Origin of the sequence: Pseudoalteromonas sp. T1lg122 (assembly GCF_002964825.1) — a bacterium.
Classification (GTDB): domain Bacteria; phylum Pseudomonadota; class Gammaproteobacteria; order Enterobacterales; family Alteromonadaceae; genus Pseudoalteromonas; species Pseudoalteromonas gelatinilytica.
In genome coordinates this window covers 216,321-331,663 of record NZ_PQCG01000034.1, presented here as the reverse complement: position 1 = coordinate 331,663, position 115,343 = coordinate 216,321, and the positions used below count along the sequence as shown (strand labels likewise).

The 115,343-nt window shown below is 42.0% G+C and carries 101 protein-coding genes, 6 tRNA genes and 4 pseudogenes (2 of these 111 cut by a window edge); 79 read left to right on the top strand and 32 right to left on the bottom strand.

Annotated features, from left to right (window positions below; all coding sequences use genetic code 11):
• A protein-coding gene (locus tag C2M33_RS19655; protein ID WP_063706703.1) for a DUF4234 domain-containing protein crosses the window boundary here: on the bottom strand, positions 1-145 show its start. It extends 332 nt beyond the left edge of the window; the window shows 145 of its 477 coding nt (coding positions 1-145); its start codon is at positions 143-145; its stop codon lies beyond the left edge, outside the window.
• Positions 146-366: 221 nt separating this feature from the next.
• Between C2M33_RS19655 and C2M33_RS21165 the strand changes: the two genes are divergently transcribed.
• Positions 367-561 carry a hypothetical protein gene (locus C2M33_RS21165; RefSeq protein ID WP_138624605.1) on the top strand — a complete coding sequence of 65 codons (195 nt, stop codon included), beginning with the start codon at positions 367-369 and terminating at the stop codon, positions 559-561.
• On the opposite strand, the gene C2M33_RS19650 is transcribed toward C2M33_RS21165, so the two are convergent.
• Complete coding sequence (locus tag C2M33_RS19650; protein WP_420820060.1) at positions 558-2,672, bottom strand: sensor domain-containing protein; 2,115 nt, start codon at positions 2,670-2,672, stop codon at positions 558-560. The genes C2M33_RS21165 and C2M33_RS19650 overlap by 4 nt on opposite strands.
• Before the next feature lie 176 nt (positions 2,673-2,848).
• Positions 2,849-5,568: pseudogene (locus C2M33_RS19645) on the bottom strand (insulinase family protein).
• Between the two features lie 195 nt (positions 5,569-5,763).
• On the opposite strand from C2M33_RS19645, the gene sixA reads away from it, so the two are divergent.
• The 4 genes from sixA to C2M33_RS19625 are packed head-to-tail and all read left to right on the top strand — an operon-like array spanning position 5,764 to position 7,832.
• Entirely contained in the window at positions 5,764-6,240 is a 477-nt protein-coding gene (gene sixA / locus C2M33_RS19640) for a phosphohistidine phosphatase SixA (RefSeq protein WP_063706710.1), read from the top strand.
• A 50-nt stretch (positions 6,241-6,290) separates the two neighbouring features.
• Positions 6,291-6,641, top strand: coding sequence for a RidA family protein (locus tag C2M33_RS19635; protein WP_054562122.1), 351 nt, complete (start codon positions 6,291-6,293; stop codon positions 6,639-6,641).
• Positions 6,625-7,101 (top strand): ASCH domain-containing protein, encoded by a 477-nt coding sequence (locus C2M33_RS19630; RefSeq protein WP_063706712.1) that lies wholly within the window; start codon positions 6,625-6,627, stop codon positions 7,099-7,101. The genes C2M33_RS19635 and C2M33_RS19630 overlap by 17 nt, the downstream gene beginning before the upstream one ends.
• On the top strand, positions 7,098-7,832 hold the full coding sequence (locus tag C2M33_RS19625; protein WP_063706714.1) for an SDR family oxidoreductase: 735 nt from the start codon (positions 7,098-7,100) through the stop codon (positions 7,830-7,832). The genes C2M33_RS19630 and C2M33_RS19625 overlap by 4 nt, the downstream gene beginning before the upstream one ends.
• Before the next feature lie 2 nt (positions 7,833-7,834).
• On the opposite strand, the gene C2M33_RS19620 is transcribed toward C2M33_RS19625, so the two are convergent.
• Together C2M33_RS19620 and smrB are read right to left on the bottom strand one after the other, a co-directional pair.
• A complete protein-coding gene (locus C2M33_RS19620) occupies positions 7,835-8,755 on the bottom strand; it encodes an AEC family transporter (RefSeq protein ID WP_063706716.1) in 921 nt (306 codons plus the stop codon).
• A gap of 24 nt (positions 8,756-8,779) precedes the next feature.
• Complete coding sequence (gene smrB / locus C2M33_RS19615; protein WP_054553197.1) at positions 8,780-9,337, bottom strand: endonuclease SmrB; 558 nt, start codon at positions 9,335-9,337, stop codon at positions 8,780-8,782.
• 101 nt (positions 9,338-9,438) lie between these two features.
• On the opposite strand from smrB, the gene prmB reads away from it, so the two are divergent.
• Entirely contained in the window at positions 9,439-10,374 is a 936-nt protein-coding gene (prmB, locus tag C2M33_RS19610; RefSeq protein ID WP_063706718.1) for a 50S ribosomal protein L3 N(5)-glutamine methyltransferase, read from the top strand.
• Positions 10,375-10,439: 65 nt separating this feature from the next.
• A complete protein-coding gene (gene aroC, locus C2M33_RS19605; protein ID WP_063706720.1) occupies positions 10,440-11,537 on the top strand; it encodes a chorismate synthase in 1,098 nt (365 codons plus the stop codon).
• Positions 11,538-11,596: 59 nt separating this feature from the next.
• Here the strand turns inward: aroC and C2M33_RS19600 are convergent, their stop codons facing one another.
• Positions 11,597-12,436, bottom strand: a complete 840-nt coding sequence (locus C2M33_RS19600) for a LysR family transcriptional regulator (RefSeq protein WP_063706722.1) — start codon at positions 12,434-12,436, stop codon at positions 11,597-11,599.
• A gap of 101 nt (positions 12,437-12,537) precedes the next feature.
• Here C2M33_RS19600 and C2M33_RS19595 point away from each other — a divergent pair, with 101 nt between their 5' ends.
• The 8 genes from C2M33_RS19595 (at position 12,538) to C2M33_RS19560 (ending at position 24,155) form a co-directional block, all read left to right on the top strand.
• A complete protein-coding gene (locus C2M33_RS19595) occupies positions 12,538-13,188 on the top strand; it encodes a glutathione S-transferase family protein (protein ID WP_063706724.1) in 651 nt (216 codons plus the stop codon).
• Between the two features lie 175 nt (positions 13,189-13,363).
• On the top strand, positions 13,364-14,527 hold the full coding sequence (locus C2M33_RS19590) for a GGDEF domain-containing protein (RefSeq protein WP_063706726.1): 1,164 nt from the start codon (positions 13,364-13,366) through the stop codon (positions 14,525-14,527).
• Between the two features lie 105 nt (positions 14,528-14,632).
• On the top strand, positions 14,633-17,074 hold the full coding sequence (locus tag C2M33_RS19585) for an HD-GYP domain-containing protein (RefSeq protein WP_105175221.1): 2,442 nt from the start codon (positions 14,633-14,635) through the stop codon (positions 17,072-17,074).
• Positions 17,075-17,196: 122 nt separating this feature from the next.
• Complete coding sequence (locus C2M33_RS19580) at positions 17,197-20,373, top strand: HD domain-containing phosphohydrolase (RefSeq protein WP_105175220.1); 3,177 nt, start codon at positions 17,197-17,199, stop codon at positions 20,371-20,373.
• A gap of 90 nt (positions 20,374-20,463) precedes the next feature.
• Positions 20,464-21,033: an elongation factor P hydroxylase gene (locus C2M33_RS19575; RefSeq protein WP_063707205.1), complete on the top strand. Its 570-nt coding sequence runs from the start codon at positions 20,464-20,466 to the stop codon at positions 21,031-21,033.
• Complete coding sequence (locus C2M33_RS19570; protein ID WP_063706732.1) at positions 21,023-22,165, top strand: ATP-NAD kinase family protein; 1,143 nt, start codon at positions 21,023-21,025, stop codon at positions 22,163-22,165. The genes C2M33_RS19575 and C2M33_RS19570 overlap by 11 nt, the downstream gene beginning before the upstream one ends.
• Positions 22,166-22,167: 2 nt before the next feature.
• Positions 22,168-22,446: a YfcL family protein gene (locus C2M33_RS19565; RefSeq protein WP_054553188.1), complete on the top strand. Its 279-nt coding sequence runs from the start codon at positions 22,168-22,170 to the stop codon at positions 22,444-22,446.
• A 149-nt stretch (positions 22,447-22,595) separates the two neighbouring features.
• Complete coding sequence (locus C2M33_RS19560; RefSeq protein ID WP_063706734.1) at positions 22,596-24,155, top strand: AbgT family transporter; 1,560 nt, start codon at positions 22,596-22,598, stop codon at positions 24,153-24,155.
• A gap of 145 nt (positions 24,156-24,300) precedes the next feature.
• On the opposite strand, the gene C2M33_RS19555 is transcribed toward C2M33_RS19560, so the two are convergent.
• From C2M33_RS19555 to C2M33_RS19545, 3 genes are all read right to left on the bottom strand, one after another.
• Positions 24,301-26,124: a DEAD/DEAH box helicase gene (locus C2M33_RS19555; protein ID WP_063706736.1), complete on the bottom strand. Its 1,824-nt coding sequence runs from the start codon at positions 26,122-26,124 to the stop codon at positions 24,301-24,303.
• 147 nt (positions 26,125-26,271) lie between these two features.
• A complete protein-coding gene (locus C2M33_RS19550; RefSeq protein WP_054553185.1) occupies positions 26,272-26,535 on the bottom strand; it encodes a GrxA family glutaredoxin in 264 nt (87 codons plus the stop codon).
• A 118-nt stretch (positions 26,536-26,653) separates the two neighbouring features.
• The gene (locus C2M33_RS19545; RefSeq protein ID WP_233999279.1) at positions 26,654-27,112 is read right to left on the bottom strand and encodes a TlpA family protein disulfide reductase; all 459 of its coding nucleotides are present in this window, start codon (positions 27,110-27,112) and stop codon (positions 26,654-26,656) included.
• Between the two features lie 329 nt (positions 27,113-27,441).
• Between C2M33_RS19545 and C2M33_RS19540 the strand changes: the two genes are divergently transcribed.
• On the top strand, positions 27,442-27,888 hold the full coding sequence (locus C2M33_RS19540; RefSeq protein ID WP_063706740.1) for an Hsp20 family protein: 447 nt from the start codon (positions 27,442-27,444) through the stop codon (positions 27,886-27,888).
• A 39-nt stretch (positions 27,889-27,927) separates the two neighbouring features.
• Here C2M33_RS19540 and C2M33_RS19535 read toward each other — a convergent pair whose 3' ends face one another.
• The 4 genes from C2M33_RS19535 to C2M33_RS19520 form a co-directional block, all read right to left on the bottom strand.
• Positions 27,928-28,452, bottom strand: coding sequence for a hypothetical protein (locus C2M33_RS19535; RefSeq protein ID WP_105175218.1), 525 nt, complete (start codon positions 28,450-28,452; stop codon positions 27,928-27,930).
• The gene (locus tag C2M33_RS19530) at positions 28,449-29,633 is read right to left on the bottom strand and encodes a peptidyl-prolyl cis-trans isomerase (RefSeq protein ID WP_233999277.1); all 1,185 of its coding nucleotides are present in this window, start codon (positions 29,631-29,633) and stop codon (positions 28,449-28,451) included. The genes C2M33_RS19535 and C2M33_RS19530 overlap by 4 nt, the downstream gene beginning before the upstream one ends.
• A complete protein-coding gene (locus C2M33_RS19525; RefSeq protein WP_063706747.1) occupies positions 29,633-30,646 on the bottom strand; it encodes a hypothetical protein in 1,014 nt (337 codons plus the stop codon). The genes C2M33_RS19530 and C2M33_RS19525 overlap by 1 nt, the downstream gene beginning before the upstream one ends.
• Positions 30,647-30,763: 117 nt before the next feature.
• Positions 30,764-32,314 carry a cryptochrome/photolyase family protein gene (locus C2M33_RS19520; protein WP_199776379.1) on the bottom strand — a complete coding sequence of 517 codons (1,551 nt, stop codon included), beginning with the start codon at positions 32,312-32,314 and terminating at the stop codon, positions 30,764-30,766.
• A 131-nt stretch (positions 32,315-32,445) separates the two neighbouring features.
• On the opposite strand from C2M33_RS19520, the gene C2M33_RS19515 reads away from it, so the two are divergent.
• On the top strand, positions 32,446-33,228 hold the full coding sequence (locus tag C2M33_RS19515; RefSeq protein WP_105175217.1) for a hypothetical protein: 783 nt from the start codon (positions 32,446-32,448) through the stop codon (positions 33,226-33,228).
• Here the strand turns inward: C2M33_RS19515 and C2M33_RS19510 are convergent.
• Positions 33,223-33,684: a globin gene (locus tag C2M33_RS19510; RefSeq protein ID WP_105175216.1), complete on the bottom strand. Its 462-nt coding sequence runs from the start codon at positions 33,682-33,684 to the stop codon at positions 33,223-33,225. The genes C2M33_RS19515 and C2M33_RS19510 overlap by 6 nt on opposite strands.
• 243 nt (positions 33,685-33,927) lie before the next feature.
• Between C2M33_RS19510 and C2M33_RS19505 the strand changes: the two genes are divergently transcribed.
• The 22 genes and pseudogenes from C2M33_RS19505 to purF all read left to right on the top strand — a co-directional run bounded on the left by C2M33_RS19505 (position 33,928) and on the right by purF (position 57,414).
• Positions 33,928-34,004: transfer RNA gene (locus C2M33_RS19505), tRNA-Met, on the top strand.
• A gap of 291 nt (positions 34,005-34,295) precedes the next feature.
• The gene (gene rimP, locus C2M33_RS19500; RefSeq protein ID WP_054553177.1) at positions 34,296-34,751 is read left to right on the top strand and encodes a ribosome maturation factor RimP; all 456 of its coding nucleotides are present in this window, start codon (positions 34,296-34,298) and stop codon (positions 34,749-34,751) included.
• Positions 34,752-34,789: 38 nt separating this feature from the next.
• Positions 34,790-36,289 carry a transcription termination factor NusA gene (nusA, locus tag C2M33_RS19495; RefSeq protein WP_063706756.1) on the top strand — a complete coding sequence of 500 codons (1,500 nt, stop codon included), beginning with the start codon at positions 34,790-34,792 and terminating at the stop codon, positions 36,287-36,289.
• Between the two features lie 25 nt (positions 36,290-36,314).
• Positions 36,315-38,977: pseudogene (gene infB / locus C2M33_RS19490) on the top strand (translation initiation factor IF-2).
• Positions 38,978-39,087: 110 nt separating this feature from the next.
• Positions 39,088-39,492 carry a 30S ribosome-binding factor RbfA gene (gene rbfA, locus C2M33_RS19485; protein ID WP_063706760.1) on the top strand — a complete coding sequence of 135 codons (405 nt, stop codon included), beginning with the start codon at positions 39,088-39,090 and terminating at the stop codon, positions 39,490-39,492.
• On the top strand, positions 39,492-40,436 hold the full coding sequence (truB, locus tag C2M33_RS19480; protein ID WP_063706762.1) for a tRNA pseudouridine(55) synthase TruB: 945 nt from the start codon (positions 39,492-39,494) through the stop codon (positions 40,434-40,436). The genes rbfA and truB overlap by 1 nt, the downstream gene beginning before the upstream one ends.
• A 110-nt stretch (positions 40,437-40,546) precedes the next feature.
• A complete protein-coding gene (rpsO, locus tag C2M33_RS19475; protein WP_054553172.1) occupies positions 40,547-40,816 on the top strand; it encodes a 30S ribosomal protein S15 in 270 nt (89 codons plus the stop codon).
• A 242-nt stretch (positions 40,817-41,058) separates the two neighbouring features.
• A complete protein-coding gene (pnp, locus tag C2M33_RS19470) occupies positions 41,059-43,188 on the top strand; it encodes a polyribonucleotide nucleotidyltransferase (RefSeq protein ID WP_105175215.1) in 2,130 nt (709 codons plus the stop codon).
• Positions 43,189-43,316: 128 nt separating this feature from the next.
• Positions 43,317-44,195 carry a lipoprotein NlpI gene (gene nlpI / locus C2M33_RS19465; RefSeq protein WP_063706770.1) on the top strand — a complete coding sequence of 293 codons (879 nt, stop codon included), beginning with the start codon at positions 43,317-43,319 and terminating at the stop codon, positions 44,193-44,195.
• Complete coding sequence (locus C2M33_RS19460) at positions 44,179-45,381, top strand: hypothetical protein (protein ID WP_105175214.1); 1,203 nt, start codon at positions 44,179-44,181, stop codon at positions 45,379-45,381. The genes nlpI and C2M33_RS19460 overlap by 17 nt, the downstream gene beginning before the upstream one ends.
• 212 nt (positions 45,382-45,593) lie before the next feature.
• Positions 45,594-48,386 carry a monovalent cation/H+ antiporter subunit A gene (locus C2M33_RS19455; protein ID WP_063706774.1) on the top strand — a complete coding sequence of 931 codons (2,793 nt, stop codon included), beginning with the start codon at positions 45,594-45,596 and terminating at the stop codon, positions 48,384-48,386.
• Complete coding sequence (locus C2M33_RS19450; protein ID WP_063706776.1) at positions 48,386-48,730, top strand: Na+/H+ antiporter subunit C; 345 nt, start codon at positions 48,386-48,388, stop codon at positions 48,728-48,730. The genes C2M33_RS19455 and C2M33_RS19450 overlap by 1 nt, the downstream gene beginning before the upstream one ends.
• Complete coding sequence (locus C2M33_RS19445) at positions 48,727-50,244, top strand: monovalent cation/H+ antiporter subunit D (RefSeq protein WP_063706778.1); 1,518 nt, start codon at positions 48,727-48,729, stop codon at positions 50,242-50,244. Before C2M33_RS19450 ends, C2M33_RS19445 begins: the two co-directional genes overlap by 4 nt.
• Positions 50,244-50,780, top strand: coding sequence for a Na+/H+ antiporter subunit E (locus tag C2M33_RS19440; RefSeq protein ID WP_063706780.1), 537 nt, complete (start codon positions 50,244-50,246; stop codon positions 50,778-50,780). The genes C2M33_RS19445 and C2M33_RS19440 overlap by 1 nt, the downstream gene beginning before the upstream one ends.
• Positions 50,774-51,043 (top strand): K+/H+ antiporter subunit F, encoded by a 270-nt coding sequence (locus C2M33_RS19435; protein ID WP_063706782.1) that lies wholly within the window; start codon positions 50,774-50,776, stop codon positions 51,041-51,043. Before C2M33_RS19440 ends, C2M33_RS19435 begins: the two co-directional genes overlap by 7 nt.
• An 8-nt stretch (positions 51,044-51,051) precedes the next feature.
• Positions 51,052-51,384 (top strand): Na+/H+ antiporter subunit G, encoded by a 333-nt coding sequence (locus C2M33_RS19430; protein WP_171038274.1) that lies wholly within the window; start codon positions 51,052-51,054, stop codon positions 51,382-51,384.
• Positions 51,385-51,525: 141 nt separating this feature from the next.
• Complete coding sequence (gene truA, locus C2M33_RS19425; protein ID WP_063706786.1) at positions 51,526-52,320, top strand: tRNA pseudouridine(38-40) synthase TruA; 795 nt, start codon at positions 51,526-51,528, stop codon at positions 52,318-52,320.
• A gap of 158 nt (positions 52,321-52,478) precedes the next feature.
• Positions 52,479-53,354, top strand: coding sequence for an acetyl-CoA carboxylase, carboxyltransferase subunit beta (gene accD / locus C2M33_RS19420; RefSeq protein WP_063706788.1), 876 nt, complete (start codon positions 52,479-52,481; stop codon positions 53,352-53,354).
• 25 nt (positions 53,355-53,379) lie between these two features.
• A complete protein-coding gene (gene folC / locus C2M33_RS19415) occupies positions 53,380-54,645 on the top strand; it encodes a bifunctional tetrahydrofolate synthase/dihydrofolate synthase (protein ID WP_105175213.1) in 1,266 nt (421 codons plus the stop codon).
• 11 nt (positions 54,646-54,656) lie between these two features.
• Positions 54,657-55,313 (top strand): SPOR domain-containing protein, encoded by a 657-nt coding sequence (locus tag C2M33_RS19410; protein ID WP_105175212.1) that lies wholly within the window; start codon positions 54,657-54,659, stop codon positions 55,311-55,313.
• Between the two features lie 61 nt (positions 55,314-55,374).
• Positions 55,375-55,869 (top strand): CvpA family protein, encoded by a 495-nt coding sequence (locus C2M33_RS19405; RefSeq protein ID WP_036969851.1) that lies wholly within the window; start codon positions 55,375-55,377, stop codon positions 55,867-55,869.
• Between the two features lie 18 nt (positions 55,870-55,887).
• Positions 55,888-57,414 carry an amidophosphoribosyltransferase gene (gene purF / locus C2M33_RS19400; protein ID WP_105175211.1) on the top strand — a complete coding sequence of 509 codons (1,527 nt, stop codon included), beginning with the start codon at positions 55,888-55,890 and terminating at the stop codon, positions 57,412-57,414.
• 82 nt (positions 57,415-57,496) lie between these two features.
• Here the strand turns inward: purF and C2M33_RS19395 are convergent, their stop codons facing one another.
• Positions 57,497-58,096 (bottom strand): Yip1 family protein, encoded by a 600-nt coding sequence (locus C2M33_RS19395; protein ID WP_105175210.1) that lies wholly within the window; start codon positions 58,094-58,096, stop codon positions 57,497-57,499.
• A 229-nt stretch (positions 58,097-58,325) separates the two neighbouring features.
• Here C2M33_RS19395 and miaE point away from each other — a divergent pair, with 229 nt between their 5' ends.
• The 3 genes from miaE (at position 58,326) to C2M33_RS19380 (ending at position 63,442) form a co-directional block, all read left to right on the top strand.
• Complete coding sequence (gene miaE / locus C2M33_RS19390; protein WP_055021736.1) at positions 58,326-59,084, top strand: tRNA isopentenyl-2-thiomethyl-A-37 hydroxylase MiaE; 759 nt, start codon at positions 58,326-58,328, stop codon at positions 59,082-59,084.
• A 225-nt stretch (positions 59,085-59,309) separates the two neighbouring features.
• Positions 59,310-61,532: a GGDEF/EAL domain-containing response regulator gene (locus C2M33_RS19385; RefSeq protein ID WP_105175209.1), complete on the top strand. Its 2,223-nt coding sequence runs from the start codon at positions 59,310-59,312 to the stop codon at positions 61,530-61,532.
• Positions 61,533-61,537: 5 nt separating this feature from the next.
• Positions 61,538-63,442, top strand: coding sequence for a sensor histidine kinase (locus C2M33_RS19380; protein ID WP_105175208.1), 1,905 nt, complete (start codon positions 61,538-61,540; stop codon positions 63,440-63,442).
• Here C2M33_RS19380 and C2M33_RS19375 read toward each other — a convergent pair.
• The 3 genes and pseudogenes from C2M33_RS19375 to C2M33_RS19365 form a co-directional block, all read right to left on the bottom strand.
• Complete coding sequence (locus tag C2M33_RS19375) at positions 63,432-64,184, bottom strand: transporter substrate-binding domain-containing protein (protein ID WP_233999276.1); 753 nt, start codon at positions 64,182-64,184, stop codon at positions 63,432-63,434. The two genes, C2M33_RS19380 and C2M33_RS19375, sit on opposite strands and share 11 nt — an antisense overlap.
• An 85-nt stretch (positions 64,185-64,269) precedes the next feature.
• Positions 64,270-65,004: pseudogene (locus C2M33_RS19370) on the bottom strand (UDP-2,3-diacylglucosamine diphosphatase).
• 55 nt (positions 65,005-65,059) lie between these two features.
• Positions 65,060-65,551 carry a peptidylprolyl isomerase gene (locus C2M33_RS19365; RefSeq protein WP_054562080.1) on the bottom strand — a complete coding sequence of 164 codons (492 nt, stop codon included), beginning with the start codon at positions 65,549-65,551 and terminating at the stop codon, positions 65,060-65,062.
• 178 nt (positions 65,552-65,729) lie between these two features.
• Here C2M33_RS19365 and cysS point away from each other — a divergent pair, with 178 nt between their 5' ends.
• Both cysS and C2M33_RS19355 read left to right on the top strand, forming a co-directional pair.
• Positions 65,730-67,109, top strand: coding sequence for a cysteine--tRNA ligase (gene cysS / locus C2M33_RS19360; RefSeq protein ID WP_105175206.1), 1,380 nt, complete (start codon positions 65,730-65,732; stop codon positions 67,107-67,109).
• Positions 67,110-67,244: 135 nt separating this feature from the next.
• On the top strand, positions 67,245-68,129 hold the full coding sequence (locus C2M33_RS19355; protein ID WP_105175205.1) for a DMT family transporter: 885 nt from the start codon (positions 67,245-67,247) through the stop codon (positions 68,127-68,129).
• A 50-nt stretch (positions 68,130-68,179) separates the two neighbouring features.
• On the opposite strand, the gene folD is transcribed toward C2M33_RS19355, so the two are convergent.
• Positions 68,180-69,034: a bifunctional methylenetetrahydrofolate dehydrogenase/methenyltetrahydrofolate cyclohydrolase FolD gene (gene folD / locus C2M33_RS19350; RefSeq protein WP_063706811.1), complete on the bottom strand. Its 855-nt coding sequence runs from the start codon at positions 69,032-69,034 to the stop codon at positions 68,180-68,182.
• 341 nt (positions 69,035-69,375) lie between these two features.
• Between folD and C2M33_RS19345 the strand changes: the two genes are divergently transcribed.
• From C2M33_RS19345 to C2M33_RS19285, 12 genes are all read left to right on the top strand, one after another.
• Positions 69,376-69,452 (top strand) — tRNA-Pro (locus tag C2M33_RS19345).
• Positions 69,453-69,502: 50 nt separating this feature from the next.
• Positions 69,503-69,579 (top strand) — tRNA-Arg (locus C2M33_RS19340).
• 22 nt (positions 69,580-69,601) lie between these two features.
• A tRNA-His gene (locus C2M33_RS19335) sits at positions 69,602-69,677 on the top strand.
• Between the two features lie 15 nt (positions 69,678-69,692).
• Positions 69,693-69,769, top strand: a tRNA-Pro gene (locus C2M33_RS19330).
• Between the two features lie 42 nt (positions 69,770-69,811).
• Positions 69,812-69,888: transfer RNA gene (locus tag C2M33_RS19325), tRNA-Pro, on the top strand.
• 446 nt (positions 69,889-70,334) lie between these two features.
• Positions 70,335-71,639 (top strand): trigger factor, encoded by a 1,305-nt coding sequence (gene tig, locus C2M33_RS19315; RefSeq protein ID WP_063706813.1) that lies wholly within the window; start codon positions 70,335-70,337, stop codon positions 71,637-71,639.
• Positions 71,640-71,913: 274 nt separating this feature from the next.
• Positions 71,914-72,531, top strand: coding sequence for an ATP-dependent Clp endopeptidase proteolytic subunit ClpP (clpP, locus tag C2M33_RS19310; RefSeq protein ID WP_063706814.1), 618 nt, complete (start codon positions 71,914-71,916; stop codon positions 72,529-72,531).
• Between the two features lie 135 nt (positions 72,532-72,666).
• A complete protein-coding gene (clpX, locus tag C2M33_RS19305) occupies positions 72,667-73,950 on the top strand; it encodes an ATP-dependent protease ATP-binding subunit ClpX (RefSeq protein WP_054553147.1) in 1,284 nt (427 codons plus the stop codon).
• A 143-nt stretch (positions 73,951-74,093) separates the two neighbouring features.
• Positions 74,094-76,454 carry an endopeptidase La gene (lon, locus tag C2M33_RS19300; RefSeq protein ID WP_063706815.1) on the top strand — a complete coding sequence of 787 codons (2,361 nt, stop codon included), beginning with the start codon at positions 74,094-74,096 and terminating at the stop codon, positions 76,452-76,454.
• 197 nt (positions 76,455-76,651) lie between these two features.
• Positions 76,652-76,942, top strand: a complete 291-nt coding sequence (locus C2M33_RS19295; RefSeq protein WP_175580427.1) for an HU family DNA-binding protein — start codon at positions 76,652-76,654, stop codon at positions 76,940-76,942.
• Between the two features lie 197 nt (positions 76,943-77,139).
• A complete protein-coding gene (ppiD, locus tag C2M33_RS19290; RefSeq protein ID WP_063706816.1) occupies positions 77,140-79,041 on the top strand; it encodes a peptidylprolyl isomerase in 1,902 nt (633 codons plus the stop codon).
• A gap of 89 nt (positions 79,042-79,130) precedes the next feature.
• Entirely contained in the window at positions 79,131-79,529 is a 399-nt protein-coding gene (locus C2M33_RS19285; protein WP_105175204.1) for a GNAT family N-acetyltransferase, read from the top strand.
• Between the two features lie 120 nt (positions 79,530-79,649).
• On the opposite strand, the gene C2M33_RS19280 is transcribed toward C2M33_RS19285, so the two are convergent.
• Genes C2M33_RS19280 through pspF form a run of 6 tightly spaced genes read right to left on the bottom strand, consistent with a single transcriptional unit; the run spans position 79,650 to position 86,016 of the window.
• A complete protein-coding gene (locus C2M33_RS19280) occupies positions 79,650-80,411 on the bottom strand; it encodes an ATP-binding cassette domain-containing protein (RefSeq protein WP_063706818.1) in 762 nt (253 codons plus the stop codon).
• Positions 80,411-81,403, bottom strand: coding sequence for a peptide ABC transporter ATP-binding protein (locus C2M33_RS19275; RefSeq protein WP_063706819.1), 993 nt, complete (start codon positions 81,401-81,403; stop codon positions 80,411-80,413). Before C2M33_RS19275 ends, C2M33_RS19280 begins: the two co-directional genes overlap by 1 nt.
• A 2-nt stretch (positions 81,404-81,405) precedes the next feature.
• On the bottom strand, positions 81,406-82,299 hold the full coding sequence (locus tag C2M33_RS19270; protein ID WP_054562068.1) for an ABC transporter permease subunit: 894 nt from the start codon (positions 82,297-82,299) through the stop codon (positions 81,406-81,408).
• Positions 82,286-83,320, bottom strand: a complete 1,035-nt coding sequence (locus tag C2M33_RS19265) for an ABC transporter permease (protein WP_063706820.1) — start codon at positions 83,318-83,320, stop codon at positions 82,286-82,288. Before C2M33_RS19265 ends, C2M33_RS19270 begins: the two co-directional genes overlap by 14 nt.
• Positions 83,320-84,927 (bottom strand): ABC transporter substrate-binding protein, encoded by a 1,608-nt coding sequence (locus C2M33_RS19260; RefSeq protein WP_063706821.1) that lies wholly within the window; start codon positions 84,925-84,927, stop codon positions 83,320-83,322. The genes C2M33_RS19265 and C2M33_RS19260 overlap by 1 nt, the downstream gene beginning before the upstream one ends.
• 15 nt (positions 84,928-84,942) lie before the next feature.
• Positions 84,943-86,016, bottom strand: coding sequence for a phage shock protein operon transcriptional activator (pspF, locus tag C2M33_RS19255; protein WP_063706822.1), 1,074 nt, complete (start codon positions 86,014-86,016; stop codon positions 84,943-84,945).
• Positions 86,017-86,204: 188 nt separating this feature from the next.
• On the opposite strand from pspF, the gene pspA reads away from it, so the two are divergent.
• The 13 genes from pspA (at position 86,205) to C2M33_RS21160 (ending at position 95,414) form a co-directional block, all read left to right on the top strand.
• Complete coding sequence (gene pspA, locus C2M33_RS19250) at positions 86,205-86,867, top strand: phage shock protein PspA (RefSeq protein WP_063706823.1); 663 nt, start codon at positions 86,205-86,207, stop codon at positions 86,865-86,867.
• A 57-nt stretch (positions 86,868-86,924) separates the two neighbouring features.
• Positions 86,925-87,158: an envelope stress response membrane protein PspB gene (pspB, locus tag C2M33_RS19245; protein ID WP_036969793.1), complete on the top strand. Its 234-nt coding sequence runs from the start codon at positions 86,925-86,927 to the stop codon at positions 87,156-87,158.
• Complete coding sequence (gene pspC, locus C2M33_RS19240; RefSeq protein ID WP_063706824.1) at positions 87,155-87,556, top strand: envelope stress response membrane protein PspC; 402 nt, start codon at positions 87,155-87,157, stop codon at positions 87,554-87,556. The genes pspB and pspC overlap by 4 nt, the downstream gene beginning before the upstream one ends.
• Positions 87,557-87,618: 62 nt before the next feature.
• Positions 87,619-89,031 (top strand): YcjX family protein, encoded by a 1,413-nt coding sequence (locus C2M33_RS19235; protein WP_105175203.1) that lies wholly within the window; start codon positions 87,619-87,621, stop codon positions 89,029-89,031.
• Positions 89,028-90,062, top strand: a complete 1,035-nt coding sequence (locus C2M33_RS19230; protein ID WP_062566869.1) for a TIGR01620 family protein — start codon at positions 89,028-89,030, stop codon at positions 90,060-90,062. The genes C2M33_RS19235 and C2M33_RS19230 overlap by 4 nt, the downstream gene beginning before the upstream one ends.
• A gap of 134 nt (positions 90,063-90,196) precedes the next feature.
• Positions 90,197-91,378 carry a methionine gamma-lyase gene (megL, locus tag C2M33_RS19225; RefSeq protein ID WP_063529998.1) on the top strand — a complete coding sequence of 394 codons (1,182 nt, stop codon included), beginning with the start codon at positions 90,197-90,199 and terminating at the stop codon, positions 91,376-91,378.
• 226 nt (positions 91,379-91,604) lie between these two features.
• Positions 91,605-92,402: a phenylalanine 4-monooxygenase gene (gene phhA, locus C2M33_RS19220; protein WP_054553132.1), complete on the top strand. Its 798-nt coding sequence runs from the start codon at positions 91,605-91,607 to the stop codon at positions 92,400-92,402.
• A gap of 9 nt (positions 92,403-92,411) precedes the next feature.
• The gene (locus C2M33_RS19215) at positions 92,412-92,756 is read left to right on the top strand and encodes a 4a-hydroxytetrahydrobiopterin dehydratase (protein ID WP_036969771.1); all 345 of its coding nucleotides are present in this window, start codon (positions 92,412-92,414) and stop codon (positions 92,754-92,756) included.
• Between the two features lie 120 nt (positions 92,757-92,876).
• Positions 92,877-93,446: a hypothetical protein gene (locus C2M33_RS19210; protein WP_105175202.1), complete on the top strand. Its 570-nt coding sequence runs from the start codon at positions 92,877-92,879 to the stop codon at positions 93,444-93,446.
• Between the two features lie 101 nt (positions 93,447-93,547).
• The gene (locus tag C2M33_RS19205; RefSeq protein ID WP_158685611.1) at positions 93,548-93,964 is read left to right on the top strand and encodes a hypothetical protein; all 417 of its coding nucleotides are present in this window, start codon (positions 93,548-93,550) and stop codon (positions 93,962-93,964) included.
• A gap of 73 nt (positions 93,965-94,037) precedes the next feature.
• Complete coding sequence (locus C2M33_RS19200; RefSeq protein WP_105175200.1) at positions 94,038-94,322, top strand: hypothetical protein; 285 nt, start codon at positions 94,038-94,040, stop codon at positions 94,320-94,322.
• An 83-nt stretch (positions 94,323-94,405) separates the two neighbouring features.
• Entirely contained in the window at positions 94,406-95,071 is a 666-nt protein-coding gene (locus tag C2M33_RS19195; protein WP_158685610.1) for a hypothetical protein, read from the top strand.
• A gap of 184 nt (positions 95,072-95,255) precedes the next feature.
• Positions 95,256-95,414 (top strand): hypothetical protein, encoded by a 159-nt coding sequence (locus C2M33_RS21160; protein WP_158685609.1) that lies wholly within the window; start codon positions 95,256-95,258, stop codon positions 95,412-95,414.
• Positions 95,415-95,690: 276 nt separating this feature from the next.
• Here the strand turns inward: C2M33_RS21160 and C2M33_RS21155 are convergent, their stop codons facing one another.
• Positions 95,691-95,912 (bottom strand): hypothetical protein, encoded by a 222-nt coding sequence (locus tag C2M33_RS21155; RefSeq protein ID WP_158685608.1) that lies wholly within the window; start codon positions 95,910-95,912, stop codon positions 95,691-95,693.
• A gap of 271 nt (positions 95,913-96,183) precedes the next feature.
• Between C2M33_RS21155 and C2M33_RS21560 the strand changes: the two genes are divergently transcribed.
• A complete protein-coding gene (locus C2M33_RS21560) occupies positions 96,184-96,324 on the top strand; it encodes an HNH endonuclease signature motif containing protein (RefSeq protein WP_158685607.1) in 141 nt (46 codons plus the stop codon).
• A gap of 544 nt (positions 96,325-96,868) precedes the next feature.
• On the opposite strand, the gene C2M33_RS19180 is transcribed toward C2M33_RS21560, so the two are convergent.
• From C2M33_RS19180 to map, 6 genes and pseudogenes are all read right to left on the bottom strand, one after another.
• Positions 96,869-97,960: an efflux RND transporter periplasmic adaptor subunit gene (locus C2M33_RS19180; protein WP_408003014.1), complete on the bottom strand. Its 1,092-nt coding sequence runs from the start codon at positions 97,958-97,960 to the stop codon at positions 96,869-96,871.
• The gene (locus C2M33_RS19175) at positions 97,957-101,067 is read right to left on the bottom strand and encodes an efflux RND transporter permease subunit (RefSeq protein WP_105175198.1); all 3,111 of its coding nucleotides are present in this window, start codon (positions 101,065-101,067) and stop codon (positions 97,957-97,959) included. The genes C2M33_RS19180 and C2M33_RS19175 overlap by 4 nt, the downstream gene beginning before the upstream one ends.
• Positions 101,068-101,259: 192 nt before the next feature.
• The gene (locus C2M33_RS19170) at positions 101,260-101,592 is read right to left on the bottom strand and encodes a hypothetical protein (RefSeq protein WP_105175197.1); all 333 of its coding nucleotides are present in this window, start codon (positions 101,590-101,592) and stop codon (positions 101,260-101,262) included.
• Positions 101,593-101,877: 285 nt separating this feature from the next.
• Positions 101,878-102,704: pseudogene (gene dapD, locus C2M33_RS19165) on the bottom strand (2,3,4,5-tetrahydropyridine-2,6-dicarboxylate N-succinyltransferase).
• A 9-nt stretch (positions 102,705-102,713) separates the two neighbouring features.
• A complete protein-coding gene (gene glnD, locus C2M33_RS19160) occupies positions 102,714-105,332 on the bottom strand; it encodes a [protein-PII] uridylyltransferase (protein WP_105175196.1) in 2,619 nt (872 codons plus the stop codon).
• 12 nt (positions 105,333-105,344) lie between these two features.
• Positions 105,345-106,154 (bottom strand): type I methionyl aminopeptidase, encoded by an 810-nt coding sequence (gene map / locus C2M33_RS19155; RefSeq protein ID WP_267894590.1) that lies wholly within the window; start codon positions 106,152-106,154, stop codon positions 105,345-105,347.
• Between the two features lie 247 nt (positions 106,155-106,401).
• Between map and rpsB the strand changes: the two genes are divergently transcribed.
• The 9 genes from rpsB to bamA form a co-directional block, all read left to right on the top strand.
• Complete coding sequence (gene rpsB / locus C2M33_RS19150; RefSeq protein WP_054553123.1) at positions 106,402-107,130, top strand: 30S ribosomal protein S2; 729 nt, start codon at positions 106,402-106,404, stop codon at positions 107,128-107,130.
• Positions 107,131-107,233: 103 nt separating this feature from the next.
• Positions 107,234-108,085, top strand: a complete 852-nt coding sequence (gene tsf / locus C2M33_RS19145; RefSeq protein ID WP_063706846.1) for a translation elongation factor Ts — start codon at positions 107,234-107,236, stop codon at positions 108,083-108,085.
• Between the two features lie 151 nt (positions 108,086-108,236).
• Entirely contained in the window at positions 108,237-108,986 is a 750-nt protein-coding gene (pyrH, locus tag C2M33_RS19140; protein ID WP_063707209.1) for a UMP kinase, read from the top strand.
• A 14-nt stretch (positions 108,987-109,000) separates the two neighbouring features.
• On the top strand, positions 109,001-109,558 hold the full coding sequence (gene frr / locus C2M33_RS19135; RefSeq protein WP_063706848.1) for a ribosome recycling factor: 558 nt from the start codon (positions 109,001-109,003) through the stop codon (positions 109,556-109,558).
• A 104-nt stretch (positions 109,559-109,662) separates the two neighbouring features.
• Positions 109,663-110,442 (top strand): isoprenyl transferase, encoded by a 780-nt coding sequence (locus C2M33_RS19130; RefSeq protein WP_054553120.1) that lies wholly within the window; start codon positions 109,663-109,665, stop codon positions 110,440-110,442.
• A gap of 22 nt (positions 110,443-110,464) precedes the next feature.
• Entirely contained in the window at positions 110,465-111,331 is an 867-nt protein-coding gene (locus C2M33_RS19125) for a phosphatidate cytidylyltransferase (protein ID WP_063706850.1), read from the top strand.
• Positions 111,328-112,527, top strand: a complete 1,200-nt coding sequence (gene ispC, locus C2M33_RS19120) for a 1-deoxy-D-xylulose-5-phosphate reductoisomerase (RefSeq protein ID WP_105175195.1) — start codon at positions 111,328-111,330, stop codon at positions 112,525-112,527. Before C2M33_RS19125 ends, ispC begins: the two co-directional genes overlap by 4 nt.
• Before the next feature lies 1 nt (position 112,528).
• Positions 112,529-113,881, top strand: coding sequence for a sigma E protease regulator RseP (gene rseP, locus C2M33_RS19115; protein WP_063706854.1), 1,353 nt, complete (start codon positions 112,529-112,531; stop codon positions 113,879-113,881).
• A gap of 106 nt (positions 113,882-113,987) precedes the next feature.
• Positions 113,988-115,343: the 5' portion of an outer membrane protein assembly factor BamA gene (bamA, locus tag C2M33_RS19110; RefSeq protein WP_063706856.1), read on the top strand. It continues 1,116 nt past the right edge of the window; 1,356 of the gene's 2,472 nt are visible here — the first part of the coding sequence; its start codon is at positions 113,988-113,990; its stop codon lies off the right edge, out of view.

Sequence of the window (115,343 nt, the reverse complement as noted above, 5' to 3'; positions counted from 1 at the left end):
AAATACCAAATGTGAAAAGGCATAAAAAGAACACGCCCCAAGCAGAGAAGCGGTCAAAGTTTAAAATAGGTCTATTACCGCTGGTATTTTGCTGAGTAAGCTCAGCTTCTGGTGCTTCATAAATGTTAGCTGATTCTTCAGACATAACGATTCCTCATAATTATTTTTGTATATTCCTTTGTGCAAATTGCACGTACCGATAATAGCAGTGAGCTTGGTTTTTGTACATCATTTCAACAGCCTAGAAAGTAAGGCCAAGTAGCATCAAGGTCAGTATAAATAAGCCTTATAGAGGGTATAGCATGAGTGAAGTTTTAAAGCTTGCTGAAATTATGTACACTGCCGCTGATTTTAATGAGGTGCTGTGTGTTATTTGTTATTTTGAGCTGTGTATTTATTTTGGTGATGTATCTTGAGTCTCTGTCTAAAGGGATGCCTGTAAAGCGCTGGATGCTGTTAGGTGGAGTGCTTGGGCCTGTCGCTTGGTGTTTGTTTAACGTGCATTACCGACGCGCATTTGTGCGCCATGTTGGCCGACAATCGTGTGGTTGGCGACCTTAAGCTTTTACAGTTTTTAGAAGACTTGGTGCAGATTTATCGAGTTGCTTTTGTAAGAATGCGGTAAATTCAGGTTGAGATAACGGTTTAGAATAATAATAACCTTGGACTGTTTGACACTTTAACTGCTCTAACATAACGACCTGATCAGCTTGCTCAACCCCTTCTGCAACCACATGTAAATCAAGGTTATGAGCAATGGTCACAATTGAGTCGACCATATTACGACCACGTTCTGATTGCATGTCGTCAATAAAGGCTTTATCAACTTTCAAGGTATTTAGTGGGAACTGTTTTAGATAGGCTAATGAAGAGTAACCCGTACCAAAGTCATCCATTGCAAGGTGAATACCACGAGCACTGAGTGAGCGCATGACTGCAATTGCTTCGTTCGGATCGTCCATAACCGTACCTTCAGTGATCTCAAGCTCAAGGAAGTAAGAGGGCAGTTCATTTTTTTGCAAAATTACATCAATACGAGTGGTTAAATCAGGTAAGCTAAACTGCTTGGCCGATAAGTTTACTGCCACACGACCGCTGAATAAACCTTGATCTATCCACGCCTTTACATCGCGACACGCTTTGTTTAAAACCACTTCACCAATTTCGATTATTTGCCCAGTTTCTTCAGCGATAGGAATAAACACACCAGGGCTTATGACGCCTTTTTTCGGAGTAATAAAGCGCACAAGTGCTTCCATACCATCTAGCTTACCAGTACGAATATTCATCTTCGGTTGGTAATACACCTCAAAGTGATCTTCTTTTAGACCGTAACGCATCAAGTTTTCGATTTGTAAGCGTTTAACCGCTTCACGGTTCATGGTGTCGTTGAAAAACAGGTAGCTATTACCTTTTTTCTTGGCGTGATACATGGCTGTATCCGCATTTTTAAGCAATAGTTCTGGGGTGTTGCCATCTTCAGGGAACAGGACAATCCCGACACTCGAGGTGATCACCAGTTCGTGACCCGCCATATTGAAAGGCGTGGCAATTGCAGCTAAAAAGAGTTTAGCCATTCGAGTGATGGTATGAATATCGTTGGTGCCCGACATTACCAGCGCAAACTCATCACCGCCTAGGCGATAAAACACATCTTTTTCGCGGGTTAACTTATTCAAACGCATCGCAAGCTTAGACAATAAGCTATCACCAAGTTGGTGACCCAGTGAGTCGTTAATCTTTTTAAAGTTATCTAGGTCAAACACTAACAAAGCGTGATGGTTATCTTGTTTAGCAAGCTTTTTCAGGTTAGTGAAAAACAAATTTCGGTTCGGTAAGCCCGTTGTGCGGTCGCGATTAGATAAGTTATGTAATTGTGATTCGGCTTTTTTTCGTTCTGTTTGATCTGAAAACACCACCACATAGTTACAAATTTGGTTGTGCTCATTTTTGATTTCATCAATTGAAATTTCAATCGGTAACAACTGTCTTTTTGCATTGCGAAGTTTTACCTCTTGTTGCCAATGCTCCGTCGCTTTTACGGTGGCTTTAATTTCATCCACATAGCTTTGGTCATAACCATTTAAGGTAAAATCTTTCTTTAAATATTGTTCGCGGCTGCCACCAAACAAAGTCAAAAAGCTCGGGTTTAAGTCAACCAGCTTGAAGTTTTTATCGTAAATGGCGATGGCGTCAGTTAACGACTCAACGCATTTTGCAAACAGGTTTAAACGTGCTTCAGTTGATTTAAGCTGAGAAATATCTCGCACTGTACCTGTCATACGTAAAGGGTTTAGGTTTGCATCTTTTTCGATGATCTTGCCGCGATCCAGTACCCAGTGCCAGCGATCAAAACTGTCTTTTATACGGTAGCTCGCTTCAAAGAATGCGGTGTGTTCAGCAAAGTGTTTTTTTAGCGCTGTTTCGACGTGTTGTAAATCGTGAGGGTGAATCAATTCGCGGTTAGGGGGAAAGCCACTGCTGCTGTTTGTATCTGAGGTGTATTTATCATTTATTCGCAGCACTTCACCGGTTTTAATATTCCAATCCCAAAGTGTGTCACCACTGCCTTCTACGGTACTTTTTAAGCGATGTTCTGAAATTCGAAGTTGCTGACGTGAGCGTTTTAATTTAAAAATGACAAATAATAGGTACGGCAATAACAGCATCATGATAGCGCTTGGAATAAGCAGCAATGTGCTCTGTTCCAGCTCTATAGGGCTGGCGGATGCTGAAAAAATCCCAGCCATACTTATTGTTAAAAAAGCAGAAATCATTTTTATTATTTTTGTCATTAATGCATTACCGTAATTCGCACCAATTAATCTAATCTAAGCCCGCGTCCGAGTCAAAGAGAATGCGAAGAAAGGGTTGCTTTTGGCTGTTTTTTGGCCTTTGGCTCACTTAAAAGTTCTATTCTTGGTCGGTTATCGCTAAATGTCTCGGTAATATACTGCTGCATTTGAGTAAGGCTTAACATATCAAGCGCCTCTAAAAGCTGCTGTTGCATATTAAATTCAGTATCGCGATTACCAATTGCTAACCATAAACGTTGCGAGCGCAGGCGTAAATTTTTATCTTTTTCAGCAATGTGTGTGACAAGACCCGCTTTGGCATCGAGCCATTGTTGTTCAGTAATACTGTTTATTTGCGAGACATAATTGCTAATAAATTGCTGATGACGTTTCAGTATCTCATCTGCACTATGCTTAGGTGACTGCACATAAAAAGCGATACCTGCACGGGTATTAAATGGGGCATAGCCCGCTCCAACCAAATAGCCAAGTTGTTGTTTGGTTCTTAACTCATTAAAGTAGTCTTGATTTATTAAATGATTAAGTACCATCATTTGCACTTTTTCAGTGGTGTCATCGGTGCGTGCTTGGTAGTAAAGCACCATCGCATGATCGCTGCAATTTAACGTAAAACGCTGTTGCTCAACATCGGTAATATCATTGAGTGGTCGCGTTAAATCAATAATCGTGGTGCTGCCAGCTAAGTGTTCAGTCACTTGCTTTTGAAACTTAATAGCATCACTGCGCTGCCAGTTACCATGTAAAAAAGACTCAACATGCAAAGCTTTAAAAAACTCATTTCTAAAGCAATTAAACTGATGGAAACTGGTATCTTTTAAAGCTTGCGCTAAGGCATTCGGCTCTGGGTTCCACGGCATGATTTGCGCACCCAAAATACTAAATAACTCACTGACGGGTTTATTTTGATTGCTGTTTCGCCAGTGTCTCACAAGCTGCTTTTTATACTCAGCAAAGCGTTTTGCACAGATCTCAACATTAAAGAGCGCATCCAGTAATTCATTAACGAGCTCTAACTGACTCGATGAAAGGCCCGCAGTGTGTAGGGTTAAGCCGCCTTGGTGCGAGGTTAAATGATAACTAAGGCCTGCCAATTCTGCCGGATAAAATTGCTCAGCTACACTGTCCATAAACAGGTCGGCAAACAAGCGGGTAAGCGCCATGTGTTTAACATCTTTAATCGCAAAGGTTGAGTCCATTGCTAAGTAAAAGTGTCCTTTAGCCACCCGAAAAGTCGCATCTTGTTTGAACCAAAAATCAAGCCCTCTCTTTTGACTAATAATTCTGGTTCATTGGTTGGCTCATCTAATGGCAGTAGTTCAACATCTTTAGTGAGATAGGGGTTGGCACTAGGCAAGCACATCTGTGGTAATGGTGTGTTTATTTCACTGAGTGCTTCAAGCCAACTTGTTGAGATATCTTCTACTTTATAGGGGGTATTGTACCAAGCGGTGGTGTGCTCTGGTTCAACACCTGGATGGATTAGTACCAAGCGCATGTTGTCAGGCGTGAGCCATTGCATGGCAATTTCGTGGGCGCAGCGATTAAAGCCTTCCATTAAATAATCGCCTTGCACATAGTTGGCTTCATCGTAATGCTGCATATTAATGCTTAAGTTACTCACCCAATCAATTAAGCGCGCTTTTTCTTGGTTATCGAAGGCGATTTGTAATAGGTTCTTTTTATCTTGATAAAGACGCGGCAATTTATCGCAGTTTTGGTTGATTAAGCAGATATACTCAAACACCATTTCGACGATATCTTCATAGTATTCAATACCTTCATCAGTTAACGCCATGCTGATATTAAAATCTTTGAAGTTACTACCATTAATACCGCCACCTGCTGACAGAGCATTGATCCAACCTTGCTCTTTTAAAATAGAATATAGCGACCCTTTGCCTTCGTAGCCGAGTAAGTGGGCAATAAAACTAACGGTTTTGTGACGATAAAAGTCATCAATATTTGGCATCGCAAAGCTAATAATGAGCTTTTGCATATGTTTATGAGGTTCAATGTGTAACACCTTACCTAAGTCTTGTTTACGGTAAAGTGGCTGCTCTATAATCTCTTTACTTTTAGGCTGCCCTTTTATTTCGCTAAAAAATTGTTTTACCCAAGTTGTCATGGTTGCAATATCTTCATTGCTACAGATCACCAGTGTCATCCACTGAGCCTGATAATGACTATCGAAAAAAGCGCGTAGCTCATCACTGATGCAACCTTCACGATCCGCAAGAGTTTGCTGATTACCGACCGAAAACTTTGCAAAAGGGTGAGCTGGGTTCACAGTTTCTTTGTGAGCCTGATAAATACGTCGGCCATCATCTTTTATTTTTAGCTTAAATTCTGCATCTATAGCATTACGCTCTTTACTGGTTTCTTTAGGATTTAATAGGGGGGCAATAAAAAAGCGGCTAAATTGCGCCAGTGCTTCAGCAAACTGTTGGTTGTTAATATCAAAGAAGTAGCAAGAGTGCTCTGTGCCAGTCCACGCGTTGGTATTGCCACCAGACTGTGATACAAAATTGGAAAATTCGCCCGATTCTGGGTACAAATCAGTGCCTAAAAAAAGCATGTGTTCCAAAAAGTGCGCGAGACCTTGTCTATCAAGGGGATCGTCGAAATGGCCTGCATTGATTGCCATAGAAGCCGCTGATTTTGTTGACTCTAAGTCTTGCACTAAAAGTACTTTTAGACCATTGTCCAGTGTTAGGGGCTGATATGTTCTGTTATCATTGCGGCTGATATTCAAAAGATGCTCCTGAAAGAATGCGTTAATGTCTTAACAACAGATGATATTTTCAGGAAAGCTAAAAAAGACAGAGCTACGAAAATCTACCTGAATATCATAAGCGGATGTTTAATGTATCTAGTGATGATATTCTAATATAGCGAACAATCAAGCAAACTGGCTACTGTTTTATATTCTTTAATCGGTTGATTTTTTATGAAAACAATCTTAATCATGCGCCATGGCGAAGCTACGCCAATGCAAGCAGATGATGCAGCAAGACAACTGACCGAGACCGGTCACCAAGAAGCCAGTAGAATGGGGCAGTGGTTAGCAACACACCATAAACCTGACGCTTTGTTGGTAAGTCCTTACATTCGTGCACAACAGACTGCTGCCGATGCGACACAACATATTTCGTTACAATTTAATGAAACCTGTAGCGATATTACCCCTGATGGTGTTCCGCAAGTTGCTGCTGATTATCTTGAAACGCTGATTGCTATGCATCCACAGTGCAACACCTGGTTAGTCGTTGCCCATATGCCCATTGTTAGTTACTTAGTTGATCAGTTAAGTCCTGGTCATATGCCAATTTTCAATACTGGTGCGGTTGCTGTTATCGAATATGATGAACATAAACAGCGCAGTCACTACCTCAGTATTCACTCGCCAAATAACGTCGAAATATAACAGTGGATTTGCTAAATTAGCGCCACTGTTAATTTTTTTAAGTTCTTACTATGACAATCGAACGTTTACAAACCGGTGCGCGTATGAGCCGCATCGTTAAGCATAACGGCACTGTATACCTATGCGGCCAAGTTTGTGCTGATGCTGAAAAAGATATCACCGAACAAACTCAAACCATGTTAGACAAGGTCGAAGCGCTACTTATTGAAGCGGGTAGTAGCAAAGAGCACATGCTAAGCGCCACAATTTACCTGAAAAGCATGGAATACTTTGCACAAATGAACGCTGTTTGGGATGCATGGGTACCACAGGGTCATGCACCTGCTCGCGCTTGTGTTGAGGCCAAAATGGCGCGCGATGCGCTATTAGTTGAGATTTCTGTCGTTGCAGCCGTTAAGTAACGAGCAGCGTATAGCGCAAATGATTGCTCGCTTTAATGAGCAATCAGGGCGCGAAGTGAGTGAACTGCCAAGTTGGCATTTTTGCGACAATGAGCAAGATGCCAATGACTGCGCATTGCTGGTTTTAAATGGTGTAAAACAAGCAACAACCCCTTCACTTTATTGGTTTAAAGCCAATAATGAAGCCCTTCCTGAAGTTGGTGATTTAGCCATTTTTACCAATTGGCAGGGACAGCCACTCGGCATAATTGAAACCGTCTCTGTAACTATTACCCCATATAATCAAATAAGCGCCGATTACGCCGCATTAGAAGGCGAGGGCGACAAAAGCCTTGAGTACTGGCAGCGTGTGCATTGGGATTATTATCAGCGAGAGCTCGCAGGTACAGGCTATCATTGTCACCCTGAGATGCCGTTGGTGTGTGAGCAGTTTAAGTTAGTTTTCAAGGAGTCAGAATGAGCACGAATCCTGTGGTTCTTATTACCGGAGGCGGCCGCGGTATAGGCGCAGCGACAGCAAAGCTGTTTGCTAAACATGGCTATGATGTGTGTATTAATTATAAGTCAGATCAAGCAAGTGCAGAGCAAGTCGCTGATAAGTTAAAAGCCTATGGCGTGAATGCGTATTCGTTGCAAGCTGATATTGCCGATGAGCAGCAAGTGCTCGCCATGTTCGCTAAATTAGATGCTAAGGTTTCGCGGTTAGATGTATTAGTTAATAACGCAGCGATGATGATGCCGCAAATGCCGTTATTAGAGATGGATGCTAAGCGTATCAACGCTATTTTAAGTTGTAATGTTACTGGCGCCTTTCTGTGTGCGCGAGAAGCAATAAAGCGTATGGACAAAGGTAGTATTGTCAATGTTTCATCGGGTGCGTCGCGAACAGGCTCGCCAAATGAATATTTAGATTATGCCGCATCCAAAGGAGCGCTTGATACTTTCACGATTGGCCTTGCCAAAGAAGTCGCGAGTAAAGGTATTCGGGTAAACGCGGTAAGGCCAGGCCTTATTTATACCGATATGCACCGTGATGGCGGTGAAGCAAACCGAGTCGATAGGTTAAAATCTAAGTTGCCACTAGGACGCGGTGGTGAGGCTGATGAGGTCGCTTCAGCAATTTATTTTTTGGCAAGTGAGCAAGCCTCATTCACAACGGGCAGTTTTATCGATGTATCTGGTGGCTTATAAAACTAAAGTAAAATACTTAACCAAATACTAAAGCTCACTACACTCAATACTGTTGAAAGCACGACGCTACTTGCCAGTGTTGCTTGGTGTTGCTTAATTTGATTGGCGATTAGATAAGCGTTGACCCCTAAAGGAGAAGCGCTTAAAAGTACTAACACGTTCAGTAATGATTGCTCTAGGTGGAATACGCTGCCTGCAAAAAAGTAGACCCCGCACGGTAACACAATAAGCTTGATGATGGTTGCGATGATTGAGGCTTGTAAGTTGTCGGCCACTTTATAAAACGCAAGGTTCGCCCCTAATACAAAAAGCGCACAGGCAATGGCAGGTTTGGCAAGTAGACTCAGGCCATTTGCCAAATCATCAAAAAGTGTAAAGCCAAGTAGGTTAACAGCCAAGCCGCTACTGATACTTAACACGACTGGATTCAGCAGCATGTTTTTAGCAAATGCTTGCCAAGAGAATGTTTGCTGCGACTTCGCACTGAGCAAAAAGGTAAGGGTAAACAAAAGTGCGCTATGAAAAGTAATGATCATAAACACAATGCCAACCATCTGTTGCCCAAGTGCAGCAATAATAATAGGCAAACCTACCAGTACCGTATTTGAGTAACTACTGCCAAGAGCAAATACAGCATGACGTGACGGCGCAGAGTGCTTGCTAATGAGATAGTGGTCAATCACATAGCCCAGGGCGTAAATGGCCAGTACTGGGATGTAAAAGCTCAAAAACCCTGCAATAGACACACTATTTTGTAAATCGGCTTGGGCCATATTTAAAAATAGAAAAGCAGGCACACTGATGTAAAAAGTAAACTTACTTAACCCTGCAATATGCTCTTTCGATAAAAATTTGCTTCGCGAGCTGATGTAACCACTTAACACGATAAAAATCAGTGGAAAGATAATCGAAAAAATATGCACTTTAGGCCTTATGACAAGAAGACGTTAGCGTCTGAACTCATCACTTTGTGGAAGATTAATTAAAATAAGTACCGCCCCTTTACCACCAAATTCAAGGGGTGCTTGGTGCATCGCAATCACATCAGGGTGTTGCACTAAATATTGCGGTACCTTGTGTTTAAGTATGCGCTCACCAATGCCATGCACAACACAAGCGCAATAGTAATGCTGTTTTTTACACTCATGAATTAATCCAGCTAGCTCATCTTTGGCTAATTCTTTATTTAAGCCATGTAAATCAAGGGTTAACTCAGGTGGGTAATCTCCACGGCGAAGTTGCTTTGCTAAAAAGCTATCGTGACCTGGTTTGACATAACTTACAGTGCCATGAGTGTCGATGTCTGGTACATATTCATCAGAAAAGAAAAATTCTGCCTGATGTTGCTTTTTTTGCTGGGAAAATTGCTTCGCTTGTGACACTTTAGGCTTATTGGTGAATCGAATAGTGTCTTGTTTAAATGCTTTGGCACCACTGATACTCTGACGAAATAAGTCAATATCGTCAGTGCTGATGTGGTTGTTGGCGTGGGGATCTTTTTTCATGGCGGCAGTCTAAACAAAAAAACGCTAAAAATCGAGTAAAAACCAACTGAAAAGACGGTACAATACGCGTCAGAACAGACTTTGAAAGTTAAGGAACATACATGAACCATTTCCAGATTGAAGACGCAATTTTAGACGAGGCAATTGCAGAACTTTCAACGTTGCATGATTGGTTACGTTGGACAACCAGTCAATTTGCCAGCAGTGGTATTTTCTTTGGGCACGGCACAGATAATGCGTGGGATGAAGCAGTTAGCTTATTGTTACCCGCATTAAGTTTGCCAATCGATGCGCCAAAAGAGCTAATGCATGCGCGTTTAACCAGCACCGAGAAAAACCGTTTAGCTGAACTAATTGCAGAGCGTATTAATGATTGTACGCCAGTACCGTACCTGACCAACACCGCGTGGTTTGCAGGTATGCCGTTTTATGTTGATGAGCGCGTGTTAATTCCACGTTCGCCATTTGCTGAGCTAATAAACAATCGCTTTGCACCTTGGTTAGAAGAGCCAAGCTCAGTAACGCGCATTCTTGATTTATGCACTGGCTCTGCATGTATTGCTATTGCACTTGCACAAGCATTCGAAGATGCACAGGTTGATGCGGTTGATATTTCATATGAAGCGCTCGAAGTTGCAGATATTAATATTAGCGATTACATGCTAAATGACCGTGTACTGCCAATTCAATCAGATGTGTTTAGTGGTGTTCCGGGTCAAAAATATGACCTGATCGTAGCTAACCCACCGTATGTTGACGCTGAAGATATGGCTGATTTACCTCGTGAATTCCATCACGAGCCAGAGCTTGGTTTAGCATCGGGTCATGATGGTCTTGATGTTACTCGCACCATCCTAGCTGAAGCTGCAGAGCATCTAACTGATAACGGTTTGTTATTTGTCGAAGTTGGTAACTCTATGGTACATATGGAAGAGCTGTACCCAGGCGCACCATTTGAATGGATTGAATTCGAACAAGGTGGCCTTGGTGTGTTTGTGATCAGCAAACAGCAGCTTGTTAACTATTTCGAAGATTAACAGCAGATTTTAAAAGCCGAGCCTGAGGGCTCGGTCTCAGTAGTCATTAGGAATGAGGAAAATTAATGGCAGGTAATAGCATCGGGCAACTATTTAAAGTGTCCACCTTTGGTGAGAGCCACGGCGTTGCATTAGGCGGCGTTGTTGATGGCACACCAGCAGGTCTTGAAATTAGCGAGGCCGATTTACAAATTGATTTAGACCGTCGTAAGCCGGGGCAAAGTCGTTATACAACACAGCGCCGCGAAAGTGACGAAGTAAAAATTCTTTCTGGTGTTTTCGAAGGTAAAACCACAGGTACTAGCATAGGTTTACTGATTGAAAACACCGATCAACGTTCAAAAGATTACGGCAAAATTGCCGATGTATTTCGCCCAGGTCATGGTGATTATACCTATTGGCATAAGTACGGTATCCGTGATTATCGAGGTGGTGGTCGCTCTTCTGCCCGTGAAACGGCGATTCGTGTAGCGGCGGGTGCAATTGCAAAAAAATACCTAAAACAATTTCATGGTATTGAAGTACGTGCTTGTTTGAGCCAGCTTGGGCCAATTAGAGCTGAAGATTACAACTGGGATGAAGTGGAAAACAATGCATTTTTCTTCCCGGATCCGAGTAAATTAGATGCGCTTGATGAATACATGCGCGACCTAAAAAAACAAGGTGATTCGGTAGGCGCTAAAGTTAAAGTGGTTGCTAAAAATGTGCCTGTTGGTCTCGGTGAGCCAGTATTTGATCGCCTAGATGCAGAGCTTGCACACTCATTAATGAGCATTAATGCGGTAAAAGGCGTTGAGATTGGTGATGGCTTTGATGTGGTTGAGCAAAAGGGCTCTGAACACCGTGATGAGTTAACTCCTGATGGGTTTACATCAAATCACGCGGGCGGTGTACTTGCGGGTATCTCGACAGGGCAAGACATCATTGCCTCTATCGCACTTAAGCCAACTTCAAGCATTACCATACCGGGTAACAGCATTAATACCAGCAACGAAGCGGTAGAGATGATCACCAAAGGACGTCATGATCCCTGTGTAGGTATTCGTGCTATTCCTATTGCTGAGGCGATGATGGCGATTACTTTAATGGATCACTTATTGCGCCAACGTGGTCAAAACCCACATGTAAGCCACGAACATGGACCAATCAAAGGTTCTATTTAAGCGCAGTATTAAATAAAGTAAACGCAGTTAATGAGCGCGATGATTATCATCGCGCTTTTTTATGTCTTAATCATTTCGACAAGCTGCTTAAGCTGTTCATGACTGAGAGGGTTGTGGGCGTGATTACCGTATAGCAGGACGATATCAATGACAGGCAGTACCGGAAGTGAGTTATCGCTCATCTCTTCCACACCCGATTGCATGCTTATTCGCGCCATACTGCCAATTGCCAGCCCTTGTTTAATCAAGCCATGTAACGCTCCCGCTGAGCCACAACAGGCAATAATATTAAAACGACGCTCGGCCTTTAATAGACCCTCAATACTGGCTTGGTGAAACTTACAGTCTCGTTGAAACAAGGCGATTGGAAGTGGGGTTGAATCGTTAATCTCAAAAGCAGGGCTTTTCACCCACACGCCTTGGCTTGATTGCAATAAGTAGCCTTCTTCGCTGTCTGGCGAGCGAGTGGCAATCACCAAATCGAGCATACCTTGGTCTAGTTTGGCTCTAAGCTCAGTACTAGGGGCGCAGCTTATTTGTAAATCCAGTGCATTAAACTGTTGGTGTAAAGCATCAACAAGCTCTGGTAGTAAAGAGTGGGCATAGTCATCAGGACAACCAATGCGCACACGTAAATTGCCAGTGCCTGCTTTTAATTGCTTAAAGGCTTCATCATGAAGCGCTATCAATTGCTTTGCATAGCTTGCTAGCTGGTGGCCTTGATGGGTTAGCACCAACTGACGGCCTTGCTTTTCAAATAGCGGACTTGCGAGGTCTTGTTCAAGCTTTTTCATTTGCATACTTACCGCAGATTGGGTTCTGCAAATTTGTGCTGCAGCACGGGTGAAACTGCCTGTATCAACAAAAGCACAAAAAGTTCTGAGGGCATCAATATCCATAATGTATCAGCTTTTCTTATAGGTAGCATAAAAACAATTGGCGAGTAATTACCCAATTGCTGTTTTATAGTGGGTCTAATCTAAACGTTAAAGGAAGCACAATGCAATTATTTATTGGCAATAAAAACTACTCAACTTGGTCATTGCGGGCGTGGTATTTACTAAGTAAATTCAATATCTCTTTTACAGAGCTGCAATTAGTTTTAGATACGCCTGAGTTTTATGAAGCATTAAAAAGTAAGTTTCCCGTGCAAAAAGTGCCGGCCCTTATTGATGCTGAGTTAATCGTGTGGGATTCACTCGCTATTTGTGAATACATCAATGATGCTTATCTAAATGGTGCGGCTTGGCCTAGTGAAATAGCCCAAAGAGCAAAAGCACGCAGTTTAGCGGCTGAGATGCACTCTGGTTTTGCTGCACTTCGCAATGAAATGCCAATGAATATTCGGGCTAACAGGCATGTTGAATTATCAGAGCAAGCTAAAAAAGACATTGCGCGTATCGATGAGATATTTTCTGCTCAGCAGCAAAGTTACCCTAATGCATGGTTATTTGGTGAGTTCTCTATTGTTGATGCGATGTTTGCACCTGTGGTGCTGCGCTTCAAAACGTATCAGGTGGAGCTTTCGCATGCTGCACAAGCTTATTGCCAGCACGTACTTAGTTGCCCGGTAATGCAAAGCTGGATCAGCGAGGCCCTTAAAGAAACCGATATTGTCGACTGTGATGAAGCAGGTGAAGAAATCAACTAACTGAAATTTAGAGTATTTTCCTATTTAATTTATTGTCTACTATACTTTTATTTGGGGTTTTTTGTCGTATTTTTATACAAAAATACTAGTTTAATTAATGAGCATACACTCTATACTAGAGTAGTTGCTCTTTAATCTAACACCCCTCACTTCCTTTCGTAGTAGGCATTTATTTATGGGCGCTTTTGCAGCAAAATTATTAAACGAAGATATGTCGATTGAGCGTTATGCTTGCCAATTTAAATCGTTACAGGTTGAGCAAGCATTTTTGCAAAGTAAATTCGTACAAGATAAAAAAATAGCTCAATTTCTTACCTGCTTGATTGCAGTAGTCACTTTTTTGGTGACATTCTTTGATAAGATGATCATTCAAGCGAGCTTTTGGCCCGATATTGCCCTGATCGGTAGAGCCGTTACTATATCAGTTTGTTTAATAAGCGCTTTTGGTTTAGGTTTTATAAAAACTCCAGGGCAGTTAAAACCCGTAATAGTCGTGTTTATGGTGTTTTTATTTTTGAATATCCAGTTCATGGTTGTCACCTATGAGCGAAATTATATTTTGCACATGTTTTTTGATGTGATCATTTTGATCACCTTTTACTTTTCAACATTGTTATCTTTGAAGTTATCTTTGTTTTTAGGTGTTGCTTACAGTGTCTTCGCTGTGATTGTTATTTACTCCTATAAAGATATATCCACTCACTCATTTTATGTGGTGATCTTAGCGCATGTGGCTGCAAATTTAGCGGGGTTGATCATGGCAGCTCAAGAGCACACGATGCGCCGCGCACTATTTGTAAGAAATACTCAGCTTGCCCAGCTTGCCCATGAAATGAAAACCCAAGCCCTTAAAGATGCACTTACTCAGCTGCCCAATCGCCGTGCTTTTGATAATGCCTATGAAGAATATCAGCGGTTGGCTAAGCAACAGCAAGGTGAGGCAAAACAAGTGTGTGTTATTCTGGCTGATATTGATTATTTTAAACGTGTGAATGATACCCATGGCCACGAGGTGGGGGATGTCGTGTTACAACGTTTTTCTGCTTTTTTAACTCACTCACTACGTACATCTGATGACGTTTATCGTTTTGGCGGAGAAGAGTTTGTTATTGTGCTGCCACTATGCTCTGTGCCTGATGCAACGGTTATTATCAATAGTATGATTTCACGATTGAATAGTGAAGTGTGCGAGGTTGGTGAGTTGTCTTTACCAATTCGCGCCAGCTTTGGTTTAACTGTGATGCAAGAAGAGCCTAAAAAATCAGTTATCTCACGGGCTGATGCTGCGCTTTATCAGGCGAAAGATGCAGGACGCAATCAATTAGTCATCAAACTATAGGGGCTGAAAAGTGCACAAATACATGTACCTTATTGTTGTTTCGATATAATCTTAAAGTATCATTTTTTAAAACAATCTGAATTATTAGCTAGCAAGGAGTCGCGAATGCTATCACGCCATGATAAGGGCTATAAAATTTCAATCAGAGCCAGTGTTCTACTGGTATTCGCTCTCGCGAGTTTACTCACTGGCGTGGTGGCGATTAGTCTGCATTATTATTTTAGTGAAAAACTGATACTACAAACTAAATCTGAGCAATTTAAGCAAACTAGCCAACAAATAGCTGATCACATCACCCGAATCAATGAGCGAGCCGATAATACCTTGAGCGTGATGATCCACGACACGCGACTCTTTTCGAATAGCCAAGATAATAAAGGCATTTTACAGCATGTTTTGCTTGAAATTTTAACGCGCCATCCAGACTTTTATTCACTCATTCTTGGTCATGCTAATGGCGACTTATTGCAGGTTATTAATTTAAAAGGCTATGCAAAGCTTCCTCCATCGTTCCAACTTGATGAAGACGATCATTGGCTGGTTTACCAAATTACTGGGCAGGGCAGCGATCGTAAGCAAGTAACCACGTATTTAGGCGAGTCGCTCAACGTTCGTAAAAGAGACATTAAAGCGACAGATTACGACCCGCGCACCCGTGTTTGGTTTCAGGATGCAACCAGTACTTCGGTGACGAAAACCGAGCAGTACGTGTTTAACGTGTTTGATGTACCAGGTTATACCTACGCAATAAAGTCAGCGCAAACAGGCGATGTATTAGCGATTGATATTGCCAGTGCAAGCTTGAATCATTTTTTAACCGTGCAACAAACTAAAATGAAACACTTGGTTGAAAGTGAAATGTATGTATATCGGGGCAATGGCGAAATTATTGCAACCAGTAAAAATCAAAGCCATCAGCATACCTTTGATGATTTATCTCAGTTGATTAAATTGGATGAACAGCAATCAGGGCTTGCTAATAAAGCGCATCAATTTGGCAAAATGCTGAGCGTCCATGAAAAGGGCATAGAAAAGTACATGTTTGTGCTGCCTTTGCCGCTCAGTAGCGATATGCAATCTGATGAAGTGGATTACTTCACCGTACTGGTATCTAAAGAAGATGTGTTAGCAGTAATTAAAGAAAAAATACGTATTTCAATTTTAGTGACGGGCTTATTTTTACTCTTGCTACTGCCCGTTTCTTGGTTTTTTGCCTCTTCAATCGTTAACCCAATACTGAAACTAGTGGGTGAAAATAAAAAAATTCAACAGCGCGATTACAATGAGGTTTCAACGCTTTCGAGCCATATTCTAGAAATTCATTATTTAGCTAGTTCAATGGTCGATATGAGTCGCTCCATTGAGCAACATGAAAATTCACAAAAAGCGCTGATGGAGTCTTTTGTCGAGCTCATTGCGCAAGCCATTGATGATAAATCACCGTACACGGCAGGGCATTGTGAGCGTGTGCCAGAGCTGGGTATTTGGCTTGCAGATGCGGCATCTGGTTCAACCGATGAGGCGTTTTCTGAGTTTAGCTTTAAAACCCCGGATGAGCGACGCGAGTTTCGTTTAGCGGCGTGGTTACACGACTGCGGTAAAATCACCACACCAGAACATATTGTTGATAAAGGCACTAAGCTTGAAACCATTTATAACCGCATTCACGAAGTACGCACCCGATTTGAAGTGCTGCTACGTGATGCAAAAATTGCCTACTACGAGCAACTATTAGCGCACCCAGAGCAGCAATCTGTGCTTAAGCAAAAGCTTGAGCAACAAACAGAAAAGTTACACGCTGATTTTAGCTTTATTGCCGCCTGTAATGTCGGTGGTGAGTTTATGGATGAAGCGCAGTTGTCTCGCTTACATGAGGTTGCTAGCATCAAGTGGCAGCGCTATTTTGACGCAAGTTTAGGTTTATCGCCCCTTGAAGAAATGCGTATGGCTGATTTGAAAAATCAGCATTTACCTGTCGAAGAGTCACTCCTGAGCGATAAGCCAAGTGATTTAATTCCACACGAAAAAGCCGTTGAGTACCCAGAAAGTTTGGGCATTAATATGGCGATTCCAGAGTATAAATATAACCTTGGCGAAGTCTATAACTTGTCGGTGGCGCGGGGCACGTTAACAGCGGAAGATCGGTTTAAGATCAATGAGCATGTGATCAGTACAATTCGTATGCTTGGGAGTGTGCCATTCCCTAAAGAGTTAGCGAGAGTTCCGCGTTATGCATCAACCCACCACGAAACCTTAAAAGGGACTGGCTATCCGCGAAAATTAACCGCTAAGCAGTTATCAATACCTGAACGTGTGTTAGTACTTGCTGATATCTTCGAAGCATTAACCGCGGCAGATAGACCTTATAAAAAAGCAAAACCTTTGAGTGTTGCTGTTGATATTTTAGCGAAAATGGTCGAAGACGATCACATTGACCGTGACGTATTTGAGCTCTTTTTAACTTCTGGCATTTACCTAAAATATGCAAAACAGTTTTTACATGAGTCGCAAATCGATTCGGTCGATATTCAAAAATATCTAAGATAATTATTTGCTTATGCTTTAGGCTAATATTGCAGTGTTTTTGTTTGTAATACAAAGTTATTGGTGTATACATATTATACAAGCTAATATTATTTACGAACAAAGCATTGCAAGGAGATGCATAAGTGCTGGTATCTGCTTTTCAAAAACTCAAACAAACAATACGTTTCTCGATTCGTCTTACCGTTGTTGCGGTGTTCGTATTAGCCACCTCATTAACAGCCCTGATTGCAATTAGTCTGCAATATTATTTCAGTGAAAAAATGGCCTTAGAAGCCAGTGTTAAAAACTTTAATTTAGCCACTGGCTCTGTCGCTGATTACCTTACCGGTGTCAATGAAAAGTCGGAAAACACGCTAAGTGTAATGGTACAAAACAGTAGCCTTATCAGTGCCGACAGCGAAGATAAAAGTGAACTGAGAAATGTCATGAGTGAAATCATGCAGCTCAATCCATTGTTTTATGCCTTGTATGTTGGCTATGAAAATGGTGACTTTTATGAATTAATAAATTTAGAAAGTAGTGAAATAGTTCGTCAGCAGTTGCAAGCCATCGAAGCCGATCGCTGGGTCGTGATCCACATTACCGGCGAAGGGGCTGAGCGTGTTCAGCACACCCATTATTTTGATCAGCAATTTAATTTACGCATTTCTCAAACTAAAGGTACCAGCTATGACCCCCGAGAGCGTTTGTGGTTTAAGCAAGCAAATTCTGCCCGAGTCAATAAAACCAAGCCGTATTTCTTTACCCACCTGCAAGCGCCCGGGCAAACCTATTCGATAAAGTCGGCAAGCGAAAACAGTGTCTTAGCGTTAGACGTTAGTTTGTCGAGCATCTCTGAATATTTAAGTAAACAGCAAAGTAAAATGAGCAGCCAGTATTTAAGTGAGCTGTACATATACAATAAAGAGGGTGAAATTGTTGCCTCTAATCAACAAAAAAATAGCTTACGTCTGCCAAGGCTTGAAAAATTGCCTCTGACTGAAGAGCAGCAAAGTGTATTGGCAAAGTATCCTTATTTAAGCGTATCAAACGAGACAAACTGGCCACCGATGGATTTTAGTGTCGGCGGAAACCCCAAAGGCTATAGCATTGATTATATTAATGGTTTGGCTGAGTTGCTTGGAATTAAGGTGACCTTTATCAACGGTTTTACTTGGTCTGAGTTTTTAACGCAATTTGCAAAAAATGAAATAGACATTATTCAGCCTATATTTAAAACGCCTGCTAATGAGCCACTTGGTGTAATGAGTGAAACCATGGCAAGGTTGCCGTTTAGCATAATTACTGCACAAGGCACCACACCGGTTGTCACCATGAAGCAGCTAGCGGGCAAACAGTTGGCGATAGGCGAGGGCTGGTCGGTGATTAACGTGATCAAAGAGCACTTTCCCGACATCGACATTGTTGAGCTACCAAGTACAAAAGCGGTACTTGATGCAGTTAGCCAAGGACGGGTCTTTGCAGGCTTAGATAACGAGGCGGTGTTCAAATACACCCAAAAGCAGTTTTTTATTGATGGCATTCAGTACAATCAGCTAGATACATATAGCCACGACCTTTTACCCGATACCCTGCATTTATTATTTCACCCAGAAGATGAAGCGCTTAAAGACTTAATTGATATGGCAATAACACACCTGCCAAATTCGTACATTGCGGCACTCGAGCGTAAATGGTTAGGGAGCGATCCCAATCAGCAATCACAAGTGATTGGTACCGTGCCATATCCTGAGTTTTTAAGTTTAATCACAGATAAAACAAACTTTGCCCATTTACGTTTGATGACCCTAAATGGCATTGAAAAATATGTGTATATCACTCCGCTTTCAGAAGGGGGCAGTAATAGTGATTACTTAGCGATAGTGGTGCCGAAAGAAGGCGTTTTGAGCTCTACCCGTGAAAAAATTAAGCTTTCTATTTTTATCACTGCCGCATGCTTAATTATGGTATTGCCGGTGTCATGGTTTTTTGCCTCACCCATCGTTGCACCTATTAAGACCTTAGAGGGCGAAAACTTAAAAATTAAACGTCGACAGTTTGATCAAGTATCTACATTAAAAAGTAGTATTAAAGAAATCAATAACCTGGCTAGTTCCATGGTGCAAATGAGTCAATCTATTCAGCAGCATGAGCAAAAGCAGAAAGCCTTAATGGAGTCATTTATTGAGCTTATTGCACAGGCTATCGATGATAAATCGCCTTATACAGCAGGGCACTGCGAGCGGGTACCAGAGCTGGGCATTATGCTGGCCAAAGCGGCCTCAAACTCAAATGAACACGCTTTTAAAGAGTTTGCCTTTAAAAATAAAGACGAGCTAAGAGAATTTAGCCTAGCAGCTTGGCTACATGACTGCGGTAAAATCACCACCCCAGAGCATATCGTAGATAAAGGCACGAAGTTAGAAACCATTTATAACCGTATCCACGAAGTGCGTACACGGTTTGAAGTACTGTGGCGAGATGCAGAAATCGCTTATTTAAAAGCGTTGCAAAGCTCACCAGAAAAGCAACCTGAGCTTGAAGCTGAGCTTGGCAAACGCCAATCACAATTACGCAGTGATTTTTCGTTTATCGCAGCGTGCAATGTGGGTGGCGAGTTTATGGATGAAGCAAGTCTTGAGCGCTTAGAGGCACTCAGTAACATTACGTGGCAGCGACATTTTGACGATAAGATAGGGCTTTCGCCAGTGGAAGAGCTGCGAGTTCACAGCAACGATGAGCAACTGCCTGTGACTGAAAAGCTACTTTCTGATAAACCTGAGCATTTGATTGCCCACGATAAACCAATACAGTATGACGAGCGCTTAGGAATTCAAGTTACTATTCCTGAGTATAAGTATAATCTTGGCGAGTTGTATAACTTACAAATTCAACGCGGTACATTAACAAACGAAGACCGCTTTAAAATCAATGAGCATATTATCAGCACTATTCGGATGCTCGATAACGTACCATTTCCTGATGAATTAGCTCGTGTGCCTCGTTATGCCTCGACCCACCACGAAACACTCAAAGGCACAGGGTATCCACGTAAGTTGTCTGCGGATGATTTATCAATACCAGAGCGCGTGTTGGTGCTGGCTGATATCTTCGAAGCATTAACCGCAGCCGATAGACCATACAAAAAAGCCAAACCGCTGAGTGTTGCCATAGATATTTTAGCCAAGATGGTAGCCGATCAACATGTTGATGAAGATGTATTCAAATTGTTTTTAACTTCAGGTATTTACCTTGAATATGCAAAACGCTATTTAAACCCAGCACAAATCGATGATGTTGATATCGCAAAATACCTGTAACTGAGGGTAGTTGCTTTTACTTTACAGTGAAAAGTCCGTACAATTCGCCTCGTTTTTAGTGACGCTTTTAACGAGATGAATTCAAGCCGTATGCATCAGATTGCTGACTTAATCGCTATTTTTGAAAACACTTTTTATCAAAGCCATAACACGCGTTTGATAAAGGGTGATGATGAACCTATTTACCTACCTGCTGATGAGCAAACGCCTTATCACCAAATTGTGTTTGCCCATGGTTTTTATGCCAGCGCCTTACACGAAATTGCCCATTGGCTAGTGGCTGGAGAGGCGCGTCGGTTAAAAGAAGATTATGGCTATTGGTATTGCCCTGATGGCCGTGATAAGCACCAGCAAGCTGAATTTGAAGCGGTTGAAGTAAAGCCCCAAGCTATCGAATGGGCGCTCAGTACCGCAGCGGGTTTCGATTTTAATGTATCGGTAGATAATCTTAATGGCGAGCAAACCTGCCGATTTGATTTTCAAGCGCGGGTTCACCAGCAGGTGTTGAGCTTTTTAGCATCTGGCTTTAATCAGCGCACAACAGCACTGCTTAACGCATTGAGCGATTTTTATAATACCCCATGGCCATTAACGGCTGCACAGTTTACATGGCAGCGTGATTATCAGGACAACCCAGGAGCTTTATCTAATGCAGTTTAAATTAGGTTTAATTGTAAACCCGGTTGCCGGCTTAGGTGGCAGTGTCGCATTAAAGGGCAGTGATGGCGCAGAGACAGCTGCAAAAGCAATGCAACTTGGCGCTGAGCCAAAAGCAAACTTACGCACCAGAGCAGCGCTTGAAGTACTGCTTGCCCATCAAGATGACTTAACTATTTACACTGTAAACGGTGAAATGGGTGAGCAAACTGCAAGCCAACTTGGTTTTAATACTCATGTTATTTACCAAACAAATGATATCACTACACCTGAAGACACAGAGCAGGCTGCTAAGTTATTAGTTGAGCAAGGTGTCGACCTTATTTTATTTGCGGGTGGTGATGGCACTGCTCGCAATATTTGCCACGCGGTTGGTGATAGTACCCCTGTGCTGGGTATTCCTGCTGGTTGTAAAATCCATTCTGGTGTTTATGCAATAACCCCCAAAGCAGCTGGACGTGTTGTTGAGATGCTAGTTAAAGGTGAACTTGTAAGCCTTGGTGATGCCGATGTGATGGATATCGACGAAGAGGCATTTCGCGAAGGTACAGTAAAGGCTAAGCGCTACGGCGAAATGCAAGTGCCAAGTGAAGTGCGCTACGTACAAGCGGTTAAAAATGGCGGTAAAGAAACCGATGAATTAGTGCTTGCCGATATAGCTGCCTATGTTGTTAGTGAAATGGATGAAGACTGCTTGTATGTGATGGGCAGTGGGTCTACAGTCGCGGCAATTATGGAAGAAATGGGTCTTGAAAATACCTTGCTAGGCGTAGACTTAGTGGCAGACCAAGAGCTTGTTGCGCAGGACTTAACTGCCCAGCAATTACTTGAGCTCACAGAAGGTAAAGAAACCAAGTTGGTGATCACTTTAATTGGTGGCCAAGGCCATATTTTCGGTCGAGGTAATCAGCAATTAAGCCCGGCACTTATTCGTGCCATTGGTCGCGACAATATTATTGTGGTAGCGACGAAAACTAAATTACAGGCCTTGAATGGCCGACCACTGATTGCCGATACGGGTGATAGTGAACTAGACGATGAATTAAGTGGTTATATTCGAGTAACCACAGGTTTTAATGACCATATTATGTATGCAGTGGGTCATCAAGATGGGCTGCACCCAGAGGAGAAGTAACAATGAGTTTAGTAAGTTATATTGATGCAGCGCAGCAATATTTTGATGATTTAGTCGATAAAGCAACAGACGACGAGTTATTTGCTGGTGGCTATTTGCGTGGTCACTTTGACTTAGCTGTAGGCTATGCACAAGTAGAAGAATTAAACTTATCGATTGATGAGCTAAACAATCAAGTTGAATCTAGCCTCGTTAAAGCTTATCGCAACGGCGAGCTTAACGAAGAAGATAAAGAGCTTGTTGTGCGTCTGTGGGATGAAGTAAAAGCACTTGCAGCTTAATTGACTTAAATAGAATCTAAAGAAGCGGCCTTTTGTCGCTTTTTTTACATATTCACATTACCTTTATTGGGTAATTCCATTAACTTAAAATTTACCTCATTGCACAGATGCGTTAAGGTAAAAAAGATATTTTTCCAGGGAATTTGAAAATGAATAACAATAATGATGTGCAGGCACCAAGTGGTGCAATCGCACGTTTTCTAAATACGATTGAAAGGGTGGGTAACAAACTACCTGATCCGGCGATTATATTTTTAGTCGCAATGCTGCTTATTTGGTTTTTATCTTGGCTCTTTTCGGGCACCACATTTGATGCAATCGACCCGCGCACCGGTGAAGCGATTGTAGTGCATAACTTATTAGCAGGGGATTCCCTTGCCACCTTTTTGTCTTCAATGGTGAAGACCTTTACTGGCTTTGCGCCGCTTGGTGTGGTGCTGGTTGCTATGTTAGGTGTTGGTGTTGCTGAGCATTCTGGCTTTATCAATACTGGCCTTAAATTAATGTTAAAGGTTACGCCTAAGCAGCTTTTAACACCGTCTATTATTTTAGTGGCGATTGTCAGCCATACCGCTACGGATGCGGGTTATGTATTAGTGATCCCACTTGCTGGGGTAATCTTCTATGCGATGGGGCGTCATCCGCTTGCTGGTATTGCTGCAGCATTTGCGGGGGTAAGTGGTGGCTTTAGCGCAAACTTTATTCCGTCTGGGATTGACCCGTTACTGCAAAGCTTTACCCAAAGTGCCGCACAAATTATTAACCCAGATATGGCGATTAACCCGCTCAATAACTGGTTTTTCACCTCAGCTTCGAGCTTATTTATTATCTTATTAGGCTGGTATATCACAGATAAAATCATCGAGCCGCGTTTACAAAACACGCCACTTGATGGAGATACTGAAGACTTACCTGCATTTGATGAAGCGCGCAGTGATGAAAAACGTGCGTTTTATATTGCAAGTACAGTGATGATTGCTGGCCTTGCTTTACTTTGGTTTGTTTCGGCCCCAGCAGACTCTGCGATGCGAAGCAGCGATGGCTCATTAACTAATTTCCGTTCACCGTTAATGCAATCAATTGTACCGCTTATCTTCTTACTGTTTTGGATCCCAGGTGCCGTTTACGGTTTTGCCGTGGGTACCTTCAAAAGCTCTAAAGATATGATAGATGCAATGAGCAAAGCGATGAGCGGTATGGCTTATTATATTGTTATGGCGTTCTTCTGTGCGTTATTTATTGCTGCATTTAGTAAATCAAACCTAGGTGCATTACTTGCAATTGAAGGAGCAGAGCTGTTAAAAGCAATGGCACTACCAAGCTCAGTAACGGTGATCGGTATTATCTTTTTAACGGCGTTTGTGAACCTGTTTGTTGGCTCAAGCTCCGCAAAATGGGCGTTACTAGGACCAATATTTGTACCCATGCTGATGCAACTGGGTATTTCACCTGATTTAACGCAAGCTGCCTACCGTGTAGGTGACTCAAGCTCGAATATCATCACGCCACTAATGCCATACTTCCCATTGGTTGTTGTGTACTGTCAAAAGTATGTAAAAGGCACCGGTATCGGCACCTTAATCGCGATGATGTTACCGTACTCAATCGCCTTCTTAATCGGTTGGAGTATCTTCTTACTCGCGTATTGGGGCTTAGGCATCCCACTTGGCTTACAATCAAGCTACGCATACCCAGCCATCGGCTCATAAGGATTAAAGTAACAAAGCCTCAGTCATCCAGCGTGAGGCTTTAAAAATACTGAAGGCTGATAGCTGACGGCTGACAGCTTTACTTTAGACACAAAAAAACCTTGTCACTCTCATGACAAGGTTTTTTTATTGCTTAAAGCTTCAATTAGTTCGCAGTGAAGCTCACTGGACGACGCTCTTTACGAGGGCCACCACGTTTTTCACCACGATCTTTGAAGTTACGCTTTTTATCACCACGATCACCGCTTGGGCGCTCAGAGCGAGGTGCAGCAGTTGGCGCTGGACCTTGATCTTGTGTTAAAGACATATTCATTGGGCGCTTACAGATAAACACCTTTTGGAAATGGTCTAACACGTCTTTTGGCATGTTTTGCGGTAACTGAACCGTACTGTGCGTGTCATGAAGACGGATATCACCGATGAACTTGCTCGAGATATCAGCTTCGTTAGCAATCGCACCAACGATATTTTTAACTTGTACACCGTGCTCACGACCTACTTCGATACGGTAAGTATCCATAGGACCCATGTTACGGCTGTTGCGCTCACGTGGCTCACGAGGTTTACGCTCGCGTCCTTGACGGTCGCCACGCTCAGCACGATCACCACGTTCGTTACGACGACGGTCGTTACGCTCGCCACGCGGTTGAGCTTTAACTTCTTCAACCTTGATTGGTGATTGTTGCTGCGCTAAACAAAGTAATGCACCTGCTAAGTCTTCAGCACTTAACTCAAGTTTTTCTGCCATATCAGCAGCAACTTGATTGAAGAAAGTGATGTCTTTGTTTTCAAGAGCAATTGTTAATTTGTCTTGAAGTGCTTTGATACGCTTTTCTTCAACTACTTTAGCAGTCGGTAATTCAACTTGTGCGATATCTGATTTCGTATGACGAATGATATTTTTAAGTAAATAACGTTCGTTATGTTTTACGAAAAGAATCGCTTTACCTGTACGACCCGCACGACCAGTACGACCAATACGGTGAACGTAGGCTTCTGAGTCTTGTGGAATATCGTAGTTGATTACTAGGCTTAAACGGTCAACATCAAGACCACGTGCAGCAACGTCTGTTGCAATAACGATATCAACTAGGCCGTTTTTCAAACGGTCTACTGTGCGTTCACGTGCTTGTTGGTTCATGTCACCATTAAGTGGTGCAGCAGAGAAACCTTCATGCTCAAGTAATTCAGCTAATTGTACAGTGTCGTTACGTGTACGTACGAAAACAATCGCGCCATCGTATTGTTCAGCTTCTAAGAAGCGAACGATAGCTTTGTTTTTGTGTACGTGTGCATTCCAAAATACTTGTTCAACAGTTGATACAGTTGAGTTACGAGCAGAAATATGAACTTGCTCAGGCTCATTCATGTACTTGCTGCTGATATTTTGAATTTGCTTTGGCATAGTCGCAGAGAAAAGACATGTTTGCTTTTCACGCGGCGTTTGCTCCATGATACTTTCAACATCATCAATGAAGCCCATGCGTAACATTTCGTCTGCTTCATCAAGAACAAGGGCTTGTAAGCTCTCAAACTTGATTGTGCCACGGTTAATGTGGTCGATTAAGCGGCCTGGCGTTGCAACAATGATTTGCGCGCCACGACGAAGTGCACTTAATTGGATGCTATAGCTTTGGCCACCATAAAGGGCTAAAACTTCAACACCACGAGTATGCTTAGCATATTGTTCGAATGCCTCAGCTACTTGGATCGCAAGTTCACGCGTAGGCGTTAAAACAAGGATCTGTGGCTGTTTCACAGACGGGTCAATATTATTTAGTAACGGCAGAGCAAATGCTGCTGTTTTACCTGTACCCGTTTGCGCTAGTCCCAGTACGTCCTTTCTTTCTAGCAATAACGGTATACATTGAGCTTGGATTTCAGATGGAGTCTTGTAACCCAACTCTTCAACTGCTTTAAGGATTGCAGGAGAAAGATTTAGAGATTCAAACGTGACTGGTTCTGACATTAATACGCCTCAACGAATTTAAAGAGGCGCGCATTGTATAGGAAATACAAGGCAATTGCTTGTATAAATTACAACTAATTTGTATGTGGTTGATGTTGGTCATAATTTAATCAGTTTAAATTTGCCAAAATCAACCACGTTTACAATTTATTGATATAACCCTAAATTTTCTTTAGCGTACGCTTCGAATTCAGTGAAGCCACCAATGTGGGCTTGGTCAATAAAAATCTGTGGTACAGTTGGGCAAGGTTTGCCAGCAGACTGTTCTAAATCTGCTTTGCTGATACCTTCTTTAATGATATCGATGTAACGGTATTTAAAATCGTCACGCTCGTTAGCTAGTTTTTCAGCAACGTCTTTTGCACGAACACAGTATGGGCAGCCTTCACGGCCAAAAATTACAGTTAACATATCGCTCTCCTCGATGTGAATGTGTTTATCTGGTTATCATCTTAACGAATTAAATGAATAAAAACAGTGCATAAAATCGATTGCTCTGTTCTGTTTTTTCTCATTATTAGCGATTGAGCTAATCAAGCGTTCGCATTCTAAGACCCAGTTCTGTTGAGTAACCCATAGAATGTGCAGTAATGGCCAATTGCTCATCAATAACATAATAAGTTGGGTAAGCACTGATTTTGTAATCTTGACCTGTACTTTTACTGCCAAGCAATACAGGCATAGTCAAATCGAGCGAATCCGTAAACTGTTTAACTTCGGCAATGCTTTGGTAATCGAGTGCAATCGCTATCGCATTAAGCTTACCTTGCTGATGGGCGGTCTCTAAATTCGGCATACTGTAACGACAAATTGAGCACCATGGCGCAAAGAAATACACTACTGTTTGCTTGCCTTGTAATTGTGCAATGGTCATCCGCTCTGTCGGGTCTTTTAACGTGGCTAAATTAAAATAAGGGGCAGGGGTTTTATCAGTTGAGAGTAAATTTCGTTGTTGAAATAAGGTTACGGCATACACAATGACCGCCATTAAGACGACATTTTTTAGCACCCTGATAAATTTTTTTAAAAAAGTTGGATTTTTTTTCATTGTTATTTTGTACGTGTTTAGCCCTTTAAAATCAACTTATTCAGACCCGTTTGAGGGTGTTTAAATTTCATTTAATTTAAAAAAATTGCAATTTTTTTTGCTAAAAATCTTGAAAAGATTTTGCCCGCCCATAAATAGTTTAGTGAGGACGCCTGATGGGTCCCAACCAAACTAAAGTAATTGAAATATATAGTATTAATTTAACTTTGTTAGCGCTGGTTCAAAAGAAGAGTACTAACAAAATATCGCTTAAATATGAGGATATAATTATGCGTACAGTAGACTTATCACCACTTTATCGTTCATTCATCGGTTTCGATCATTTAGCATCATTAATGGATGCGGCAGCACGCACAGACAAGCAGCCTAGTTTTCCTCCGTATAACATAGAAGCACTCGATAAAGACAAATATCGTATCACTATGGCCGTAGCAGGTTTTAGTGACAGTGAGTTGACCATTGAGTCAGAAAACAACACCTTAAAAGTTAGCGGTACTAAAGCTGATAAACAAGATAATGCGGAACGTAAGTTTATTCATCAAGGCATTGCAGAGCGTAACTTTGAACGTAAGTTCCAGTTGGGCGACCACGTTAAAGTACTTGGCGCTGACCTTGAAAATGGCTTACTAAGTATCGATTTACAACGTGAAATTCCAGAAGCACTAAAACCACGTAAAATCGAAATCGGTAACGGTAAATTACTCGAAAATAAGTAATTTCCAACAGCATTGTTTCCCCTAGTTAGTTTTGCCGCCTCATCTGAGGCGGCTTTTTTCGTTATGCTTTGCAATTAATTCTGCTTGCATCGTCTTTAAAGCCGCAATTTTATCGACGGCTTCATTAAGCTTATCTTCTGACAATCCCGCTTGCTTACCACGTTCTAAAAGGGATTCGAGAGTAGCAATTTTACTTTCTGCGGCATCAATAAAGCGAAGCTCTAGTTCAGTTTGCTGCGCTTGATGATATGTCTGATATGCTTTGTGATCATTAAGATCACCTGTAAACCGCTTTGCTTGCTGGGGCTGCTTTGCAATAGGGGCTATATAATCAGGTGTGGTGATTATCGCTTTGATGCTGGCATTGTCGATTTGCTCAATGGCTGGGTGGGCTTGCTTTTCGAGCGTGCTGGTCAGTGCTTGCTGATCATGAACATCTTTCTTTTCAACCTCAACGGACATCGGTGCTTTTTTAGCTGGCGCTAAACTAATAGGGTGAGTTTGCAGATGAATAACAACGGCAGCGCTGAACAGTACCATGAGTGCTAAAGCTAACCATTTCATAGCTTAACGCCATGGTGTGTTTGCCACGCCAGCCATTGTTGTTGATAGCTACTTTTGGCTTTTTCAATTGCGATGGCTTTTTTAGCTTGATAGCGCACGGTTTCGTCATTTGCGTTAAAGTAGCCAAAAGTATGATCATAGCTCATTACTACCACCCATAAACCATTCGGTGAGCGTATTACCTCACTCAACTGTTGAGGTTTTTGTGTGAAAGCTAATTGTACTGCCCAATTTCGTTTATGCTCTCGGGTTAAGAGGTTTTTATATTGAGTGTAAATATCGGGCTGATTTAATTGCTTTAGTGCGTGTTGTATTGAACTTGTTTCTGCTTGCTTTCTAAATGCTAACGCTGCCTCTCTTTCGGTAAATTCGCCGCCATGGGCCTTAACCGATTTTAGATAATGAAATCTTTCTTTGTGTTGTTGGTAATATTGCTGGATTTCAGTGCCAGTTACGGTGCTTTCTAAGCGAGTTAGTACTGGGCTATCAACATGCATAATACCTTTTATGCCTAGCCAGCTTTGAATTGAAGGTCTTAAAATATCGCCCTTGGCGATAGAATAAAGATGGGGTAGCGAAAGTTGCTGTGTTTGTAAGACTGCGTCAGCTTGCTTTAAATGCAAAATAAATTGTCGATGTTTTAAAATTTCGGTTTTGAACAAGTCGCTATCCCCTTGATGCAAACGAAAGCGAGTCTGCATAGAAAGAGGCGCAATAAATTCGTACAGCGTCATTGAGTTTTCAAACAAATTGAGTTTAATAGCATTGAACTGTTTGATTTGGTTATCACTGTACTGACCATTTAGCGGGTATTGCCCTAAGTTGGTTTTCAGCCAGTGTTTATCAAATGGTTCAAGCCCTGTTGTAGCTGGTTTATCGTTGAGATTTAGCTGATGAATAAACAGATTATCTAAGTAGCGCATAACATGGTAATGAGTCGAAAAGCCAACGCTTGCTTGGCGCTCTACAAGCTCTGGCATGTTTTTCTGTGCGTACTCAAGTAAAAATTGATTTTCGTAAAGGCGTTCACGTGTTTGCTGTTTGCTAATCTCAGGGCGTTGTTCTTTGTAGACCTGCCACATGAGATCAATTTCAGATTCCGTGTATTGATTAAACGCAGCAACTGCTAGGTTGCTAAAAAGCAAACCTAGCAGTGCTGTCAAAATGTAAAGCCCACGCATTATCGAGCAACCATGGCATGATTAAGTAGGTGAACCACCATTGCAATCGCATGAGGAACCACTTGTTTTGCAGTATCGAGTCGGTCGTAATGATCTTCTGAATTTAACACGATCCCACCTTGTGCATACGAAAATGCCCCACCTTGGGTTAATAAGGGACGTACATCAGTTGATTGTGTATCTAATGCTGCAAAGGTCGCCATTGCTTGTGTAACAAGTGCTGGATCATTGAGGTTTTCTTGGTCGTAATAATCATTCACCCAACTTTCCCAGCTTGAGTGATTTAAATCAGAGGTTGTCCAAGTATGATGAGGCTGGAGTAAATCGGTGGTGTGAAATACAAAACCTAAAATCTGTGGATTTCCGCTTTGTAAGTAACTTTGATACCAGTATTGCCCTAAGTTATCGATAGGTTGGAATGGCATTTCCTCAAAATCATCATACATGCTGTAACTTGATTGGCTATCTATACGGTAATGGGCTTCAGTAACGCCATAGCTATTATATTTTGAAGAGTCAGCATTGAACCAGCCTGTTTCGCCACCTTTACCATCATCTAGGTAATCGCCTTTGAGCCATGTCGCTGCAAGATTATCAACCGTCCCCCACACCGTCAGCTTTTGATAGTTGTAGCCACCAAAGTCGTTGCCGTGTTGATCAGCACCTTGCGTGTGATTTTGAAAGTGCCAATAACTGGTGTATTTCACGATACTTTCTGCAGCACCCCAAACTGGTGCTTGTACACAAGAACCTGTAATAGCACCACAAAAAAACGTGTCCTCAAAATCATCGACGTCATAGGCTGCTTGACCAAGTAGCTCGCCAAGTTGAGTGATAGTCATATTATTTTGCTGTGCATAGCTGGCTAACGCAGCGTATTGTGTTGTGCTTGGGTGTTGTTGCATGTAATTAACAGCATCAATCACTATACGTTTGTGGGTTTCTTGACTAAACGCATGTACGTTACTGCTGCATGCAACTAAAAACGCTGCGCTAATAAGTGTTTTTTTCATTGTGTCCTCATAGTGTTATTTAATATGCAGCGCTATTAAAAAAGAGCGTGATTACACTAGAGTGACAGAAAAATTAAACATTTAATTAACAACTTTACCTATTTTGGTTCTTTGTCATTACAGCTTTTCTAGATTATCTAAGCACCAGCTAGCGCGCTTGAGTGTTGCTTGCTGAACAGATTCATCTTGTTTATACCAGTTGTTATAGATCATACCGATGCGTGGGTTTTGTGATAGTTGCTGTTCGTGCTCTAACATAAAATGCCAATATAAACTGTTGAATGGGCATGCATCATCAGTGGCTTTTTCTTTGATGTTGTAGCTACAGTGTTTGCAATAATCACTCATTTTGTTGATGTAATTACCACTGGCCGCATAGGGTTTAGTTGCAATTAATCCACCGTCAGCAAATTGACTCATTCCTCGTGTGTTGGGCATTTCTACCCATTCTATTGCATCGATATAAATACCCAGATACCAAGCATCCACTTCACTCGGTTCTATAGCGGTTAACAAGCAAAAGTTACCCGTGATCATCAAACGTTGAATGTGATGCGCATAAGCCGTTTGCAAGCTTTGTGTAATGGCATGGTGCATACAATTCATGTTTGTTTTGCCATGCCAAAAATAGTCAGGTAGGGCGCGCTTTGCATTTAAGGCATTTTTGCTGGCGTAATCAGGCATATTTTGCCAATAAATACCGCGTACATATTCACGCCAACCAAGGATCTGACGGATAAAGCCTTCTACTTGTGCAATATCAATCTGCTGTTTTTCAAAGCTGGTTAATACCCGCTTGATGACTTGCATCGGGTGCAGCATTTTGGTGTTTAAAGCAAACGATAATCGGCTGTGATACAAAGACCATTGATGCGCTGATTGGCACGTCATAGCATCCTGAAATTGACCAAAATGCACCAGTAAATGGTCGCAGAAGAAATCGAGCAATTGTTTTGCTTCAGCGCGGGTTGTTGGCCAGATAAGTGTTTCACTACACTCACCAAAGGTGTTTACTTGGTGCTTTTCAATCCGTTTTAGAATGTGGCTTACATTATGGGCGAAGCATAAGGGGGCGGGAATTTCTTTAAGATCGCTTGGTTTTAACTTGTTTCTATTTTGCTGATCAAAATTCCATTTGCCACCACGAGGTTGGTTATCATCGTCCATTAAAATAGTAAAACGTTTGCGCATAGCACGATAAAAAAACTCCATTTTTACCGGCTTATTTGGCTTAAAGTGCTGGTCAATGTCATTAAAAGGTAGTAGAAAGTGTTCCGAATCAACCGCATTGACATTAAATTCGCTCTGCTTTGCAAAATCAGCGAGTTGTTGTTTAAGGCGGTATTCGTCAGGGTATTGGTACTCAATATTGTGGCACTGATAATGCTTAGCTAACCGGGTGAGTAGTTCAGTTAATGAAGCATCGTTTTGTGTGTCATCAAGTGTAAGGTGCAGACAGTTTAAGTTTGCTTTTGTAAGTGCTTTGGCAAAGTTTTCCATTGCTGCAAAGAAGGCGACCACTTTTTGCATATGATGCTTTACATAGTCTGTTTCTTGTTTTAACTCAGCAATGACATACAGCGTGTCTGGTTGTGATTTTTCTTTAAACCAGCTGTGGCTAGCATTAAGTTGATCGCCAAAAATAAATCGCAGGGTAGAGTATTGCACTTCTAATAGCCTTTGCAGCAAGTAATCTAGGTAATTACGAAATAAACACCAAGATAGATCGATAATTTTAGTCTATATATAAGGTACTATTATGAAGTTCATAATGAGTCATTTACTAGGGAAGGCATGACATGACACTTATTCCATTAAAGCTAAACTTATTATTTATAAGTCTCTTAGTTTGCCAAACAGCGCACAGCACTGTGTATCACTGTGAGAAAAATGGTATTGCTGAATTTAGTCAACAGCCATGCGGCAAAGATGCAAAGCTAATCACTATAAAAGAGCAAAACCCACACCTTTCGAGCGCGTCAGAAAATACTGCACAACCATCAGCAGATAAAGATACTGCAGAGGTTGATCGTTACATTCGGTCAAAGCAAATTGATGCACAAATAGCAGAACATAACAATAAAATTGACACATTCAAGCTCAAAATGGACAGGGAAATAGTGGCTTTATCTGAGCAATCAGATGCTCAGCTACGTAACTTGGTAGGGGCTAAAAAACAAGCGGCTATTGCCAAGCAAATGACCGCGGTATCTGAGCGTTACGGCGTGCTTATAGACAGTGAGCAGCGCAGTATAGATAGACTCACGGCTGAAAAATACACGTTAACTTCATCTGCAAATACGGTTGCTAATAATGAGGTTGCTAGTTTTATTCGCTCAAAACAAATTATGCGTAAAATTTCAGAGCATGAAAATAAAATAGATACTTATCAAAGTGAGTTAAACGTACAAATCTCAGAGCTTGAGCAACAATTAAATAGCCGCCCTCGAAATTTAGCTGATGCAAATAGCGATAGTGCCTTAGCAGACAAAATGACTGCGCTAACTAGCCGCTTTAATACGCTTATCGCCATTGAGCAAAAACAAATCGACAGACTCAACAGCGAGTTAACTAGGTTATGAGCTTAAACGTGCCGGACAATACGCGCTAAACGACACCACATTTGAGTAAGCAAACAAGTAACTTTTGACAATATTGGCAAATATACGCATAGCTTGCAGCCAAGCTTGTTGTAATTGCGTGTTGATGTGATGCATATACGATTTGCGGGTTTCGATAAATGCATCGCAAAGGATATCGATGTCCTCAAACGACACATTTAAAAAGCTGAGATTATTTGCTAGATAATGAATAAATGGCGTCACTTGCAATAGATCATCAAGGTGGCTTACTACTTTGTTGAGCGCACAGTAAAGAATATAACTGCGTTTAGTTATACTTTCGTGTTCAGGCACTGACATGGTTAACTTACGTGAACAAAGACTACGATGATATGCGCTTGTAAACTGATGAAAATCGGGTTTTAGCAATTCAATATCTTGTTGTAGCAGTCTTTTTTGAAACGAAGAGAGACTCATAGTAAATCGCTTAATAGCCAAGGCTATAGGTTGTTCTTATTATATGACTAAATATAGACGAGATTTTTCGCTTATGGGAAATTTTATGACAAGGTTGTCATAATTTTTTTAGGTAAAAAATAGTCTAACTAATTCATGCCGGAAGGTTGCTAATTGAGCGTTACATGCTTATAATAGCCGCCATTGAATTGAGGTGTTTATCGCTCAATCAGACGATATTAAGATACTTTTAATATCAATTGGCGCGGGATGGAGCAGCCTGGTAGCTCGTCGGGCTCATAACCCGAAGGTCGTCGGTTCAAATCCGGCTCCCGCAACCAAATACATGCTAAGGCATTGTTGAGTGTACTTAGTATACACAGTAAGTTTTTACTGTATGAAGTCGCGCATTCTGGTAATGCGCGTTTTGCGTTTAGGCTATCTAGTTTAATTTAGTCAGGTGACTGACTCGCAACCAAGCTTGGCCCTAGGCCACACAGTTTTATGCTTTAGGTGTGACGCCCCGCTTGGTTCGGGGCGTTGTTGTATCTGCTTGGCGGTGATTTTAAATCATTATTAAACTCAGTATTTCAGGGCTATATGCCCTTTTTTTGTTTGTATGGAGGATTTTCGTGACAAAACTTGAGCAAGATTTAGTAGCCATGCTCTCACCGGCCGTTGAAATGTTAGGCTTTGAGTTACATGGTCTTGAGTTTGTGCAAGCTGGTCGCCACTCTACATTACGTGTTTATATCGATCACGATGCAGGGATTACGGTGGACAATTGTGCCGACGTTAGTCGTCAAGTTAGCGCAATTTTAGACGTCGAAGACCCAATTACAAATGAATATGATTTGGAAGTTTCGTCTCCTGGTGTTGATCGTCCATTATTCAAACAAGATCACTACGAGAAGGCGCAAGGAGAAGAAGTACGCGTGCGTACAAAGCTTCCACAAGATGGTCGTCGTAATTTTAAAGGCGATTTAGTATCAGTTAGCAGTGATATGATCACACTTTCAGCAGATGGCACTGAGCATATGATTATGATCAGTAACATTGAACGTGCGAACATCATCGCAAAATTTTAATTCGAGTGCGAAGGAATAGGGCAAGCGAGGCATAACCCATGGCAAAAGAAATATTATTGGTTGCTGAAGCCGTCTCCAATGAGAAAGCGGTTCCAAAAGAAAAGATTTTTGAAGCGTTAGAGTTCGCATTAGCGACTGCTACAAAGAAAAAACACGATGGCGAAATTGATGTTCGCGTATCAATCGATCGTAAAACAGGTAATTACGACACGTTCCGTCGTTGGAAAATTGCTAACGTTCTTGAAGATGGTTCACTAGAACATCCTTACAGCGAAATCACGCTAGAAGCAGCACAAGTTGAAGACCCGTCTTTACAACTTGGTGATTACGTTGAAGAGCAAATCGAATCAATTAAATTTGACCGTATTACAACACAAATGGCTAAGCAAGTTATCGTACAAAAAGTACGTGAAGCTGAGCGTGCATTAGTTGTTGAAGAATACAAAGACCAACAAGGCGAATTAGTAACAGGTGTTGTTAAAAAAGCAACCCGTGACGCTATCGTACTTGACCTTGGTAACAATGCTGAAGCGGTTATCTACCGTGACGATATGTTACCGCGTGAAAACTTCCGTCCAGGCGACCGTATCCGTGGTCTTCTATACGAAGTTAAGCCAGAAGCACGTGGCGCGCAGTTATTTGTAACGCGTTCTAAGCCTGAAATGCTAATGGAACTTTTCCGCATTGAGGTGCCAGAGATTGGCGAAGAGATGATTGAATTACGTGCCGCAGCACGTGATCCGGGTTCTCGTGCGAAAATCGCTGTTAAATCTAACGACAAACGTATCGACCCAGTTGGTGCGTGTGTTGGTATGCGTGGTGCACGTGTACAAGCTGTATCAAGTGAGCTTGGTGGTGAGCGTGTTGATATTGTTCTTTACGATGACAACCCAGCGCAATTCGTTATCAACGCAATGGCGCCAGCTGAAGTTGCGTCAATCGTAATGGACGAAGATACGCATTCAATGGATATCGCTGTTGAAGCAGACAACCTTGCACAAGCAATCGGTCGTAACGGTCAAAACGTACGTCTTGCTAGTCAGTTAACTGGCTGGGAATTAAACGTAATGACAGTAGATGACATGCGTGCGAAGAACGAAGCTGAATCAGACAAGCTAATCAACTTATTCACTGAATACCTAGACATCGACGATGAGTTTGCAACATTACTTATCAACGAAGGTTTCTCAACGCTTGAAGAAGTAGCTTACGTACCAGCTTCTGAGTTCTTAGAAATCGACGGTTTAGACGAAGAAACAGTTGATATCTTACGTTCACGTGCAAAAGACGCGTTAACCACGAAAGCACTTAAAACAGAAGAAAGCCTAGAAGGTGCAGAGCCTGCAGAAGACCTACTAGCACTTGAAGGTTTAGAGCGTCACCTTGCTTTCGTAATGGCAAGCAAAGGTGTTGTTACACTTGAAGACTTAGCTGAGCAAGGCATTGATGAGTTAGTGGATATCACTGACCTTTCAGAAGAAGAAGCTGGCAAGCTAATTATGGCTGCGCGTAACATTTGTTGGTTCGCAGACGAGTAATTTATTAACGGAGGTATTACACACTATGGCAGAAGTAAATGTTGAAAAACTAGCCGGAGATATTGGTACAACTGTTGATAAGCTACTACAGCAGCTTGAGCAAGCCGGTATTCCTAAAAAAGCAGGTGATATGGTAACTGAGTCTGAAAAGTCGACGTTATTAGATCATTTGAGCAAGCAGCATGGCGGCACGGGCTCTGAAGGTCCAGCTCGCATGACTTTGCAACGTAAGAGCAAAAGCACGCTGAGCGTGACTGGTTCAACAGGTAAAGCAAAGTCTGTACAAGTTGAAGTACGTAAAACACGTACTTACGTTAAGAAAAGCGCCATTGAGCAACAGCAAGAAGAAGAGCGTTTAGCTGCTGAGGAAGCTGCACGTAAAGCAGCAGAGCTTAAAGCCCAGCAAGAAGCTGAAGAGCTTAAAGCGAAACAAGAGGCAGAGCGCAAAGCGAAAGAAGAAGCTGAGCGTCAAGCCAAAGAAGAGGCTAAACGCAAAGCTGAGGCTGAGCGTAAAGCGAAACAGAAGCAGATGACCCCAGAGCAAGTGCTAAGTCTGAAAAAGATCGCGCCGAAGCTGAGCGTCTGCAAAAAGAAGCAGAAGAGGCCGCATTGAGAAAAGCTGAAGAAGAAGCGAAACGTCAAGCAGAAGAGGCAAGAAAGCTAGCTGAAGAAAATGAAGCTCGCTGGAAGAAGGAAGAAGAAGAGCGTATAGAGCGTGAAAAGAACGCTGATCACCACCTTACGACTTCTTCATACGCACGTGCAGCAGAAGATGAGTCTGATGCTCGCGAAGAGCAAAGTGCTCGTCGTGCGAAGAAAAAGAAAAAAGGACCTCAAAAAGAGAAGCCATTAACTTCTGGTCCTAAAGGTAAAAAAGGTAAGTTAAAAGCACCTACCTCATTACAACACGGTTTCCAAAAACCAACAGCAGACGTGAAAAACGAAGTACGTATCAGTGAAACAATCACTGTTGCAGAGCTTGCATCACGTATGGCGGTTAAAGGTGCTGAAGTTGTTAAAACAATGATGAAGATGGGTGACATGGTTACCATCAACCAAGTGATCGACCAAGAAACAGCACAACTTGTTGCTGAAGAAATGGGCCACAAGGTTATCATCGTTAAAGAAAACGAATTAGAAGAGAAAGTACTAAACGACCGTAGCGAAGAAGGTAAAGCGCTTCCTCGTGCACCGGTTGTAACAGTAATGGGTCACGTTGACCACGGTAAAACGTCAACACTTGATTACATTCGTTCAGCAAAAGTTGCCTCTGGTGAGGCTGGTGGTATTACACAGCACATCGGTGCATACCACGTTGAAACAAATGGTCACATGATCACGTTCTTAGATACTCCGGGTCACGCCGCGTTTACATCAATGCGTGCTCGTGGTGCGAAAGCAACGGATATCGTAATCCTAGTTGTTGCTGCGGATGATGGTGTAATGCCACAAACTAAAGAAGCGGTTCAGCACGCCCGTGCTGCTGGCGTTCCTTTAATCATCGCAGTTAACAAGATGGATAAAGAAGGCATCGACCCAGATCGCGTTAAGAACGAATTAGCACAGCTAGACGTTATCCCAGAAGAGTGGGGTGGTGACACGCAATTCGTACATATCTCTGCAAAAACAGGTTTAGGTATTGATGACCTACTTGAAGCAGTATTAATGCAAGCTGAGATCCTAGAATTAACTGCACCAACTGAAGGTATGGCGGCAGGTGTTGTCATTGAATCGCGTCTTGATAAAGGCCGTGGTCCAGTTGCGTCAATTCTTGTTCAGTCTGGTACGCTTAACCAAGGTGATATCGTACTGTGTGGTCTTGAATATGGCCGTGTTCGTGCGATGAAAGATGAAAACGGTAAAGACATCAAGTCTGCGGGTCCATCTATCCCAGTTGAGATTTTAGGTCTATCTGGTATCCCTGCGGCTGGTGACGAAGCAACGGTAGTTAAAGATGAGCGTAAAGCTCGTGAAGTAGCGCTTTACCGTCAAGGTAAATTCCGTGAAGTTAAACTTGCTCGTCAGCAAAAAGCGAAGCTTGAAAACATGTTCTCTAACATGACTGAAGGCGATGTATCTGAAGTTAACGTAGTACTTAAAGCAGACGTTCAAGGTTCAATTGAAGCAATTGCTGATTCATTAACTAAACTATCTACTGATGAAGTTAAAGTGAAGATTGTTGGTTCAGGTGTAGGTGGTATCACTGAAACTGATGCAACACTTGCAGCGGCGTCAAACGCAATCGTTGTTGGCTTTAACGTTCGTGCTGATGCATCAGCTCGTAAAGTTATTGAGTCAGAAAACCTAGACTTACGTTACTACAGCGTTATCTACAGCCTGATTGAAGAAGTTAAACAAGCGATGTCAGGTATGCTTGCACCAGAATTTAAGCAAGAGATCATTGGTCTTGCTGAAGTTCGTGACGTGTTCAAGTCACCTAAGATTGGTGCAATCGCAGGTTGTATGGTTACTGAAGGTATCGTTAAGCGTAGCGCGCCTATCCGTGTACTTCGTGATAACGTGGTTATCTATGAAGGTGAACTTGAGTCACTACGTCGCTTTAAAGATGACGTACAAGAAGTTCGTAACGGTATGGAATGTGGTATCGGCGTTAAGAACTACAACGATGTTAAAGTTGGCGACCAAATCGAGGTATTCGAGACGGTTGAAGTACAACGTTCACTTTAATTTCGTTTAAGTCACTATTTTAAATGGGGGCCTAGCCCCCATTTGTGTATTCGTAATTAAATTAACTTATTCTTTAACATCAATAAGTTATTATTTTAGAGTGAAATGAAATGAGAGAATTTTCTCGCACTGATCGTGTTGCACAGCAAATTCAAAAAGAGATTGCTGTTATTCTTCAACGCGAAATCAAAGATCCACGCTTAGGCATGGTGACAGTGTCTGCGGTTGAGGTATCTCGCGACTTATCTTACGCAAAAGTATTTATCACAGTGTTTAATACTGACGATGAAGATAAAGCGAAGCAAAGCGCTAAAATCTTAAATGAAGCAACGGGTTATATCCGTTCTTTATTAGGTAAACGCATTCGTGCGCGCATCATGCCTGAGTTACGTTTTGTTATTGATAACTCGCTTATGGAAGGTATGCGTATTTCGAACTTGGTTGACTCAGTTATTCGTGAAGACAATGCCAAGCATGTAGACGAAGACGGCAGCGAAGAAGGCACTAAAGACTAATGGCTAGACGCAGTAAAGGTCGTGCTATTGACGGCATCTTATTACTTAATAAGCCGCAAGGTATTTCATCAAACAAAGCATTGCAGCAAGCAAAGGGAATTTACTTTGCTCAAAAAGCAGGCCACACCGGTGCGCTTGATCCGCTCGCGACGGGTATGCTGCCTATTTGTTTTGGTGAAGCGACTAAGTTTACCCAGTTCTTGCTTGATACTGATAAAACCTATGTTGTACGCGCCAAACTTGGTGAGCGAACCACTACCTCTGATTCAGATGGTGAAGTGGTTGAAACGCGCGAAGTATCGGTCACGCGTGAACAATTAGCTGAGCAAATTGCCAGCTTCTTAGGTGAGTCGGATCAATATCCTTCGATGTACTCAGCGCTTAAATACCAAGGTCAGCCTTTGTATAAATATGCCCGTGAAGGCATTGAAGTACCTCGTAAGTGTCGAAAAATTAATGTATTTAGTTTAACGCTTGATGAGTTTGATGAAGCGAACAACGAAGTACAAATGACGGCACATGTGTCTAAAGGTACTTATATTCGTACTATTGTTGATGATTTAGGCGAAAAGCTCGGCTGTGGTGCGCATGTTATTATGCTGCATCGTAGTGCGGTAGGGCATTATCCAAGTGAGAAAATGGTTACCCTTGAGCAACTTGAAGAAAAGCTACAACAAGCGAAAGCTGATGATGTTGCTCCTTCAAGCTACCTCGATGAGTTATTACTGCCAATGGATACTGCTTTGGTTGATTTACCTGTGATTGAAATTACGCAAGAGCAGGGCGTGGCATTTAGCCATGGTCAAACCGTGGTTATTGGTAAGCCTGTCCCCGATGGTGTGGTTAAAGTCATGGCTGATGGCGTGTTCATTGGCACTGGTGAGCGTCATAAAGACGGCCACTTAAAATCAAAGCGCGGTTTATCAAATCAACTGCCTGAGTAAAGATTACCTTGTAGTTATGAGCAAAGCTGGGTAGAATACGCCCCGCTCAATCGTTTTGGCTGAATTAGTGATCGGCTAAAACACAATTTAAATTAATTTTTGGAGTTACTATGTCACTAAGCAATCAAGAAAAAGTTGAAATCATCGCTAAATTTGCACGCGCTGAAGGCGACACTGGTTCACCTGAAGTACAAGTTGCACTTCTAACTTTCGATATCAACAAGCTTCAAGGTCACTTTGCTAGCCACAAGCACGACTTCCACTCACGTCGTGGTCTTCTTCGCAAAGTAAGCCAACGCCGTAAACTGCTTGACTACCTTAAAGGTAAAGACATTGCACGTTACACTGCGTTAATCCAAGAGCTTGGCCTACGTCGCTAAGAACTAGATTACGAGAAAAGGGGCTATTTAGCCCCTTTTTTTGTGCGCGTATGAAAGGTATACTAGCGCACACCTAGGGAGTGGATGCTTCCTAGATATCAAAAAACATCATTGCCAATTGTAGTACTTAATTGATTTTTATTAAGTTTAATTAAGTACTGTAATTGGTACTTTGATGGACTATTTTTTACCAATTCGGAGCACTGCTCTGAGTTGCTTTTACATTTAAAGGACATTTTTAAGTGCAAGCAATTATTAAAGAATTTCAACTAGGTCAACACACTGTGACCCTAGAAACGGGTGCTATCGCTCGTCAAGCTGACGGCGCAGTACTAGCAAGCATTGGCGACACTTCAGTATTAGTTACTGTTGTTGGTAAGCGTGATGCACAACCAGGTCAAGACTTCTTCCCACTAACAGTTAACTACCAAGAGCGTATGTACGCTGCGGGTCGTATCCCTGGTGGTTTCCTTAAGCGTGAAGGTCGTCCTAACGATGGCGAAACGTTAATCGCTCGTCTAATCGACCGTCCAATCCGTCCACTTTTCCCTGACGGTTTCGTAAACGAAGTACAAGTAATCGCGACAGTTGTTTCTGTTAACCCAGAAATCCAACCTGACATGGTTGCTATGATTGGTACTTCAGCAGCACTTGCTATCTCTGGTATTCCATTCAATGGTCCTATCGGTGCATCACGTGTTGGTTTCATCAACGGTGAATACGTACTTAACCCAACACTCGCTGAGCTTGAAGAAAGCCAATTAGACCTAGTTGTTGCTGGTACTGATAACGCAGTACTTATGGTTGAATCAGAAGCTGAAACGCTTTCTGAAGACGTAATGTTAGGTGCGGTTGTTTATGGTCATGAGCAATCTCAAGCTATCATCAACGCAATCAACGAGTTTAAAGCTGAAGCAGGTAAACCAGCGTGGGATTGGACTGCACCAGAGAAAAACGTAACACTTGCTGAGAAAATCTCTGCAATCGCTGCTGAAAAAGTAGGTGAAGCATATCGCATCACTGACAAAGTAGCGCGTAAAGAAGCACTAGGTGTAGCGAAAGAAGAAGTGGTTGCTACATTAACAGCTGAACTTGCTGAAGACGAAGTGTTAGATACGCAAGAAGTTGGCAAACTATTCGGTTCTTTAGAAAAAGAAATCGTTCGTGGCCGTATCATCGCTGGTGAAAAACGTATCGATGGTCGTGAACCAGATATGGTTCGTGCACTAGACGTAATGACGGGTGTATTACCACGTACTCATGGTTCTGCAATCTTCACGCGTGGTGAGACGCAAGCACTTGTGACTGCAACACTTGGTACTGAGCGTGATTCACAGTTAATCGACGACTTAACAGGTACTAACAAGCATCACTTCATGCTTCACTACAACTTCCCTCCGTTCTGCGTAGGTGAAACAGGTTTCGTAGGTTCTCCTAAGCGTCGTGAAATCGGTCACGGTAACCTAGCTAAGCGTGGTATTGCTGCAGTATTACCAACATTAGCTGACTTCCCATATTCAATCCGTGTTGTTTCAGAAATCACTGAATCAAACGGTTCATCGTCTATGGCATCAGTATGTGGTACGTCACTAGCACTTATGAACGCGGGTGTACCAATCAAAGCATCTGTTGCTGGTATCGCGATGGGTCTAGTAAAAGAAGGCGAAGATTTCGTTGTTCTTTCAGACATCTTAGGTGATGAAGATCACTTAGGTGACATGGACTTTAAAGTTGCGGGTACTTCAAACGGTATCACTGCACTACAAATGGATATCAAGATCGAAGGTATCACTAAAGAAATCATGCAAATCGCGCTTAAACAAGCGAAAGCTGCACGTCTACACATCTTAGGTGTAATGGATGAAGCGATTTCTGCTCCTTCTGAAGAGTTATCTCAATTCGCACCACGCATCTACACAATGCAAATCCCTGCGAAGAAAATTGCTGAAGTTATCGGTAAAGGTGGCGCAACTATCCGTCAACTTACTGAAGAAACGGGCACAACGATTGAAATCGAAGATGACGGTACAATCAAGATCGCTGCAACTGACGGCATGAGTGCAAACGAAGCTATCAAGCGTATCGAGCAATTAACTGCTGAACTAGAAGTAGGTGCTATCTACACTGGTAAAGTTGTACGTATCGTTGATTTCGGTGCGTTCGTTAACATCCTTCCGGGTAAAGACGGTCTAGTGCACATTTCACAAATCAGCACAGAGCGTGTTAATAACGTTACTGACCACCTAAGCGAAGGCCAAGAAGTTAAAGTTAAAGTTCTTGAAGTAGATCGCCAAGGTCGTGTACGTCTAAGCATCAAAGAAGCAATGGAACCAGCTGCTGAAGAAAAAGCAGAAGAGCCAAAAGACGCTTAATGATGATTGAATAACCAGTTATTTACTGGATATAAGAAAAAGGGGCTGTTTAGCCCCTTTTTTTATGCTTTAATGAAACCTATCCGCTTCGCCTTTGTCTACAGAGAATTCAGGTATTAAGGAATTTAATGATTTTTAAACACTTAGCATTGACCGCTGTGGCTATTTTTTCTTTAAGTGCATGTCAAACAACCTCACAACCTGAGTCAGTCCCTATTGTTAATGTGCCTTTCACTGCACCGTTAGCGCCTGATTTTCGTAATGAAATTACAATTGCTCGTTATTCTGAGCTATTAAATCGTGCTGATTTAAGCAGCGAACAACAAGCAAAACTTTATTATGACCGTGGCGTATTATTTGACAGCTTAGGCATGTCGACATTGGCACGTATTGATTTTAATCGTGCGATTAAGCTCAAACCTGATTTAGCAGAGGTGTATAACTTTTTAGGGATCCACCACACATTAATGCAGCAGTATGAGCAAGCGTATGAGTTTTTTGATTCAGCACTTGAATTAAATGAGCAGCATGAATATGCCTACCTCAATCGTGGTATTGCGCTTTACTACGGTGAGCGTCCATTACTTGCACAAGATGATCTTCAGCAGTTCCTTAACCGTTCGCCGAGTGACCCGTATCGTGTTTTATGGCTTTATTTAGCTCAGTCAGAAGCCGATAAAGCACAAGCCTTGATTGATTTGAAAGCGAATGCACAAGGTGTTGATGAGTCGCAATGGGGTTATCAATTGCTGGCACTTTATTTAGGCGATATCAGTGAATTTGAATTCTTATCTGGCATCATCGAAGGCGTTACTTCCGAGCAAGAATATGCGCATCGCCTGTGTGAAGCTTATTTCTACCTAGCTAAGTTACATCAAGCGGCGGGTAACGACTACCTTGCAGCTGATTACTTCAGACTTGCCCTTGCCACCAATGTGCATGAATTTGTTGAATACAAATATGCCCGTTTAGAGCTTGAGTTAATGGCTGGTGAAAACGCAAGCTAAGCTTTTTTTTAGTGTTATTCTGATACTGAGCTTGGGGTGTATTTCAAGCTCAGTGTCTCGCTTTATTCCTGCCTATCTTTACTACGCGAACGTTAATCCTTCACAAGCAACGGCTATTTATTATCTTGCACCAAGTGCGATAAATGCCCAGCAATTAGAATTAAGTAACGCACAACTTCGACAGCTTGCACAGCTTAATGACAGTAGCGCAGCGTATCAACTTGCACTCAGGTTTTTACAACACGGGGATTACAAGGGGGCAAAACTATGGTGGCAGCCTTACTTTTCTGACTTCACAACCACACAGCAACTCACGTTATCAGATAAGCTTGTTGCAACAACGCAATGGCATGAACTCGCTCGCCTTTTTCAGGCCGGTCAATTACCACAGGGCAGTGCAAAACAGGCTTTTCTATTGCATCAAAAAATGCCGGTTGAGCAAATAACTTCTGCGTATGCGCAGCAACAACAGTTTGTGTTATCGGCTGTGCATTTACAGCCAAGTGATCAATGTCGGTTTAATGTTCTAATGATGACAGATCACTACAAAGGCATCGCGACCTTAAAGCACTTTAAACAGCAATACACTAATAAACCTGAGCCAGCAAAGGGGAGCTTTTGTTTCACCGACATTGTCTATGTGGCAGATACGTTTAACTGTGATGGCAGCAGTGGGGCACTGAGCTGTAACTGGCAAAATGCGGCAGCGCGTTCATGGCCTGCGGGGTTTGATTTTATTGTCATGATGTCGCAGCAAGGAGCTGCAAATGTGCTTGGCGGGATCATGCATATCAACTCATCGCAATCTTATGCGGTGTTTTTACATGAGTTGATGCACTTTAATGGTTTTGAAGATGAGTATGCGTTACCAGAGCAAAAACAGCAGTGGCTTTGTAAGCAGCAAGGGCAGGTTGCGCCCAATTTGTTTATTGCTAACCAATCTTCTCCTCCTAAAGGGTGGCAAAAGAGTCTCGCCTGTGGCAATAAAAAAGCGTATAAGCCCAGCCCTAACTGGTCAATTATGCAATACCAAACGATGGGGTTGTCAGCGCAATATCGGCAACTTTGGCAAAAACAAATTAACCAGCCCTTAACACAGCCTGTTCGGTTTTCTGAATATTTTGCATTTTTAGGAGTAAAGCCTGTATTTACAACGGCTTCAAGAGAACAGAAATTTTCTGACTAATCGTCTATTTATTGCTATTTTAGTATGCGAGTCGGTTAAAGTTTGAGCAAATAGGTCTGTCTCCTATAGACAAAATAGCCCCTGATCAGTATAACTGTACGCACTATAAGCTTTTTTTGAAGCCAACTTTAAACCATCCAAATGAACAGTACGCAACTAATTAAAACTAGCAGCAGTATTGATATTCTTATGACACTAAAAGGCTCCTAATTATGACTTTGCTCTGGATACCCCTGTTATCCTTAATCGGCAGTGTTATTTCATCCTGCACTTCAAAACTAACACGAAATCAAAGTACCGCTTTGACTATGTTAGCGCCTTTGATTGCCCTTGGAATTGTATTTTCGTATACCCCTGCGGTGTTTTCTGGCGAAACAATTCGCTATAGCGCGGATTGGATCCCACTTTTAAACATGCAAGTTTCGTTTCGACTTGATGGTTTGAGTTTACTGTTTTTATATATGATCTTGGGGATTGGTACCCTCGTGATCTTCTATGCACGTTACTATTTAAGTAGTAATGACTCTATGGCAAAGCTATTTTGCTATTTAATGCTATTTATGACCGCGATGGTCGGCATTGTGATGTCGAACAACGTGATCCAGTTATGGTTTTTCTGGGAGCTAACCAGTATTAGCTCATTCTTATTGATTAGCTACTGGTGGCACAAATCAGAAGCCAGAAAAGGCGCACGCATGGCACTTGCCATAACCGGTGCAGGCGGTCTTGCGTTGCTAGCAGGTTTATTGCTGATTGGTGATATTGTTGGTAGTTATAACCTTGATGTAATCCTCGCAAGCAAAACCCTGATCCAGTCACATGGCTTGTATGAAGTTGCCTTGGTATTAGTGCTGTTAGGTGCGTTTACTAAATCTGCGCAATTTCCTTTTCACTTTTGGTTACCGCATGCCATGGCCGCACCTACTCCGGTTAGTGCTTATCTTCACTCCGCAACTATGGTTAAAGCGGGTATTTTCTTATTAGCGCGTTTTTATCCAGCCCTTGCAGGCACAGACATTTGGTTTATTTTAGTAGCCATGACGGGTCTTGCGACCTTACTCGTTGGTGCTTATATCGCTTTATTTAAACATGATTTAAAAGGCTTACTAGCGTATTCAACAATCAGCCATTTAGGTTTAATTACCTTATTACTTGGCTTAGATACTGAGCTTGCTACGGTGGCAGCTATTTTCCATATTATTAACCACGCAACGTTTAAAGCGTCGTTATTTATGGCAACGGGTATTATTGACCATGAAACCGGCACCCGAGATATGCGTAAGCTTAATGGTATGTGGCGCTTTATGCCTTATACCGCAACGCTTGCCATGGTCGCAGCCGCAGCCATGGCAGGGGTGCCACTATTAAATGGTTTCTTATCGAAAGAAATGTTTTTTGCTGAAACATTACACCAACAAGTATTGGGTTCTATGTCATGGTTAATTCCGGTATTAGCGACAATTGCCGGAGCGCTCTCTGTCGCCTATTCAGCGCGTTTCATTCATGATGTTTTCTTTAATGGTGACCCTGTCGACTTACCAAAGCAGCCTCATGAGCCACCGCGTTACATGCGTGTGCCAATCGAAATATTAGTGGTGCTGTGTTTATTAGTAGGTATGTTCCCTGACTTTGCTGTAAGCGATATTTTGGCTTCGGCCTCATTTGCAGTGCTAGGCAATGTTGCTCCTGAATACACGTTATCAGTGTGGCATGGCTTCAACTTACCGCTGTTAATGAGCTTCATCGCAACGTCGTGCGGTGTATTAATTTACATTCAACGTAAACATTTATTCCATTTCCAAGCGTCATTACCGACCTTAAATGCGAAGAAAGGTTTTGACCGCGGTATGTACGGGCTAATTAAGTGGTCTCAAGAAAGAATTAATCGCATCGAAAATGGTTCATTACAGCGCTATGCATTTGTGATGATCACTGTGGTGTTGTTGTGCGCAGGTTGGCCATTATTCGAAATGCGTCAGCTGGCGGGTGCAAATGGTTTAACGCCAATCGATTTCCATAACGCGATTGGTGCTGGTCTACTGGTGATTGGTGCGCTTGCAACGGTTATCTGGCATCGCTCACGAATGATTTCGTTGATTATGATTTCAATTGTAGGCTTGATGGTATCGGTGGTATTTACCCGTTTCTCAGCACCAGATTTAGCACTGACTCAGTTAACTGTAGAAGTCGTGACGGTTATCTTACTTATGTTAGCGCTGTTTTTCTTACCACAGCGCACTCCGAAAGAGTCTAGTTCATTACGTATATTGCGAGATTTAGGAATTTCATCAGCCATTGGTGTTGTTGTAGCAAGTATCTGTTATGCCTTATTAACCAGACCACTTGAGTCGATTTCTGACTTCTTTATTGCCAATGCTAAAACCGGCGGTGGTGGTACTAACGTGGTGAACGTGATTTTAGTCGATTTTAGGGGCTTTGATACCCTAGGTGAAATTACCGTACTAGGTATTGCTGCATTGGGTATTTATAAACTACTTATTAACTTGCCACTGTTTATGCCAGCAAGTGATAGTGAAGGTCGCCCTTGGGCGCGCGAACGCCACCCAATCCTGTTAGCGAGCATTTCGCAAAGTTTATTACCACTGGCTTTATTGGTTTCTGCGTACATCTTCTTACGTGGTCACAATTTACCTGGCGGTGGCTTTATTGCCGGTCTAGTGACTGCAATTGCGTTTATTTTACAGTACATGGCAAATGGTTCGAATTGGATTTCAGAGCGCTTTGATGTTAACTACCGCAAGATAATCGCTTCGGGTATTGCCATTGCTTTATTAACGGGCTTAGGTAGTTGGGCATTTGATCGTCCATTCTTAAAAACATGGTTTGATTATTTTGATATTCCGTTAGTCGGCAAGACTGAGCTTGCCAGTGCTATCGTGTTTGATTTAGGTGTGTATTTAACCGTTGTAGGTGCAACGCTGATGATTTTAGCAAGTTTAGGAAAACTGACTGCTGATACACCCAAGCAAGAGGTAAATATTTAATGGAAGTGTTGTACGCATCATGCGTGGGCGTGCTGGTTGCATGCGGAATTTATTTAATTTTGAGAGCGCGAACGTTCCCGGTGGTACTGGGTTTGACCATGCTTTCTTATGCAGTAAACCTGTTTTTATTCTCATCAGGACGCTTGACCATTAATAAAGCCGCTGTATTAGGCTCTGGCAGCGAATATGCAGATCCATTACCGCAAGCGCTGGTTTTAACTGCCATTGTAATTGGTTTTGCGATGACTGCGTTTGTGGTTATTTTAGCGATTCGCGGACGCGCAGATTTAGGGAATGACCATGTCGATGGTCATATGGTTAAGTCGTCGAAGGAGCAAAAATGATACAGCATCTCGCTTCTTTACCGATTTTAATTCCTATGCTGGCTGGCGTTTTGCTATTAATGCCGCCTTGCGGAAAGAACTTACAAATTCGCCGTGTAACCTCTGTCATTTTATCTTTGGTTACAGTGTTGGTGAGCGCCTATTTGCTGTTTTATATCAACAGTACTGCACCAATGGTTTACGCCATAGGTGATTGGTCGGCGCCATTTGGGATTGTACTTGTCGCTGACAGACTTGCGACATTATTAGTGCTGCTTACTAGCTTCTTAGGGGCGGTCGTGGTGCTTTATAGTTGTGCTGGTGATGACAAAAAAGGCAGCTTTTTTCACCCATTAGTGCACTTTTTGATTTTAGGCGTGAACGGCGCGTTTTTAACTGGCGATGTATTTAATCTATTCGTATTTTTCGAAGTGTTACTTATTGCATCCTATTCATTATTAATGCACTCAGCGGATAAACACAGCACCCGTGCTGCATTACAATACGTGATTTTAAACCTGATTGGCTCAAGCGTATTCTTAATTGCCTTAGGCGTACTATATGGTGTACTAGGTACGTTAAATATTGCTGATTTAGCACAAAAAGTCCCGCAATTGACAGGTGATGATGTTTACCTAGCTAAAATTGGTGGCTTACTGTTAATCGTGGTATTTGCCTTAAAAGGCGCGTTATTACCTTTGCATTTATGGCTACCAAATACCTACGCAAATGCGATGCCGCTGGTTGCAGCCTTATTTGCCATTATGACTAAAGTCGGTGTGTACGCCATGCTTCGTATTTATACGGTGATCTTTGGTGAGAACGCGGGTGAGCTTGCTCACATGGCACAGCCTTGGTTATGGGGCCTTGCACTCGCAACCATCGTGATGGGAGCAATTGGTGTATTAGCGAGTCAAGATTTTAGAAAGTTGATAGCCAATTTAGTGATTGTCTCTGTCGGTACATTAGTGGCACTCGTTGCAATTCAAAATGTCTCGGCAACAGCGGCACTCCTTTATTACCTTGTGCACTCAACGGTAATTTGTGCCGCGCTATTTTTAATTGCCGATTTAATTGCACAGCAGCGTGGTAAGGTTGCGGACCGTTTAGTCGCAGGGCGTCCCGTTGCGCAGCCATTCTTACTGGGTATTTGTTTTGTTATCGCCGCACTTGCAGTGGTTGGTATGCCACCACTATCTGGTTTTGTGGGCAAAATTTGGATTCTAAAAAGCACCCTTGATAGTGAAAAAGCCATGTTATTCTGGCCAATTTATATTCTTGCCAGTCTTGCGTTATTAGTCGCAGTTTCTCGTGCTGGCACAAGCTTATTTTGGGATCATAAACACAAAGACAGCGAAGCAATTGAGGGCAGCAAAGCACACCCTTTAAAAGTAACCGCGGTAATTGCTTTGTTGGCATGTTCACCTTTAATGGTTGTTTTTGCCGGTTCAATTTCTGATTTTATGTTAGCAACCTCAGAGCAGTTGTTTGATATTAATACGAGCATCAATGCTGTATTACAAGGAGGTCAATAATGCGTTTAGAAGCTCGTTTTCGTTGGCTGCCGACACCTTTTCGCAGTGTTTTATTGTTTGTTGTGTGGCTGTTATTAAATAACAGTGTGTCACCGGGTCATCTGTTATTAGCCGCGTTTTTTGCCATCACTATCCCGTGGATCACCTTTCCATTTCGTGATCCGCAACCACTTATCGTGAAACCTGGTCTGGCATTTAGACACTTAATGTTAGTTCTGTACGATATTGTGACGGCTAACTTGCAAGTGGCACTGCTGATTTTAGGACCGACTAAAAAATTGCGTCCGGGTTTTGTAAAAGTGCCTTTGGATTTAAGTCATGAAATGCCAATTACAATTTTGGCAAGTACCGTGTCGTTAACGCCGGGTACTGTAAGCGCAGAGGTGTATCCTATTCCTGAGTCACTTGAAGAGGGCGAAGTTATTGAGCAGCGCTATTTATTGATTCACGTACTCGATTTAGCAGATGAGCAAGCGTTAATTAGTACTATTAAGCAGCGTTACGAAGCACCGCTTAAGGAGATTTTTCGATGCTAGATACCGTTTTTTTAATTGTTTATGCCATGATTGCAATCTCGTTATTGCTAAATCTATGGCGTCTAATCGTTGGTCCATCAGTGCCAGATCGCATTTTAGCGCTTGATACTATGTTTATTAACACCATTGCTTTGATCATTCTTTATGGCATGAGCATGGGCACGGGACTTTATTTTGAAGCGGCATTATTAATTGCGATGCTAGGTTTTGTAAGTACAGTAGCGGTGTGTAAATACCTGCTACGTGGCGACATTATTGAATAAGGTAACAGATAATGAGTGAGTGGATTGTTTCAATCTTATTATTAATTGGTGGTTGCTTTATTCTGATAGGTTCAATTGGTCTTGTGAAAATGCCTGACTTTTTCATGCGTTTACATGGACCTACCAAAGCAACAACTTTAGGAATGGCATCGCTATTGATTGCTGCAATGGTGTATTTTAGTTACACCAATGAGGGGGTGAGCGTGAAAGAAATTCTTATTTCAATCTTTTTGCTTATCACCGCGCCTATCAGCGGCTATATGCTGATCAAATCGGCTATCCATCATAAGCTGCGTGCTAAAGACGGCACCAAGGGCCTAGACAACATCGAAGAAGATTAATCCCAGCTCGCACTTATCGTTAAGCGAATTGGTATGATATCTGAGCAGGCACAGTAATGTGATCGACCACGGTGGCTTTTATTGCGCTCGTAGATCGCATAAAATGCCCCGTCATTTAGTTCAGTAGGTAAATAGGTCATTATGCGAGTAGCACTTGGAGTAGAGTACAACGGCGCACGTTACAGTGGTTGGCAACGTCAATCACACGTCAATAGCGTACAACAAGAAGTAGAAACGGCGTTGTCGCGTATTTGTAATCATCCAGTTGAAATTGTTTGTGCAGGTCGCACCGATGCCGGTGTTCATGGCACCGGGCAGGTGATCCATTTTGATACGCATGCTGAGCGCGAAATGGTCGCGTTTACAATGGGTATGAACACCTTACTACCAAAAGATATTTCGATTCGTTTTGCTGAACCTGTCAGTGACGATTTTCATGCTCGTTTTAGTGCCACAGCTCGTCGCTATCGTTATGTGATTTACAATTACACCTATCGTGGCGCCATTATGAGCGAAGGTGTGACTCATTTTCATCACCCATTAGACGAAACTAAAATGCAAGAAGCCTGTCAGTATCTAATAGGTGAGCATGATTTTACGTCTTTCAGGGCGCTACATTGCCAAGCGAATACAGCAAATCGCACTATCCACCACTTGTCGGTAAAACGCCAAGGTGATTATGTGATCATTGATATTAAAGCGAATGCGTTTTTGCATCACATGGTTCGAAACATCACAGGCTGTTTAATGGATATAGGCTTACATAAGCATGAGCCAGTGTGGTTAAAAGAATTACTTGATCTAAAAGAACGTGCTAAAGCGAGTGCAACAGCAAAAGCGGCGGGTCTTTACTTAGTTGATGTGGATTACCCTGAACATTTTGGCATTCCTAAAACACCATTAGGGCCTTTGTTTTTACCTGATTCAGACAGTTAGACTTTAGTAGACTACTACTAAGACCAGTTTTTTATATCGTCTGCGGGTAATTCATGTTTTAATTGAAAAAATCTGTCTGTTTATTTGTTATCAGAAACACAAGCGAGTGTTTCCAATTAAACAGACTGCGACACAGAACAGCATTAAGAGAGTTGCAAATGAGTTGGTTAGAAAAAATCTTACCTAAAACGACCAAATCGTCAGGTCGTAAAGAAATCCCTGAAGGGGTTTGGGCTAAGTGTACAGACTGTGATTCAATTTTATATAAAGCAGAATTAGAAAAAGCACTCAACGTGTGTCCTAAATGTGATCACCACATGCGTTTAGGTGGCCGTAAGCGCCTTGAAAACTTTTTAGATGATGCAGAACGTCAAGAAATTGGTGCAGAGCACGAGCCAAAAGACGTTTTAAAATTTAAAGATTCTAAAAAATACTCTGACCGTATTACCCAAGCACAAAAAGCAAGTGGCGAGAAAGACGCACTTGTTGCAATGAAGGGCCGCCTAAAAGGTATTCCTGTTGCTGCTGTTGCATTTGAATTCTCATTTATGGGTGGTTCAATGGCGTCAGTGGTTGGTGCACGCTTTGTTGAAGCTGTAGATCAGTGTTTAGAACACAATATGCCGCTTATTTGTTTCTCTGCATCAGGTGGTGCACGTATGCAAGAAGCACTTATGTCATTAATGCAAATGGCTAAAACAAGTGCTGCGCTAGCGAAAATGAGCGAAAAAGGCTTACCGTTTATTTCAGTATTAACTGATCCAACAATGGGTGGTGTATCGGCATCATTAGCAATGCTTGGTGATGTAAACGTTGCTGAACCTAAAGCGCTTATCGGTTTTGCTGGTCCTCGTGTTATCGAGCAAACAGTACGTGAAACGCTTCCTGAAGGTTTCCAACGTAGTGAATTCTTGCTAGAGCACGGTGCAATCGACATGATTGTAGACCGTCGTGAAATGCGTGACACCCTTGCACGTATCTTAGCGAAATTTATGAACTTGCCTTCTACTGAACAAGAGCATAGAGTAGCGTAAATTTCAGCTTAACTGATTAAACGCTATGACAGAAATCCTTCCTAGCCAATCATCAAGTCTTGATGATTGGCTTTGTTATTTAGAAAGTGTCCATCCTGCCAATATTGAAATGGGCTTAGAGCGCGTTGCACGCGTTGCTAACCAAGTCGGCTTACTCGATACACCTAGCAAAATAATTTTAATTGCAGGGACTAATGGTAAAGGGACCACCGCTCGCTGTTTAGAAAGCTTATTACTTGCTCAGGGTTTTAGTGTCGGTACGTACGCATCTCCTCATCTAATTCGTTACAACGAACGCGTGCGTATTAATGGCCAAGAGCTTGATGATCAATTCCATGTTGATGCATTCGATATGCTTGAAAAAGGTCGTGGTGACACACCGCTGACTTATTTTGAATACGGAACACTGGGCGCACTGGCTATTTTTAAACGTCACGCTGTTGATTATGTGCTGTTAGAAGTGGGTCTGGGTGGTCGTTATGACGCCACTAATATCGTAACCCCATTTGCATGCGTGATCACCACAATAGATTTAGACCATAAAGAATACTTAGGTGATACCCGTGAATTAGTGGGTTACGACAAAGCCGGTATTTTTAGACCGAATACGCCTGCCATTGTTGGCGATTTAGCGATTCCGCATACAGTGACTGATTACGGCAATGAAATTAACGCTGATATGGTGTTATCAGGCCGTGATTTTAAATTCACAGAAGACAGTGAAGGCTTTAACTGGCAGTACCAAGATAACGATTGGCGCTTAGCTAAGCCTGCTATCCCTTGTCAAAATGCTGCAACAGCGTTGACCTTATTAGCTAAACTTGAGCTATTGCCAAGTGAGCAACTAGTTCGCGATTGCCTGGAAAATTTAACCGTAGAAGGGCGCTTTCAACAGCTCAGTGAGCAGCCGCTCATTTTTACAGATGTGGCGCATAATCCTGAATCTGCTCGTTATTTGGCACGTAAATTAAGCGTGTATAAAGATCAAGGGTTTAAAATTCATGCATTAGTCGCTATGCTTGCAGATAAAGATAAAGTGGCTGCCATGTCGGCTGTCGCAAATGTAGTTGACCAATGGTCGTTAGCAAGCTTAGATTGTTTCCGCGGAGACAAGGTTGAGAATCTTGCTAACGCACTTGCAGAAACAACATCAACAGCGCCTAGCACGCAATATGAGAGTGTTGAAACTGCATTAGACACGTTATTACCAAATGTCGATGAAAACACGCTTGTGATTGTGTTTGGTTCATTTATAACAGTGGCTGCAGCCATCAATTACTTTAAAAAATAGAGAGGAAATCGGTGAACGCAGGGTTTATTAATCGCTTAGTAGGTACCACCATTGTGGTTGTAGCGGCTATTGTCTTCATTCCAAATATTTTGGATGGTGAAAAGGTTCATTATACTGAAGGCTTTAAAGCAATTCCTGAACGTCCTGAGTTCACTACGATTGATTTACAAGAGGCGATTGATAATAAAGTCGCCTCTGCTGAACAACCGTCACAAACGCCAGTTGAAGATATTCAAGCCAACGATGCTGAGCTTGCTGCTAATGAAACGCAACAAATCGTCGATGATGCACCGCAAATGGTCGAAGCATCAACAGATGAGCCTGTGGTTCGTAAAACTGAGCTAAAAGTTGCAGTCCAAGAGCCGGCAAAGACCGTTGTCAAAGCTCCAGAGCCAACCCGTAAGCCAGAAGAAAACCTCACACAAATGGCTTATGTTATCCAATTGGGTAGTTTTTCTCATGCACCTAATGTGAAATCACTACAAGAAAAACTAAAAGCGAATGGTTTCAAAACCTTTACGCGTCCAATCAAAACCCCGAACGGCACACTGACAAAAGTCTTTGTAGGTCCTTCACTTAGCAAGAAAGAGTTAGAGAGTAAGCTTCCTGAGTTAAAGCAGTTAACCAAGTTAAACGGCAAAGTCACTCAGTTTGAAATTACAAAATGATCTGGCAATTCTATAGGTAGTCTTATAGAATGCGCCCCAAATTAACGACTAGTTGGTTCTTATGATCTGGGTTGATTACGCCATACTTGGCATTATTGCACTATCCACTATCATCGGCTTAATACGTGGCTTTGTAAAAGAAGCAATGTCATTAGCTGTATGGGCTGGCGCATTTATCATCTCTAGTTTGTTTTACCAATATTTAGCATCCTTCCTAACAAGTATTTCAGAACCCCTTTTAAGAAATGCAGCCGCAATAGCCATATTATTCTTTGCGACACTCCTGTTGGGTGGGTTACTAAACTATATTTTAGGTGAGCTTGTACAACGTACGGGTTTATCTGGCACAGACCGTGTTTTTGGCATAGTGTTTGGTGCTCTTCGTGGCGTGTTGGTCGTAAGCGCGTTACTCTTCTTTCTTGATGCTTTTACCGGTGCACCTAATACGCATTGGTGGGGCAACTCTATTTTGATTCCAGAATTTGGCTTTGTTGTTGAGTGGTTCTTTTCGTACCTCGAAAACAACTCGAGCTTTTTAAATTCTGTAAACCGTTAATCGGCGAGGATAAATTTAATGTGTGGTATCGTTGGCATAGTCGGAACTTCTCCTGTTAATCAGGCGTTATATGACGGCTTAACTGTTTTGCAACACCGCGGTCAAGATGCAGCTGGCATCATTACCATTGAAAACAACACGTTTAGCTTACGTAAAGCCAATGGCCTTGTGAAAGATGTGTTTCATACCCGTCATATGAAACGCCTTCAAGGCACAATTGGTATTGGCCATGTTCGCTACCCGACAGCTGGTTCTTCTAGCTCGTCAGAAGCGCAACCTTTCTACGTTAACTCACCATTTGGTATTGCACTTGCGCACAATGGTAACTTAACAAACGCAGAAGCATTAAAGCAGCAATTATTTTCAGAAGCTCGCCGTCATGTTAATACAACATCTGACTCTGAAATCTTACTTAACATCGTGGCACATGAGTTAAGCAAGTCAAACAAGCTAAAACTTGACGCTGAAGATATCTTCAATGCAGTGACCGAAGTAAACAATAAAGTAAATGGTGGTTATGCAACGATTGCAATGATCATCGGCCACGGTATTGTTGCGTTTCGTGATCCGAACGGCATTCGTCCGTTGGTGTTTGGTAAGCGTGAAACTGCAAATGGTACTGAGTACATGTTTGCTTCAGAAAGCGTGGCATTAAAAACCGACGGTTTTGAGTTTGTTCGTGACGTAGCACCAGGTGAAGCGATTTACGTAACTGAAGATGGTCAGTTTTTCTCACAAGCGTGTGCTGAAAAAGCAACTTACTCGCCATGTATCTTTGAGTTTGTTTACTTTGCGCGCCCAGATTCAACGATTGACCGTATGTCTGTTTATGCGACACGCGTAAACATGGGGACTAAGTTAGGTGAAAAAATCGCACGTGAATGGGCTGATAAAGACATCGATGTGGTTATTCCTATTCCTGAAACGTCGTGTGATGTAGCGCTTGAGATTGCGTCAGCACTTAACCTGCCTTACCGCCAAGGTTTTGTTAAAAACCGCTACATTGGCCGTACCTTCATCATGCCAGGTCAAGAAATGCGTAAGAAATCAGTTCGTCAAAAACTGAACGCGATTGACCGTGAGTTCAAAGGCAAAAACGTATTACTTGTTGATGACTCAATTGTTCGTGGTACAACATCAGCGCAAATCGTAGAAATGGCTCGTGAGTCAGGTGCGAAGAATGTTTACTTCGCGTCAGCAGCGCCAGAGATTCGTTTCCCGAACGTATACGGTATTGATATGCCATCGGCAGCTGAGCTAATTGCGCATGGCCGTGAAGTGGAAGATATCAATGCTAGCATCGGTGCAGATGGTCTTATCTATCAATCGTTAGATGACCTAATCTCGGCAGTAAGCCAAGAAAACCCAGAAATCACCCGTTTTGAAACATCAGTATTCGATGGTCAATACATCACAGGTGATATCGACCAAGATTACCTAAACCACATTGACCGTTTACGTAATGATTCAGCGAAATCAACCCGTGAAAACGCCATGTCAGCAAGTTTAGAGTTGCACAATCAAGAAGAGAACAGTGCTGATTAATCAGTGCATATCTATTTGATATAAAAAAGGAGCTGAATAGCTCCTTTTTTGTTTGTGGAAAGAAAGGAAAATAACAATGTACTCAGGTAAACATAGGGTGGACGATTCCATTAGTCCATAAGATAGCTGTCGCAGCTAAAATAATTACCAGTAATATCAGCCCACACGTGACCACCGAACTGGCATAAATAAAGCCTCGCTCTTCAGGAATGTGCATCAAAATTGGCACTCCCGTGTAAAGCAAGTAAACAGAGTAGGCAAGTGCTACAAGGCCTACACACACCACAAACCAAAGTTCAGGTAAAAATGCCGCAAATGAAGACATAAATACCGGCGTTGCTGTATATGCAGCGAGCTCTAAGGTTTGTGTAAAGGTGGGTTTTGCACCAAAGGTAACGGCCATCCAATGTGCTAAGTAAGCAAGTGCAAAAACGCCCGCAACCAGTGCAAAGTACATCGCGATAGCAATGAGTAATGCACTATCATGGGTTAAAAACACTGCATCGCCAGAGCCAATACTCCAACCTAAATATACAGATGAATAGTAGCCCATAATTGAAGGAATACTGGCAATTAATAAAATGTGCGACAAGCTATAGCGCAAGCTTTCGTGGCGGTTATCAATTGTTTGCCATTCTTCGAGTGGGTGGGCGTACAAGCCCCATAAGTGGTTTAGAATCATAATCAATGCCCCTGTAAAAAGGAATGTGAGCTGTTTTATTTTTGTACAGCTTTGATTAAGTTATGGTTCAGTAATTAAACCTTGTCAAGAAGCTGCAATAATCGAAATGGTCGATAAAATGTAACTCTTTAGTGCATATAGAAAATTAGCTTGCACTGATATGGGTCATGGAATGCGGGCTTATTTATGTGATAAAATCGAATCAAGATTTTTGATGAGAAGTTAATCAGTGCCTTATTCTGATTTGTTAGCGCCCATTCATTCTTTTTTAAAGTGCGAAACACCCGATGAGTGGATTGCTGCGGCAACCAAAAAAGAAAACTTAGATGTGGTTTTAATCGACCATCTTATCTGCGAATTAAAAGCAGCTCAGTCTGCCATGTTTTTAATTCGTAAGTATGCAGTTGATAAAGAAAGTAGTGATGCTTTGCTTGAGTGGTTAAAACCATTTGAGACGCTTGTATATAAGCGAGAAGGAGATTGGCGTGAGCTTGCTGATAAAAACAAGCTGACTAAATCAATGATCCCAAAATCGAATTCACCATACGGGCAAGACCTTATCGATAAAATGGTGATGCTCATTAAAGAAGAACTACATCACTTTTATCAAGTCCTTGAGATCATGGATGAATACGGTATTGAATATAAAAGCATTACTCCATGTCGTTATGCGAAAGGGATGCTGCGCCACGTGAAAACTTACGAGCCTGATGCTTTGGTTGATAAGTTAATTATCGGTGCTTATATCGAAGCCCGCTCATGTGAACGCTTTGCTAAATTAGCCCCGCATGTTGATAAGCGCTTAGGTGATTTTTATATCTCACTACTGCGCTCTGAAGCGCGACATTACCAAGATTATTTAACTCTTGCGCAAGAAATCAGTGAGTTTGATATTACCGAACGTGTTGAATTTTTTGGTCAACTTGAAGCTGAGCTTATTTCAACCCCAGATGAAGACTTTAAATTTCACAGCGGTGTGCCTGCATAATATATTAAATCAGAGCGCCTGTTTGGCGCTCTAATTCATTTATCTTGCCAAATTTAGTGGGTTTTACCCCCTATTCAAATTAACTAATTCTCATTACTTTTCTAATACTTATTCATTTATTGTTTTAGTAAATAATTTGTACCTTTTAAAATCTTGCACTACCTTTGACCTAGGTTGCTATTAACATTCGTAAAATAGAATCATAAGTTGTTAAAAGGAGAAGTCATGCGTGATTCTAATGTGCCTTTCGAGTTTAAAGAAGATGCTTCTGAACAATCGTATGCCCAAAAAACATGGAAAGTTTTAACGGTTGAAGATGACTTAAACTACCAACAAGCATTACTAAACAGTTTTAATGCCATATCTCTAGATAACAATGAGTCTCTTGAGGTATTTACGGCAAATTCAGTATCAGAGGCATCGTCTGTGTTATCGCGTCACAAAGATATCGCTATTGTATTTCTTGATGTGGTGATGGAAGAAGACGATTCTGGCCTTAGACTTGTAAATACCATACGCCACGTATTAGGCAACAACGATATACGCATAGTGCTATTAACAGGGCAGCCAAGCTTTGCCCCCGAACCGCAAGTAATGCAATTGCTGGATATTGACGAATATTGGAATAAGTCTGACATGACGGTAGATAAACTTAAATCTATCGTTAGTAGCCATCTTCGTACGTATCAATATATTTCGCAAATCTCAAATGCCAAACAAGGACTGCAGTTAGTACTTGATGCGGCAAGAAGCATTAATAGTAAACACGACATACGTGCATTTTCTCATGCGGTGCTAGATGAAATAGGTAAAATTTTGCATCTATCTAAGGGAGGCGGCGTATTATGCGTTGGCAATGAAAAGCACGTTGATAAACACCCAAAAGTTCTTACTAGTGTCGGTTGTTACAGAGGGCTTGATGGTAAAGAGCTCAGCACAGATGTGCTCAGTGAAGAAGCACAGCAATCGTATATTTTAGCCAGAGATAAAAAAGAGCATGTGTTTTCTGAGCATTACAGTGTTTTTTATTTTGATACCGCTGATGTTGATGTTAGCTATTACATCACGATTGTTAAATCAGATGTTCCCATCGACGAGCATAATGTATTTTTACTAAAGGTATTTAGTGAAAATGTCAGTACAGGCTTTTCGAATATTGCACTGATGAACCGGCTTACTGAGCTTGCTTACACCGATATAACGCTAAACATGCCCAACAGGAACTGGCTCCAGCGCGAAATCGATAATATGAACAAATACGAACAAGCTGAAACTCAGTTAGTGGTGTTTGAGATACTTCAGTTTGACGAAAAGTCTTTTCGGTTTGGTCATGAATTTTGTAAAAAAACACATCTAAAAATGCGCGAGAATATTTTGCAAGCCTTAGCGCCGTATCACCCTCGTATCGCTGTTTTTAAAAGTGATTGTTTAGGTGTTTTAGTGTCAAGCCATGCATTTGAAGATGAAAGCGTTGTTGACTCTTTAAAACGTCAATCTTTTGAAATTGATGGGGTAAAACAGTTTTTAGATGTGCGTATTTTAGTTATGCAGCTAATCGCCTTTGAAGATCATAACGCAGAGCAAATATTCAATTTAGCAGAGTCTACTCTTAATGATGAAAACACACAAAGAGCTGAGCTTCTCTATTATACGTTAGATAATACCAAAGCGATTACACGGCGCTATGAATTGATGCAAGAGCTGCGCACCGCAATACGCAACAAAGAGCTCCAAGTAGCCCTACAACCCAAGGTTAATTTAATCACTAATGAAGTCATTGGTTTTGAAGCACTGGCGCGATGGCAAAGAGGTGATGGAACATTTGTCAGACCCGATGAGTTTATTGAACTTGCCGAAACTGCTGGACTTATTAGTGAGTTAGATAAGTTGATTTTTGACAAAATAATGCAAACGATTAACCAATTTGCAGAGCAGGGCGTTAGTTTGCCAATCGCGTTTAATGCCTCTACGTTTGATTTGTTAGCCGATGATTACTTTGTTGAGATTGCGGCACGTATTGAGGAATATGGCATTTCACCTTCGTTACTTGAGCTTGAAGTAACAGAGACCCAAGCAATTTTTAACTATGAAAAGATCAATGCATGTTTATGTCGTTTTGCCGGTTTAGGGATAAAAATTAGCATTGATGATTTTGGGACAGGTTATTCATCGCTCGCCCATGTTAGTGAAATACCAGCACAAAATATAAAAATAGACCGCTGTTTTGTGAGCAATATTCAAGACTCGAGGTCTAATCAACATATTATCGAAATGATTATGCTATTAGCAGAAAAATTCGGTTTTGAAGTAACAGCGGAAGGCATTGAAACGGAGGCTGAGTACGCTTGGCTCGTTGAAGCTGGTTGTAGTGTAGGGCAGGGTTATTATTACGCTAAACCCATGTTTTATGATGATGCATTGCAGTGGCTAAAGGGCCGGTCTAACTAACTATTATGGTAGAAGTAAATCACCAATATGAGTTACTAAAGAAAAGGCTACTTATAAAATTTGTGGTTATTGTCATTGGCAGCTTATTTATAAGCGCTATGGTTTATTTACTGCAATACCAAATACAAAAAAGTAATGTCACGCTTTTACAAGATAACACCTTACTTGCAGCGCATAATACCTTTAGCAGAGAGTTGGGTGATGTGCGTAAAGTGGTTAAATTGCTGGTGGCTGACGAAGCGCTAAAACGCCACGTATCCGACGCTGAACTTGAACAACAAATACAAACTCATTTTGTTAATTTTGGTTTAGCTGCTGACAGCATTTCTCAAATACGTTGGTTAGATAGCCAGGGCCAAGAACGGTACCGCGTTAATTTTAAAGCTGGTAAAGCCCAAGTTGTGGCACCACAACAGTTGCAAAATAAAGGTAATCGTTATTACTTCACTGAAGGAATTGCGCACAGTAAAGGTGATGTATACATCACGCCAATAGATTTAAATGTTGAACGCGGCGTTGTCGTCGCCCCATATGAGCCGACATTGCGCGCATCCTATCGAACCACGAACGACACTTTTGTGTTAGATGGGTTAATTGTTGTCAATTTTGACCTATCGAAAACCTTACAACAAATTAAGTCACTGAGTACTTTGCAAGCTCAAATACAATTGGTTAATGGCGAAGGCTATTGGTTGTTAAATCCTGATAGTAAGAAAGAGTGGGGCTTTATGTTAGATAAGCCACAACTCACTCTCAGCGAAGATGATGATCAGTTATGGCAAACAATTGCTGAATTACCGAAAACGCAGCAACTTATTACATCGCATAGTCGTACAACCAGCTTTTTAAAAATGAATCTCGGTAATAATAATGACAATGCATTAAGTAATATCATTGTGCTGGTAAAAGCGGACAATTCAGTACTGAGGGAGATATTTTTATGGTCATTTGGCATTGCTTTGGCATGTGCTGTTTGTCTAATTACTATTGCTGGTTTGTATTTAAAGCGTAGTTATCGTGATCAGTGTCAAATCATTAAAGCAACAGCAAATTTAGAAAATGAGCAGCAGGAGCTGGTAGCGGCTAATAGCAAATTACAACGCTATATAAAACAGCAGCATCAATTACAGGGGGAGTTGATTGAAGCGCAACGGTTGTCATCGCTCGGTTTAATGGTGGCCGGTGTCGCTCATGAAATGAATACCCCATTAGGTGGTGCTGCTATTTCAGTATCAAATGCACAGTTAATTAATCAACAACTCAAAGATAAAATTGACCAAGGCTTCACAAAGCAGTTTTTAGAAACGAGAGTTGAACGTATTGCCGATAATTTGTCGCTCTCAAAAGTAAATTTAGATAAAGCGATCGCTCATGTGAAAAGCTTTAAAGAAATGGCCCATGATCGCTCGAATGATCAACTTGTTAGCTTTAATATCGAAAAAGTCACCCATGATCTTCTACTGGGTTTAAAATCTCGCTTTAAGGCCTCTAAAGTAACAATTGAAACGCACATCGATGTCAAACAAGACATCACGAGTCGACCTGGGGTTATTTCACAAATTATAGAAAGCCTAATCGTCAATGCAATTTCTCATGCCTTTAATGAGCATGACACAAAGCAGGTTCAGTTAGCTGTTTATCTAGAAAGTGACAATACATTATGTATTAAAGTGTCTGACAATGGCTCAGGTATAGATGAATCCTTGCGAGAACAGCTATTTGATCCTTTCTTCACCACATCAAGAAAACACGGTCACACTGGGCTTGGGTTGTATCTTGTTCATCAGTGGGTTACAAATGTTCTAAAAGGTAAGATAAGCTTAGTCGCAACTAATGAACTGCCAGAAAATATTGCAACACAGTTTAAAATCACGCTACCGATTAGTATTTCAACGAGCACTAATGTTTAGCTAATAATTGATGGATGCTTGCAATTTCCTCTGCACTGAGTTCATAGCTTTTAAGTATTTCATCCAGCTTTCCCGAGTTTTTTAAAGACTGCACGCCTAAATATAAGCTTTGCTGAAATAGCTCAGCGTGAGGGTGATCTTTTTTGGTGATCACATGTAAATACTGAGTGGCAAGGTAGGGGCTAATTATTTCTAATTCTGTTTGTTTTGCTTGCTGTAACCGTTCACTCTTGTCGAGCCAATAGAGTGCGACCTCCTTAGTACCGGCAACTAAATCAACACGGCCATGCTTTAACAGTAATAAGCTTTCAATCAAACTATCTGTAGTTGTTATGGTCAGTTCAGGATGCTGTTCGAATTCGTCACTCACCACATAATCTTCGCCTTTGCTGATTGTATATGGCTTTAATGAATAGAGTGATCCGGTAAAGGTGATGTCTTTGCCAGCCTGCTTAAATAATACCGTATGAGCAGTTGCTAAGGGTTGTGAGTAGCTAAATTCTCTAGCCCTTTGCTCTGTATAAAAAGCCCCTAGTACAGCAACACGTTTATGGCGCTTAGCAAGTTTTAAAGCGCGCGCCCAATGGGTGTATTCAATCGTTGCTTGGTGTTTTTGGCTTTTAAGTGCAGCAATAATGACTTCGTGCAACCAACCCGGCTCGCTCTGATTATTAATAAAGTAAGGCGGGTATGGTTCAGTGACCAGTTGCCAAGTTTGGCTATGGACTGAAAAGCTAAACAAAAAACAGCAACAAAAACAGCTTAATTGACTCATCATAGATAATGCGTTTTTTACAATACTGTTTAAAGCATAGTTAAAATACTGGCTATTTAAAGGGCGAATGGATTAGTTTTTGCTGCTCAGGTGTAACTCTTAAGTATGATCCTTGTTCATACCAGTCACCCAACACTGTGCGCGTTAGTGTTTTACCTGCGTGATTATAATGGTGCACATTCGGGCGGTGGGTATGGCCGTGGATCATATTAGCAACCTGATGTTTTTCAAACATGGCTAATACTGCATCTTCAGTCACATCTAGGATTTCTAACGCTTTGCCGGCTTAACTTTGTTTTGATTTTTCTCGGGCGTTACGGGCAATCTTCTTGCGATACCAAAGCGGCATAGCAAGCATTAATTTTGGCCACCACCAACCACGGCTTTTTTTACGAAACTTTTGATACTCAATATCTTGAGTGCACATTTCATCACCGTGCAAGATAACTGTTGGGGTACCGTATAAATCAATAACAACTTGTTCTGGTAATAGAGTCATACTTGCGCTTTTTGCATAGCCTTCTCGCATAATAAAATCGCGATTGCCATGAATAAAAAACACCTCAGTACCACTTTCACTGACTTGGCTTAAACGTGCGGCAACACTCTTTGAAAGATCAGTTTGGTAGTCATCACCGACCCATACTTCAAAAAAGTCACCCAAAATATACAGCGCATCAACGTCATCATTAATAACCTTGCTATCAAGAAAATCAAAAAATGCCGCAGTGATGTCGGGGCGGTTTTCTGTTAAATGGAGATCGGCAATAAAATAACTTTGATTCATGGTTACTCGCAAAAAAGCGGGCAACAGGCCCGCTTAAAAAGACTAAACGATTAAATTAGCTAACCGTTACTTTTTCGATGATGACATCTTCAAGAGGTACGTCTTGGTGGAAACCCGCGCTGCCAGTAGCAACACCTTTGATTTTGTTTACCACGTCCATACCTTCAACAACTTCTGCGAACACGCAGTAGCCCCAGCCTTGTGATGTTTCACTGCTGAAGTTTAAGAAGTCATTGTCGTTAACGTTAATAAAGAACTGCGCAGTTGCTGAGTGTGGATCCGGCGTACGTGCCATTGCTAATGTGCCTACTTTATTCGCAAGGCCATTGTTTGCTTCGTTTTCGATAGGGTTGTTTACTTCTTTTTGAACCATACCAGGCTCAAAACCACCGCCTTGTACCATAAAACCATCAATTACACGGTGAAAAATAGTGCCGTTGTAAAAGCCAGCGTTTGCATACTCTAAGAAGTTTTTAACAGTGTTTGGTGCATCGCTTTCGTGCATCTTGATAGTGATGTCACCAAAGTTTGTGTGTAGTACAACCATGAGGTTTCCTATATTCAGGTTTAATAATGGGGCTATTTTATAGTAGTTGCCTTGGATTAACAAAGAGCTTGTTTAAAACGATTAACAAAGTGCTTATTCAATTGATAAAGCGCTAGAGCAGCGGCTTTGCAAGTGTTACCATAGAGAATCTCGAAACACCGTTAAGGACATTTTATAAATGGTACAAATTTACAACACACTTACGCGACAAAAAGAGCAGTTTAAACCCCTTGTTGATGGCAAAATCGACATGTACGTGTGTGGTATCACCATTTATGATTACTGTCACATTGGTCATGCGCGTACTTTTGTTGGTTTTGACGTTATTGTTCGTTACCTACGTCACATTGGTTACGATTTAAAATACGTTCGTAACATCACTGATGTTGACGACAAAATCATCAAGCGTGCAAACGAAAATGGTGAGTCAATTAATGATTTAACGACTCGTATGACCAAAGCAATGCATGAAGATTTCGACAGCTTAAATATGCTGCGTCCTGATGTTGAGCCAACGGTGACAAACCATATGAATGAAATCATCGCGATGGTTGAGCGTTTAATTGCCAAAGGCCATGCGTATGTTGCCGCAGATGGCGATGTATTGTTTGATGTGTCTACATTTGAGCAATATGGTGCGTTATCGCAACAAGACTTAACCATGCTACAAGCTGGTTCACGTGTTGAAGTTGCACAAGATAAGCAAGATCCACTTGATTTCGTGCTTTGGAAAAAAGCCAAGCCAGGTGAGCCATCTTGGTCATCACCATGGGGTGAAGGCCGTCCAGGTTGGCACATCGAATGTTCGGCAATGAGCTCTAAGCACTTAGGTGAGCATTTTGATATTCACGGTGGTGGTTCTGATTTACAATTCCCACACCATGAAAACGAAATTGCTCAGTCATGCTGTGCAAATAACGGCAAGTACGTTAATACGTGGATCCACACAGGTATGGTACAGGTTAATAAAGAGAAGATGTCTAAGTCATTAAACAACTTCTTTACCGTGCGTGACGTATTGAAAGAGTACGATGCTGAGTCAGTTCGTTACTTCTTAATTTCAGGTCATTACCGTAGCCAGCTTAACTATTCGCAAGAAAATTTAGAGCAAGCGCGTTCGTCACTTGAGCGTATTTACACCGCACTGCGTGGGGTAACACCAATCGAATGTGATTTAGCCAGCAATGAATACGTGGCTAAATTCAGAAAAGCAATGGATGATGACTTTAATACGCCAGAAGCACTACCTGTGTTATTTGAGCTTGCGAAAGAACTAAACCGTGTTAAAGACAGCGATGCAGAACAAGCTGGTAAGTTGGCTTATGTACTTCGCAGTGTTGCAGAGGTATTAGGCGTTGCACAACAAGACCCAGAAGCTTTCCTACAAGGTGGCCAAGCTGATGACGAAGTCGCACACATCGAAGCCTTGATTGCAAAACGTAACGAAGCTCGTGCCAGCAAAGATTGGGCAGCTGCTGATGAAGCGCGCGATGCATTGAATGCACTCGGTGTTGTACTCGAAGATTCTGCGGGTAAAACAACATGGCGTAAAGCTTAAGTATCCACCGAGATATTACAAATTGAAAAGGTTGCCAACGAGGCAACCTTTTTTGTTATTAATCAATATAGCTATTGACCTCAACTGTACTTGAGCTTTTACCTTGCCATCTCTTCGTATTAACAAGGACAGACATTGAATATTTTACTTGCCATGATCCCCGCCTTTTTATGGGGCACCACCTATGCAGTGACCAAATATGCCACACCTGATTGGCCGCCACTTTTATTAGGCGCATTGCGTGCATTACCTGCAGGGTTATTACTTTTATTGCTTAAACCTAGTTTGCCAACCCGTTCGCAGTGGCCAAGTTTGTTAACGCTAGGTGCTGTGAATATCGCGTTGTTTTTTGCCTTTATTTTTATCATGGCGGTAAACCTTCCTGCAGCTATAGCAGGGGTAGGGATGGTGTCTGTGCCGGTTGTCGCTTTGTTATATGCTTGGCTTACTAAAGGACAGCGTCCAGCAAGAGTTCAAGCATTTTGCGCCATAGCCTTGGTTGTACTGGCGTGGTTATTGTTTGATCCAGCTTACGTCACATTAAATGTATTGGGAGTGGCGGCTTTATTGGGTGCCTTATTGACTATTGTGATTGGTAGCACCTTAGTACAAAGTTTGTCGGTGCATATACATTGGTGGGTTGTGCTTACTTGGCAATTAATCATTGGTGGCAGCATATTATTGCTAGCTGCTTTTATCGATGGAAGTTTGCTAAACCCAGAGCAATACCAAGTGGTATTTGAGCCAATTTCAGCGCTGCAATATTCGGCGCTATTTTGGTTAATCGTGCCCAATACCGCTATTGCCTATATTTTGTATGTTTGGTTATTAGGGCGCATGACTGTGGCTGAGTTTTCATTTGGCACCATTGCAAACCCAATTGCAGGAATAGTATGTGCTGTTTTGCTCATAAACGAACAATATCAAGACTGGCAATACCTATTGATGTTTATGATGATTGTGTTTTCAGTGCTCCCCCAGATGCTAAAACTTAAGCAGTTCAAACAACAAAAAACTTAAAAGCAAAAAGGCTGCCCATTGGCAGCCTTTTTACAATAATATAGCTTTTCTTAGCTGTGATACTTTTCACATGCTTCAAGCGTATTTTCAATTAAGCTTGCAACAGTCATTGGACCAACACCACCTGGTACAGGGGTAATGAAATGTGCTTTTTGTTCCGCGACGTCATACTGAACATCACCAACAAGCTTACCTGATTCAAGACGGTTAATACCCACATCAATCACAATAGCGCCTTCTTTAACCCATTCACCCGGAATGAACTCAGGTTTACCTACCGCTACAACTAATAAGTCGGCACGGCGAACATGAGTTTCTAAATCTTGAGTGAACTTGTGACATACTGTTGTAGTACAGCCAGCAAGTAAAAGCTCAAGTGACATAGGACGACCAACGATGTTTGAGGCGCCAACAACAACTGCGTGCATACCTTTATAACGAACACCCGTTGAGTCTAGTAGGGTGATAATCCCTTTTGGCGTACAAGGGCGAAGTGCCGGCATACGCTGTGCTAAACGACCAATGTTATAAGGATGGAAACCATCAACATCTTTATGTGGTGTGATGCGCTCAAGAATTTTTTCAGCATCAAGACCTTGTGGTAAAGGTAACTGTACTAAGATACCGTCTACTTCTTTGTCTTCGTTTAGTTGATCTATTAATGCAAGTAAGTCTTGCTCAGTCGTGTCGCCAGGTAAATCGTAAGACTTAGATACAAAGCCGACTTCTTCACATGCTTTACGTTTAGAACCAACATACACTTGGCTAGCTGGATCTTGACCAACTAGCACGACTGCTAGTCCAGGAGCGCGTAATCCATTCGCTACACGCTCTGCAACTCGCTCTGCTACATTGCTGCGTACTTGTTTAGCTATTGCCTTACCATCGATGATGTTTGCCGTCATGGGTGACCTTTCTTTGGGGTTAGTTAACTTGATACTGATACATCTAAATATGATTATCCAATAAAGGGGGCGTGGATACACAAATCATGTTTGTTTGATCATATTTATTTATGTTGCGTATTTTCGCAGAAAAGCATCATAGCGCCAAGATGCAATCTTATATAAAGCGCTACTTTATAAAAAAGAGTTCAAATTTTAGCTTATATTTGCAATATTTAACCATTGTGAGCTAAAAGTGACCGATTGAATTATTTTCTTAAAAAAATGTTTGACCTAACTCGGTCAAATCACTATTATGCACCCCGTTGTTAACGAGGTCACTCGCAAACAACGGTAAGCATCGGCGATTAGCGCAGTTTGGTAGCGCACTTGGTTTGGGTCCAAGGGGTCGCAGGTTCAAATCCTGCATCGCCGACCACTTCTTCTTTAAGAAGCGGCGCTTACAGGCAAACTTATGAAGTTTTCGATGCGCCCGTAGCTCAGCTGGATAGAGCAACGCCCTTCTAAGGCGTTGGTCGAAGGTTCGAATCCTTCCGGGTGCGCCATTTGAAAATATGAAATGCCGTGGTGATTGTAGCTCAGTTGGTAGAGCCCCGGATTGTGATTCCGGTTGTCGTGGGTTCGAGCCCCATCAGTCACCCCAATTTACTTAAGATATCGGCGATTAGCGCAGTTTGGTAGCGCACTTGGTTTGGGTCCAAGGGGTCGCAGGTTCAAATCCTGCATCGCCGACCACTTTTCTTAAGTGGTCTTTATTTTCAAAACTTCTCTCAGTATCGGCGATTAGCGCAGTTTGGTAGCGCACTTGGTTTGGGTCCAAGGGGTCGCAGGTTCAAATCCTGCATCGCCGACCACTTTTAGAAAGTTCAAGGTCAAAGAACGATTGGTTTGGGTATGTCCAATTCAGTCGCAGGTTCAAATCCTGCATCGCCGACCACTTTTAAAATTTATGCTTCATTCCCTCTATTCGAAGCCAGTTAATTCTTTTCAATACCTCTAAGCAAGCTTAATTCTCCTTTGTTAATTTATTGCGTTCGTTTTTTACGCACTTAAACGCTGAATGCTGCTATATACGCCAAATAATTGCCCCCTAGACTCGACTATCATAAATATTAGGTTATAATGCCGCGTCTATTGTTTAACATAGTGCCCATAGAGGCAAAGCAGCAATGGTATCTCATGGTTACAATGCGCCGTTTTAAGTTGAATTTTTCAGCATTAAAACTTGCTATCACTCATGGAGATCACCTTGTTTGTAAGGAAGGCGAACAGTCGCCAAAATTGAAGATTGAGGTAAATCATGCAAGTTTCTGTTGAGACGACTCAAGGCCTTGAGCGCCGTCTGACCATCACCGTTCCTGCAGAGAACGTTGAGACTGAAGTTAAAAAACGCTTACAACAACTGTCTAAAACCCAGCGTATCGATGGTTTCCGCCCTGGTAAAGTTCCAGCGTCTATCATCAACAAGCGTTATGGTGCTGCAGTACGTCAAGAAGTTGCTGGCGAATTAATGCAACGCAACTACATTGAAGCAATCGTTTCAGAAAAAATTAACCCAGCAGGTGCACCTACTTTCGCTCCTAAAGCGTTAGAAGCTGGTAAAGATTTAGAATTCGATGCAACTTTCGAAGTTTACCCTGAAGTTGAAATCCAAGGTTTAGATAAAATCGCTGTTGAAAAACCAGCTGTATCTGTAACTGACGAAGATCTAGCTAACATGCTAGAAACTTTACGTAAGCAACACGCTACTTGGGCTGAAGTTGACGCAGCTGCAGGCGAGAAAGACCGTGTAACTATCGACTTCGTTGGTTCTATCGACGGTGAAGAGTTCGAAGGCGGTAAAGCTGAAGACTTCCCTCTAGAACTTGGCCAAGGTCGTATGATCCCAGGTTTCGAAGACAACATCGTTGGTAAAAAAGCAGGCGAAGAAGTTGTTGCTGAAGTAACATTCCCTGAAGAATACCACGCTGAAAACCTTAAAGGTAAAGCTGCTTCTTTCGCAATCACTGTGAAAAAAGTTGAAGCGCAAGAGCTTCCAGAGCTTAACGATGAGTTCGCAGCTAAATTCGGTGTAGCTGAAGGCGGTGTTGATGCTCTTAAAGAAGAAGTTAAAAAGAACATGACACGTGAGCTTGACCAAGCGGTTAAAGCTAACGTTAAAGACCAAGCAATCAAAGGTCTTTTAGCTAACAACGAAATCGAAGTGCCTAAAGCGCTAGTTGATCAAGAAATTGATGCACTACGTCAGCAAGCTGCACAACGTTTCGGTGGCAACGCTCAAAACATGCCTGAGCTTCCAGCTGAATTATTCCATGAGCAAGCTGTTACTCGCGTTAAAACTGGCCTATTACTAGGTGAAGTAATTAAAGCGAACGAGCTTAAAGTTGACGACGCTAAAGTTGAAGAGTTAATCGCAACTGTAGCTTCTGCATACGAAGATCCAACTGAAGTAGTAGAGTACTACAAAGCAAATGATCAACTTATGCAGCAAATGCGCAACGTTGCTATGGAAGAGCAAGCAGTTGAAGCTATCCTAGCTAAAGCAAACGTGACTGACGTTGAAAAAGCATTCGACGACATCATGAATCCACAGCAAGGTGCTTAATAAGTCATTGACTTAAGCTCTCGCTAACGATTAAATGGCTCGTGTTACCCTGTATTTATACAGTGTACTCGGGCCATTTTAGTTTGTGCTAAGTAGTTTCTCAAAAAACAACAAAACTGATGTTAATTCAGAACTTTTTTCGACGAGGATTGAATTTGTTCTGATAAGTTCCTATATACTTATAAAGATTGAACAGACAGCTTAATTAACATTAGTATAAATGTGCTTTCCTTATAGTAAGGATGAGTCGCAGCGGATAAGGAATTAAATAAGAATGAATAGCGGTATGATAGACCCTCTAAACGCATTAGTCCCTATGGTTGTTGAACAAACAGCGAAAGGTGAGCGCTCATATGATATTTACTCACGTCTTTTAAAAGAGCGCATTATTTTCTTAACAGGCCAAGTTGAAGATAACATGGCTAATTTGATTCTTGCACAAATGCTGTTCTTAGAATCAGAGAACCCAGAGAAAGATATTTACCTTTATATCAATTCGCCTGGTGGTTCAGTGACTGCTGGTATGGCAATTTACGATACCATGAATTTTATCAAACCTGACGTAAGCACAATTTGTGTTGGCCAAGCGGCAAGCATGGGTGCGTTTTTATTATCAGGTGGTGCTAAAGGTAAGCGTTTCTGTTTACCGAATTCACGTGTGATGATCCACCAACCATTAGGTGGTTTCCAAGGTCAGGCGTCTGACTTTGAAATTCACGCCCGTGAAATCTTATCAATTAAAGATAAGCTAAACCGTTTAATGGCTGAACATACTGGTCAGCCGCTAGAAGTTGTATCTCGTGATACCGATCGCGACAACTTTATGAGCGCAAGCGAAGCTGTTGAATACGGCCTAGTTGACTCAGTATTTTCAAGCCGCGATTCGAAGTAATCTGAATAGCTAATAATATCGTATTGTTAGCTATCACCCTTTACTATGCGAAAACTAATAATCTTTGATATAGTTAAACATAGTGAATTAGCAGTAGCCTCGCGCTACTGCCAACGTAATAAATGAGGTAGCTGAATGTCTGACACTCCTACAGACGGCGACAAAAGTAATAAATTGTTATACTGCTCTTTTTGCGGCAAAAGCCAGCACGAAGTTCGCAAATTAATTGCTGGCCCTTCAGTATATATTTGTGATGAATGTGTTGAGCTGTGTAACGATATTATCAGGGAAGAAATCAAAGACATTGCGCCGAAGCATAATGCGTCTGATAAACTGCCTGTGCCGAAAGAAATTCGTAATCACTTAGATGATTACGTGATTGGCCAAGACCACGCGAAAAAAGTGCTGTCGGTTGCGGTATACAATCACTATAAACGTTTACGTAATCAAACAATCAATGCGGATATAGAGCTTGGTAAGAGTAATATCCTATTAATTGGCCCTACAGGTAGTGGTAAAACATTACTTGCTGAAACCATGGCTCGTTTACTTGATGTGCCATTCACGATGGCTGATGCAACGACACTAACTGAAGCGGGTTATGTAGGTGAAGACGTTGAGAACATTATTCAAAAGCTACTGCAAAAATGTGATTACGACGTTGAAAAAGCGCAACGTGGTATTGTCTACATTGATGAAATCGACAAGATTTCTCGCAAGTCTGATAATCCATCGATTACCCGTGACGTATCAGGTGAAGGTGTACAACAAGCCTTACTTAAACTAATAGAAGGGACGGTTGCGTCTGTGCCACCACAAGGCGGTCGTAAACATCCACAGCAAGAGTTCTTGCAAGTAGATACATCGAAAATTCTATTTATCTGTGGCGGTGCATTTGCTGGCCTTGATAAAGTGATTGAACAACGCAGTCATAAAAATACCGGCATTGGTTTTGGCGCTGAAGTTAAGCAATCATCAGGTAGTCGCAGCCTTAGCGAAACATTTAAAGATGTTGAGCCAGAAGATCTAGTTAAATATGGTTTAATCCCAGAGTTTATTGGTCGTCTTCCGGTTGTTGCAACACTAACAGAACTAGATGAAGCAGCGCTTATTCAAATCTTAAGTGAACCAAAAAATGCATTAACTAAACAGTTCTCTGCATTATTTGCGATGGAAGATGTTGAGCTTGAGTTCCGCGAAGATGCATTGAGTGCGATTGCTCACAAGGCAATGGAGCGTAAAACAGGTGCCCGTGGCTTACGTTCAATCGTTGAAGGTGTACTACTTGATACTATGTATGAATTACCTTCGATGGATGATGTGAGCAAAGTGGTTATCGATGAAACCGTTATTAAAGGCGAATCAGATCCAATTTTGATTTACCAAAGCGGTAACCAAGACAAAGCTGCATCAGAATAAAGCTGTAATAGTTTAAAAGTTAAGCAGTTGAACACGAAAAAGGAGCCAAAGGCTCCTTTTTTTATAAATATGTTGAACTTTCCCTTACATATCCCCATATACTTGAGTAATCTTTAAAATAAATGAAGTGCGAAGAGAATATAATGACGCTTGAGAGAACTGATCGAGTCGAAATCCCCGTGTTGGCACTGCGCGATGTAGTGGTGTATCCACACATGGTGATCCCGCTATTTGTTGGTCGTGAAAAATCAATAAAATGCCTAGAAGCGGCGATGGACAAGGACAAACAAATTTTCCTAGTGGCGCAAAAAGACGCCTCTGTTGATGATCCACAGCAAGATGATATCTACCGTGTTGGCACCATTGCCACAGTACTTCAGTTATTAAAGCTGCCTGATGGCACTGTAAAAGTGCTAGTTGAAGGCACGCAACGTGCAAGCGTTGAAAAGTTTTTAGATAACGATGATTTCTTTGTTGCAGAAGCACAGTTTATTGAATCAGGCCATATCGACGAACAAGAACAAGATATCTTCATTCGTAGTGCTGTGAGCCAGTTTGAAGGTTATGTAAAGCTTAATAAGAAGATCCCACCTGAAGTACTTACTTCAGTATCAGGTATTGATGAAGCTGCACGCCTTGCCGATACTATGGCAGCGCACATGCCACTGAAGGTTCCTGAGAAGCAAAAAGTACTTGAGATTGCCGATGTCACTGAGCGCCTTGAATACTTAATGGCACTTATGGAAGGTGAGATCGATTTACTGCAAGTTGAGAAAAAAATCCGTACACGCGTTAAAAAGCAGATGGAAAAATCGCAGCGTGAGTACTACCTCAACGAGCAAATGAAAGCGATTCAAAAAGAGCTGGGCGAACTTGATGATGTACCTGATGAATTCGAAGCGATTAAAAAGCGTATCGAAGAGTCTGGCATGCCTAAAGAAGCGCAAGAAAAAGCCAATGCTGAGCTTGCCAAGTTAAAAATGATGTCGCCTATGTCGGCGGAAGCAACTGTAGTGCGCTCGTACATTGATACGCTTATCAATGTGCCTTGGAAAAAACGCTCTAAAGTGAAAAAAGACTTAGCTGGCGCACAAAAGATTTTAGATAGCGACCATTACGGCCTAGATAAAGTTAAAGAACGCATTATTGAGTACCTAGCGGTGCAACAGCGCACTAATAAGCTAAAAGGTCCAATTTTATGTTTAGTGGGCCCTCCTGGTGTGGGTAAAACCTCATTAGGTCAGTCAATTGCGCGTTCTACCGGTCGTAAATATGTGCGTATGGCATTAGGTGGTGTACGTGATGAAGCAGAAATTCGTGGTCACCGTCGTACTTACATTGGTTCAATGCCAGGTAAGTTAATCCAGAATATGACTAAAGTTGGTGTGAAGAACCCATTATTCTTATTGGATGAAATCGATAAGATGTCATCAGATATGCGTGGCGACCCAGCATCAGCATTACTTGAAGTACTTGATCCTGAGCAAAATAGCCATTTTGCTGATCACTACTTAGAAGTTGATTACGACTTATCAGACGTGATGTTCGTGGCAACGTCAAATAGCTTTAATATCCCAGGTCCATTATTAGACCGTATGGAAGTTATTCGCCTTTCGGGTTACACCGAAGACGAGAAGCTAAACATTGCTAAGCAACACTTAATTCCTAAACAAGTTAAGCGTAATGGCTTAAAAGATGACGAAGTTGAGATTGCTGACAGCGCAATTATTGGCATTATCCGCTACTACACTCGTGAAGCGGGTGTTCGTAATTTAGAGCGTGAAGTGTCAAAACTATGCCGTAAAGCGGTTAAGAACATCTTACTAGATAAAGACACTAAGAAAGTTGTTATCGACGATAGCAATCTTGAAGAGTTCTTAGGTGTGCAGCGCTTTGACTATGGCAAAGCTGAAGACGGCGACCGCATTGGTCAAGTAACTGGCCTTGCATGGACTGAAGTAGGTGGTGATTTACTGACGATTGAATCAGCAGCCGTACCAGGTAAAGGCAAGCTAACTTACACCGGTTCACTTGGCGATGTGATGCAAGAGTCAATTCAGGCTGCAATGACAGTCGTTCGTAATCGTGCTGAAAAATTACGCATTAATAGCGACTTCTACGAAAAACGTGACATTCATGTGCACGTGCCTGAAGGTGCGACACCAAAAGATGGCCCAAGTGCTGGTATTGCGATGGTAACTGGTTTGGTATCAAGCTTAACGGGTAACCCGGTACGCTCAGATGTTGCGATGACGGGTGAAATCACGTTACGTGGTGAAGTATTACCAATTGGTGGCTTAAAAGAAAAGCTTCTAGCCGCACATCGTGGTGGAATTAAGACCGTTATTATTCCAAAAATTAACGAACGTGACCTAAAAGAGATCCCAGACAACGTATTAGAGGGCCTTGAAATTCACCCAGTTACATGGATTGATGACGTTTTAAAACTGGCTTTGAAGCATCCAGTTGAGAGTTTTTCTGTCGAAACTGAAAAAAACCAGTAAAAAACCGCAAAAAAGTGCAATTAGGGGCTTTTCAAATACAAAGGGTATGATAAGTTAAGCACTAGTTTTCAAGCCTAGGCCTTATGTGGCCTAGGGTTGAGAAAAATATAATAAACTGAGCATAAACTTAATTTGCTCATAAATTTTCAAAACAGTGATGTTATTTTTTATAAAAACAATCGCTCTTGATAATAACAATGAAAGAGGATGATATTGTGAATAAATCTCAATTAATCGATCAAATCGCAGCTGACGCTGACATTTCTAAAGCGGCTGCAGGTCGTGCACTAGATTCATTCATCGAGGCTGTTTCAGGCGCTCTTAAAGATGGCGATTCAGTAGCGCTAGTAGGCTTTGGTACTTTCTCAGTACGTGAGCGTGCAGCACGTTCAGGTCGTAACCCGCAAACTGGTGAGACTATCCAGATTGCTGCAGCAAACATTCCTTCTTTCAAAGCAGGTAAAGCGCTGAAAGACGCAGTAAACTAATCAATAAAGATTAGTTGGTGAGGGATACCTAAGCACACTTAAATGAATTTAGGTAACTTATCACCAGTTACTTCAAGTGAAAAAGCGTATCTGGTAAGATACGCTTTTTTTACATGAGCAGGGTTGATACCAATCCGCAATAATTTTTAATTCGCTAATTGGTATAATTTGTACCTGATCAGAATAGAGATAGATAAATGCTTGAGAAAATCAGAGAAGGTTCGCAGGGACCTGCAGCCAAAATTATTTTAGGCGCGGTGATTTTATCTTTTGCTTTAGCTGGGATCGGTGGTTATTTAGGACAAACCACAGAGCAACCCGTTGCAGAAGTAAATGGAGTTAAAATTAGCCAAACCGAGTTCAGCCGTGCATACCAAAACGAACGTAACCGTTTAGAACAACAATTTGGTGAATACTTCGCACAAATCGCTGCTGATCCAAATTACATGGCACAAATCCGCCAAGGCGTTATTGACCGTTTAGTACAACAAGAATTGCAAACTCAACTAGCGGCAGAATTAGGTCTTCGTGTAAGTGATGAAAGTGTTCGTAAAGCTATTTTAGAAATGCCTTACTTCCAAGTTGGCGGCCAGTTTAGCAACGACCGTTACTTACAAGTTATTCGTCAAATGAATTTCCAACCAGACGCTTTCCGTGAGTATTTACGTGAAGACATGACACGCAGCCAGTTGGTTGGTGCAGTTGCTGGTACTGATTTCATCCTAGAAAACGAATTAAACAACAACGTAGCGCTACAACAGCAAACGCGTAGTATTGATTACCTTGTTGTGACAAAAGAATCATTACAAGCGGGTGTAGCGGTGAGTGAGCAAGAAATTGCTGATTACTATGAATTAAATCAACCGCAATTCTTGGCTCCTGAGCAAGTATCAGTTAGTTACATTGATTTAAATGCAGCAAACCTAACGCTAGATTCAAGTGTTTCAGAAGACGACATTAAAGCGTATTACGAGCAAAACAGTGCCCAGTACGTTGAACCAGAAAAGCGTCGTGTATCGCACATCTTAATTGATAACAGCGAAGACGATGATGCAGCAAAAGCGAAAGCAGAAGAGTTACTAGCACAATTACAAAATGGTGCTGATTTTGCCGAGTTAGCTGAATCGTCTTCAGATGATGTTGTGAGCGCTGAAATGGGCGGTGACTTAGATTGGATTGAACGTGACATGATGGACCCTGCGTTTGAAGATGCAACTTATGCTCTTGAAAATAAAGGCGACATTTCAGACGTTGTAGAATCAGAATTTGGTTACCACATCATCAAACTTACTGACATTCAAACACAACAAGTTAAGCCATATGCTGACGTAAAAGATGAGCTTCGTGCTGAACTTGAACGTACTAAGAAAGTAAATGCGTTTTATGAAAAGCAAACTCAAATGGGTGAGCTGGCGTTTGAAATTTCAGATACTTTAACGGATGCCGCTGAAGCTGCTGGTGTTGAAGTACAAAAAACTGAACTAGTGACACGTAACTCGTTACCTGAACCACTAAACAATCCACAAGTGATTGCTGCTATTTTCTCTCCTGAAGTGTTAGAAGATCGCATGAATTCAGAAGTGATTGAAGTGGGTGATGAGCATGCCGTTGTTGTTCGTGTAAACGATCACAAAGCGGCGACAACGAAAGCGCTTGCAGATGTTTCTGAGCAAATCAAAGCGACGTTAGTTGCACAAAAAGCATCTGAACTTGCTAAAGAAAAAGCACGCACACTGTATGCTGACATCGAAGCAGGTAAGAGCTTAAATGATGTTGCACAAGCTGAAGGCTTAACAGTGCGTCAAGAAGCTGCACTTGCTCGCCAAGCTTACACAGTTTCACCTGCGATTGTTCAACAAGCTTTCAAAATGGCTCACCCTCAAGGTGCACCAGTGGTTGATGTTGTTGACTTAAACAATGGTGATGCGGCTATCGTTGCACTAAAAGCAGTTAATCCAGCGGCTAACGCTGAAATTAACGAGCAACAAAAGCAAAACATCACTATGGCTCAAGTGAATAAAAACTACATGGTATTCATCGCTGCACTTAAAGCACAAGCAGATGTAAAAGTACCAAAAGTTGTGCAAGCTGCTGAATAAGTAGCAAAATGACTTAAATAAAAGGCGCCTTATGGCGCCTTTTTTGTTACCGTTGAAGCTAATCGCACTCGCAACTACAAGGAGTATTTATGGAGTATCGCCTAATAGAGCAGTTACCAAGTGCAGAAGAATACTGTGCAATGCGCCTTAAGGCTGGCTTATCCGCTCGTTCATTAGCAGCAGCGAAGGCGGGATTGCCAAACTCTCTCTATGCTATTTGTATTCGCAAAAACAATGAGTTGATTGGCATGGGTCGTGTTATTGGTGATGGTGGTTGTAATTTTGAAGTGGTTGATATTGCTGTATCACCTCAATATCAAGGGCAAGGGTTAGGGCGTGTGATTATGGAACATGTTGACCGCTACATCGAATCTGCCGCTTATGAAGGTAGTTACGTCACTATGGTCGCCGACAAACCCAGCTTTTACGAAAAGCTTGGCTACAAGTTTGTCGCACCACAAAGCCAAGGGATGTATAAAAAGTTTTGATAAGAGTAAAGTTGCAAGGGGAAAGAGTAAAGTTAATTGAGTGATCAAATCTCCCGCGTGGGAGGCGTTTTAACGCCGAATTAAACTGACAGCTAACGGCTGATAGCTGGCAGCTCACCGTCAGCAATTCAATAACTTCTGTGTCACCACCGACTGTGGATCTTGGAAAATCGCTTCCGTTTGGCCGTATTCAACAATTTCACCGTGATCAAGTACCACAAGTTGGTCGCTAATATGACGCACTAAACTTAGGTGATGCGTAATAAGCACATAGCTAAGGCCGGTATCTTTTTGTAGACGCAGTAATAAGTTTACCGTTTGTGCGCGCACAGATGGGTCTAGAGACGATAACGCTTCATCGAGCACCACAACCTTAGGATCTAAGATTAAAGCTCTTGCAAGCGCTATACGTTGCAATTGGCCGCTACTAAACATGTGTGGGTAATAGTGTTGGTGGTCTAATAGCAAACCCACTTTTGCGAGAGTTTGTTTTATTTTTTCTTCACGCGCTTCTTTGTTTAAATCAGTGTTGTACTGTAAACAGTCATTCAGCATGTCGCCTATCGTCAAACCCGGGTTTAACGACGCTTCAGAGTCTTGGAAGATCATCCGAATGTGGCGACAGTCGTTATCACGTAAGCCATCATTTTCGATGATATTGCCATCGAGTAGAATTTGCCCTTTATCGGCGTTATCGGCTCCAGCCAGTAATTTTGCCAAGGTACTTTTACCTGAGCCAGTTTCGCCAATAATGGCTATCGTCTCGCCTTGTCCTAAGCAAAACGAAATATCTTTTAGAACAGAGAATCGTTTACGCGAAAACAAGCCTGCACGTAGGTTAAAACTCTTTGATAACGCTTGAACTTTTAACAGCGGTTGCATTATTTCATCGCCTTAATTAATGGGAAATGGCAGGCATAACTGTGGCTGTGATGCTTGGTCAATTTCGGTGTTACCACACATTCTTTTTGTGCTTGTGGGCAACGCGGCCCCAAACGGCAACCTATCGGTAGATGCTGTAAGGTTGGAATGGTGCCCTTTAGCGCATAAAAAGGCTCTTTATGAGCAAGCCCTTGCTCATAATCAGGTAAACTTTTTAACAGTGCTTGAGTATACGGGTGGTGCGGCTGGCTAAAGATACGATTTGTTGGACCTGCTTCAACCATTTGTCCGCAGTACAATACATGCATACCGTGTGACCACTCGACAATTTCTTCAAGCTCGTGAGAAATCATCAAAATCGACATGTTTTTTAGCTGGTTCAAGCTCTTTAATAGCCTAAAGACTTGCGCACGAGTGGTGCTTTCAAGGGCTGTCGTTGGTTCATCGGCAATCAGTAGTTTGGGTGTACGCGCAATTGCCATGGCAATCATCACCTTTTGACAAATACCTTCAGAGAGCTCATGAGGATAACTGTCGAGCACCTTTTTATGATCTTTAATACCCACTTTATGGATTAACGCTTTAACACGATCTTTTCGTTGTCTATTACGTTTTAAGAAAAAACCACTGGTTTCTTGTGCGGGTAAGGTCTCGGCAATTTGGTCAAATATCTTGGCTGTTGGGTCGAGGCAGCGGCTAGGATCTTGGTAGATCATGGCAATGTCTTGACCAACCAATTTACGGCGCTGTTCGTTAGATAAGCGCATTAAATCAACACCACGCCAATGCATGCGGTCTGCGGTAATATGCCAGCGCTTGTTCAAAACCCCAACAATAGCTTTTGCAATCAAGCTTTTACCTGAGCCTGACTCACCAACCAATGCATGTACTTCACCTTCTTTTAAGGTCATGCTCACTCTATCTACCGCACGAATAACGGTATCTGAGGTACGTAACTCTATCGTGAGGTTGCGAATATCGAGTAATTGCATAATTAGTCGGCCTTACGTTCTTTAAGCACTTGGCGTAAACCGTCACCTACTAAATTGGTAGACAGTACTGCTAAAAATAATAATACGCCCGGTAAGCCAACAGTCCAAGGGGCAAGGTAAATTAAACCCAGATTCTCAGCCAAAATGGCACCCCATTCTGTGGTGGGCGGTTGTGCACCGAGTTTTAAAAAGCCAAGCGCTGAGATATCCAAAATAGCCGTAGAAAGCGCCATGGTAAAAATAACCACAATATGCTCGTAAATATTCGGAAAGATACCACGGGCGAGAATATGCCAATTTGACGCACCATCCAGTTTAAATGCCGTGATGTAATCCTTGTTTAGCTCTTCAACAATCAAGTTACGTACAGAGTGAATAAACTGAGGCAGCAAGGCTAGAATAATTGCCCATACTGTATTCATCAGGCCTGGACCAAGGATCGCGATAATAATGATGGCAAGCAACAGTGAAGGTATCGATAAGGTAATATCGAGCAAGTGATTTAAAAAACTTGAACGAATACCACGGCTGATCCCAGCAAAAGTACCCACTAATACGCCAATCACTGTGGTGATCAAAGCCGCGACAACCGATAAACCAAACGTGTAGGTCGCGCCATTCATTAAGCGTGAGAGCACATCACGGCCTAAATCGTCGGTGCCTAATAGAAAGCGTACATCTCCAGCATCATGCCAAGATGGCGGTAACAGCAGTGCATCACTGTGTTGCTGGTTAACGCCATAAGGGGCAAGAAGGGGAGCAGATACAGCCAGTAACACTAAAGCGATAAATAACCATAAACCCACAAGGGCAGGGTGATTGGTTTTAAATTTCTTCCAAAATCGCGCCAGTGGCGATTTATTCGACTCTTCAGAGAATAAATTAAACTTTGCCATGAGCTTGGTTCCGCGATAATGGGTCGAATAAGGTATAAGTGAGCTCAGCAATAATCGTAGCTAAAATAACGAACATAGAAACAGCGAGTAAGCCACCTTGAATGGCAGGGTAGTCACGCTGATAAATACTATCGATTAGCCAACGACCAATGCCTGGCCATGAGAAAATAACTTCGGTGATCATCGCAAGGGTGATCAAGGTACTAAACTGTAAACCTATTTGCTTGATAACCGGTAGCAGCGCATTACGCAGTGCGTGGTGAATAATCAGCTGAGCACGGTTTAAGCCTTTTGCTCGCGCTGTTTTAATATAGCTTTGGTCTAACACTTTCAACATTGAATCACGGGTAAAACGCACTAATACTGTGGTTGGATACATAGCCAGTACTATGGTTGGCAAAGTTAAATGATGCAATGCATCTAAAAATGCCATGCCGTGGTAAGGAAAGTCATCAACAATAATATCAATGAGAATAAAGCCAGTAACTGGTTCAATTTCATAAAGTAAACCCATGCGCCCAGACATCGGAAACCAGCCTAATTGCAGTGAAAACACCATGATCAACAACAGTGCTAACCAAAATACTGGCATTGAGTAACCAATCAGCGTGCCTGAGTTTATAAATTTGTCTGGCCAGCGCTTGTAATAGGCAGACGCCAAAATACCCGCAGGTACGCCAACAGCAACAGAGACAAACAATGCATATACGCTTAGCTCTAATGTTGCGGGAAATAAGTCTTTGATATGTTGAAATACACTTTCGCCTGATGCAAAAGAGACCCCCCAATCACCGTGTAAAATACGGTCTAAAAAGGCAAAGTATTGCACCACATAGTTGTCAGTAAAATGGAACTTATCTTCAAGCGCACTGGTTTGTGAGAAGGTGCTGTTCGTAATACCACTTAAGTTAGTGAGCGCATCACCCGGAAACAAAAAGCTTAATGAAAAGGTAAAGATACTCAGCGTCAGCATCATAAACATTAACAAGGCGAAGCGGCGAAGAATATAATCAAGTATCATTATTCTTTCCTCGCATTAGCAAGCGAGATACCGCCAAATGGACTCAAGCTGATGCCTTTTACATCACTACTTGCGGCTTGAAAACGCATGCCATGAGCAATCGGTAAAATAGGCAGCTCTTGAACAATAATGCGTTGGGCTTGATTGTAATATTGTTTACGTTTTTCTATGTCGGTGGTGTCAAGCGCTTGAGTCAGTAATAAGTCAAACTCAGGATCACACCAATTAGCCGGGTTTTTACCGCTGAAGGTAGCGGTGCAGCTTAATAACGGACTCATAAAGTTATCTGGGTCGGGCGTATCCGCAGCCCAGCCAAGTAATACGCTATCGTGTCTATGCTCACCAACGCGTTGTAAAAAGGTGTTCCACTCGTATTCTACGATATTGACGTTAACGCCAATCTTACGTAAATCACTTTGCATTAGCTCAGCCATTTTACGGGCATTGGGATTATAAATTCGGCTTACCGGCATGGCCCAAATATTCATATCAAAGCCATCTTTGTAGCCCGCTTCGGCAAGTAAAGTTTTGGCAAGTGCAGGGTTAAATTCTGGCATCGCTTTTTGCGCTTCAAAGGCCCACGAAGCAGGAGGCAGTAAAGACTGCGCTTTAATCCCATTACCGTAATACACCGCTTGCATAATTTTATCGATATCAATGGCGCTCGCGAGTGCTTGGCGTACACGCACATCATCAAAAGGTGGGCGCTCAGTGTTAAAAGCCCAGTAACCAATATTTAAGTTTTGCTCTTTTTGAACTTTAATGTCTTCGCGTTGCGATAAAATACTCAGCTGCGCGCTGCTTGGATGCGCAGTCACATCACATTCTTTAGTGAGCATTTTTGCAACGCGTGTGGTGCCGTTTGGCGTAATGTCATACACCAGTTGCTCAAGCACAACCGGATGTTTCCAGTAGTCTGGGTTGCGGTAATAGCGAATTAAACGGTCGCGGCGGTATTCTTTATATACATACGGGCCCGTACCAACCGGGTATTGGTCAAATAAGTTTTCTTGATTTCGAGCTTTAAGCTGCATGGCGTATTCTTCGGATAACACCACGGCAAAGTCGGTTGCTAGGTTTGCTAAAAAGCTGCTTTCAGCATTATAAAGTTCAAACCGTACTTGGTAATCAGAAACACGCACAATACGGCGAATAAGCTGATCAATACCCACACTTTGAAAATAAGGGTAACTGGCATCGCCAACGAAGTGATAGGGGTTGTAGACGTCGAATAAGCGGCTAAAGGTGAAAATGACATCATCTGCGTTAAAGTCACGGGTTGGGGTAAAATATTTTGTGGTATGAAATTTAACCCCTTTACGTAGGGTAAAGGTGATTGCTTTACCATCTGGGCTAATTTTCCAATCGGTTGCTAATTCTGCCTGAAATTCGGCAGACACCGGATCAATACTCAGTAGTCGGTCATAAAGCTGATTGGCGATAATATCGATAGTTGACCCCGTCGTTGTCACTTGCGGATTAAACGACACAGGGTTTGCTTCAGCGCAATAGACCAAGCCCTGGTTTTTTTGTTCTGTGGTTTTTTCTTCGTTATCTAGGCAGCCTACTAAGCACACCAAAGACAAAGCAAGTAACGGTTTAAACACCTGATTAGCCTCTAACTATTGCTGCTGATCTAATAAATTGTATTTTTTCAAATAGCCACGTAATTGATGATACGTTAATTCTAAGTGTTCTGCAGTTTTCTTTTGGTTAAATTGACTATGTTCAAGTGCTTTTTTAATGACATCAATTTCAAAGTCGTTAGACAGCTGCTTTAAATTACAAGGAAATTGAATGTCGGGCTTATTGAGTGTCACAACATCTTGATTTTGTGTAGTGGCAATAGGCGCTGCTTCAACGTTTGTAACGGGGGCACTGCTCACGGCTGCTTTTACACGCTGTTTCGGTCTAAATTTACTCGCAAATGGGTCTAAAATAATCTGGTGAACGGGAATATGTTCGTTACCATGGCGATACAGGCTACGTTCAACCACATTCTTTAATTCACGAATATTACCCGGCCAATCATAAGATTGAAGCGTTTCGATGGCGCTTCGAGTAAAGCCACTAAATAGCTCCCACTCAAGGTCGCGGGCCATGTTAATAGCAAATTGTTCTGCCAGTAACATGATATCTTCTTGGCGTTCACGCAATGGAGGTAAGGTAATAACATCAAACGCGAGACGGTCGAGTAAGTCGCTTCTAAATTCGCCTTGCTCAGCAAGCGTTGGTAGGTCTTCATTGGTTGCACACACTAAACGGGTATCGACTTTAACTGTTTGCTTACCACCGACGCGTTCAAACTCGCCGTATTCAATAACGCGTAGCAGTTTTTCTTGCACCATCGCAGAGGTGTTGGCTAATTCATCAAGGAATAGTGTACCGCCATTGGCACGCTCAAAGCGGCCTTCGTGGCGTTTACTGGCACCGGTAAATGCACCACTTTCATGACCAAACAATTCGCTTTCGAGCAGGTTTTCGTTAAGCGCTGCACAGTTAAGCTTTATATAGTTTTGATCCCAGCGCTTAGATAAGAAGTGCAAACGGGCTGCAATAAGTTCTTTACCTGTACCGCGCTCACCAATAATAAGAACTGGCTTCTCTAAACTTGCTAGTTGCGAAACTTGATCAAGTACACTTAAAAAACTGTCAGATTGGCCGAGTAAATTATCCTGTTGGCGAAATTGGCTCATATTCCCTAACTCTTAGTCATTTTTACTAAGATCTAGTGTATTTCATTATCTTGGAGAACTAAAGAAATTTATAAATTTAGTTTAACTGTTTGAATGTATTGGGTTATTCTAAGTTTATAAAAGTTGGCAAGCATATTGATACTAGATATACCAACTGATTAAGTTAAAACACCAAAGAGGTAAATGTTATGGGAATTTTTTCACGTTTTGCAGACATCGTTAATTCTAATATCAATGCCATCTTAGATAAAGCAGAAGACCCAGAAAAAATGGTTCGCCTGATCATCCAAGAGATGGAAGATACATTAGTAGAAGTTCGCTCTACATCAGCTAAAACACTTGCTGAGAAAAAAGAGCTAGTACGTCGCGTTGACACTTTAAAAGTTCAAGTTGCAGACTGGCAAGAAAAAGCTGAATTAGCACTCAGTAAAGACCGTGATGATTTAGCACGTGCAGCACTGATTGAAAAGCAAAAGTCAGCAGATGCAGTCGCCGCTGTTGAATCTGAGCTTGAGCATGTAGAGTCTCACATCGAGAAATTACAGCAAGAAGTGAGCACGTTACAAGAGAAGCTTGCTGATGCAAAAGCGCGTCAAAAAGCAATCATCTTACGCCAACGCTCTGCAGAGTCGCGTCTTGAAGTTAAAAAAGCACTCGACAGCTCTAAAGTTGAAGACGCTTTAAACCGCTTCGAACGTTACGAAAGTAAGATCGATGGTCTAGAATCACAAATAGAGTCTTATGATCTTGGTAAAAAATCATTAGCTGACGAAATTGCTGGTCTTCAGCAAGACGAAAAGATTGATGATGAGCTAGCTGAGCTTAAGAAAAAACTAGCAGATAAAAAATAATAAATGGGGGCGAGTCCCCCAATGCTTAAACACATAACGGATTGACAGGAGAGTACCATGTTCGACGCAGAAGTTTTGATGGCACCGATTATTGTTTTTATGGTGGTTGTTGCCCCACTTTGGCTAATTTTACATTACCGTAGTAAAAAACAAGTGAGCCAAGGTTTAAGTGAACACGAGCACCGCCAATTATTAGAGCTTGCACAAAAAGCGGATAAAATGGCAGAGCGTGTTGAAACATTAGAAGCCTTACTTGATCAAGAGGCTCCGCAGTGGAGACGTAAAGTATGAGTACCAAACGCGAATTATTTAGAGACGCAGAGCGCGGTAAAATAGCTGGCGTATGCGCAGGTATCAGCGATTACTTTAACATGGAGCTTTGGCTGGTACGCATTTTAGTGGTGACAGCAGTACTATTATCAGGCGGCCCGTTTATTGTTGTTGCTTACATTGCTGCTTGGTTTATTTTAGACAAAAAACCGACTGAAAAAGCAGATAAAAGCGCAGACAGCATTCACCAAGACCCGCTTGAAGTAAAATTTAAAGTATGGCAAAAAGGGGAACCACCTCGCCGTGCATTGCAAGATTTAAAAGATCGTCTTGCTCGAGTTGATGGTCGTTTACAAGAGATGGAACGCTATGTCACATCAACAGAATTTACGGTTAGCCGTGAAATCAACAAACTTTAAAGGACATATACGCACCTTGTTTGCATCGTGATACCCAGCGCAAATAAGGTGCTAGACACTTTATGAGCCAATCATTCGCAAAGAACACCTTTAATTCGTTAAAAAATAAAGCGGAAAAAGCCCTTCATCGTAGTTTAGACCAACACGTGAAGTTAGCCGTCACAGGCTTAAGTGGCAGCGGCAAAACCGCTTTTATTACCGCCTTGGTTAAACACTTAACCAGCCAAGCTGACGATAAAAACTTACCTTTTTTTGATGTGATGCGCGAAAAGCGTCATATCGCCACAAAAATAGTGCCGCAGCAAGCACTGACAATTCCGACATTTGAATATACCAATGCATTATCGGCGTTGTTACCTGTTGAAGGTGAGCCTGCATGGCCTGCCTCTACCGAGCGTATAAATACGCTACGTTTAGCTATTAAGTACCAAAGTAATTCGGGGCTACGCGGTCACTTTGCACCGCAATCAACACTCTATTTAGACATTATTGATTACCCAGGTGAATGGCTACTTGATTTGCCAATGCTAGAGCAATCATTTGCTGATTGGTGTGAGTCACAATACTCACTCTTGCAGCAAACAGCACGCAACGAAAAAGCGAAGCCATTTTTAACAGCCCTTGCTGAACTTGATTTATCAGCCAGTGTTGATGAGAGCAAACTTGCTGATGTCGCTGCGCTTTATCAGCAGTTATTAGTGGGCCTTAAAAAAGACACCAAACTTGCCATGCTGCAACCTGGTCGTATGCTGATGCCAGGCGAGCTTAAAGGAGCGCCGCTACTACAGTTTTTTCCGGTTGCGAATGTGCCTGACGACATAACCGAAGGGTCGAATTTAGCGCATCTTAAAAAGCGCTATAAAGCCTATGTAAAAGAGGTTGTAAAACCTTTTTACGAGCAGCATTTTCGTCATTTTGACCGACAAATTGTGCTGGTGGATGTGCTCAGCGCCTTGAATGAAGGCAGCGAAACCTTGCATGAGCAAAGTCGTGTTATTAACCAATTGCTGGCGCACTTTAATTATGGTGAAGCAAGCTTCTTTAAACGTTTGTTTAAACCAAACATCGACAAGCTACTGTTTGCGGCCAATAAGTCAGATCATATTAGTGCGCAATATCATAAAGATTTAGCGCTACTGCTTGATTCAATCGTGCATGACCAAACGAATCACTTAAAGTTCGAAGGCGTGCAAATCGAAACCATGGCAATGTCATCTATCTGTGCAACAGAGCCGCGCCAAGTGGCTGAAAAAGGCCAGCAGCTAGCTTGTATTTATGGCAAGCCTTTAGGCGAGCAAGAATGGCTAACGTATTTACCACCGCAGCCACCGTCACGCCTTCTCAACAAACAAGAGTGGCCAAAACAGGGCTTTGAGTTCTTATCGTTTTCGCCACTGCCATGCCCTGATAAACGGTTAAAGCATATTCGTTTAGATCATGTCATGCAGTACCTGATAGGAGATAAACTAACATGAGTGAGCAACCAAAGGAGATGAACTTTCAGGCAGGTCGCCGTATTTCAAGCTCTGCAAGCAACGAAGCTCCTGCAGAGGAGTTAACAGTTGCTAAAGTGATAGAAAACGCCGAATTTATCGACACTGAAGAAGATCAGCAAGATAGCATAGAGCTTGAGCCTGTGTATAAAAAGTCGAAATGGCAAACCCTAAAAGGGGTGTTTGTTGTTAGCTTTTTAGCGTTAGTGTTACTTGAGTTTGCGATGTCATTGTTTGTGACGTTTCAGCAATCAATTATTTTAGGTTCGCTGTATTTAACGGCTGTTCTCAGTGGTGTGCTACTGATTGCCCGTGTTATTTGGCGCGAGTACCGTATGCTAAGAAGTTTGAAGCGTAATCAATTGCATCGCACAGAGGCCGACCGCTTACTTAATAGCGAGCAAGTAGGTGAAGCACTGCCGTGGCTTGAAAAGCTTAATAAACATCAAACGCTTACTGGGTTTGAAGAGTTTAAGCAACAAATAGCAAGTCACCATACCGATAAAGAAATCATGACCTTATACGCCGATAGCTTATTGGTAAGCCAAGATCAGCAAGCGAAAAAACTGATTAACCGTTTTGCCACTGAGTCTGGCTTATTGGTTGCGCTAAGCCCGTTGGCTTTAGTCGATATGATGGCGGTGCTATGGCGTGGCACTAAGCTCATTGAGCAAATTGGCCGTATTTACGGTATTGGTTTTGGTTATGCAAGCCGTATTAAATTGTACCGCTTATTAGTGAAACAAGTATTGTTTGTTGGTAGTGCAGAGTTAGTTTCAGATTTAGCAGCAACGGCACTAAGCGCTGAATTACTGGGGAAATTGTCGGGCCGAGCAGCGCAAGGGCTAAGTGCAGGTATTTTTACCGCGCGTATAGGGTATAAAGCGATGGAGCTTAGTCGCCCGTTACCTCGCTTAGAGCATAAGCGTAGCTTGTTAAAAGAAACCGCCAATAGTATTGCCCGTAAAATAGCCTCACGTACCAGCGACAAAGAGACCGAAAATACAAAATGACAACTTTTGTGTACAGTTAATAAAAACGGCTGAGTGATATTTAGCCATCTGAGCATCCGGCATGCTTGTGCATTGTGGGTATCTACGTTTTATTTATGAGTATGAAGTACTGATAATAAAAACGAGAACACACAATGACTAAGCATCACTTACATACACAATGTATTCACGGTCCAGAAAAACCAAATGACCCACATGGCGCACTGAGTGCGCCACTTTACCAAACCTCTACCTTCTCTTTTGCTAATGCAGCCCAAGGTGCAGCCCGATTTGCTGGTGAAGAGCAGGGCTTTATTTATACCCGTTTAGGTAATCCGACAACCCAAGAGCTAGAACAAAAAGTGGCTCAGTTAGAAAACTGTGAAGCAGCGGCTGCCACAGCGACCGGTATGGGAGCCGTGTCTGCGTCTGTGCTTAGCTTTTTACAACAAGGTGACCATCTAGTCGCATCAAGCGCGTTATACGGTTGTACCTTTGCATTTTTTGCTCACATGTTGCCGCGCTTTGGTATCGAAGTCACTTTTGTTGATATGACTAACGAAGCTGAACTTCGCGGCGCGGTTAAGGCCAATTCAAAAATGATTTTTGCAGAAACGCCAATTAATCCGACCATGGCGGTGCTTGATCTAAGTTTAATTGCCGATGTTGCTAAGCAGCATCAGCTGATAAGCGTTATCGACAATACCTTCTTAACGCCTCTGCTCCAGCAACCTACCTCGTTTGGTATTGATATTGTGGTACACAGCGCAACTAAATACCTAAATGGCCATGGTGATGTGGTGGCAGGGCTTGTATGCGGCACAGAGGAGCATATCAACCTGATAAAAATGACGGTGCTAAAAGATATTGGTGCAACGATTAGCCCTCATGATGCATGGTTAATTAATCGCGGTTTAAAAACCCTTGCTGTACGCATGGAGCGCCACTGTGCGAGTGCCCAAGTAGTTGCTGAATATTTAGAGCAACACCCGTTAGTAAGCCAAGTTTATTACCCTGGGCTTAAATCACACCCGGGTCATCAATTTATTGGCTCACAGATGAAAGCCGCTGGTGGTGTTATTGCCTTTGAAATAAAAGGCAGCCTTGAAGATGGCGAAACATTTATAAATAACACCCAACTTTGTACCCTTGCGGTCAGTTTAGGGGATGCTGAAACCCTCATTCAACATCCTGCATCGATGACACATTCGCCTTATACACCTGAAGAAAGAGCAGCTGCTGGGATCAGTGATGGCTTAATTCGATTATCAGTTGGTCTTGAGGATGTTAACGACATTATTAACGATCTTAAAACTGCATTTACATTCATTGGTTAGGTTGTAATTTTAAGTTTACGGTTGTATTTGCTTTTATCCCTTTAAAAATGTGGTGTGTAAACTTTTGGATCTTTCGGTGTAATTTTAACTTTACGTTAAGGCTGTTTCTGCAAACCTTAGAAACAGCCTTAACTATTAAAATTTCGCTTACTTTTACATAGTATCGGCTTAACAAGTTAATGAGATTCTGATCAATGCTGATCAAGATTTAACGAAGAAGGTTATTATGGCTAAAGCAAGTAATTACACCTCCAAGCAACCTGATGAAAATGGGGTTATCCATTGGAGCGAAGAAGAAAATAAAATATGGTCTGAGCTAGTTGCTCGCCAACTCGCTTGCATAGAAGGTAAAGCCTGTGATGAATATTTAGCAGGTCTTAAGAAAATTAATTTACCAACAGATCGTATTCCACAACTCAGTGAACTTAACGAAGTCCTACTCGAAACAACTGGCTGGCAAGTTGCGCCTGTACCGGCACTGATCGATTTTGATGAGTTCTTTCGATTACTAGCAAACAAGCAGTTCCCAGTAGCGACTTTTATTCGCAGCCGTGAAGAGTTTGACTACTTACAAGAGCCAGATATCTTCCACGAGATTTTTGGTCATTGTGCCATGCTTACCAACCCAGCATTTGCTGAGTTTACACACAAATATGGTCAGTTAGGTTATGCCGCTGAAAAGAAAGATCGTGTTTATTTAGCACGCCTTTACTGGTTTACCGTTGAGTTTGGTTTAATGCAAACCGAACAAGGTCTACGTATTTATGGTGGTGGTATTTTATCAAGCCCAGGCGAAACACAGTATGTGTATTCAGATAAGCCAGAAATCAATGCGATGAACGTGCTTGATGTATTACGTACACCTTATCGTATTGATATTATGCAGCCTGTGTACTACACCATTAACTCAATCAATGACTTATTTGATATTTCACAAATGGATATCATGTCGCTGGTGAGTAAAGCAAAAGAATTAGGGCTACATGAGCCAAAGTTTCCTCCTAAAGAAAAATTAGCAAGTTAAGGATTTATAATGTCTTCATTAAGCACACAAAAGTGTGAAGCGTGTCGTGCGGATGCGCCTAAAGTATCTGATGCTGAATTAGCAGAATTGATCAAAATGATCCCAGACTGGGTTCCTGAAGTGCGCGACGGCATTATGCAATTAGAGCGTGTTTACAAGTTTAAAAACTTCAAGCAAGCACTTGAGTTCACTAATAAAGTGGGCGATATGGCTGAAGAAGAAGGTCACCACCCAGGTCTGTTAACCGAGTGGGGCAAAGTAACTGTTACTTGGTGGAGCCACTCTATCAAAGGGTTACACAAAAATGATTTTATCTGTGCTGCTAAAACAGACGATGTATTCGCTGCACTGTAAATTTTAAGTTCTGCCCAGAACGATAAAAGGCGTAACCTCAGGTTGCGCCTTTTTGCTTTTTTAGAGTCCAAGAATTAACATGGAACTCTTATCTTTGCGAGAACACTAGAAAAGAAAATAATGAAAAACAAAGCGCTTATTCTGCCATTCCTACTCATTTTACTGCCCTTAATTGATAGCTTGTTTATCCCGCAAACATTTGGCATTCAATGGCACAGCCCTAAGCTGATGTATCAAATAGGCATAGCACTGATGATTGTAAAGCTCACTATGGTTGCCATTGGGCTTTGGTTATTACTCAAAGCAAAGCGCCTTTATATGGAAGCTAGTAAATCGATCCGTATTCTTAAATTTTCAGTATTTTTACTCGGCGGCTTGCAAGTGGTGATAATGACAGCAATATGCTTTTGGTTTTTAGTAGCGGGCACGCAAGCGAAACATTTTATGCTGCAAGACAACATTGCTGTATTTACCGCTGATTATGGCGTATTTGCTCCGGTACATCATGAGTTCTCATTTATATGCTTTGATGCCAACGGTTTTTACCACATGCAACCAATTGCCCTGCTACCTTGGCTCGGAACCTTTACCTTTACTAGCCAAGATTCACGTTTGATCATTCAACATAAAAACCAAAGTGGCGCGAATACTCAAGAAATTTCATTAAAAGGGTTTGGCTGTTTGCTGTGAGAGCTGTTGGCCTTGTGAAAGGAGGCTGCGATTATAAGTGGTTTTCTGAATACATGCTCTGCAGAAGCCATTATCAGCCATTTTTAAATCATGATTGTGACATGACACATGGAGACAAATTGAACAGTTTAAGGATAGTAAAATACACTTTAGCCATGCTGGCTTTGAATACCGTATTAAGTACTTTTATCACTCTAATAATTGGTAGTGATAATTTAGCTTCACTCTCATTCGGCAAATATTTTACATACCAGTTATTACCATCTTATTTATTGAGCGCAGGTATCTATACCGTTATGGCTAAGCGCAATGTTGTAAAAGCTTGGAATTATGCCCTAAGTGTATATTTACTGGGCTTTATAGTGGGAACAGTAATTGTATCGATACTATTACAAACGTTATTTATCCCACCTTTATGGTTTGTAGAAGTGCCTTTGAGTATAGCCTTTGCGAATGTTGGTACTGTCATCGGAATTAAGTTAGGTACTCTGGATAGTAAGGAAGTCGAAGGGCCCTGATCTTGTTTTTTCTTTCATAAGGCAAAAGCAAAATCTAACCCAATAGATTGAAAAAATTAAAGGTTATAGATAAATGTCAGGTACAAAGTTGTATACATTTTTAATGGATTGGAATGGCGGTACTTTCATATCTCAGTCTAGGGGTGACAATATTCAAGAAGCAACGAAGGGTTGGTTAAATCAATTAAGTATTAAAGAAATAAAAACATCTGAAAGAAGTCTTTCTTTGTTTAAGAGTAGCTTACAGGACGATTTGCAGCCAATTGCAATAGAGGGTAATACATCTGTTTGGTGTCTTTCTGAATTCATAAGTGGTGAGTTAGCAATCATTAATATAATCGCCACTCTCGAAAAATAAAATTACTCTACTGGTTAGAGCAAATGGAGGGTGGAGCTACCTTTCGGCTTCTAAAAAGTCTAAAACTAAGAGGCAATAGATTTATGCCAAAGTTAAGTCAAATAGAACTTTACCTTGACGGTAATTATTCGGAAGAAGATAAAAAGGTGTTTCTTTTTAAGTCTCGTTGCTTGTGTAATTTTTGGGAAAGGGAAATCGGTAAACTCAAGTTTACCTCTAAATACTCACGAATAAATGTTTATGTGACAGATGGCAGTACAGAGATAAGGGTGCAGCCAATGAAAGTTGTGCCTTTCCTCGAAGTTGTAGTTCATTACCCGTTAGAGAAAATAAGCCATTTAAAGGATTCTCAGTTTCAACAGCATTACATAAGGATATTAGAAAAAGCTTTGTCGGCTGCTGTATCTGCAATGCCAATTCCTCTAGAACAAAGCTTGGATATATTGCAACGGTTCGAAGCTAACAATTATGTGAATGAATGGGTTCAATCTGAAAAAGTATCGGCCAAGAAATCAATAGAATCTAAAGTCATTGCTACACTCTCAATGGATGAATTTAAATTAACTCAATTTGTTTATTTGGATTGCAAATTAGCAGATCAACTAATTATTGTTAAGACTCTACCAAGAGAACTCTTGTTTAATAGTTATCTAGGCAAGCTTTCTATATCAAAGGGCAATATTCTTGAATATAAAAAAGGAAAAAGTACATTGTCACAATTTGATCTTACATCAGCTAAATTTATTTAGTTTTTTAACTAAGCGTATATGAAGTGGGCTGCTCTATCTTTTTTACTTTAATAAGTAAAAAAACAAGACCTGATCCTATCAGTGGAATAGATATGTTTTAGATTAGAGTTGAGGGATTTTCTCAAATTCCTAGTGTAGGCAAAGTTTTTCAAATTGCACAAGACTATGAATGCATAGATGAGCTATGGATATACAAAGCTCTGCATTAAGCTCGATTGATGACATAAAATTTGTAATCGAAGGGGTTGGAATAAAGTGGCCTGTTGATGTAACGTCGGATTTAGTCGGTAATTCTGCGTCGAAGATAGTTGACTCTAAGTTAAATAAAAAGAAGCAACTCTAAGTTGTCGTATAGGAAATTGATTAATGCTTAAAGAAAAAAATTTTTTTAGACGCCCAGTTAAACATGCATTATGGGCCACGGTACTTATTATGATATTTGTAACTATCAGACTCGCTATAGGGGAAAGGGTCGGTACAAATTTTGAAATAGCCATAAGGTATATTTTTGCTTGGCCTTTTGTTTATGCTTGCGTTTACATCTTACTAATTGTTTACCTGTACTTTAACCCAGATGCAGATAAACCAAGGAATTAATAGGATTTCTTTGAAATACTTCTCAAAGCAAATAGGATCTGATTTGTGCCGTTCTGCCAGCAGGTAGCGGTGCAGCTGGATCAATAGTGTATGCAGTCAATGAATCATCAAATAGCAATACACCATCTATTAGAGATACATTGGTAAATGGGCTGATGTATATAACTGGACCTTGAAAGCAAGTTGGTAATGCTATTGGCAAAGTCGCTGAAGCAGCAAAAGATTCGTTTGGAGTATTAGACAACCAAGCTGCCGATATCGCGACACAAATGACAACGGTATAAGGTTAAAGAGAATTAAACTTGATGAGCGGATCTACAGACGAAAATAGCGTTCAAGCTATTGCGAAGCACTTTGCTATTTGCCTTGAGAGTAAAAATAGCATTAGGTTTCTTAGTTACCCAATTATGGGGGAATCTTACAATATCTGTGAAACCTCCTACAGGAAGAGGCTCTGTTGCACCCGGTGACAGAAACCCTAAAAGAACGTACTCTAGAGGAGAACCAATGAAATTTTGCAAGATCAAGGTGGCAAATGTGCTGGTTGTGGAGAAACTAAATCTTTAAGTGAAGTCGATGGTCATCATGTACAGCGTCACGCAGATGGTGGCCCAACAACTAAAGAAAATGGTGCTTTAGAGGAATTAAGTTTATGATCCGAGAATACTTTAAAAAAATATATAAAATATATTCTAGTAAATATATTTATATAAGTGTATTTATATCAACGTTGATAGTTCTATACTTGTTTGATGAAAATCATATTCTTGTTAAATTAGTTATATTTATTGGGTTAATCTTATTGTTTAATTTTACCTTTATTAGGTTTGAGAAAAAGAAAAGTGATAAAGGGTCAACTAAATAGGTCGCCTCTTATAATTCAATTCCATTAAATCTAAAGTGTTGTTTACAAAATTATCGTCATAATGTTTACCAAATTATTTATCATAAAATTTGGCAGGGTTATGACGGTTTTTCCCACGCTTTTATCGAACGATTTTTTAGCCAGGCCAAATTTCCACTATACGTTATCTCTTACCCGGTCATAACATTTACCAAAAAAATAAAGGGGTCTTGTCTTGCTTTTTGCTTCCTAGAAAGTCAAAAGCAAGCGCAACTCTTAATAATCATTACTACCCTTTATTAGAACTGCCAGCTCTTAAAATATTTGATAGCTGGCAGTCATCTCAAGCCTAACAGTTATTGCTTTACCTGAACTTCGACTTCTTGCCCGGTTTGTAGTTGCTCGGCGCCGCGTACTGCCACTTTATCGCCCGCATTTAAAGTGATGTTAGAAGTCGGAGTGACTTCAACAAGTTTGTCTTTACCATTACCGACTTTTACGGGAATTTGCAGGGCTTTGTTGTCGTTGTCGATTTTGACGATATGGGTGCCTTTTTTGCGTAAGATTAGTGCATCGCGATTCACCAGTAGTACATCCCCTTTGCTTTTTAGTGGCACGGCTACATCAACCAGTTGGCCAATTGCCCATGTTTGCTCAGCATCATTTGGCAGTAGGGCGCGTACTTCTACAGTTTGTGAACGCGGATCGGTTGATGGGATCACCGCTGTTACAGTGGCTGTTGTCATATCAGGGGCTGATAAGTCGCCGGCTTGAATCGGTAACTCTATGCCTTTGTGTAAAAACTTTAAGTATTTAACAGGCACGTACAAACGCACTTCTAAGTTATTAATATCAAGCAGGGTGACCAGTTCATCTGCGCGATTTATTTCGCGACCAGCGCGTTTAAAACGCTCGCTGATCACGCCATCAAATGGGGCGCGAACGGTTGCACGCGAAAGCTGATCGTCTATTACTTTTAATTCAACCTTAGCCAGTGCGATATCAGATAACGCAAGGTCATGCTTATTTTGCATATCATCGACTTGGCTTGCTGCTGCACTGCTGGCTTTGGCGAGTTTTTGTAAACGAGCGAGCTCTTGTTGATATAAACGTAAGTTTATTTTGGCGCGATTGAGCATTTCTTGCTGGCGTGCTTTTTCAAGTTCAAGCGGTAAGGTGTCCATACGAACTAGGGTGTCGCCACTTTTAACCAGAGTGCCTGGCTCAACAACATATAATAAACGCCCGCTAACGCCCGCTGTTAGGGTTACATCGTCTTTGCCATACAAAGTGCCGCTTACTTCAATTTCGCTTGTCAGCGGAGCTTGTGTGACGGTTTCTACCGTAACAGGTACGACTGCAAAGGCGTTAAATGCGATAAGACTGAATAGCGCACAAAAGCGAGCGGTTAATTTACGAAAAGGTGTGTTCATTGTTTTAATACTCATTGATTCGATACCAAGCTTAAAGGCGTTTTTTCTGGTTGCTGTTTGTTATTAACGGGCGGCAGCTGTCTGCCAAGTTGTAATAAACTTGGCATTAATATCAGGGTGAATAGGGCGCTAATGGCCATGCCGCCGACAATCACAGTGGCAAGGCCACGGTAAATTTCTGATCCTACCCCCGGCATTAGCATCAGTGGCAGCATGCCAAATAAGCTGGTTAAGGTACTTAAGTAAACGGGTCTTGCGCGCAGCAGAACTGCTTGGCGAACTGCGTCTTCTCGACTGAGTCCTGCGGCCATCGCAACGCGGGTTTGGTCAACCAATAAAATGGCATTATTTACCACCAGACCCAGCAAGATAATAAAGCCAATCATGGTCAGTAAGTCGAGCGATTGGAAGGTAAATAAGTTAAGTACAAATAAAGCCAGTACACCGCCTGCAATTGCCAATGGCATAACCAGTAAAACTAACGCGCTGTCTTTGGCTGACTTAAACAATGCGGTCATTAGCAAGAATAAAATAAACAGAGCCAAGATAAAGTTGATTGTCATTTCTTGCATGGCCGAATTCATCTTTTGTGCGTTACCCGCCAATATCGCGCCAGAGCTGTCGGGTAAGCTTGCACGTACTTTTGGCATAACTTGCTCTGAGAGAATGGTTTGCGCTTGTTGCAAGCTCATGTCTGCTGGTGGCGTGACAACAATACTCACGGTACGGCGGCCATTAACACGCCTAAGCTGGGTTGGTCCTACGGTGCGCTCAATATTGGCAAGCTCGCCTAAAGTTTGAATACCTGATTGTGGGGTCACAATGGGTAGTGCTTTAAGCTCTTCTGGGGTTTGCCACGGTATGCCACGTAAAATCACGTTCATGCGTTCGTTGCCATCAAAGTATTCATTAACAAATAACCCACCTGTGTAGGCTTGCACTGCTTGAGATACATCACGACGAGTTAGCCCTGCTTGGGTTATACGACGGTCATTGGGTGTGAGCCTAAGTTCTGGCTCTGCCATATCGAGTCGTGGTTGTGGCCTTGCTGTAGCATTCGGCATTGCTTCGGTGACAGCTTGCAGCGCAACATTAGCACCGGCTATTAGCTCGTCCATATTAGGGCCAGTTAAATCGATATTGATATTGCGACCATCACCGCCATTAGCAACTTGGATCATCGACCCTCTGAAGAAGAATACTTGGGTGTCGGGTAAATCAATGAAGATCTCTTCTCGGGCTACCTTCATTAATTCTTCAACACGTTGTGGATCAGCAGAATATATAAAGCCGCCAGCATTTGCGCCAAACGCATAAAAGTTAAAATCTTTTATCCCCGGCTCTTTTTCACCTGTGTAATAAGGCATTAAGCGCTTTTTAATACGCATCAGCAGCTCTTCTTCCATAAACTGTACATTGCCGCCAGGTGGGGTATTTAAGTTAAAGAAAAAGCCATCGGTTGGTGCGCGCGGCATAAAATCAGTTTTCGGGAGCATGGTCATGGTTGCGACGAGTGAGCCACCCAATAACGACACTATCCATACTATTTGTTTAACGCGGGTATTGGTAAGCGCCATGATGAAGTTAGTCAGCTTATGCCAATATTCACGGTAAGGATCCGCTTTTAGCTGTTTGTCTGGCCAAAAGTGGTTAGCCAACGGAATTAGTGTAATTGCGCAAATCATCGAGGCAATTACAGCAATGGATAAGGTGAGCGCCAAGTCAGAGAATAACTGCCCTTCAATACCTGCCATAAATAAAATTGGCAAGAAGATAGCAACGCTGGTGGTGGTTGAGGCAAATAAAGCGCCAGTTACTTGGGCTGCGCCTTTTAGCGCGGCTTTTTTAGTATCAAAGCCTTCGCTTCTTAGCCTTGCGATGTTTTCTTGCACTATGATGGCGGCATCAAGTACTAAGCCAACAGCAAAGGCAAGGCCCGCCAGTGAAATAACATTTAAGCTGCGGTCAAAAATATTCAACGTTAAAAACGCGACTAACAAAGAGACAGGAATTGTTGCTGCAATCACAAACGTGGCCTTTAAGCCTCTAAAGAACAGCCACAAGATTAAACACGACAGCAGAACACCTAGGCCTAAGTTACTTTTAACCAACGACAAAGCATTACGAATATGCACTGAGGCATCAAAACTTAATTCAATCGCTAAGCCATTCTCAGCCAGCGGCCCTTCGTTTAGCTCATTAATGGCAAGGTTAATTTCGTCGAGTAGGGCAACGGTATTGGCTTCGTTTGCGCGCGAAATACGAATGTAATACGCGGGTTTACCATTTCGACCACTCATCCCTAAACGGTCAGAGAAAGTGCGCTCTACACTTGCGATATCGCCAAGGTAAATGGGTCTATCGCCTGAATAACCAACGCGCATTTGTGCCATGCTCGATAAATCATATTGCCCAGTAAAGCGTACGGTATATTGACGACGGCCAACATTGGCAAGGCCACCAGAGGTATCGCGTGAGCTGGCTAATACGTTACTGATTTGGTCAAGGCTGACGCCAAGTGCGGCGGCTTTGTGAGGGTCAAAGGTGATACGTAACTCTTTTGGTCGCTCACTGGCTAAATCAACGCGGGCAACACCAGGAATTCGTGCCAAACGGGGCTCAACAAATTCATCAATTTGTTTTTGGAACTGCGCCATGTCTAAATCAAGGCTGTCGCTATTAAAATCTTTTGGGGTGACCAGTAACGTTGCAGCGGCTTCCCCATTATTACCGCCAGCAAAAACCACAGGGTCAAATGCATCTAACGGCAGGGGCGGCGCTTGGTTAAGGCTAGTTAACACATCAAGCATGGCCTGTTGCATGTTTTGCCCAACAGCAAAAGTCAACGTGATAGAGCCATTGCCACGGTTAATGTAAGTATTAACCTCTAGCGCACCCGGAGTGTTTTTTACTGCGTTCTCAAGCGGCTCAATGATCACCGATTCAATCTCTTCAGGTGCAGCTTGGCGCCAGCCAGAGAAAATAGTGATCTGCGGTTGCTCAATATCTGGTGTGAGCTGAATTGGCAGCTTAAAAATACTCAACATGCCAAACAACATAATCAACACCAAGATGACAATAACACTCGCAGGGTTTTTCAGCGAACTACGTGTCAGGTTCATTGTGTGTGTTCCAAAATCAGTTTGTCTGCATTGTAGTGCGATGTAAAAAAAGTGCCAGTGAGGTAAATGAAATGTATGTCAGAAGTAACGCTGAATAGCCGTTAATTCGCGATAAAGTGTGTATTTGAAATAAGATGTAACAATTTAGCCGAGGAGCTTTAAGTTTTAAGCCCTAAGTAATAGAGTCTGAAACTAGTGAGTCGTATCTTTTCGGCTAAGTGCAGCCACATTTTGCTCAAACACACGCTTTACTTCTGCACTGTAGTGATTGTGGTCGTTAATGGTGATAAACGGATTCGTGAAACTAACATCACAGAAAGCTGTATAACACTGGATTTTAACTGCAACTCGATCGGGTGTTGCAAGGCCATCTAAGGTCGTTTGCAATGCTTCAAAAACATAATCTTTATTAACGTGCGATGTTAAAGCAACTTCAAGCTCTTTGACCTCAGTGCGATGTGAATTTGTGTCGGTGACAAAAAAATCGTATAGGTAGCTACGTGATGCAAACAGTATGATTGCCACAAGATAGAATAGTCCTGTGTAATAAAATAATTCCGTGTGGGTAAAACTCCGAAAAGACTTGAACATTTTCACTATTATTTTTTGTTTGTTTTTTATACTAAAACATATTTGTGAGTATATCTCAACAAACTAGCTAAAAATCATTGCATTACAGATAATAAAAAAGCGCGAAACTAGTTAGCATCGCGCTTCTTGAATTTTTAAACTTATAGCTTATAGCTTATAGCTTATAGCTTATAGCTTATAGCTTATAGCTTATAGCTTATAGCTTATAGCTCAGCATAGTTATTCATCAATCGAGCGAAGTAGGGCATTAATACCTACTTTCTCGCGAGTTTGCTGATCAACTTTTTTCACGATGATGGCAGCGTATAGGCTGTGCGAACCATCTTTTGACGGTAGAGAGCCTGGAACAACAACCGCACCTGCTGGTACTCGACCGTAATGAGTTTCGCCAGTTTCACGGTCATAGATACGTGTGCTTTGGCTGATGTAAACACCCATTGAAATAACCGCACCTTCTTCGACCACAACGCCCTCAACAATTTCAGAGCGAGCGCCGATAAAACAGTTATCTTCGATAATAGTTGGGTTTGCTTGCAGTGGCTCAAGTACACCACCAATGCCTACACCGCCCGACAAGTGAACGTTTTTACCAATTTGTGCACACGAGCCAACCGTTGCCCATGTATCAACCATCGTACCTTCATCAACGTAGGCGCCAATGTTGACATAAGATGGCATTAGCACCACGTTTTACCTACGAAGCTGCCTTTACGTGCCACAGCATTTGGCACAACACGCATCCCGCCTTGTTGGAATTGCTCTGGGGTATAGTCGCTAAACTTAAGGGGTACTTTGTCGTAAAACTGATTAACACCATCGCTCATTGGTTGGTTATCACGAATACGGAAAGACAGTAGCACCGCTTTTTTCAACCATTGATGTACAACCCACTCACCACTGATTTTTTCAGCAACACGCGCAGCACCGCTATCAAGTAATTCAAGCGCGTCGATAATTGCTTGTTTAACTTCACTTGATACTGTGCTTGGGCTGATGCTATCGCGGTTGTCCCAGGCGTTTTCGATCATGGTTTTTAAATCTGACATAAGATCCTCTTATTCGGTTTCTGCGTTGAGTTTTTTACGCAATGCTTGATGAATTTTAGCTTGTTCTTCGTCTGTTAATGCTTGGTATTCGTTATTTGATACCACGAAGAAATCTTCTGCACGTTCACCAACAGTGGTGATCCGCGCGGCATGAATATGTAATAAGTGTGCTTGAAATACTTCCGCAATTTTCGTTAATAGACCCGGAATATCCACCGCTTGAATTTCAATTAAGCTGCGATCTTTACGCGCATGCGGTCTAAGCACAATTTTTGGTTTGATATTAAAATCTTTGAAGCGCTGTGAGCGGTTCTTTTTGATGCGAATTTTCTTTTTCGGATCGCTAATCGCCAGTTCTAAGGCGCGTTTAATACCTTGCGCTCGGTTACTTGCAATTGGGTCACCATTAACCTCTAAAATAACAAAGCTAAACAGCACGTAGCCATCTTTAGTGGTTAACACTTGTGCATGTTGAATTTGCGCTTTTTTCGAACCAATAACGCTCACAAGACGGGAGAATAAACTTCCCGAGTAAGGGCTGTAGGCAAACACTTGCGTACCACCGTGCATTGCGGTGTCAGACACGGTCACACTTGGTAGGCTTAAATCTTCACAATTTAATAAGTGTTCTGTGTGCCACGAAATTTGTTGTTCGCTAAAAGCGGTAAAGTAATTGGCTTTAAAGCGGCTCCAAATTAAGTCGATCTGATCTTCGTTACAGCCGTGATTCAATAAGCGTTGTTTAGCTTGCTGCTTTTTATCTCGAATTTGGTCACGTTGGTCCATTGGATTTTCAAGCCCTAAGCGCAGTGCTCGCTGGGTATGCAAATACAGCTCACGGAGTAGGGTGTTTTTCCAATCGTTCCACAGATTATCGTTGGTCGCGCGAATATCGGCCAACGTTAAGCAGTATAAGTAATCGAGCTGACGTTCATTTTTTACTTTGCTTGCAAAGTCTTTAATCACATCAGGGTCATTAATATCTTTACGCTGCGCCGTGACCGACATAAGTAAGTGATTAGCTACTAACCAAGAAATGAGCTTACCGTCTGATGATGGGAAGCGGTGCAATTTAGCAAACGCAATCGCATCAACTGAGCCTAGCTCTGAGTGATCGCCGCCGCGCCCTTTGGCGATATCATGAAATATACCGGCTAAATAAAGTAACTCAGGTTTATCCATGCGGGTGACGATTTCACTACAAAGTGGAAACTCGCTCACTTTTGACTTATCAAAATACTTATAAATATTGTTAATAAGCTTATGGGTGTGCTCATCCACGGTATAGGCATGAAATAAATCAAACTGCATTTGCCCGAAGATGTTTCGCCACTGTGGTAAGTAGGCGGCAATAATGCCGTGCTTGTGCATTAGCGTAAATGCACGGCCCATACCGTTAGGGTGTTTTATTAAGCGTAAAAATGCTTCGCGACAGGCGGCGTAATCTTGTAAATCACCCAGTAAACGACGACGCACTTGGCGCATTGTACGTATGGTACTTGGGTAAATATGGGTGATCTCAGGGTTATCAGCAATATGCTCGAACAACACAAATAGCTGATCCCGACGAAAGAACACCGACGGATTTTTTACACGAATTTGATGGCCAATGCGCTCAAAGTTACGATCAAGTTCAATCACAGGTAGCTCACCGGCACCCGGTAAAATGCTTTGCTCGAAATATGACAGCAGCATTTGGTTAAGCTCACGTACGCGACTCATGATCCTGAATAAGCGTTTCATCATGCGCTCAACCGAAGCTTTACCATCACTACCAAAGCCGAGAATTTCTGCCGCGTGAGGTTGGTGATCGAACAGCAAACGGTTTTCAGAGCGCCCCGCAGCTAGGTGCAGTGCAAAACGAATATTCCAGAGGTTTTCTAAACACTCTAGTAGTTCTTGATATTCTTCATGGGTGAGGTAGCCGTGATTGATCAGCTCTTGTAATGTTTCGGCTCTAAAGTGCTTTTTAGCAACCCAAATAATAGTTTGTAAGTCGCGCAGGCCACCTGGGTTCTCTTTGATATTTGGCTCAAGGTTATAAGCCGTACCATGGCATTTTCTATGGCGTAGATTTTGTTCTTGTACTTTCGCCAAAAAGAATTCGTCTGAGCGCCAAATTGGCGAATCAATTAAATGATTTTTTAATTTTTCGAATTCGATGTGATTACCGAAAATTAATCGGCTCTCAAGTAAACTGGTAGCAAATGTCACATCTTCGCGTTTTTGTTCTAATGCTTGTTCTATGGTGCGAACGCTGTGACCAATTTCTAAATTAAGATCCCAAAGCATGGTGACGAACTGGCCAATTTTCTCACACACGGCTTCGCTTGGCTGTTCACTCACCAGTAGCATAAAGTCGATATCGGAGTAGGGATGCAGTTCACCACGACCATAGCCGCCCACAGCAATTAGGGCTAAGTCACTTTCGTGAGAAAGGTCGTAATCGTGAAACAATTTAATTAATAGGCGGTCGATAAACTCAGCGCGGGCATTAATTAAGTTGCTAACGGGTTGTTTTGAGAATTCGTTCTGTAGCCATTTATAAAAATAACTAGAACAGTCGCGATAATCGCTAAGTTGCTCAGCTTGGCTGAGCAACTTTTTTACTTTATTGGGTAATGCCACAGGGGCTGGCTCCTAGTGTTCGATGATCCTGTCGATAGTATCATCTGATCGGAGCGTTAAAATTTCAACACCATTTTCAGTCACTAACAGGGTGTGTTCCCACTGTGCAGACAATGAACGGTCTTTTGTTACAACTGTCCAGTTATCTTTAAGTAACTTACATTGGCGCTTACCAGCATTAACCATTGGCTCGATTGTTAAGCACATACCCGCTTTTAACACTTCGCCAGTTCCAGCTTTACCATAGTGCATGACTTGTGGTTCTTCGTGGAACTCAGCACCAATACCGTGACCACAGTATTCGCGTACGATTGAATAGTTAAAGCTTTCTGCGTATTTTTGAATCGCAGCGCCAATATCACCTAGGCGAACGCCTGGTTTTACCATTTTAATTGCAAGGTAAAGGCTTTCTTGTGTGATATCAGCAAGGCGTTTGCCTTGGATATTAGGTGTGCCCACATGGAACATTTTAGATGTGTCGCCGTGATAGCCATCTTTGATCACCGTAATATCAATATTTACGCTGTCACCTTCTTTAAGTGGTTTGTCGTTAGGAATACCGTGACAGATAACATGGTTCACTGAGGTGCAGATTGATTTTGGGAAACCGTGATAATTAAGCGGTGCTGGAATAGCATCTTGAACATTAACGATATAATCGTGACAAATTGTATTTAGTTCATCTGTGGTTACACCTGGCACCACATGCGGTTCTATCATTTCAAGTACCTCGGCGGCTAAGCGCCCGGCAACACGCATTTTTTCGATTTCTTCAGGGGTCTTGATCACAGCACTCATTGAGGCTCCAAAGTTGTTTTTCAGGTCAGTTTTCAGTGCACAAATTTTGCACTAGACGTTGAGTTTTCAATTTTAATATGGTATAAAGCGCGCCGTCTTTTTACAAATAAATTCTTAACTGATTTTTTGTATTTAAGGCAAACACAATTTTATTTTAACACACACACGTATCGTCACATACACTTGGGTGCACTTAAGTTACAAATTAACTACGGTGTTGGTGCTATGGGATATGTGGAGGCCTAACCCTAAATTATAGAGGATTATACAAATGGCAAACGTTTCAATGCGCGATATGCTTCAAGCTGGTGTTCACTTTGGTCACCAAGCACGTTACTGGAACCCTAAGATGAAGCCTTTCATCTTCGGCGCTCGTAACCGTGTTCATATCATCAACCTAGAGCAAACTGTACCAATGTTCAACGAAGCACTTAAGTTCTTATCGAACGCAGCTTCTAACAAAGGTAAAGTACTTTTCGTTGGTACTAAGCGCGCAGCAAGCGAAGCAGTTAAAGAAGCAGCTCTTCAAAGCGAGCAGTTCTACGTAAACCACCGTTGGTTAGGTGGTATGTTGACTAACTGGAAAACAGTTCGTCAATCAATCAAGCGTCTTAAAGACCTTGAAGCGCAAAGCCAAGACGGTACTTTCGAGAAATTAACTAAGAAAGAAGCGTTAATGCTTACTCGTGAAATGGAAAAGCTTGAAAAGAGCCTTGGTGGTATCAAAGATATGGGCGGTCTTCCAGACGCGCTTTTCGTTATCGATGCAGACCACGAGCACATCGCTATCCGTGAAGCTAACAACCTAGGTATTCCTGTTGTTGCTATCGTTGATACAAACTCTAACCCAGACGGTGTTGATTACATCGTTCCTGGTAACGACGATGCGATCCGTGCTATCCAACTTTACACAGGCGCTGTATCAGCTGCGATCACTGAAGGTCGTGAGAACAACATCGTTGCTCAAGCTGAGAAAGACGACTTCGTAGAAGCTGAGTAATTAGCTGTCATCAAGTCTTCATCTATTTGAGGTGAAGACTTGTTATTCTTGTTAAGCGGCCTATACCGCTTCCCTATAACAGAATTCAATTGAGGATATTCTAATGGCTGTAACTGCTGCCCTAGTTAAAGAATTACGCGAGCGCACTGGCGCTGGCATGATGGATTGTAAAAAAGCGTTAACTGAAACTAACGGTGACATCGAGTTAGCGATCGAAAACATGCGTAAGAGCGGTGCTGCAAAGGCTGCTAAAAAAGCTGGTAACATCGCTGCTGAAGGTACAATCTTAATCAAAGAAGGTAACGGTTTCGCTGCTCTTCTTGAAGTTAACTGTCAAACTGACTTCGTTGCTAAAGATTCAAACTTCCTTGGCTTCGCTAACGAAGTATTAGATGCTGCTGTTGAATCAAAAGCTGACATCGAAGCACTTAAAGCACAGTTCGAAGAAACACGTGTTGCTCTAGTTGCTAAAATCGGTGAAAACATCAACGTTCGTCGCGTTGAGTACATCGACGGTGACAAACTTTCTTCTTACCGCCACGGCGACCGTATCGGTGTTGTTGTAGTTGGTGACGCTGACGAAGAAACTCTTAAGCAAGTTGCTATGCACGTAGCTGCGTCTAAGCCTGAGTTCGTAAACCCAGAAGACGTACCAGCTGACGTTGTTGAAAAAGAAAAAGCAGTTCAAATCGACATCGCGATGAACGAAGGCAAGCCTGCTGAAATCGCTGAGAAAATGGTTGTTGGTCGTATGAAGAAATTCACTGGTGAGATCTCTCTTACTGGTCAAGCTTTCATCATGGAACCTAAGAAAACTGTTGGCGAAATTCTTAAAGAGAAAGGCGCAACTGTTACTAACTTCGTACGTTTAGAAGTTGGTGAAGGTATCGAGCGTAAAGAAGAAGACTTCGCTGCTGAAGTAGCTGCTCAAATCGCTGCTGCAAAAGGCGAGTAATTTTCTAAGTTAGTGACGTAAGGCAATTAGATGAAATTAATCTGCTATTAGCTTTTGCGTCACTGATGAAAATTCTTTAAAATAACCGCGTTTTATGTGTAACCATAGCGCGGTTATTTTTTATCTCATTACTAAGGCTGGCCCAAATATTATGACTATCAATCGTAAACCTATTTTTAGACGTGTTCTTCTTAAACTTAGCGGTGAAGCATTAATGGGAGACGAAGGCTTCGGCATCGACCCGAAAGTACTTGACCGTATGGCTCAAGAAATTAAAGAACTTGTAGAGCTCGACGTAGAAGTAGGTTTAGTTATCGGTGGCGGTAACTTCTTGCGTGGTGGTTCATTGGCAGAAGCGGGTATGAACCGCGTTGTGGGTGACCACATGGGTATGCTTGCCACTGTAATGAATGGTTTGGCGATGCGTGATGCACTACACCGTGCATTTGTAAATTGCCGTTTAATGTCAGCTATCCCGCTTAACGGTGTGTGTGATGCTTACAACTGGGCAGAAGCTATCAGTCTATTAAAATCTGGCCGTGTTGTTATTTTCTCAGCAGGTACAGGTAACCCATTCTTCACGACTGATTCTGCAGCGTGTTTACGTGGTATTGAAATTGAAGCAGATACTGTAATCAAAGCGACTAAAGTTGACGGCGTTTACTCTGATGACCCAGTGAAAAACCCAGAAGCTACACTATATCGCCACTTAAGCTACAATGAAATCATTGAAAAAGAGCTTAAGGTTATGGATTTAGCTGCATTTACGCTGGCGCGTGACCACAACATGCCATTAAGCGTATTTAACATGAATAAATCAGGCGCGCTTAAGCGTGTTATTATGGGCGAAGATGAAGGAACGCTTATCTCTTCACAAGCCTCAGATGAAACTAGCAAATAGATTAGGATTGAACCGTGATTAACGATATCAAAAAAGATGCGTCAGAACGTATGCAAAAAAGTGTTGCGGCACTAGGCAGTCAATTATCTAAAATTCGCACAGGCCGTGCACACCCTGCATTACTTGACGGTATTCAAGTGTCTTACTATGGCGCTGATACACCATTAAACCAAGTTGCTAACGTAACAATTGAAGACTCTCGTACACTTGCAATCAGCGTGTTCGATAAGTCACTAGCGCAAGCAGTAGAAAAAGCGATCATGGCTTCAGACTTAGGTTTAAACCCGATGTCTGCAGGTACTGTTATTCGTGTTCCACTTCCTCCACTTACAGAAGAGCGTCGTAAAGACCTTATCAAAATCGTACGTGGTGAAGTTGAAGGTGGCCGTGTTGCGGTACGTAACATCCGTCGTGACGCGAATGGCGATATCAAGAGCTTATTGAAAGAAAAAGACATTTCTGAAGATGAAGCACGTCAAGCTGAAGACGAGATCCAAAAGCTTACTGACAAATTCATCAAAGAGATGGATGCACAGTTAACAGCGAAAGAAGCTGAGCTAATGGAAATCTAATTGTCGCTGTTTATCTTTCAGGCATTGATACTGAAAGCGAACAGCAGCAACTAAATTTATTAGTTTTGAAACGCCGTCTAGGGTATACTAGACGGCGTTTTTTTATGGAATACTCGATATTTATGGTTCTTAACGCTGATAAAATTTCCCAGCAAAGTTTGCCTAAGCATGTCGCTATAATCATGGATGGCAACGGACGTTGGGCGCAAGCGAAAAATCGCCCACGTGTTTATGGGCACAAAAAGGGCGTTGATGCGGTTCGTCAATCAGTGCAATTTTGTACTCGCTTAGGTATACAGTCGTTAACACTGTTCGCATTTAGTAGCGAAAATTGGCGACGTCCAGAGGACGAAGTAAATACGCTTATGGAGCTATTTTTATTCGTTTTGGGCAAAGAAGTTAAAAAACTTCATAAAAATAATGTAAAGCTGAACATAATTGGTGATTTATCACGCTTTTCAGAAGGTTTGCGCAATAAAGTTGATGCAGCCCATGAATTAACCCGTAATAATACGGGTCTACAGTTAAACGTAGCAGCTAATTATGGTGGGCGTTGGGATATCACTAACGCCGCAACAACGCTTGCGAAAAAAGTCGCAGCCGGTGAAATGGCTGCAGAAGACATTACTGAAGAGCTAATGGCCGAACAAATGAGTATGGCTGATCAAGGTGAACTTGACTTAATGATCCGCACTGGCGGAGATTTACGCATCAGTAATTTCCTTTTATGGCAAGCGGCTTATGCTGAGCTTTACTTTACCGATACGCTTTGGCCAGACTTCAATGAAGCTGCATTTGCTGACGCTATCGCATGTTACGTTGCCAGAGAGCGACGATTTGGTTGTACAGGCGAACAAATAAAACAATTACTCGCCGAGACCTAATTACTAGTTGAAGGTACACACATTGCTAAAACAACGAATTTTAACCTCGCTCGTGTTGGCACCACTTGCACTTATTTTGGTTTTTTATACCCCATTAACACTATTTAGTTATATCGCCGCCGGTATTGTTTTACTTGGTGCATGGGAATGGTCTGCGTTTATGGGCCTGTGCGATAAAGTTAAGCGTTTTGGATTTGTTGCAGCAACGGCTGCGTTTTTGGCACTACTCAACTGGCATTGGCCAATTGAATCACTTTGGCAAAATGGCCAATTAGTGGGTGATGCAAACTATTTATTTACGCTGTCATTTGCATGGTGGATTGTGGCGACTTACTTAGTTTGGCGCTACCCAGCAATGGCTAAAGCATGGAATGAAGGCATTGTCATGCGTGCTATTGCAGGCTTTTTAACCTTAGTCCCACTGTGGCTTGCATTAAATACGCTACGCAGCGCAGGTTATGGCGAATCAACTCACTTTGGCTCAATGCTTATCTTGGTTGTACTTGGTATCGTTTGGAGTGCAGATATTGGTGCATACTTTACCGGTAAAAACCTAGGTAAACACAAGTTAATGCCTAAAGTGAGCCCGAATAAAACCATCGAAGGTTTATTAGGTGGTGTGGTTGCCTCAATTATTTTTGTACTCGTATTTTGTCACTTCACCAATGTTGATATGGCTGTGTGGCCAATCTATGCCGTGATGACTGCATTTATCGCGTTATTCTCAGCGGTGGGCGATTTACTAGAAAGTATGTTTAAACGTGAAGTTGGCTTGAAAGACAGCGGTTCATGTTTACCTGGTCATGGCGGTATTTTAGACCGTATTGATAGCTTAACCGCAGCTGCGCCAATCTTTGTACTTTGCTACGCATGGACATTAAGTTTATGAGCAAAGTAGAGCAACTTGTCGTATTAGGCGCAACTGGTTCAATCGGTTTAAGCACCTTAGATGTTGTTTCTAGAAACCCAGAGCGCTTTGCGATTTTTGCATTAGCAGCGGGTAAAAATGCAGAAAAAATGGCTGAACTGTGTATCGCACATCAGCCTAAATTTGCTGTTATGGCTGACCAACACGCTGCCAAAGCCCTTCAACACTTACTCGCTAACAGTACGTGTAAAACTGAGGTGCTAGCGGGTATTGAAGCGATGAGCGAACTTGCTGCTCACGTTGAAGTTGATGCTGTGATGTCGGCGATAGTGGGTGCTGCGGGTCTACTGCCGACGTTAAGTGCGGTTGAAGCCGGCAAAAAAGTACTGCTTGCAAATAAAGAATCACTCGTTATGTCGGGTCAGTTGTTTATTGATAAAGTTAAACAACATGGCGCCACCTTATTGCCAATTGATAGCGAACATAATGCTATTTTCCAGTGTATGCCTGCATCGCTACAAACTGCATCGGGTTTACTTGCCGATCATGGTGTGAGCAAAATTTTGCTTACTGGTTCTGGTGGTCCTTTCTTAACGCGTGATTTAGCGACATTACCATCCGTGACTGTAGCAGAAGCGGTGGCACACCCTAATTGGTCGATGGGACAAAAAATATCTGTCGACTCAGCCACTATGATGAATAAAGGCCTTGAGTTTATTGAAGCCAAGTGGCTCTTTAACTGTCATGCCAGCGACATTGAAGTAGTGATCCATCCACAAAGTATTATCCATTCAATGGTGCAATATAAAGATGGCTCAGTGCTTGCGCAAATGGGCAACCCTGACATGCGCACACCAATAGCTCACGCATTAGCCTTTCCGGAACGTGTTGATGCCGGTGTCAAACCGCTCGATTTTTCACAAATGGCTGACTTTACCTTCACTAAGCCAGATTACGCTCGTTACCCTAATTTAAAACTTGCCATTGATGCGTGTGAAATGGGGCAAGGTGCAACAACGACGGTCAATGCGGCGAATGAAATAGCCGTTGCCGCCTTTTTAGGTGGGCAAATCGGCTTCACAGATATTTATCGCGTTAACGCTGAAACGCTCAATGCAACACAAAACATTAATGTGCAAACGCTTGATGAGATTTTAGCTTGCGACCAAGCAGCACGTTTAAAAGCAACTGAGTTTGTCAAAAGAGGCATCAACTAGCATGTTTGATTTTTTCTGGAATCTTGGTTCATTCATTCTTGCCCTGGGTATTTTAGTGACTGTGCATGAATATGGTCATTTCTGGGTTGCGCGCAAAGCGGGTGTGAAAGTGCTGCGTTTTTCAATTGGCTTTGGTAAGCCATTAGTCAAATGGTACGACAAACAACAAACCGAATATGTGATTGCAGCTATACCACTGGGTGGTTATGTGAAAATGCTTGATGAGCGTGTAGATGAAGTGCCGCCAGAGCAGCGTCATTTATCATTTAATGCTAAATCAGTAAAAGCACGTATTGCGATTGTGGCGGCAGGCCCGATGGCAAACTTCTTATTTGCTATTTTTGCCCTTGCTGTAATGTATATGGTGGGCGTTCAGTCATTAAAACCTGTGGTGGGTGAAGTGACTCAAGGCAGCCGTGCTGCTGCGGCCAATATTGAGCCAAACCAGCAAATTATTAAAATTGGTGAAGACGACATTAACACTTGGCAAGATGCCACATTCTCGTTAATGAGTCGCTTAGGTGAGCAAAGTGTTGTCATAACGCTTCGTGATCAGAATTATCAAAAGCATGTGCGTACTCTTAATTTAGATGGTTGGAAGTTGGATCAACAAGATGTTCCACCATTAACCTCTATTGGTATTGTGCCATTTCGCCCGAAAGCACTTCTAGAAGTGGCTATGATCAGTAAAGGCTCTGCGGCAGAGGCTGCGGGCTTGCAAGTTACAGATAAAATTATTGCCGTAAATGGCGAAAATATCAGCAGTTGGAGCGAGTTAGTTTCACTAATTCAGCAATCACCTAACAAATCCTTACAATTTAGTGTACAAAGGCAAGATAGTATAAAAGAGCTGTCAGTGACGCCACAAAGCAGAACCAATGATGCGGGCGTTGCTCAGGGCTTTTTAGGTGTGTCTCCGGTGGTTGAGCCATGGCCAGAAAACTATATTGAAACTAGACATTATGGCCCAGTCGATAGTATTGTGCTGGGCATACAAGAAACATGGCGTTTAATTACCCTTAGTTTTGACATGATTGGTAATTTAATTACCGGTCAGGTGTCGGTTAAAAATTTAAGTGGCCCGGTGGGCATTGCAGTTGGCGCGGGAACTAGCGTAAGCTATGGCTTGGTTGCATTTTTAAGCTTTTTAGCATTAATTAGTGTAAACCTTGGCGTATTTAACTTATTACCGCTGCCAGTGCTAGATGGTGGGCACTTAATGTATTACATAATTGAACTTTTTCGCAAAAAGCCGGTCTCTGAAAAGACGCAAGAATTTGGTTTTAAAGTGGGGGCCTTGTTGCTTCTGTTTTTAACATGTTTCGCTTTGTTCAATGATGTATCGCGTTTATAACAAATAAGCGAAAAATTCCAATTTGAACACGATTGTAAAACACCGCAAAAGTTAAATTTATAAGGTGTTGAGCGGTAATACAGTTGTAAAGGATAAAGATAACAAAATGGCTATAAAAAAACATTTGGCAGTTTCAAGTTTATTAGGTGCTAGCTTTGCAGCCCTAGGCCAAAACTCCTTTATTGTAGATGATTTAAAAGTTGAAGGTTTACAGCGTGTTGCACTAGGTGCAGCGTTAACGCATATTCCGATCAACGTGGGCGATAATATTGATGAGTACACAATTTCTAGAACCATAAAGGCTCTCTATCGTTCAGGTCACTTTGACAATATTAAAGCATTACGTGATGGCAACAGTGTTATCTTCCGTGTGACTGAGCGCCCAACGATCAGCATGATCGAGTTTGATGGCAATAAAGACATCAAAGATGAGCAGCTTAATGAGTCGCTAGACCAGCAAGATATCCGTACTGGTGAGCCGCTTGATAAAACAGTCCTTGATAACATTGAAAAAGGCTTAGTTGAATTCTTCCACAGTATTGGTAAGTACAATGCAAAAGTGGATGTAAGCATTACTAAGTTACCGCGTAACCGTGTAAAACTTCTATTCAAATTTGATGAAGGTGACGCAGCGTCAATTCGTCAAATCAACTTGGTTGGTAACGAACTTTTCTCGGATGAAGAGCTACTTAAATTAGCTGAATCACAGCAAGATTTACCGTGGTGGAAATTCATGTCGAGTGACCGCTACCAAAAGCAAACCATCGAAGGCGATTTAGAGAAAATTCGTAGTTACTACTTAGACCGTGGTTACCTACGTTTTAATATCGATTCGACACAAGTATCAGTAAGCCCAGAGCGTGATTCTGTTTATGTAACAGCAAATATCACCGAAGGCGTTAAGTATAAAGTGAAAGGCTTTGACTTTATTGGTGACTTGTTAGGTCGTGAAGAATTAATCAGAAGTGTTATCCCACTGAAAACAGGTGAGCTTTATAACGGCTCTGTGGTGACATCGTCTGAAGAGTTTATCAAAAGCTACTTAGCACGTTTTGGCTATGCCAATGCTGAAGTACGTACCATACCAGAAATTGATGACGAAAATAAAGAAGTACAATTAACGCTTTCTGTTAATCCGGGCAAGCGTGTTTATGTTCGTCGTATCATCGTAGGTGGTAACCAAAATACTTCAGATGAAGTAGTACGCCGTGAAATGACGCAACTTGAAGGTGCATGGTTATCAAATCAAAGCCTTGAGCGCTCTAAACTACAAATTCAGCGTTTACCGTACATGGAAAGCGTTGATTTTAACGTGGTGCCAGTTCCTGGTGTTGATGACCAAGTTGATGTCGATTTTACAGTTAAAGAACAATCTGCAGGTAGCTTTAACGCAGGTCTTGCGTATGGCTCTTACTTAGGTCTGCAATTTAACATCGGTGTGAGTGAATCAAACTTCTTAGGT

Bases quoted from the DNA above. Each gene is read 5' to 3' on its own strand.
- nusA (WP_063706756.1), top strand. From the start codon at position 34,790: ATGGCAAAAGAAATATTATTGGTTGCTGAAGCCGTCTCCAATGAGAAA.
- clpX (WP_054553147.1), top strand. From the start codon at position 72,667: ATGTCTGACACTCCTACAGACGGCGACAAAAGTAATAAATTGTTATAC.
- rseP (WP_063706854.1), top strand. From the start codon at position 112,529: ATGTTTGATTTTTTCTGGAATCTTGGTTCATTCATTCTTGCCCTGGGT.
- C2M33_RS19405 (WP_036969851.1), top strand. From the start codon at position 55,375: ATGATCTGGGTTGATTACGCCATACTTGGCATTATTGCACTATCCACT.
- accD (WP_063706788.1), top strand. From the start codon at position 52,479: ATGAGTTGGTTAGAAAAAATCTTACCTAAAACGACCAAATCGTCAGGT.
- cysS (WP_105175206.1), top strand. From the start codon at position 65,730: ATGGTACAAATTTACAACACACTTACGCGACAAAAAGAGCAGTTTAAA.
- C2M33_RS19570 (WP_063706732.1), top strand. From the start codon at position 21,023: ATGCAGTTTAAATTAGGTTTAATTGTAAACCCGGTTGCCGGCTTAGGT.
- C2M33_RS19445 (WP_063706778.1), top strand. From the start codon at position 48,727: ATGATACAGCATCTCGCTTCTTTACCGATTTTAATTCCTATGCTGGCT.
- tig (WP_063706813.1), top strand. From the start codon at position 70,335: ATGCAAGTTTCTGTTGAGACGACTCAAGGCCTTGAGCGCCGTCTGACC.
- C2M33_RS19175 (WP_105175198.1), bottom strand. From the start codon at position 101,067: ATGAACCTGACACGTAGTTCGCTGAAAAACCCTGCGAGTGTTATTGTC.
- C2M33_RS19295 (WP_175580427.1), top strand. From the start codon at position 76,652: ATGAAAGAGGATGATATTGTGAATAAATCTCAATTAATCGATCAAATC.
- C2M33_RS19285 (WP_105175204.1), top strand. From the start codon at position 79,131: ATGGAGTATCGCCTAATAGAGCAGTTACCAAGTGCAGAAGAATACTGT.
- sixA (WP_063706710.1), top strand. From the start codon at position 5,764: ATGAAAACAATCTTAATCATGCGCCATGGCGAAGCTACGCCAATGCAA.
- C2M33_RS19455 (WP_063706774.1), top strand. From the start codon at position 45,594: ATGACTTTGCTCTGGATACCCCTGTTATCCTTAATCGGCAGTGTTATT.
- clpP (WP_063706814.1), top strand. From the start codon at position 71,914: ATGAATAGCGGTATGATAGACCCTCTAAACGCATTAGTCCCTATGGTT.
- purF (WP_105175211.1), top strand. From the start codon at position 55,888: ATGTGTGGTATCGTTGGCATAGTCGGAACTTCTCCTGTTAATCAGGCG.
- C2M33_RS19385 (WP_105175209.1), top strand. From the start codon at position 59,310: ATGCGTGATTCTAATGTGCCTTTCGAGTTTAAAGAAGATGCTTCTGAA.
- C2M33_RS19535 (WP_105175218.1), bottom strand. From the start codon at position 28,452: ATGAAATGGTTAGCTTTAGCACTCATGGTACTGTTCAGCGCTGCCGTT.
- C2M33_RS19440 (WP_063706780.1), top strand. From the start codon at position 50,244: ATGCGTTTAGAAGCTCGTTTTCGTTGGCTGCCGACACCTTTTCGCAGT.
- C2M33_RS19600 (WP_063706722.1), bottom strand. From the start codon at position 12,436: ATGGATATTGATGCCCTCAGAACTTTTTGTGCTTTTGTTGATACAGGC.
- C2M33_RS19210 (WP_105175202.1), top strand. From the start codon at position 92,877: ATGAAAAACAAAGCGCTTATTCTGCCATTCCTACTCATTTTACTGCCC.
- pspF (WP_063706822.1), bottom strand. From the start codon at position 86,016: ATGAGCCAATTTCGCCAACAGGATAATTTACTCGGCCAATCTGACAGT.
- tsf (WP_063706846.1), top strand. From the start codon at position 107,234: ATGGCTGTAACTGCTGCCCTAGTTAAAGAATTACGCGAGCGCACTGGC.
- C2M33_RS19205 (WP_158685611.1), top strand. From the start codon at position 93,548: ATGACACATGGAGACAAATTGAACAGTTTAAGGATAGTAAAATACACT.
- C2M33_RS19380 (WP_105175208.1), top strand. From the start codon at position 61,538: ATGGTAGAAGTAAATCACCAATATGAGTTACTAAAGAAAAGGCTACTT.
- C2M33_RS19130 (WP_054553120.1), top strand. From the start codon at position 109,663: ATGGAATACTCGATATTTATGGTTCTTAACGCTGATAAAATTTCCCAG.
- C2M33_RS19195 (WP_158685610.1), top strand. From the start codon at position 94,406: ATGCCAAAGTTAAGTCAAATAGAACTTTACCTTGACGGTAATTATTCG.
- C2M33_RS19515 (WP_105175217.1), top strand. From the start codon at position 32,446: ATGACACTTATTCCATTAAAGCTAAACTTATTATTTATAAGTCTCTTA.
- C2M33_RS19230 (WP_062566869.1), top strand. From the start codon at position 89,028: ATGAGTGAGCAACCAAAGGAGATGAACTTTCAGGCAGGTCGCCGTATT.
- C2M33_RS19450 (WP_063706776.1), top strand. From the start codon at position 48,386: ATGGAAGTGTTGTACGCATCATGCGTGGGCGTGCTGGTTGCATGCGGA.
- C2M33_RS19435 (WP_063706782.1), top strand. From the start codon at position 50,774: ATGCTAGATACCGTTTTTTTAATTGTTTATGCCATGATTGCAATCTCG.
- C2M33_RS19575 (WP_063707205.1), top strand. From the start codon at position 20,464: ATGCATCAGATTGCTGACTTAATCGCTATTTTTGAAAACACTTTTTAT.
- C2M33_RS19560 (WP_063706734.1), top strand. From the start codon at position 22,596: ATGAATAACAATAATGATGTGCAGGCACCAAGTGGTGCAATCGCACGT.
- C2M33_RS19585 (WP_105175221.1), top strand. From the start codon at position 14,633: ATGCTATCACGCCATGATAAGGGCTATAAAATTTCAATCAGAGCCAGT.
- C2M33_RS19530 (WP_233999277.1), bottom strand. From the start codon at position 29,633: ATGCGTGGGCTTTACATTTTGACAGCACTGCTAGGTTTGCTTTTTAGC.
- C2M33_RS19595 (WP_063706724.1), top strand. From the start codon at position 12,538: ATGCAATTATTTATTGGCAATAAAAACTACTCAACTTGGTCATTGCGG.
- C2M33_RS19565 (WP_054553188.1), top strand. From the start codon at position 22,168: ATGAGTTTAGTAAGTTATATTGATGCAGCGCAGCAATATTTTGATGAT.
- nlpI (WP_063706770.1), top strand. From the start codon at position 43,317: ATGATTTTTAAACACTTAGCATTGACCGCTGTGGCTATTTTTTCTTTA.
- smrB (WP_054553197.1), bottom strand. From the start codon at position 9,337: ATGAAAAAAGATCCCCACGCCAACAACCACATCAGCACTGACGATATT.
- C2M33_RS19550 (WP_054553185.1), bottom strand. From the start codon at position 26,535: ATGTTAACTGTAATTTTTGGCCGTGAAGGCTGCCCATACTGTGTTCGT.
- rbfA (WP_063706760.1), top strand. From the start codon at position 39,088: ATGAGAGAATTTTCTCGCACTGATCGTGTTGCACAGCAAATTCAAAAA.
- C2M33_RS19265 (WP_063706820.1), bottom strand. From the start codon at position 83,320: ATGATACTTGATTATATTCTTCGCCGCTTCGCCTTGTTAATGTTTATG.
- C2M33_RS19635 (WP_054562122.1), top strand. From the start codon at position 6,291: ATGACAATCGAACGTTTACAAACCGGTGCGCGTATGAGCCGCATCGTT.
- C2M33_RS19650 (WP_420820060.1), bottom strand. From the start codon at position 2,672: ATGATGCTGTTATTGCCGTACCTATTATTTGTCATTTTTAAATTAAAA.
- truB (WP_063706762.1), top strand. From the start codon at position 39,492: ATGGCTAGACGCAGTAAAGGTCGTGCTATTGACGGCATCTTATTACTT.
- pyrH (WP_063707209.1), top strand. From the start codon at position 108,237: ATGACTATCAATCGTAAACCTATTTTTAGACGTGTTCTTCTTAAACTT.
- C2M33_RS19510 (WP_105175216.1), bottom strand. From the start codon at position 33,684: ATGAGTCTCTCTTCGTTTCAAAAAAGACTGCTACAACAAGATATTGAA.
- folC (WP_105175213.1), top strand. From the start codon at position 53,380: ATGACAGAAATCCTTCCTAGCCAATCATCAAGTCTTGATGATTGGCTT.
- phhA (WP_054553132.1), top strand. From the start codon at position 91,605: ATGGCTAAAGCAAGTAATTACACCTCCAAGCAACCTGATGAAAATGGG.
- C2M33_RS19200 (WP_105175200.1), top strand. From the start codon at position 94,038: ATGTCAGGTACAAAGTTGTATACATTTTTAATGGATTGGAATGGCGGT.
- folD (WP_063706811.1), bottom strand. From the start codon at position 69,034: ATGACGGCAAACATCATCGATGGTAAGGCAATAGCTAAACAAGTACGC.
- C2M33_RS19275 (WP_063706819.1), bottom strand. From the start codon at position 81,403: ATGCAATTACTCGATATTCGCAACCTCACGATAGAGTTACGTACCTCA.
- C2M33_RS21160 (WP_158685609.1), top strand. From the start codon at position 95,256: ATGGATATACAAAGCTCTGCATTAAGCTCGATTGATGACATAAAATTT.
- ispC (WP_105175195.1), top strand. From the start codon at position 111,328: ATGAGCAAAGTAGAGCAACTTGTCGTATTAGGCGCAACTGGTTCAATC.
- C2M33_RS19235 (WP_105175203.1), top strand. From the start codon at position 87,619: ATGAGCCAATCATTCGCAAAGAACACCTTTAATTCGTTAAAAAATAAA.
- C2M33_RS19280 (WP_063706818.1), bottom strand. From the start codon at position 80,411: ATGCAACCGCTGTTAAAAGTTCAAGCGTTATCAAAGAGTTTTAACCTA.
- megL (WP_063529998.1), top strand. From the start codon at position 90,197: ATGACTAAGCATCACTTACATACACAATGTATTCACGGTCCAGAAAAA.
- C2M33_RS19365 (WP_054562080.1), bottom strand. From the start codon at position 65,551: ATGGTTGTACTACACACAAACTTTGGTGACATCACTATCAAGATGCAC.
- pspA (WP_063706823.1), top strand. From the start codon at position 86,205: ATGGGAATTTTTTCACGTTTTGCAGACATCGTTAATTCTAATATCAAT.
- ppiD (WP_063706816.1), top strand. From the start codon at position 77,140: ATGCTTGAGAAAATCAGAGAAGGTTCGCAGGGACCTGCAGCCAAAATT.
- C2M33_RS19395 (WP_105175210.1), bottom strand. From the start codon at position 58,096: ATGATTCTAAACCACTTATGGGGCTTGTACGCCCACCCACTCGAAGAA.
- C2M33_RS19270 (WP_054562068.1), bottom strand. From the start codon at position 82,299: ATGGCAAAGTTTAATTTATTCTCTGAAGAGTCGAATAAATCGCCACTG.
- C2M33_RS19215 (WP_036969771.1), top strand. From the start codon at position 92,412: ATGTCTTCATTAAGCACACAAAAGTGTGAAGCGTGTCGTGCGGATGCG.
- C2M33_RS19540 (WP_063706740.1), top strand. From the start codon at position 27,442: ATGCGTACAGTAGACTTATCACCACTTTATCGTTCATTCATCGGTTTC.
- pspB (WP_036969793.1), top strand. From the start codon at position 86,925: ATGTTCGACGCAGAAGTTTTGATGGCACCGATTATTGTTTTTATGGTG.
- C2M33_RS19625 (WP_063706714.1), top strand. From the start codon at position 7,098: ATGAGCACGAATCCTGTGGTTCTTATTACCGGAGGCGGCCGCGGTATA.
- C2M33_RS19525 (WP_063706747.1), bottom strand. From the start codon at position 30,646: ATGAAAAAAACACTTATTAGCGCAGCGTTTTTAGTTGCATGCAGCAGT.
- C2M33_RS19180 (WP_408003014.1), bottom strand. From the start codon at position 97,960: ATGAGTATTAAAACAATGAACACACCTTTTCGTAAATTAACCGCTCGC.
- rpsB (WP_054553123.1), top strand. From the start codon at position 106,402: ATGGCAAACGTTTCAATGCGCGATATGCTTCAAGCTGGTGTTCACTTT.
- C2M33_RS19555 (WP_063706736.1), bottom strand. From the start codon at position 26,124: ATGTCAGAACCAGTCACGTTTGAATCTCTAAATCTTTCTCCTGCAATC.
- C2M33_RS19590 (WP_063706726.1), top strand. From the start codon at position 13,364: ATGGGCGCTTTTGCAGCAAAATTATTAAACGAAGATATGTCGATTGAG.
- truA (WP_063706786.1), top strand. From the start codon at position 51,526: ATGCGAGTAGCACTTGGAGTAGAGTACAACGGCGCACGTTACAGTGGT.
- lon (WP_063706815.1), top strand. From the start codon at position 74,094: ATGACGCTTGAGAGAACTGATCGAGTCGAAATCCCCGTGTTGGCACTG.
- prmB (WP_063706718.1), top strand. From the start codon at position 9,439: ATGAACCATTTCCAGATTGAAGACGCAATTTTAGACGAGGCAATTGCA.
- rpsO (WP_054553172.1), top strand. From the start codon at position 40,547: ATGTCACTAAGCAATCAAGAAAAAGTTGAAATCATCGCTAAATTTGCA.
- pspC (WP_063706824.1), top strand. From the start codon at position 87,155: ATGAGTACCAAACGCGAATTATTTAGAGACGCAGAGCGCGGTAAAATA.
- aroC (WP_063706720.1), top strand. From the start codon at position 10,440: ATGGCAGGTAATAGCATCGGGCAACTATTTAAAGTGTCCACCTTTGGT.
- C2M33_RS19545 (WP_233999279.1), bottom strand. From the start codon at position 27,112: ATGGCGGTCATTGTGTATGCCGTAACCTTATTTCAACAACGAAATTTA.